This is a genomic window from Cellulosimicrobium sp. NPDC057127, assembly GCF_042670945.1.
In the GTDB taxonomy this organism is placed as follows: domain Bacteria; phylum Actinomycetota; class Actinomycetes; order Actinomycetales; family Cellulomonadaceae; genus Cellulosimicrobium.
Window position 1 is genome coordinate 1 of record NZ_JBHUUP010000005.1, and the last position, 115,343, is coordinate 115,343.

Annotated in this window: 94 protein-coding genes and 4 tRNA genes (1 of these 98 running past the window's edge); 73 read left to right on the forward strand and 25 right to left on the reverse strand. The window is 74.2% G+C overall.

Annotation, left to right across the window (positions count from 1 at the left end; translation table 11 throughout):
• Positions 1 to 74: 74 nt before the first annotated feature.
• A complete protein-coding gene (locus ACFTZA_RS06220; RefSeq protein ID WP_378191926.1) occupies positions 75 to 626 on the reverse strand; it encodes a YceI family protein in 552 nt (183 codons plus the stop codon).
• 226 nt (positions 627 to 852) lie between these two features.
• On the opposite strand from ACFTZA_RS06220, the gene ACFTZA_RS06225 reads away from it, so the two are divergent.
• The 6 genes from ACFTZA_RS06225 to ccsB all read left to right on the forward strand — a co-directional run bounded on the left by ACFTZA_RS06225 (position 853) and on the right by ccsB (position 6,502).
• Complete coding sequence (locus ACFTZA_RS06225; RefSeq protein WP_378191927.1) at positions 853 to 1,359, forward strand: MarR family winged helix-turn-helix transcriptional regulator; 507 nt, start codon at positions 853 to 855, stop codon at positions 1,357 to 1,359.
• A gap of 28 nt (positions 1,360 to 1,387) precedes the next feature.
• Positions 1,388 to 2,059, forward strand: coding sequence for a histidine phosphatase family protein (locus ACFTZA_RS06230; protein ID WP_378191929.1), 672 nt, complete (start codon positions 1,388 to 1,390; stop codon positions 2,057 to 2,059).
• 106 nt (positions 2,060 to 2,165) lie between these two features.
• Positions 2,166 to 2,816: a TlpA family protein disulfide reductase gene (locus tag ACFTZA_RS06235; protein ID WP_378191931.1), complete on the forward strand. Its 651-nt coding sequence runs from the start codon at positions 2,166 to 2,168 to the stop codon at positions 2,814 to 2,816.
• A 37-nt stretch (positions 2,817 to 2,853) separates the two neighbouring features.
• Positions 2,854 to 3,675 carry a cytochrome c biogenesis CcdA family protein gene (locus ACFTZA_RS06240; RefSeq protein ID WP_378192355.1) on the forward strand — a complete coding sequence of 274 codons (822 nt, stop codon included), beginning with the start codon at positions 2,854 to 2,856 and terminating at the stop codon, positions 3,673 to 3,675.
• Complete coding sequence (locus ACFTZA_RS06245; protein WP_378191934.1) at positions 3,675 to 5,471, forward strand: cytochrome c biogenesis protein ResB; 1,797 nt, start codon at positions 3,675 to 3,677, stop codon at positions 5,469 to 5,471. The genes ACFTZA_RS06240 and ACFTZA_RS06245 overlap by 1 nt, the downstream gene beginning before the upstream one ends.
• Entirely contained in the window at positions 5,468 to 6,502 is a 1,035-nt protein-coding gene (gene ccsB / locus ACFTZA_RS06250) for a c-type cytochrome biogenesis protein CcsB (RefSeq protein WP_378191936.1), read from the forward strand. The genes ACFTZA_RS06245 and ccsB overlap by 4 nt, the downstream gene beginning before the upstream one ends.
• Positions 6,503 to 6,598: 96 nt before the next feature.
• Here the strand turns inward: ccsB and ACFTZA_RS06255 are convergent, their stop codons facing one another.
• Positions 6,599 to 7,102, reverse strand: coding sequence for a PLD nuclease N-terminal domain-containing protein (locus tag ACFTZA_RS06255; protein ID WP_378191938.1), 504 nt, complete (start codon positions 7,100 to 7,102; stop codon positions 6,599 to 6,601).
• 31 nt (positions 7,103 to 7,133) lie between these two features.
• Between ACFTZA_RS06255 and ACFTZA_RS06260 the strand changes: the two genes are divergently transcribed.
• Positions 7,134 to 7,433, forward strand: coding sequence for a DUF4229 domain-containing protein (locus ACFTZA_RS06260; protein WP_378191940.1), 300 nt, complete (start codon positions 7,134 to 7,136; stop codon positions 7,431 to 7,433).
• A 53-nt stretch (positions 7,434 to 7,486) separates the two neighbouring features.
• Here the strand turns inward: ACFTZA_RS06260 and ACFTZA_RS06265 are convergent, their stop codons facing one another.
• Together ACFTZA_RS06265 and ACFTZA_RS06270 are read right to left on the reverse strand one after the other, a co-directional pair.
• Positions 7,487 to 8,356 carry a 1,4-dihydroxy-2-naphthoate polyprenyltransferase gene (locus tag ACFTZA_RS06265; RefSeq protein WP_378191942.1) on the reverse strand — a complete coding sequence of 290 codons (870 nt, stop codon included), beginning with the start codon at positions 8,354 to 8,356 and terminating at the stop codon, positions 7,487 to 7,489.
• A gap of 43 nt (positions 8,357 to 8,399) precedes the next feature.
• Positions 8,400 to 9,659, reverse strand: coding sequence for an AMP-binding protein (locus ACFTZA_RS06270; protein WP_378191944.1), 1,260 nt, complete (start codon positions 9,657 to 9,659; stop codon positions 8,400 to 8,402).
• A gap of 99 nt (positions 9,660 to 9,758) precedes the next feature.
• Here ACFTZA_RS06270 and ACFTZA_RS06275 point away from each other — a divergent pair, with 99 nt between their 5' ends.
• Both ACFTZA_RS06275 and ACFTZA_RS06280 read left to right on the forward strand, forming a co-directional pair.
• Positions 9,759 to 10,853, forward strand: a complete 1,095-nt coding sequence (locus tag ACFTZA_RS06275) for a DUF3048 domain-containing protein (protein WP_378191946.1) — start codon at positions 9,759 to 9,761, stop codon at positions 10,851 to 10,853.
• 143 nt (positions 10,854 to 10,996) lie between these two features.
• Positions 10,997 to 11,239: a hypothetical protein gene (locus ACFTZA_RS06280; protein ID WP_378191948.1), complete on the forward strand. Its 243-nt coding sequence runs from the start codon at positions 10,997 to 10,999 to the stop codon at positions 11,237 to 11,239.
• A gap of 63 nt (positions 11,240 to 11,302) precedes the next feature.
• Here ACFTZA_RS06280 and ACFTZA_RS06285 read toward each other — a convergent pair whose 3' ends face one another.
• Positions 11,303 to 12,301: a 1,4-dihydroxy-2-naphthoyl-CoA synthase gene (locus tag ACFTZA_RS06285; protein WP_378191950.1), complete on the reverse strand. Its 999-nt coding sequence runs from the start codon at positions 12,299 to 12,301 to the stop codon at positions 11,303 to 11,305.
• A 106-nt stretch (positions 12,302 to 12,407) separates the two neighbouring features.
• On the opposite strand from ACFTZA_RS06285, the gene ACFTZA_RS06290 reads away from it, so the two are divergent.
• From ACFTZA_RS06290 to ACFTZA_RS06315, 6 genes are all read left to right on the forward strand, one after another.
• On the forward strand, positions 12,408 to 12,737 hold the full coding sequence (locus ACFTZA_RS06290) for a DMT family transporter (RefSeq protein ID WP_378191951.1): 330 nt from the start codon (positions 12,408 to 12,410) through the stop codon (positions 12,735 to 12,737).
• A gap of 2 nt (positions 12,738 to 12,739) precedes the next feature.
• The gene (locus ACFTZA_RS06295) at positions 12,740 to 13,363 is read left to right on the forward strand and encodes a TetR/AcrR family transcriptional regulator (protein WP_378191953.1); all 624 of its coding nucleotides are present in this window, start codon (positions 12,740 to 12,742) and stop codon (positions 13,361 to 13,363) included.
• Between the two features lie 37 nt (positions 13,364 to 13,400).
• Entirely contained in the window at positions 13,401 to 14,114 is a 714-nt protein-coding gene (locus ACFTZA_RS06300) for a DUF1345 domain-containing protein (RefSeq protein ID WP_378191955.1), read from the forward strand.
• A 70-nt stretch (positions 14,115 to 14,184) separates the two neighbouring features.
• On the forward strand, positions 14,185 to 15,198 hold the full coding sequence (locus ACFTZA_RS06305; RefSeq protein WP_378192357.1) for an o-succinylbenzoate synthase: 1,014 nt from the start codon (positions 14,185 to 14,187) through the stop codon (positions 15,196 to 15,198).
• The gene (gene menD / locus ACFTZA_RS06310) at positions 15,195 to 17,120 is read left to right on the forward strand and encodes a 2-succinyl-5-enolpyruvyl-6-hydroxy-3-cyclohexene-1-carboxylic-acid synthase (RefSeq protein ID WP_378191957.1); all 1,926 of its coding nucleotides are present in this window, start codon (positions 15,195 to 15,197) and stop codon (positions 17,118 to 17,120) included. The genes ACFTZA_RS06305 and menD overlap by 4 nt, the downstream gene beginning before the upstream one ends.
• Positions 17,121 to 17,246: 126 nt before the next feature.
• Entirely contained in the window at positions 17,247 to 18,827 is a 1,581-nt protein-coding gene (locus tag ACFTZA_RS06315; RefSeq protein WP_378191959.1) for a S1C family serine protease, read from the forward strand.
• A 176-nt stretch (positions 18,828 to 19,003) separates the two neighbouring features.
• On the opposite strand, the gene ACFTZA_RS06320 is transcribed toward ACFTZA_RS06315, so the two are convergent.
• On the reverse strand, positions 19,004 to 20,371 hold the full coding sequence (locus tag ACFTZA_RS06320) for an isochorismate synthase MenF (protein WP_378191961.1): 1,368 nt from the start codon (positions 20,369 to 20,371) through the stop codon (positions 19,004 to 19,006).
• 61 nt (positions 20,372 to 20,432) lie between these two features.
• Here ACFTZA_RS06320 and ACFTZA_RS06325 point away from each other — a divergent pair, with 61 nt between their 5' ends.
• The 31 genes from ACFTZA_RS06325 (at position 20,433) to htpX (ending at position 66,754) form a co-directional block, all read left to right on the forward strand.
• The gene (locus ACFTZA_RS06325) at positions 20,433 to 21,131 is read left to right on the forward strand and encodes a demethylmenaquinone methyltransferase (protein ID WP_378191963.1); all 699 of its coding nucleotides are present in this window, start codon (positions 20,433 to 20,435) and stop codon (positions 21,129 to 21,131) included.
• Between the two features lie 236 nt (positions 21,132 to 21,367).
• Positions 21,368 to 22,669 (forward strand): geranylgeranyl reductase family protein, encoded by a 1,302-nt coding sequence (locus ACFTZA_RS06330; protein WP_378191965.1) that lies wholly within the window; start codon positions 21,368 to 21,370, stop codon positions 22,667 to 22,669.
• 111 nt (positions 22,670 to 22,780) lie between these two features.
• Positions 22,781 to 23,143, forward strand: coding sequence for an NADH-quinone oxidoreductase subunit A (locus ACFTZA_RS06335; RefSeq protein ID WP_069387233.1), 363 nt, complete (start codon positions 22,781 to 22,783; stop codon positions 23,141 to 23,143).
• Positions 23,144 to 23,197: 54 nt separating this feature from the next.
• Complete coding sequence (locus ACFTZA_RS06340) at positions 23,198 to 23,749, forward strand: NADH-quinone oxidoreductase subunit B family protein (RefSeq protein ID WP_075829143.1); 552 nt, start codon at positions 23,198 to 23,200, stop codon at positions 23,747 to 23,749.
• Positions 23,746 to 24,537 (forward strand): NADH-quinone oxidoreductase subunit C, encoded by a 792-nt coding sequence (locus ACFTZA_RS06345; protein WP_378191968.1) that lies wholly within the window; start codon positions 23,746 to 23,748, stop codon positions 24,535 to 24,537. Before ACFTZA_RS06340 ends, ACFTZA_RS06345 begins: the two co-directional genes overlap by 4 nt.
• Entirely contained in the window at positions 24,534 to 25,913 is a 1,380-nt protein-coding gene (locus ACFTZA_RS06350) for an NADH-quinone oxidoreductase subunit D (RefSeq protein WP_378191971.1), read from the forward strand. The genes ACFTZA_RS06345 and ACFTZA_RS06350 overlap by 4 nt, the downstream gene beginning before the upstream one ends.
• Positions 25,910 to 26,818 carry an NADH-quinone oxidoreductase subunit NuoE gene (gene nuoE, locus ACFTZA_RS06355; RefSeq protein ID WP_378191973.1) on the forward strand — a complete coding sequence of 303 codons (909 nt, stop codon included), beginning with the start codon at positions 25,910 to 25,912 and terminating at the stop codon, positions 26,816 to 26,818. Before ACFTZA_RS06350 ends, nuoE begins: the two co-directional genes overlap by 4 nt.
• Positions 26,815 to 28,173 (forward strand): NADH-quinone oxidoreductase subunit NuoF, encoded by a 1,359-nt coding sequence (gene nuoF / locus ACFTZA_RS06360; protein ID WP_378191975.1) that lies wholly within the window; start codon positions 26,815 to 26,817, stop codon positions 28,171 to 28,173. Before nuoE ends, nuoF begins: the two co-directional genes overlap by 4 nt.
• Complete coding sequence (locus tag ACFTZA_RS06365; RefSeq protein WP_378191977.1) at positions 28,173 to 30,881, forward strand: NADH-quinone oxidoreductase subunit G; 2,709 nt, start codon at positions 28,173 to 28,175, stop codon at positions 30,879 to 30,881. Before nuoF ends, ACFTZA_RS06365 begins: the two co-directional genes overlap by 1 nt.
• The gene (gene nuoH, locus ACFTZA_RS06370; protein ID WP_378191979.1) at positions 30,878 to 32,278 is read left to right on the forward strand and encodes an NADH-quinone oxidoreductase subunit NuoH; all 1,401 of its coding nucleotides are present in this window, start codon (positions 30,878 to 30,880) and stop codon (positions 32,276 to 32,278) included. Before ACFTZA_RS06365 ends, nuoH begins: the two co-directional genes overlap by 4 nt.
• Positions 32,271 to 32,984, forward strand: a complete 714-nt coding sequence (gene nuoI, locus ACFTZA_RS06375) for an NADH-quinone oxidoreductase subunit NuoI (protein ID WP_378191981.1) — start codon at positions 32,271 to 32,273, stop codon at positions 32,982 to 32,984. Before nuoH ends, nuoI begins: the two co-directional genes overlap by 8 nt.
• Positions 32,981 to 33,886 (forward strand): NADH-quinone oxidoreductase subunit J, encoded by a 906-nt coding sequence (locus tag ACFTZA_RS06380; RefSeq protein WP_378191983.1) that lies wholly within the window; start codon positions 32,981 to 32,983, stop codon positions 33,884 to 33,886. Before nuoI ends, ACFTZA_RS06380 begins: the two co-directional genes overlap by 4 nt.
• The gene (nuoK, locus tag ACFTZA_RS06385; protein ID WP_378191985.1) at positions 33,886 to 34,185 is read left to right on the forward strand and encodes an NADH-quinone oxidoreductase subunit NuoK; all 300 of its coding nucleotides are present in this window, start codon (positions 33,886 to 33,888) and stop codon (positions 34,183 to 34,185) included. The genes ACFTZA_RS06380 and nuoK overlap by 1 nt, the downstream gene beginning before the upstream one ends.
• Positions 34,186 to 34,197: 12 nt before the next feature.
• Positions 34,198 to 36,249 (forward strand): NADH-quinone oxidoreductase subunit L, encoded by a 2,052-nt coding sequence (nuoL, locus tag ACFTZA_RS06390; RefSeq protein WP_378191987.1) that lies wholly within the window; start codon positions 34,198 to 34,200, stop codon positions 36,247 to 36,249.
• A 16-nt stretch (positions 36,250 to 36,265) separates the two neighbouring features.
• Positions 36,266 to 37,903, forward strand: coding sequence for an NADH-quinone oxidoreductase subunit M (locus ACFTZA_RS06395; RefSeq protein ID WP_378191989.1), 1,638 nt, complete (start codon positions 36,266 to 36,268; stop codon positions 37,901 to 37,903).
• Positions 37,900 to 39,732, forward strand: a complete 1,833-nt coding sequence (gene nuoN / locus ACFTZA_RS06400) for an NADH-quinone oxidoreductase subunit NuoN (protein WP_378191991.1) — start codon at positions 37,900 to 37,902, stop codon at positions 39,730 to 39,732. Before ACFTZA_RS06395 ends, nuoN begins: the two co-directional genes overlap by 4 nt.
• Positions 39,733 to 39,770: 38 nt before the next feature.
• Positions 39,771 to 40,775, forward strand: coding sequence for a polyprenyl synthetase family protein (locus tag ACFTZA_RS06405; protein ID WP_378191993.1), 1,005 nt, complete (start codon positions 39,771 to 39,773; stop codon positions 40,773 to 40,775).
• Between the two features lie 251 nt (positions 40,776 to 41,026).
• Positions 41,027 to 47,023, forward strand: a complete 5,997-nt coding sequence (locus ACFTZA_RS06410) for an Ig-like domain-containing protein (protein ID WP_378191995.1) — start codon at positions 41,027 to 41,029, stop codon at positions 47,021 to 47,023.
• Between the two features lie 46 nt (positions 47,024 to 47,069).
• A complete protein-coding gene (locus ACFTZA_RS06415; protein WP_378191997.1) occupies positions 47,070 to 48,044 on the forward strand; it encodes an AAA family ATPase in 975 nt (324 codons plus the stop codon).
• Positions 48,045 to 48,098: 54 nt separating this feature from the next.
• Positions 48,099 to 49,403, forward strand: a complete 1,305-nt coding sequence (locus ACFTZA_RS06420) for a DUF58 domain-containing protein (RefSeq protein WP_378191999.1) — start codon at positions 48,099 to 48,101, stop codon at positions 49,401 to 49,403.
• Positions 49,403 to 51,865 (forward strand): transglutaminase family protein, encoded by a 2,463-nt coding sequence (locus ACFTZA_RS06425; protein WP_378192001.1) that lies wholly within the window; start codon positions 49,403 to 49,405, stop codon positions 51,863 to 51,865. The genes ACFTZA_RS06420 and ACFTZA_RS06425 overlap by 1 nt, the downstream gene beginning before the upstream one ends.
• Entirely contained in the window at positions 51,862 to 53,481 is a 1,620-nt protein-coding gene (locus ACFTZA_RS06430) for an RDD family protein (RefSeq protein WP_378192003.1), read from the forward strand. Before ACFTZA_RS06425 ends, ACFTZA_RS06430 begins: the two co-directional genes overlap by 4 nt.
• Complete coding sequence (locus tag ACFTZA_RS06435; RefSeq protein ID WP_378192005.1) at positions 53,478 to 54,329, forward strand: PP2C family protein-serine/threonine phosphatase; 852 nt, start codon at positions 53,478 to 53,480, stop codon at positions 54,327 to 54,329. The genes ACFTZA_RS06430 and ACFTZA_RS06435 overlap by 4 nt, the downstream gene beginning before the upstream one ends.
• Positions 54,326 to 55,990 (forward strand): FHA domain-containing protein, encoded by a 1,665-nt coding sequence (locus ACFTZA_RS06440; protein WP_378192007.1) that lies wholly within the window; start codon positions 54,326 to 54,328, stop codon positions 55,988 to 55,990. Before ACFTZA_RS06435 ends, ACFTZA_RS06440 begins: the two co-directional genes overlap by 4 nt.
• Positions 55,987 to 57,735 carry a serine/threonine-protein kinase gene (locus ACFTZA_RS06445; RefSeq protein ID WP_378192010.1) on the forward strand — a complete coding sequence of 583 codons (1,749 nt, stop codon included), beginning with the start codon at positions 55,987 to 55,989 and terminating at the stop codon, positions 57,733 to 57,735. The genes ACFTZA_RS06440 and ACFTZA_RS06445 overlap by 4 nt, the downstream gene beginning before the upstream one ends.
• Positions 57,732 to 58,433, forward strand: a complete 702-nt coding sequence (locus ACFTZA_RS06450; RefSeq protein ID WP_378192012.1) for a hypothetical protein — start codon at positions 57,732 to 57,734, stop codon at positions 58,431 to 58,433. Before ACFTZA_RS06445 ends, ACFTZA_RS06450 begins: the two co-directional genes overlap by 4 nt.
• Positions 58,434 to 58,553: 120 nt before the next feature.
• Positions 58,554 to 63,062, forward strand: coding sequence for an FtsK/SpoIIIE domain-containing protein (locus tag ACFTZA_RS06455; RefSeq protein ID WP_378192014.1), 4,509 nt, complete (start codon positions 58,554 to 58,556; stop codon positions 63,060 to 63,062).
• A gap of 135 nt (positions 63,063 to 63,197) precedes the next feature.
• On the forward strand, positions 63,198 to 63,470 hold the full coding sequence (locus ACFTZA_RS06460; RefSeq protein WP_378192016.1) for a WXG100 family type VII secretion target: 273 nt from the start codon (positions 63,198 to 63,200) through the stop codon (positions 63,468 to 63,470).
• A gap of 111 nt (positions 63,471 to 63,581) precedes the next feature.
• The gene (locus ACFTZA_RS06465) at positions 63,582 to 64,061 is read left to right on the forward strand and encodes an LpqN/LpqT family lipoprotein (protein WP_378192018.1); all 480 of its coding nucleotides are present in this window, start codon (positions 63,582 to 63,584) and stop codon (positions 64,059 to 64,061) included.
• 270 nt (positions 64,062 to 64,331) lie between these two features.
• Positions 64,332 to 65,744, forward strand: a complete 1,413-nt coding sequence (locus ACFTZA_RS06470) for an FAD-dependent oxidoreductase (RefSeq protein WP_378192020.1) — start codon at positions 64,332 to 64,334, stop codon at positions 65,742 to 65,744.
• A gap of 128 nt (positions 65,745 to 65,872) precedes the next feature.
• Positions 65,873 to 66,754 carry a zinc metalloprotease HtpX gene (gene htpX, locus ACFTZA_RS06475; RefSeq protein ID WP_378192022.1) on the forward strand — a complete coding sequence of 294 codons (882 nt, stop codon included), beginning with the start codon at positions 65,873 to 65,875 and terminating at the stop codon, positions 66,752 to 66,754.
• A gap of 39 nt (positions 66,755 to 66,793) precedes the next feature.
• On the opposite strand, the gene ACFTZA_RS06480 is transcribed toward htpX, so the two are convergent.
• Complete coding sequence (locus tag ACFTZA_RS06480; protein WP_378192024.1) at positions 66,794 to 67,777, reverse strand: HAD family hydrolase; 984 nt, start codon at positions 67,775 to 67,777, stop codon at positions 66,794 to 66,796.
• Here ACFTZA_RS06480 and ACFTZA_RS06485 point away from each other — a divergent pair.
• Positions 67,769 to 68,446, forward strand: a complete 678-nt coding sequence (locus ACFTZA_RS06485) for a PAS and ANTAR domain-containing protein (RefSeq protein ID WP_378192026.1) — start codon at positions 67,769 to 67,771, stop codon at positions 68,444 to 68,446. The two genes, ACFTZA_RS06480 and ACFTZA_RS06485, sit on opposite strands and share 9 nt — an antisense overlap.
• 39 nt (positions 68,447 to 68,485) lie before the next feature.
• Here ACFTZA_RS06485 and ACFTZA_RS06490 read toward each other — a convergent pair whose 3' ends face one another.
• The 3 genes from ACFTZA_RS06490 to rarD all read right to left on the reverse strand — a co-directional run bounded on the left by ACFTZA_RS06490 (position 68,486) and on the right by rarD (position 72,856).
• Positions 68,486 to 68,980: a YajQ family cyclic di-GMP-binding protein gene (locus tag ACFTZA_RS06490; RefSeq protein WP_378192028.1), complete on the reverse strand. Its 495-nt coding sequence runs from the start codon at positions 68,978 to 68,980 to the stop codon at positions 68,486 to 68,488.
• A gap of 128 nt (positions 68,981 to 69,108) precedes the next feature.
• Positions 69,109 to 71,682, reverse strand: a complete 2,574-nt coding sequence (locus tag ACFTZA_RS06495) for a LamG-like jellyroll fold domain-containing protein (RefSeq protein WP_378192030.1) — start codon at positions 71,680 to 71,682, stop codon at positions 69,109 to 69,111.
• Positions 71,683 to 71,824: 142 nt separating this feature from the next.
• Complete coding sequence (gene rarD / locus ACFTZA_RS06500) at positions 71,825 to 72,856, reverse strand: EamA family transporter RarD (protein WP_378192032.1); 1,032 nt, start codon at positions 72,854 to 72,856, stop codon at positions 71,825 to 71,827.
• 143 nt (positions 72,857 to 72,999) lie between these two features.
• On the opposite strand from rarD, the gene ACFTZA_RS06505 reads away from it, so the two are divergent.
• The 7 genes from ACFTZA_RS06505 to ACFTZA_RS06535 all read left to right on the forward strand — a co-directional run bounded on the left by ACFTZA_RS06505 (position 73,000) and on the right by ACFTZA_RS06535 (position 76,321).
• A tRNA-Tyr gene (locus tag ACFTZA_RS06505) sits at positions 73,000 to 73,081 on the forward strand.
• Between the two features lie 173 nt (positions 73,082 to 73,254).
• Positions 73,255 to 73,327: transfer RNA gene (locus tag ACFTZA_RS06510), tRNA-Thr, on the forward strand.
• Positions 73,328 to 73,388: 61 nt separating this feature from the next.
• Positions 73,389 to 73,465: transfer RNA gene (locus ACFTZA_RS06515), tRNA-Met, on the forward strand.
• A gap of 86 nt (positions 73,466 to 73,551) precedes the next feature.
• Entirely contained in the window at positions 73,552 to 73,722 is a 171-nt protein-coding gene (gene rpmG, locus ACFTZA_RS06520; protein ID WP_075829179.1) for a 50S ribosomal protein L33, read from the forward strand.
• Positions 73,723 to 73,745: 23 nt separating this feature from the next.
• The gene (locus tag ACFTZA_RS06525; RefSeq protein WP_378192034.1) at positions 73,746 to 74,213 is read left to right on the forward strand and encodes a MaoC family dehydratase N-terminal domain-containing protein; all 468 of its coding nucleotides are present in this window, start codon (positions 73,746 to 73,748) and stop codon (positions 74,211 to 74,213) included.
• Positions 74,210 to 74,662, forward strand: coding sequence for a MaoC family dehydratase (locus ACFTZA_RS06530; protein ID WP_378192036.1), 453 nt, complete (start codon positions 74,210 to 74,212; stop codon positions 74,660 to 74,662). The genes ACFTZA_RS06525 and ACFTZA_RS06530 overlap by 4 nt, the downstream gene beginning before the upstream one ends.
• Before the next feature lie 156 nt (positions 74,663 to 74,818).
• A complete protein-coding gene (locus ACFTZA_RS06535; RefSeq protein WP_378192038.1) occupies positions 74,819 to 76,321 on the forward strand; it encodes a Tat pathway signal sequence domain protein in 1,503 nt (500 codons plus the stop codon).
• 39 nt (positions 76,322 to 76,360) lie between these two features.
• Here the strand turns inward: ACFTZA_RS06535 and ACFTZA_RS06540 are convergent, their stop codons facing one another.
• Complete coding sequence (locus tag ACFTZA_RS06540; protein WP_378192040.1) at positions 76,361 to 77,500, reverse strand: substrate-binding domain-containing protein; 1,140 nt, start codon at positions 77,498 to 77,500, stop codon at positions 76,361 to 76,363.
• Positions 77,501 to 77,725: 225 nt separating this feature from the next.
• Between ACFTZA_RS06540 and ACFTZA_RS06545 the strand changes: the two genes are divergently transcribed.
• From ACFTZA_RS06545 to ACFTZA_RS06555, 3 genes are read left to right on the forward strand one after another with little or no spacing between them, the layout of a single operon-like run.
• Positions 77,726 to 79,108 (forward strand): MFS transporter, encoded by a 1,383-nt coding sequence (locus tag ACFTZA_RS06545; protein WP_378192042.1) that lies wholly within the window; start codon positions 77,726 to 77,728, stop codon positions 79,106 to 79,108.
• Complete coding sequence (locus ACFTZA_RS06550; protein WP_378192044.1) at positions 79,105 to 80,442, forward strand: MFS transporter; 1,338 nt, start codon at positions 79,105 to 79,107, stop codon at positions 80,440 to 80,442. Before ACFTZA_RS06545 ends, ACFTZA_RS06550 begins: the two co-directional genes overlap by 4 nt.
• Positions 80,443 to 80,451: 9 nt before the next feature.
• Positions 80,452 to 81,699, forward strand: a complete 1,248-nt coding sequence (locus ACFTZA_RS06555; RefSeq protein ID WP_378192046.1) for a UDP-N-acetylmuramate dehydrogenase — start codon at positions 80,452 to 80,454, stop codon at positions 81,697 to 81,699.
• A gap of 34 nt (positions 81,700 to 81,733) precedes the next feature.
• Here ACFTZA_RS06555 and ACFTZA_RS06560 read toward each other — a convergent pair whose 3' ends face one another.
• A complete protein-coding gene (locus tag ACFTZA_RS06560) occupies positions 81,734 to 82,723 on the reverse strand; it encodes a L,D-transpeptidase family protein (RefSeq protein WP_378192048.1) in 990 nt (329 codons plus the stop codon).
• 221 nt (positions 82,724 to 82,944) lie between these two features.
• A complete protein-coding gene (locus ACFTZA_RS06565; protein WP_378192050.1) occupies positions 82,945 to 83,907 on the reverse strand; it encodes a helix-turn-helix transcriptional regulator in 963 nt (320 codons plus the stop codon).
• A 42-nt stretch (positions 83,908 to 83,949) separates the two neighbouring features.
• On the opposite strand from ACFTZA_RS06565, the gene ACFTZA_RS06570 reads away from it, so the two are divergent.
• Positions 83,950 to 85,113, forward strand: coding sequence for an epoxide hydrolase family protein (locus ACFTZA_RS06570; RefSeq protein ID WP_378192052.1), 1,164 nt, complete (start codon positions 83,950 to 83,952; stop codon positions 85,111 to 85,113).
• A gap of 16 nt (positions 85,114 to 85,129) precedes the next feature.
• On the opposite strand, the gene ACFTZA_RS06575 is transcribed toward ACFTZA_RS06570, so the two are convergent.
• The gene (locus ACFTZA_RS06575; RefSeq protein ID WP_378192054.1) at positions 85,130 to 85,516 is read right to left on the reverse strand and encodes a GntR family transcriptional regulator; all 387 of its coding nucleotides are present in this window, start codon (positions 85,514 to 85,516) and stop codon (positions 85,130 to 85,132) included.
• Positions 85,503 to 86,513, reverse strand: coding sequence for a hypothetical protein (locus tag ACFTZA_RS06580; RefSeq protein ID WP_378192056.1), 1,011 nt, complete (start codon positions 86,511 to 86,513; stop codon positions 85,503 to 85,505). The genes ACFTZA_RS06575 and ACFTZA_RS06580 overlap by 14 nt, the downstream gene beginning before the upstream one ends.
• A 58-nt stretch (positions 86,514 to 86,571) precedes the next feature.
• Between ACFTZA_RS06580 and ACFTZA_RS06585 the strand changes: the two genes are divergently transcribed.
• The gene (locus tag ACFTZA_RS06585; protein ID WP_378192058.1) at positions 86,572 to 87,807 is read left to right on the forward strand and encodes an aminoglycoside phosphotransferase family protein; all 1,236 of its coding nucleotides are present in this window, start codon (positions 86,572 to 86,574) and stop codon (positions 87,805 to 87,807) included.
• A 105-nt stretch (positions 87,808 to 87,912) separates the two neighbouring features.
• Positions 87,913 to 88,305, forward strand: a complete 393-nt coding sequence (locus ACFTZA_RS06590) for a hypothetical protein (RefSeq protein WP_378192060.1) — start codon at positions 87,913 to 87,915, stop codon at positions 88,303 to 88,305.
• Positions 88,306 to 88,337: 32 nt separating this feature from the next.
• On the opposite strand, the gene ACFTZA_RS06595 is transcribed toward ACFTZA_RS06590, so the two are convergent.
• The 8 genes from ACFTZA_RS06595 to ACFTZA_RS06630 form a co-directional block, all read right to left on the reverse strand.
• Complete coding sequence (locus ACFTZA_RS06595; RefSeq protein ID WP_378192062.1) at positions 88,338 to 89,012, reverse strand: response regulator transcription factor; 675 nt, start codon at positions 89,010 to 89,012, stop codon at positions 88,338 to 88,340.
• Positions 89,009 to 90,757: a sensor histidine kinase gene (locus ACFTZA_RS06600; protein WP_378192064.1), complete on the reverse strand. Its 1,749-nt coding sequence runs from the start codon at positions 90,755 to 90,757 to the stop codon at positions 89,009 to 89,011. Before ACFTZA_RS06600 ends, ACFTZA_RS06595 begins: the two co-directional genes overlap by 4 nt.
• Positions 90,757 to 91,089 carry a hypothetical protein gene (locus tag ACFTZA_RS06605; RefSeq protein ID WP_378192066.1) on the reverse strand — a complete coding sequence of 111 codons (333 nt, stop codon included), beginning with the start codon at positions 91,087 to 91,089 and terminating at the stop codon, positions 90,757 to 90,759. Before ACFTZA_RS06605 ends, ACFTZA_RS06600 begins: the two co-directional genes overlap by 1 nt.
• Positions 91,090 to 91,153: 64 nt before the next feature.
• Positions 91,154 to 92,173, reverse strand: a complete 1,020-nt coding sequence (locus ACFTZA_RS06610; RefSeq protein WP_378192068.1) for an adenosine deaminase — start codon at positions 92,171 to 92,173, stop codon at positions 91,154 to 91,156.
• A 43-nt stretch (positions 92,174 to 92,216) separates the two neighbouring features.
• Complete coding sequence (locus ACFTZA_RS06615) at positions 92,217 to 92,918, reverse strand: response regulator (RefSeq protein WP_378192070.1); 702 nt, start codon at positions 92,916 to 92,918, stop codon at positions 92,217 to 92,219.
• The gene (locus ACFTZA_RS06620) at positions 92,915 to 94,201 is read right to left on the reverse strand and encodes a sensor histidine kinase (protein WP_378192073.1); all 1,287 of its coding nucleotides are present in this window, start codon (positions 94,199 to 94,201) and stop codon (positions 92,915 to 92,917) included. The genes ACFTZA_RS06615 and ACFTZA_RS06620 overlap by 4 nt, the downstream gene beginning before the upstream one ends.
• Positions 94,188 to 95,066 carry an ABC transporter permease gene (locus ACFTZA_RS06625; RefSeq protein ID WP_378192075.1) on the reverse strand — a complete coding sequence of 293 codons (879 nt, stop codon included), beginning with the start codon at positions 95,064 to 95,066 and terminating at the stop codon, positions 94,188 to 94,190. The genes ACFTZA_RS06620 and ACFTZA_RS06625 overlap by 14 nt, the downstream gene beginning before the upstream one ends.
• Positions 95,063 to 96,064, reverse strand: a complete 1,002-nt coding sequence (locus tag ACFTZA_RS06630) for an ABC transporter ATP-binding protein (RefSeq protein WP_378192077.1) — start codon at positions 96,062 to 96,064, stop codon at positions 95,063 to 95,065. Before ACFTZA_RS06630 ends, ACFTZA_RS06625 begins: the two co-directional genes overlap by 4 nt.
• Positions 96,065 to 96,329: 265 nt before the next feature.
• Between ACFTZA_RS06630 and ACFTZA_RS06635 the strand changes: the two genes are divergently transcribed.
• The 5 genes from ACFTZA_RS06635 to rplA all read left to right on the forward strand — a co-directional run bounded on the left by ACFTZA_RS06635 (position 96,330) and on the right by rplA (position 99,122).
• Positions 96,330 to 96,402, forward strand: a tRNA-Trp gene (locus ACFTZA_RS06635).
• Between the two features lie 103 nt (positions 96,403 to 96,505).
• Positions 96,506 to 96,787, forward strand: a complete 282-nt coding sequence (gene secE / locus ACFTZA_RS06640) for a preprotein translocase subunit SecE (protein WP_378192079.1) — start codon at positions 96,506 to 96,508, stop codon at positions 96,785 to 96,787.
• 125 nt (positions 96,788 to 96,912) lie between these two features.
• Positions 96,913 to 97,728, forward strand: a complete 816-nt coding sequence (gene nusG / locus ACFTZA_RS06645; RefSeq protein WP_378192081.1) for a transcription termination/antitermination protein NusG — start codon at positions 96,913 to 96,915, stop codon at positions 97,726 to 97,728.
• A gap of 119 nt (positions 97,729 to 97,847) precedes the next feature.
• Positions 97,848 to 98,279, forward strand: a complete 432-nt coding sequence (rplK, locus tag ACFTZA_RS06650; RefSeq protein ID WP_069386558.1) for a 50S ribosomal protein L11 — start codon at positions 97,848 to 97,850, stop codon at positions 98,277 to 98,279.
• A 126-nt stretch (positions 98,280 to 98,405) separates the two neighbouring features.
• The gene (gene rplA / locus ACFTZA_RS06655; RefSeq protein ID WP_378192084.1) at positions 98,406 to 99,122 is read left to right on the forward strand and encodes a 50S ribosomal protein L1; all 717 of its coding nucleotides are present in this window, start codon (positions 98,406 to 98,408) and stop codon (positions 99,120 to 99,122) included.
• A 127-nt stretch (positions 99,123 to 99,249) separates the two neighbouring features.
• On the opposite strand, the gene ACFTZA_RS06660 is transcribed toward rplA, so the two are convergent.
• The gene (locus ACFTZA_RS06660; RefSeq protein ID WP_378192086.1) at positions 99,250 to 99,822 is read right to left on the reverse strand and encodes a hypothetical protein; all 573 of its coding nucleotides are present in this window, start codon (positions 99,820 to 99,822) and stop codon (positions 99,250 to 99,252) included.
• Complete coding sequence (locus tag ACFTZA_RS06665; protein ID WP_378192087.1) at positions 99,819 to 100,226, reverse strand: DUF4383 domain-containing protein; 408 nt, start codon at positions 100,224 to 100,226, stop codon at positions 99,819 to 99,821. Before ACFTZA_RS06665 ends, ACFTZA_RS06660 begins: the two co-directional genes overlap by 4 nt.
• 395 nt (positions 100,227 to 100,621) lie before the next feature.
• On the opposite strand from ACFTZA_RS06665, the gene ACFTZA_RS06670 reads away from it, so the two are divergent.
• From ACFTZA_RS06670 to ACFTZA_RS06705, 8 genes are all read left to right on the forward strand, one after another.
• On the forward strand, positions 100,622 to 101,257 hold the full coding sequence (locus ACFTZA_RS06670; RefSeq protein WP_378192089.1) for an RNA polymerase sigma factor: 636 nt from the start codon (positions 100,622 to 100,624) through the stop codon (positions 101,255 to 101,257).
• On the forward strand, positions 101,254 to 101,751 hold the full coding sequence (locus ACFTZA_RS06675; protein WP_378192091.1) for a hypothetical protein: 498 nt from the start codon (positions 101,254 to 101,256) through the stop codon (positions 101,749 to 101,751). The genes ACFTZA_RS06670 and ACFTZA_RS06675 overlap by 4 nt, the downstream gene beginning before the upstream one ends.
• Positions 101,752 to 101,901: 150 nt before the next feature.
• Positions 101,902 to 103,680: a S8 family serine peptidase gene (locus ACFTZA_RS06680; RefSeq protein WP_378192093.1), complete on the forward strand. Its 1,779-nt coding sequence runs from the start codon at positions 101,902 to 101,904 to the stop codon at positions 103,678 to 103,680.
• 21 nt (positions 103,681 to 103,701) lie between these two features.
• The gene (locus ACFTZA_RS06685) at positions 103,702 to 106,293 is read left to right on the forward strand and encodes a CHAT domain-containing protein (RefSeq protein ID WP_378192095.1); all 2,592 of its coding nucleotides are present in this window, start codon (positions 103,702 to 103,704) and stop codon (positions 106,291 to 106,293) included.
• A gap of 276 nt (positions 106,294 to 106,569) precedes the next feature.
• On the forward strand, positions 106,570 to 107,100 hold the full coding sequence (rplJ, locus tag ACFTZA_RS06690) for a 50S ribosomal protein L10 (protein WP_229243435.1): 531 nt from the start codon (positions 106,570 to 106,572) through the stop codon (positions 107,098 to 107,100).
• Positions 107,101 to 107,219: 119 nt separating this feature from the next.
• On the forward strand, positions 107,220 to 107,612 hold the full coding sequence (rplL, locus tag ACFTZA_RS06695) for a 50S ribosomal protein L7/L12 (protein WP_378192097.1): 393 nt from the start codon (positions 107,220 to 107,222) through the stop codon (positions 107,610 to 107,612).
• A 478-nt stretch (positions 107,613 to 108,090) separates the two neighbouring features.
• Positions 108,091 to 111,615: a DNA-directed RNA polymerase subunit beta gene (gene rpoB / locus ACFTZA_RS06700; protein WP_378192099.1), complete on the forward strand. Its 3,525-nt coding sequence runs from the start codon at positions 108,091 to 108,093 to the stop codon at positions 111,613 to 111,615.
• A gap of 133 nt (positions 111,616 to 111,748) precedes the next feature.
• A protein-coding gene (locus ACFTZA_RS06705; protein ID WP_378192101.1) for a DNA-directed RNA polymerase subunit beta' crosses the window boundary here: on the forward strand, positions 111,749 to 115,343 show its 5' portion. It continues 287 nt past the right edge of the window; only the first 3,595 of its 3,882 coding nucleotides appear in the window; its start codon is at positions 111,749 to 111,751; its stop codon lies beyond the right edge, outside the window.

Below are 115,343 nucleotides of genomic sequence, written 5' to 3' on the forward strand. Positions count from 1 at the left end.
TGCTCGCCGAGCACGCGGCCTCTCGCGTCGTCCGTGAGGGCGGCGACCCGCGCCGGCCTCGGCGCGGTGCTGCGTCAGGCCTGCTTGATGGCCGAGACGTCGAGCGTGATGGTGATCTTGTCGCCGACGAGCACGCCGCCGGTCTCGAGCGCGGCGTTCCAGGTGAGCCCGAACTCCTTGCGGGAGATCTGCGTGCTCGCCTCGAAGCCGGCGCGCGGGTTGCCGAACGGGTCGGTCGCGGTGCCGGCGAACTCGGTCGCGAGCTCGACGGGCTTGGTCACGCCGTTGATGGTGAGGTCGCCCGCGACGACGTAGTCGTCGCCGTCGGTGGTGATCGACGTCGAGGAGAAGGCCCAGGTCGGCTTGTTCTCCGCGTCCCAGAAGTCCGCGCTGCGCAGGTGGTTGTCCCGGTTGTCGTCGCCGGTGCTCACGGACGCGGCGTCGAGCTCGGCCGTGACGGACGTCGACTCGAGGTCGTCGCCGACGGTGATGGAGCCGCCGGAGATCGCGAGCGTGCCGCGGACCTTCGAGATGCCGGCGTGGCGGACGGTGAACGCGGCCTGCGAGTGCGAGGCGTCGAGCGCGTAGGTGCCGGTGGTGAGTCCGGTGGGCAGCGGCGTGGCCATGGGGTGCTCCTTCTGATCGGGTCGTCTGGTGGTCGTCGAGCTCGGTCGAACGTCTCCCGGCCGCTCCCGGCGACGAGGCCTCGGGCGGCTGGTTGAAGTTTCAACCACGTTCGGGCGTATCAACTCCGGGCACGTCCCCGTCTATTCCCGGGGAGGTGGAAGAATCTTGCGGACGCTCGCCGGCCGACTCCCACCCGGCGACGACCCCTGACCGACCGAGGACAGCATGACGACGCAGCACTCCGACCGCCCGCTCCTTCCCGACGGCGCCCAGCCGCGCTGGCTCGACGCCGACCAGCAGCAGCTGTGGCGCGCGTACCTCGAGGGCACCGTCCGTTTCGTCGAGGCGATGAGCCGGGAGCACGAGGAGCGCTCCACCGTCTCGCTCAACGAGTACGAGCTGCTCGTGCGGCTCTCCGAGAGCCCCGACCACACGCTGCGCATGTCCGCGCTCGCCGAGGGGCTGGCCCGCTCGCGCAGCCGCGTGACGCACACCGTCGCGCGCATGGAGGCGCGGGGGCTCGTGCGCCGGTCCGCGAGCACCGGCGACCGCCGCGGCGTGAACTGCGTCATGACCGAGGCGGGGCAGCGCACGCTCGTCGAGGCGGCCCCCGCCCACGTGGCGGCGGTGCGGCGCTTCATGGTGGACGTCCTGACGCCCGAGCAGTTCCGGGCGCTGGGAGAGGCGATGTCCGTGGTCGCGCGGGCGTGCCGGGAGGACCACGAGATCTGAGGCCCCCGAGTGCGCGACACTGGTACCCATGGTCTCCACCACGGTCCACCTCCTGCGTCACGGCGAGGTCCACAACCCCGACGGCATCCTCTACGGCCGGCTGAACGGCTACCGACTGTCCGAGCGCGGGCAGGAGATGGCGCGCCGCGTCGCCGCGCACCTGGCGGGCGAACCCGGGCCTGACGGCACGTCCCGCCCCCGCGCCGACCTGGCGGTCGTCGTCGCGTCGCCGCTGCAGCGTGCGCAGGAGACGGCGACGCCGGCGGCCGAGGCGTTCGGGGTCGAGCTGGGCACGGACGAGCGGCTGCTCGAGGCGGAGAACCACTTCGAGGGCATGCGTTTCGGCGTGGGCGACGGGTCGCTGCGCCATCCCGCGCACTGGCGGTTCCTCTGGAACCCGTTCCGGCCGTCGTGGGGCGAGCCCTACGTCCGGCAGGTGGCCCGCATGCGCGCCGCCGTCGCCGACGCGCGCGGCAAGGCGGCCGGTCGCGAGGCGCTCCTCGTGAGCCACCAGCTGCCGGTCTGGCTCACGCGGCTCAGCTTCGAGAACCGCCACCTGTGGCACGACCCCCGCAAGCGCCAGTGCGCGCTCGCCTCGCTCACGAGCCTGCGCTTCGAGGACGACCGGCTCGTCGCCGTCCACTACACGGAGCCCGTGGCGGACCTCCTCCCGGGTGCGTCTCAGGTCTCAGGAGCGTGACGTTCGCCATGCCGGTGCGGCGAGCGCCCCTTTCGCCCGGTTCGCCCGTGGTCCTTCTCAGGGCGCGCCCAGGTTGGCGCGCCAGGGTGCGACCCGTGATGTCGTCGTGACCCCCGACCCCGTGCGCGCGCCCGTGCGCCCCCGCGCACGTCGCCTCGCCGCCGCAGGCCTCGCCCTGGCGACCGGCCTCGCGCTCGCGGCCTGCACCGCCGAGTCGGGGGCGACGACGTCGGGCGACGACGTCGTCGGGCAGGGCTACGTCTCGGGCGATGGGTCGGTGCGCACGTGGGAGGCCGGCGACCGCGGCGAGCCCGTCGCGCTGTCCGGGACCGACTACGAGGGCCGGACGGTCGACACTGAGGACTGGCAGGGCGACGTCGTCGTGCTCAACACCTGGTACGCCGCCTGCGCGCCGTGCCGGGCCGAGGCGCCCGACCTCGTGGCGCTCGCGGAGGAGCGGGCCGACGACGGCGTCCAGGTGCTCGGCATCAACACGACGGACGAGCCGGGCGCCGCGCTGGCGTTCCAGCGCACGTTCGAGGTGCCCTACCCGTCGATCGACGACCGCAGCGGCGAGGTCGTCGCCGAGCTGTCCGGGACCGTGCCCCTCCAGGCGGTGCCGTCCACGGTGGTGCTCGACCGCGAGGGCCGGGTCGCGGCCCGCGTCATCGGGCTCGTCGAGGGCTCGACGCTCGAGGCGCTCGTCGGCGACGTCCTCGCCGAGGACGCCGCGGGCGACGACACGGCGGGCGGCTGACGTGCTCGGCGTCGCTTCCGCGGTGCTCGACGTCGGCATGGCCGCCGACGTCGGCGAGCGGTTCGCGCAGATCGCCTGGAACGGGTCGCTGCTGCTCGCCGTCCCGGTCGCGCTGCTGGCCGGCCTGGTGTCGTTCGCGTCGCCGTGCGTCCTGCCGCTCGTGCCGGGCTACGTCGGCTACGTCAGCGGCATGGCCGCCGCGAACGCGGGCGGCGGTGCCGGGCGCGGAGGGCGCTCGTCGGGAGGGGGCGGCGGGACCGCCGTCGTGGCGGCCGCGCCGAGCCGGGGGCGTGTGCTCGCCGGCGTCGGGCTGTTCGTCGCCGGGTTCACGGTGGTGTTCGTCGGGCTGTCCGCCGCCGCGGGCGCGTTCGGCGCGTACGTCGTGCGCTGGGAGGACGTCCTCACGCGGGTGCTCGGCGTCGTCGTCGTCCTCATGGGCCTGGCCTTCATGGGTGCGGTGCCCTTCCTGCAGCGCGAGCGTCGCCTGCACCTGAGCCCGCGCGCGGGCCTGTGGGGCGCGCCGCTGCTCGGCGTCGTCTTCGGCCTCGGCTGGACGCCGTGCCTCGGCCCGACCCTCGTCGCCGTGCAGGCGCTCTCGCTCAGCGAGGCGTCGGCCGGACGCGGGGCGCTGCTCGGCGTCGCGTACTGCCTCGGGCTCGGCGTGCCCTTCCTGCTCATCGCGCTGGGCCTGCAGGGCTCGCAGCGCACGCTCGGGTTCCTCCGGCGCCACCGCCTCGCGATCATGCGCGTGGGCGGCGGGCTGCTCGTGGTCATCGGCCTCGCGCTCGTGACCGGTCTGTGGGGCACGTGGACGGGTGCGCTGCAGGGCTGGATCGGCGGATTCGTGACGGTGGTGTGATGGCTGACGAGAGGACCGAGGAGAAGGTCTCCCCGCGCTACCGCCCGGAGGGGATCGACGACGCGTTCGCCGAGGGGTCCGCCGACGCGGGGGCTCCCGACGCGGGGCCCGCTGCGCCGTCCCGGCCGACGGCGCCCGCGCTCGGGCTCGTCGGCACGCTGCGCTGGACGTGGCGCCAGCTCACGAGCATGCGCGTCGCGCTCATGCTGCTCATGCTGCTCGCCGTGGCGGCGGTGCCCGGCTCGGTCCTGCCGCAGCGCCCGCAGGACCCGGCGGCGGTGCTGCGCTACCTGCAGGACAACCCGACGGCGGGGGAGTGGCTCGACCGCCTGGGGTTCTTCGACGTCTACGCGTCGGTGTGGTTCTCGGCGATCTACCTGCTGCTGTTCGTCTCGCTCGTCGGGTGCATCCTGCCGCGGACGCGCGCCCACCTCCAGGCGCTGCGCAGCCGCCCGCCCCGCACGCCGCGCCGGTTCGACCGCTTCCCCGCGCAGGGGCGGGCGGTGACCGACGCGACGCCCGACGCGGTGGTCACGGCCGCCGCGGCGCACCTGCGCGGGCGCGTGCGGGGGCTGCCGACGTTCCGGGTCGAGACCGCGACCGAGGACGCGACGCCCGCCGTCGGGCAGCGTGCCGCCCGCCCGGCGGCCCGCACGGTCGCCGCCGAGCGCGGGTACGTGCGCGAGTCCGGCAACCTCCTGTTCCACCTGTCGCTGCTCGGGCTGCTCGTCGCCGTCGCCCTCGGCCAGCTCCTGCACTACCGGGGGCAGGCCATCGTCACGGAGGACCGCGGGTTCGCGAACGCCGTCGTCGACTACGACACGTTCGAGAACGGCGCCTGGTTCCGGCCGTCGTCCCTCGTGCCGTTCTCCATGACGCTCGACCGCTTCGAGGCGGAGTTCGCCGCGGACTCCGTCGCGTTCGCGCAGTCGCGCGACTTCACGGCGTTCGTCACGGTGCGCGACCCCGACGGGACGACGCACGAGGAGACGATCAAGGTCAACCACCCGCTCACCGCGGGTGGCGCGAAGATCTACCTCCAGGGCAACGGGTTCGCGCCCGAGGTCACGGTGCGCGACGCGGAGGGGGAGGTCGCCTTCTCCGGGCGGGTGCCGTTCCTGCCCGAGGACACGATGTACACGTCGCAGGGTGTCATCAAGGTGCCCGACGTCTCGCCGGGGCTCGACCAGATCGGGCTCGTCGGCTCGTTCCTGCCGACCGCGGAGCTGAGCGCGGACGGGACGACGGCGAGCTCGGTCTACCCGCAGCCGATCAACCCGCTGCTCGTGCTCGAGGTGTACCGCGGCGACCTCGGGCTCGACGAGGGCCTGCCGCAGAACGTCTACCGGCTCGACACCGAGGACCTCGAGGCCTCGGTCGACGCCGAGGGCGAGCGCGTGAAGGTCCTCGTCGCGCCGGGGGAGACGGTCGACCTGCCCGACGGCCTGGGCACGATCACGTTCGAGTCCGTCCCCCGGTACGTCGCCCTCGACCTGCGTCACGACCCGTCGCTGACGTGGGTCCTCGTGTTCGCCCTGGGCGCGCTCGGCGGGCTCGCCGTCTCGCTCTTCACCCCGCGCCGCCGCGTGTGGGTGCGCGCGTGGCGCGAGACCGTTCCGGGCGACGGGCCCGACGGCGCGCGCGGGCGCACGGTCGTCGCCGTCGCCGGCCTGGCCCGCGGCGACGACGCGGGGCTCCAGGGTGAGGTGGACTCGCTTCTCGCGGCCCTCCCGGGCGTGACACCATCAGCAGGTGAGGGCGACCTCACCTCTTCCGCACGAAAGGCTGACCGATGACCGTGGCCGAGCTGAGCCAGGACCTGGTGTGGGCGGCGGCGACCGCGCTGACCGTCGCGCTCGTGGCGTTCGCGATCGACCTGTCGCGGCTCGCGGGCCGTCGTGACGAGGAGCGCGCGCAGCAGTCGATCGCGCCGGCGGCGGAGCGCACCGAGGCTCTCGTCGCCGCCGGACCGGCGCCCGGCGGTGCCGCGACGCCCACGGCGGCGGGCGCGGCGGACGCCGACGGGGCGGGGCCCGCGGCCGGCCCGGCGCCGGTGTCGCGGAAGGCCGCGAACATCGGGGTCTCGCTGACGTGGCTGGGAACGGCGCTGCTGCTCGCCGCCATCGTCACGCGCGGCGTCGCGGCCGGCCGGACGCCGTGGGCGAACATGTACGAGTTCACGCTCGTCGGCACGCTCGTCGCGCTCGCGGTGTTCCTCGGCGTCTCGCTGCGGCGCGACGTGCGCTTCCTCGGCTCGTTCGTCACGGCGCTCGCGGTGCTGTTCCTCGTGGTCGCGCAGAACGCCTTCTTCGTCGCCGCGACGGGCGTCCAGCCCGCGCTCCAGCACTACTGGCTCGTCATCCACGTCGGCGTCGCCATCGTCGCGACGGGGATCTTCACTGTCGCGTTCGTGACGTCGGTGCTCCAGCTCCTGCGGGACTCGCGCGACGGCGGCAGCGCCGTCCTCGGGGCCCGGGGCTGGCGCTGGCTCGACACCACGCCTCGGCCGGTCCAGCTCGAGGCGCTGAGCTTCCGCCTCAACGCCGTCGCGTTCGTCCTGTGGACGTTCACGATCATCGGCGGCGCGATCTGGGCCGAGGACGCGTGGGGCCGGTACTGGGGATGGGACCCCAAGGAGGTCTGGAGCTTCGTCGTCTGGATCGTCTACGCCGCGTACCTGCACGCGCGGACGACGCGCGGCTGGTCCGGTCGCCGCGCCGCGTACTTCGTGCTCGTCGGCTACGCGTGCGTGCTGTTCAACTTCACCGGCGTGAACCTGCTGTTCAACGGCAAGCACTCGTACTCCGGCCTCGAACCGGGCGACTGACGACGCCGCGCCCGCCGGGCGCTCGTCGAGAACGGGATCAGCCACCGCATCCGCCCGGATCCGGTGGCCGGTCCCGTTCTCGCCGTCGTACGTGGGTCAGCGGCTCCCGGGTCCGTCGTGTCCCGGGTTGGTGCCGCTCTGGTCGCCGTCGGGGTCCGTCCCGGTGCTCGGCCCGTCGTCGTCCGTGGGGCCTGCGCCGCCCGCGCCAGTCCCCGGTGCGCCGTCCTCGGTCGCGCGGCCGGGGTCGGACGCCGTGCCGCCGCCGGGGCCCGTGGCGCGTCCCTGGCGGCGCTGCTCCTGCTCCAGGCGCCAGAGGAACTCGGGGTCGTCGTCGGGCGCGACCGGCCCGCTGCGGCGGCGCCGCGCCGGACCAGGACGCCCGGACCCGGGCCTCCCGCCGGCCCCGTACCGCGGGGCCGAGCGCTGCGAGCGCTTGACGAGGATCCACGCGATCGCCCCGACGAAAGGCAGCAGGACGATGAGGACGACCCACAGCCACTTGGGGATGCCGCCGCGCTCGTCCTCGTCGCTCGAGGCCAGGTCGACGAGGGCGTAGACCGCGAGACCGACGGCCAGCAGGACCAGGAGCACACGTGCCATCCCTCCAGCCTAAGCGCCGTACCCTGGAGGGGTGCCTCTCGTCGTCTACTCCGTCCTGCGGCTGCTCCTGTTCGGCGTCGCGCTCGGCGCGCTGTGGCTCGTCGGCCTGCGCGGCTGGCTGCTCGTCCTCGTGGCCGCCGCGGTCGCGCTCATGCTGTCGTACCTGACGCTGCGCGGACCGCGCGACGCGGCGTCGCGCTACCTCGCGGCGCGCGCCGAGCACCGGGCCCGCACCAAGGAGCGCTTCTCGCGCGCCGTCGAGGACGACGCCGCGGCCGAGGACGCCGCGGTCGACGCCGCCGACGGGACGGACGCCCCTCCGGCGCGGTAGCGGACGAGGACGGTCGCGCGGGGCCTCGGGCGCGAGGCCTCAGACGCGCGGGGTCAGAGCGCCAGCCCCACGCCCAGCAGCACGCCGTACGCGAGCTCGTACATCCCCGTCCCCGCGAGGACCGGCACGAGGAGGGGCCCGCGCGCCCCGGCGAGCACGGGCAGCGCGAGCAGCACCGCGGGCAGCAGCAGCACGAGCACGAGCAGCGTCCACGCCGACGCGAACGCGCACACCACGGCGAGCGCGAGGGGCAGCCAGATCATCGCGACGTACACGCGGCGCGCCCGCCAGTCGCCGAGCCGGACCGCGAGGGTGCGCTTGCCCGCGACGACGTCGGTGGGGATGTCGCGCAGGTTGTTGACCATGAGGATCGCGCACGCCAGCAGCCCGACGGCGACCGCACCCACGAGAGACGGCCACGTGACCACGTCGGCCTGGGTGTACGTGGTCCCGACGGTCGCGACGAGCCCGAAGAAGACGAACACGCCGACCTCACCGAGGCCCCGGTAGCCGTAGGGGTTGCGCCCGCCGGTGTAGTACCAGCCCGCGAGGATCGCGACCGCGCCGACGGCGACCAGCCACCAGTGGCCCGACACGGCGCACAGCGCGAGGCCGAGCACCGCCGCCACGCCGAACGCGGCGAACGCCGCCGTGCGCACCTGCCCCGCGCGCGCCGCGCCCGAGGCCGTGAGCCGCATCGGGCCGACGCGGTCGAGGTCGGTCCCGCGGATGCCGTCGGAGTAGTCGTTCGCGTAGTTCACGCCCACCTGCAGCGCGAGCGCGACGCCGAGCGCGAGCAGGGCCGGCAGGAGGACGAACGCGTCGACGTGCGCGGCCGCGCCGGACCCGACGACCACCGGCGTCGCGGCGGCGGGCAGGGTCCGGGGTCGCGCCCCCGCGACCCACTCGGCGGGACTGGCCATGGTGCTCCGTTCGCTCAGGAGATCGGTGGGCGGGGCGACGCCGTCACGCGTCCTCGGCCGGCCCCAGCCCGGCGACGAGCCGCGCCACCGCGGCGCGGTCCACCTTGCCGGGCCCGCGCCGGGGGAGGTCCTCGACGGCGACCACGCGGCGCGGTGCCGCCGCCCGGCCCAGCCTATCGGCGACGCGACGTCGGACGGCCTCGACGAGCTCGGCCGGCACCACGGGCGGTGCCACGGCTGGCGCCACGAGCGTCACGACCGCGACGACGGTCGCCCCCCACTCCGCGTCGGGGACACCGACGACGCACACCTCGCCGATGCCCTCGACGCCGGCCACCACGTCCTCGACGGCCGCGGGCGAGACGTTGACGCCGCCCGTGACGACGACGTCGTCCGCGCGCCCGAGCACCGTCAGCCGCCCGGGGCCGCGCTCGTCGACCTCCGCCACGCCGTCCCGGTCCACCGCGGCGAGCACCGCGGCCACGTCGTCGTCCGTGCCGTCCTCCGAGACCCCGACCCGGCCGAGGTCGCTCGTGCGGAACCACCGGGTGCCGTTCGAGTCGGTGCGGAACGCGGCCGCCGTCGCGGCCGGGTCGCCCAGGTACCCGTCGGCGAGCACGGGCCCGGCGAGCTCGACGACGCCCGAGCCGGGGTCGAGCCGCGCGCGCACGCCCGCGAGCGGGACGCCGTCGTACACGCACCCCCCGCACGTCTCCGTCATGCCGTACGTCGTCACGACGGGTGCCCCCGCCGCCCGCGCGCGGCGCAGGAGCGCCGCGGGCGTGGCCGCCCCGCCGAGGAGGACGGCGTCGAGCGAGCACAGGGCGTCGAGCCCGTCGGGCTCCCCGGCGTCCGCCGCGGCGACCAGGCGGTGCAGCTGGGTCGGGACGAGCGAGACGTAGCGCCGCGCGCCGCGCGGTGCCTGGTGCACGAGCGCCGCGAACCCCGCGGCGGTGAAGGGCTCCCCGCCGGGTGCCGCCGTGAGCCCGTGGCCCGCGTGGGCGCGGGCGACCACCTGGACGCCCGCGACGTGCGTCGCGGGGAGCGTGATCAGCCAGTGGCCGGGGCCGCCCAGACGCGCGTGCGTCGCCTCGCCCGACGCCCGCAGGGCCGACGCCGAGAGCGCGACCTCGCGCGCCGCGCCCGTCGACCCCGACGTGCGCAGCACGAGCGCGACGCCCTCGTCGGGCTCCGCCGCAGCGAGCACCGGGGCGGGGGCGACGGGGGGCCCGGAGCCGTCCAGCGCGGCGCCGACGGCCCGGACGAGCTCTCGCAGGTCCGTGGGGACGACGGCGCGGGTCACCGGATCAGCCTAGGTCGCCGCATAGGGTGGCCCGAACCGGCCAGGGGGCCGAGGGCGCGCGCCGCCGGCGCAGGTCCGGTGGCCGAGGGAGGCGCGACGGTGACGACGACGGTCACGGGGCGTGGACGAGGACGGGGCGCGACGCCCGCCCGGACGGTGGCAGGGGCTCTCGCGCTGGTCGCGGCGCTCGCGCTCGGCGCGTGCGGGGGAGCGCCGCTCGCGCCGGCGACCGAGACCGTCCAGCCGGGGCCCGAGGTCGTGCGCGGCGGGCCCCCGGAGCCGGACGTGCCCGTCGTCTGGCCGCTCACCGGCGTCGCCACCGAGGAGGTCGCCGCGCGCCCGGCGCTCGCGGTGAAGATCGAGAACGCGCCGGCCGCCCGCCCGCAGACCGGGCTGGAGGACGCGGACGTGGTGTGGGAGGAGGTCGTCGAGGGCGGCATCACGCGCTTCGTCGCCGTCTACCACTCGCGCGCCCCCGAGCTCGTCGGCCCGGTCCGGTCGGTGCGGCCGATGGACCCGGCGATCGTCGCGCCGCTGCACGGCGTCCTCGCGTACACGGGCGGCCAGCCCCCGTTCGTCGACGCGGTCGGCGCGGCGGGCGTGCAGTCGGTCGTCATGGACCACGGTGACGACGGCTTCGTCACCACGCGCGAGCGCCGCGCGCCGCACAACGTCTACGGCGAGCTCGAGGCCTTCTGGGCGCAGGCGGACGCCGACCGCACCTCGCCGCCGCCCGCGCAGCTCGAGCACGCGCGCGAGGCCGGTACCGGGACGGCGACCGTCGCGGGCGCCCCGGCGGGTCGGCTCGACGTACGGCTGACGCACTCGGGCCGCGCCGTCTGGGACTGGGCTGCGGACCAGGGGGCGTTCGTGCGCAGCGAGGGCGACCGGCCCGCCGTCTCCGCCGACGGCGACCGCCTCGCCGCGACGAACGTCGTCCTCGTCGCGGCGACGATGGTGAACACGCCGTTCCGCGACCCCGCCGGCGCACCCGTGCCGGAGACGCAGCTCGTGGGTTCCGGGGACGCCGTCGTGCCCTCGGGCGGCAAGCACGTCGCCGTGTCGTGGTCGAAGGCCGCCGTCGACGCCCCGCTCGTGCTCACCGGCGCCGACGGGCAGCCCGTGCGGCTCGAGCCCGGGAACTCGTGGATCGAGCTCGTGCCGACCGGCAGCGGGAGCTGGTCGGTGAGCTGACGGCGGACCGCTCGGCGTCCGACGGGTGCGCGCCCCTCCGCCCCGGGGCGTACGCCCGCTCCACCCGCGGGAGGAGCGGCGGCCGTGCAGGTGCGTCCGCCAGGGCGACGCGCCGGGACCCTCCCCGCGGGCACGGTGGAGACATGGCAACCGTCGTCCCGCACCCCGTCCACCCGTCCTCGGCCCGCACCCCCGGTGAGGGCCCCGACCAGGCCCCGCTTCCGCCGTCGTTCGCGCCGCGCGCCGGCGACGACCGCGAGCCGGGCGTCGCCCGCTCCGCCGTCCCCGTGGTGGTCTCCGTCGGCCTGCTCTTCGGGCTCGCCGTCGCCGCCGCGTTCGTCGGCCGCGGTCTCATCGAGATGCTCACGGGCCTCGTCGGCGCCTGACCCCGCGGCGCGTCCGAGGACCGCGCCGGAGGGCGTGCCAGGAGGTTGCGTCGGAAGGCCGCGTCAGAAGGCGTAGCCGAACCGGCCCCAGTCGGGGTCGCGGCGCTCGAGGAACGCGTCGCGCCCTTCCACGGCCTCGTCCGTCATGTACGCGAGCCGCGTCGCCTCGCCCGCGAACACCTGCTGGCCCATGAGCCCGTCGTCGGCGAGGTTGAACGCGAACTTGAGCATGCGGACCGCCTGCGGCGACTTCGTGGCGATGACGCGCGCGTACTCCAGCGCGAGACGCTCGAGGTCCGCGTGGTCCGCGACCTCGTTGACCGCGCCCCAGTCGTACGCGTCCTGCGCCGAGTACTCGCGGGCGAGGAAGAAGATCTCGCGGGCGCGCTTCTGCCCGACCTGCCGGGCGAGGTAGGCGGACCCGTACCCGCCGTCGAACGAGCCGACGTCCGCGTCGGTCTGCTTGAACCGCGCGTGCTCGCGGCTCGCGATCGACAGGTCCGCGACGACGTGCAGCGAGTGCCCGCCGCCCGCCGCCCAGCCGTTGACGACCGCGACGACGACCTTCGGCATCGTCCGGATGAGGCGCTGCACCTCGAGGATGTGCAGCCGCCCCGCGCGCGCCGGGTCGACGGCGTCGCGCGTGTGGACGTCCCCGCCGCCGTCGGGAGCGGTCGTGTACTGGTAGCCCGAGCGACCGCGGATGCGCTGGTCGCCACCCGAGCAGAACGCCCAGACGCCGTCCTTGGGCGAGGGGCCGTTGCCCGTGAGCAGGACCGTGCCGACGTCGGACGTCATGCGGGCGTGGTCGAGCACGCGGTGCAGCTCGTCGACGGTGTGCGGGCGGAACGCGTTGCGCACCTCCGGACGGTCGAAGGCGACGCGCACCACGGGCAGGTGGCGCACGACCGTCCCCGCGTCGTCGCGCTCCACGCCCCGGTGGTAGGTGACGTCCGTGAGGTCCTCGAAGCCGCGGACGTCGCGCCATGCGCGCGGGTCGAACGTCTCGGAGACCTGGCGGGGGAGCGGCGCGGCGGGCGTGATGTCAGGAGGGGTGCTCACGTGCGCCACGGTAACCGGTGGACGTGCGGGAACAAGTGGTACGGTCGTACCACTTGCGCGCGACGGCGGGACCTGCCACCCGGTGCGCCGACCCACGGAGAGTCGTATGGCACTCGCATGGATCGTCCTCGTCCTGTCCGGCATGCTCGAGGCGGGCTGGGCCCTCAGCCTCAAGGCGTCGGAGGGCTTCACGCGCCTGTGGCCGAGCGTCGGGTTCGTCGCGATGCTCGCCCTGAGCATGGCCGGGCTGGGCTTCGCGCTGCGCACGCTGCCCGTCGGCGTCGCCTACGGCGTGTGGGTGGGCATCGGGGCCGCGCTGACGGCGGTGCTCGCTATCGTGCTCTTCGGAGAGTCCGTCAGCGTCCTCAAGGTCGTCTCGCTCGTGCTGATCGTCGCCGGCGTGATCGGGCTCAACCTGTCCGGGGGAGGTCACTGAGGATGGCAGACGGGTCGACCGGCGAGGACGCCGGTGGACGACCGGCACCCCGGCGCCAGGCACGCGGCGCGGCGCGGCGTGACGCGATCGTCCGCGCCGCCGCCGACCTGATCCTGCGCGACGGGCCGGGCGCGGTGACGCACCGCGCGGTCGCCGCCCGCGCCGGTGTGCCGCTGGCCGCCACGACCTACTACTTCACGGGCCTCGACGACCTGGTCGCCGCCGCCGGGCAGGTGGTCGTCGACGGCTGGGTCCGGAACGCGCGCGACGCCGCCGACCGGGCGCTGCGCCCCGGCGCGGCACCGCAGCAGCGTGCCGCCGTCCTCGCGGACGCGGTGCTGCCCGACCTCGACGAGGCCGGCGTGCGCGGCTTCTACGAGCACCTCGTCGGCGCAGGCCGCTACCCGACGCTCGCCCAGGCGTACGCGCAGGGGCGCGACCGCCTCGACGCGGCCGTCGCGCACGTCCTCGACGCCCTCGGCGCCGGGTGGCTGAGCCCCGGCGTGCTCGTCGCCGTGGTCGACGGCGCGGCGGTCAGCGCGCTGAGCGAGGAGCGGGACGTGCGCGCGCTCGCCGCCCACCTGGTCGCCGCCCTCCTCGACGGGCGCGCGGAATCGCCGGGCTGACCGGCTCGGACGCCTCGCCCGGGTAGCCTCGCGGACCATGAGACCGCCGCTGCGATCCCGCCTCGTCCCCGAGACCGTGCGCTCGTGGACGGCTCTCGTCGTCGGCGTCGTCGTGAGCGTGCCCTCGTCCGTCGTCCTGTCCACCCGGGCGGGGACGAGCGACGCCGCGGCCGTGCTCGCCGCCGCCCTGGGGTTCGGGGTCGTGGTCGCGGTGACGTTCTGCGTGCTGAGCGTGGCCGCGTTCTCGGGGCTGCGCGGCCGACCGCTCCGCGAGGCGCTGGAACGGTCGGTACCGCGGTGGCGGTGGTCCGCGTGGGCGATCGGCGGCGGGGCGGCCGCGTGGTCCGTCCAGTTCTCCGTCCTCGCGCTCGGCGTGGGCGTCGGTCTCGCCCGCGGCACCGGAGCCGTCGAGGACCCGGTCGTCGTCGTGCTGGGCGTCGCGCTCGTGCTGAGCGCGTGGGCGACCGTCCTCGTCTCGTACACGCTGCACTACGCGCGCCTCGACGCGGGCGTCGGTCGGGGCGGCCGGGGGCTCGACGCGGGCCCGCGGCTCGCCTTCCCCGGTGACGGGCCGCGCGCCTTCGCCGACTACGTCTACGTCGCGGCCCACGTGAGCACGAGCTTCTCGACCGGCGACGTCACCGTCCTCGACGCCGCGACCCGCCGGACCGTGACCGGGCACGCCGTCGTCGCGTTCGCGTTCAACGCCGTCATCGTCGCGCTCGTCGTCGCGGTCCTGGTCAGCGGGTGAGCGGTCCTGGTCAGCGGGTGAGGTCGTGGGTCGCGCGGCTCCCGGGTGGCGCGACCCACGGTGGCATAGCCTGGGACGCGTGCCCGACCCCCTCGTCGTCTACCGCACCCGCCTGACCACGCGGTTCCGCGGCCTCGACGTCCGCGACGGCGTCCTGCTGCGGGGTGCGGCCGGGTGGGGCGAGTTCTCCCCGTTCTGGGACTACGACGACGCGGAGTCCGCGGCGTGGCTGCGCGCCGCGCGCGAGGCGGCCGACGGCGGCTGGCCCGCGCCGGTCCGCGACGCCGTGCCCGTCAACGTCACCGTCCCCGCCGTCGGCGCCGTGCGCGCGCAGGAGATCGTCGCGGCGTCCGGGGGCTGCCGGACCGCGAAGGTCAAGGTCGCCCAGCGCGGGCCCGACGGCGCCGTGGAGCCGCTCGACGCCGAGGTCGTCCGGCTCGAGGCCGTCCGGGACGCGCTCGGGCCGGGCGGGCGGATCCGGGTCGACGCCAACGGCGCGTGGGACGCGGACGAGGCGCTGCGCCGCCTGCCGCACCTGGACCACGCCGCGGGCGGGCTCGAGTACGTCGAGCAGCCGTGCGCCGACGTCGCGGGCCTCGCGGCGGTGCGCCGCGGCCAGCGCCTCGACGTGGCCGTGCCCGTCGCGGCCGACGAGTCGATCCGGCGCGCCGCGGACCCGTTCGCCGTCGTGCGCGCCGAGGCGGCGGACGTCGTCGTGCTCAAGGTCCAGCCGCTCGGCGGCGTCCGGGCGTGCCTCGCGCTCGCCGAGCGGGTCGGGCTGCCGGTGGTCGTGTCGTCGGCCCTGGAGTCGTCGGTCGGGATCGCGGCAGGCGTCGCGCTCGCCGCCGCGCTCCCGGAGCTGCCGTACGCGTGCGGCCTCGCGACCGTCCAGCTCCTCGCCGACGACGTCACCGACTCCCCGCTCCGGCCGGTCGACGGCCTGCTCCCCGTCGTGCGGCCGGCGCCGAGCGAGGCCGGTCTCGCCGCGACCGCGCCGGACGACGCGACCGCGCGACGGTGGACGGAACGCCTCGACCGCGTGTCCGCCATGCTCGACACCGCACCGGCCGGGGTCGCGCGATGAGCGCCGCAGCGGTCCCCGGCACGCCGGGAGACGCCGCCGCGTCCGGGCTGCCGCCTGCGGTCGCCGCGGCGTACGCCCTCGTCGCGGCGCTCGTCGCCGACGGCGTCCGCGACGTCGTCCTCGCCCCCGGGTCGCGCTCCGCGCCCCTCGCCTACGCGGTCGCGGCCGCGGCGGACGCCGGCCTGCTGACCCTGCACGTCCGCGTCGACGAGCGCACGGCGGCCTTCCTCGCGCTCGGCCTGTCGCGGGGGAGCGCACCGGTCGAGCGACCCGGGGGCGTGCGCGTGCCGCGCCCCGTGGCCGTCGTCACGACCTCCGGCACCGCGGTCGCGAACCTGCACCCCGCGGTGCTCGAGGCGCACCACGCGGGCGTGCCGCTCGTGCTCCTCACCGCCGACCGGCCGCACGAGCTCCGCGGCACCGGCGCGAACCAGACGACCACCCAGGTGGGTCTCTTCGGCCCCGCGGTGCGGTACGCCGTCGACCAGCCCGCGCCCGACGGCCGCCCGGGCGAGGTCCGCGACCTCGTCGCGGTCACGGCCCGCGCGCTCGCCGCGGCGACCGGTGCCCGCGACGGCCACCCCGGGCCCGTGCACCTCGACCTCGCGTTCCGCGAGCCGCTCGTGCCGCCCGCCGAGCTGCCCGCCGAGCCGGACGGCGCGCCGCTCGCCGAGGCGTCGCCCGACACCGCGGCACCGCTCGACGAGGCGCGCGCGCCCGCTCGCGAGGAGGCGGGCGGCACGCCGCGCACCGTCGCCGTGCCCGCGCTCGTGCGCTCCCCGGACGTGCCGCCGCCCCCGGCACGGACCGTCGTCGTCGCCGGCGACGGCGCCGGACCGGGTGCCCGTGCGCTCGCCGAGGCCCGGGGCTGGCCGCTGCTCGCCGAGCCGTCCTCCGGGGCGCTCGGCGGCCCGCAGGCCGTCGCCGCCCACCCCCTCGTGCTCGGCGTGGACGAGCTCGTCGAGGACGTCGAGGCCGCCGTCGTGCTCGGGCGCCCGACGCTCTCCCGCCCGGTCCAGCGGCTGCTCGGCCGCACGGAGGTCGAGGTCACCGTCGTCGCCCCCGGGGCGGGCCCGTGGCCGGACGCCGCGCGCAACGCCGCGACCGTGCTGCCGGCGGTCCCCGAGCCGTGGCTCGCGCCGGGCGGAACCGTCGACGACGCGTTCGTCGCCCGGTGGCGCGCGGCGAGCCGGGCCGCCGCCCGCGCGGTGGACGCCGCGACGTCGGGCGCCGTCACCGACGGACCGTCCGTCGCCCGCGCCGTCGCCGGTGCGGGTGCACCCGGGGACGTGCTCGTCGTCGGGTCCTCCAGCCCGGTGCGCGACCTCGACCTCGTCCTGGGCGCCGGGACCGCCGGCGCCGAGCCGCCCGGCACGGCCGGGCACGAGGCCCCGCGCATCCTCGCCAACCGCGGCCTCGCCGGGATCGACGGCACCGTGTCGACCGCGCTCGGCGTGGCGCTCGCGACCGCCCGCGACGCCTCGCCCGCCGACGGCGGCGCGGCCCCGCGCACGCGCGCGCTGCTCGGCGACCTCACGTTCCTCCACGACGTCGGCGGTCTGCTCCGCGGGCCGCACGAGCCGCACGTCGACCTCCAGCTCGTCGTCGTCAACGACGACGGCGGGTCGATCTTCGCCGGGCTCGAGCCGGGCGCCCTCGGCGAGTCGTCGGCCGCCGCCGCGCGCACGTTCGAGCGCGTCTTCGCGACGCCGCACGGCGCGAACCTGGCACCGTTGTGCGCCGGGTACGGCGTGGACCACCAGCTCGTGCCCGACGTCGCGACGCTGCGCCACGCCCTCGCGGCCCCGAGCCACGGCGTGCAGGTGCTCGAGGTGCGGGTCGCGCGCGACGACCGCCGGCGCTCGGCCGCGGCGCTCGCCGAGCAGGTGCGCGCCGCGGTGCGCGAGGCGCTCGCGGGCTGACCTGCCCCCGCCGGGGACGTCGTGCCGGTCGCGACGGCCCAGAACTCGCAGCGGACTCTCAGGCAGGCTCAAGCGTCGCCCAAGCGGAGGGGTGTGGAGTAGGGGGCAGATCAGAGGAGGCCCACCGTGTCGAACGACATCACCCCCACCACGCCGAGCACCCCCACCACGCCGAGCACCTCCGCCGTGCCCCCGGTGCCCGCCGCCGCCCAGCGGCACGAGCAGGTGGCCCACCCGCAGGCGCAGACGACGCAGCCGCTCGACGCGGTGCGCGCGCAGCAGACGGCCCAGCAGGGCGCGGCGCCGCACGTGCCCACCGACCCGTACGCCCCGCGCGCGCCCTACGCCGGACGCGCGACCCCGGGTGGCCCCGGCTCCGTCCCGCCGGCCCCGCCGGTCGCGCACACCCCGGCCGGTGACGGCGGCCGCGGCGCCGAGCGCCGGCGCACCTGGGTGCCCGTCGTGAGCGCCGCCGCTGCGGCGGCCGTGGTCGCGAGCGTCGGCACCGCCGGCCTCGTCGTCACGCTCGACGACGACGGCGCGACGAGCTCGCTCGCGCAGGTCGGTCAGCAGCAGGAGGAGACCACCGCGGCCCCGGTGTCGAGCTCGTCCTCGCAGAACCCCGACTGGGAGGCCGTGACGCAGGCCGTCGCGCCGTCGGTCGTCGCGATCCAGGTGCAGACCCAGGCGGGCGGCGGCGAGGGCTCGGGCGTCATCATCGACGACCAGGGCCACGTGCTGACGAACAACCACGTCGTCGAGGGCGCCGTGGACGACACCGTCCAGGTCACGCTGAGCGACGGCCGTCTGTTCGAGGCGCGGATCGTCGGGCTCGACCCGGCGACGGACCTCGCCGTCGTGCAGCTCTCGGACGCCCCGGACGACCTGCAGCCCGCGACGCTCGGCGACTCCGAGGACGTCATCGTCGGCGAGTCGGTGCTCGCGGTCGGCAACCCGCTCGGTCTCGCGAACACCGCGACGACGGGCATCGTCTCCGCCGTCGACCGCCCGGTCTCCGCGTCGGGCACCGAGGGCGGCACGTCCGTCGTGACGAACGCGATCCAGATCGACGCCGCGATCAACCCCGGGAACTCCGGTGGTCCGCTGTTCGACGCGCAGGGTCGCGTCATCGGCATCACGTCGTCGATCGCGAGCCTGTCCAGCGGCGGCAGCCAGTCGGGCTCGATCGGCCTGGGCTTCGCCATCCCGGTGAACCTCGCGAAGTCGATCGGGGAGCAGCTCATCTCGAACGGCACGGCCGAGCACGCGTTCCTCGGCGTGAGCCTGTCCGACGCGACGGCGACCGCCGACGGCGTGACGCGGCGCGGCGCACAGGTCCAGGACGTCACGGACGGCTCGCCCGCCGCGGAGGCCGGCATCGAGGCGGGCGACGTGATCGTCGAGATCGACGGCAACGCCGTCGGCGGCGCCGAGTCGCTCACCGCGTTCGTCCGCGAGCTCGCGGCCGGTGCGCAGTCCACCGTCACGGTGGTGCGCGACGGCGAGGCGCGTGACGTCGAGGTGACCCTCGCGACGCGCCCGGCGGACGACGAGCTCGCCGAGCAGGGCCAGCAGCAGGGCCAGGGCGGTCAGGGCCAGGACGGTCAGGGCCAGGACGAGCAGGGCGAGAGCGGCCAGGGCACCGACCCCACGGACCCGGGCAACGTCCCGAACCCCTTCGACTGGTTCTTCGGCGGCCGCGGCTGACGCAGCTTCCGGCGCGTCCCCCCCTGCGCGCCGGACCGGTGGTCGCCCGACGTCCCCCGGGCGACCACCACCACGGCCGGCACGGAGCACACCTCCGTGCCGGCCGTTCGTCGTGCCCGCAGCGGCCGTGCGCGTGCCGGTCGTGCTCGGGCCGGGGACGTGCGGGGCCTGGTCTCTCAGCTGCCGAGCGCGTACCGCAGGGGCTCGAGCTTGGCCTCGGACTCGGCGAGCTCGGACGCCGGGTCGGACGCGGCGACGATGCCGCAGCCGGCGAACAGCCGGACCGTGCGCGGGTCGGTCGGGGAGAGCTCGGCGGAGCGCAGCGCGATGCCCCACTCGCCGTCGCCGTCGGCGCCGAGCCACCCGACCGGGCCGGCGTAGCGGCCGCGGTCCATGCCCTCGATCTCGCGGATGAGCTCGCGCGCGACGCCCGTCGGCGTGCCGCACACCGCGGCGGAGGGGTGCAGCGCGGCGGCGAGCGCGAGGCTCGTGGGCCGTGCCGCACCGCGGCGCGCAGGCTCGGCGGGGGACGCGGCACCGCGCGCGAGGACGCCCGTGACGTCCGAGGCGAGGTGCATGACGTTGGGCAGGTGGAGCACGAACGGCGCGTCGGGCACGTTCATCGACGAGCAGAACGGCGCGAGGGCGTGCGCGACCGACGCGACCGCGTACTCGTGCTCCTCGAGGTCCTTCGACGACCGGGCGAGCTGGGCGGCGCGCAGGAGCGCGTCGTCGTCGGACAGCCCGGCGCGCCGGATGGTGCCGGCGAGGACGCGGGACGTGACGAGGCCCTTCTCGCTGCGCACGAGCAGCTCGGGCGTCGCGCCGACCATGCCGTCGACCGAGAACGTCCAGCACGCCTCGTACGCGGCGGCGAGGCGGGCGAGGAGCCAGCGCGGGTCCACGGGCTCGCTCGTGTGGGCGACGACGTCGCGCGCGAGCACGACCTTCTCCAGTGCCCCGGCGCGGATGCGCTCGACGCCCTCGGCCACGACGTCGGCCCAGTCGTCCGCGCGCAGCGCGCCGTCGCACCACGTCACCTCGCCGGGCGGGGGGACCGGCGTGCGGGACGCGCGCGCGAGCGCCGCGGCGGGGGCGGAGGACAGCGAGCCGGCGGTGTCGACCGTCGTGAGCCAGGTGCGCCCGTCCCGGCGGCCGACGACGACGCGCGGGACGACGAGGACGCCGCCCGCCCGCACCGGCTCGTGCGCGTCGTCCCCGGGGGCGGAGTCGTCGAACGCGAACGAGCCGAACGCGACCGGCCCGGTGCCGGGCACCCCGACCTCGTCGCGGACGACGGCGCGCGCGAGCGTCTCCTGCCACGCGGCCTCGGCGTCGGCGAACCTGCCCGGCCCCCACGTCTCGAGGCGCAGCGCCTCGCCCCAGCCGACGATCCCGTCGCCGCGCCGCACCCAGGTGAGGGGCCGTGCGTCGGGCAGGACGTCGACGAGCGCGGTGAGGCCGCCCGGGAGGTCGTCGATCGGCGTGGTCCGCACCACCAGGGGGTGGGGCTCGGTGGCGGGGACCGACGGTTCTGCTGTCATCGCCCCCCAGCGTAAGCGCGCGGGAGCCGTGCCGCGGGCGGCTCGTGGAAGCATGGTCGCCATGCCCCGCGCCAACCTGGACAAGAAGCCCACCGAGGTCGCGTCGATGTTCGACGGGATCGCCCGCCGGTACGACTTGACGAACGACATCCTGTCGCTGGGCCAGGACCGGGCGTGGCGCCGCGCGACCGTGCGGGCCGTCGGGGCGATGCCGGGGGAGAAGGTCCTCGACCTCGCGGCGGGCACCGGGACGTCGTCGGAGCCGTTCGCGGACGACGGCGTGCGCGTCGTCCCGTGCGACTTCTCGATCGGCATGCTCCAGGTGGGCAAGGAACGCCGCCCGGACCTCCCGTTCGTCGCGGGCGACGCGACGCGCCTGCCGTTCGCCGACGCGACGTTCGACGCGGTGACGATCTCGTTCGGGCTGCGCAACGTCGTCGACACCGAGGGCGGCCTGCGCGAGATGCTGCGCGTCGTGCGGCCCGGCGGCCGCGTGGTGATCTGCGAGTTCTCCACGCCCACGTGGAAGCCGTTCCGCACGCTGTACCAGGAGTACCTGGTGAAGGCCCTGCCGCGCATCGCGTCGGCGGTCACGCGCGAGGGCGGGTCGTACGAGTACCTCGCCGAGTCGATCGCCGCGTGGCCCGACCAGGAGGGTCTCGGCCGGCTGCTGCTGCGCGCGGGCTGGTCGCACGTCGGGTACCGCAACCTGTCCGGCGGCATCGTCGCGCTGCACCGGGCGACGCGCCCCGCCGCCTGAGCGGCGGACGGGCCCGCCCGCGCGCAGGTCGGGCCCCGGTGCGTCGGGGACCTTGGTCACGACTCGGCCAAGGAAGGTTCGCCTTGCTACACATCGTGCGCCGCGTGTGACTAGAGTGACGGTGTCCATTGTGATCGACTTCACAAGGGCGGTGGGTGCGCCGTGCCCCGACGTGGGGGGACGGTGAGTGCGTGGGCTCCGAGAGTGTTCCGACGACCGGGCGGCGAGGTGAGGACGTGCGCGGCAACCGCGATGACGCCGACGTCATCGTCGTGGGCGCGGGCCCCGCGGGGTCGGCCGCTGCCCACTACTGCGCCGCCGCGGGCCTCGAGGTCCTGCTGCTGGAGAAGTCGGCGTTCCCGCGCGACAAGATCTGCGGCGACGGGCTGACCCCGCGCGCCGTCGCCGAGCTCGTGCGGATGGGCGTGCCCGCGCGCGAGGACGACGGGTGGATCCGCAACAACGGCCTGCGGGTCGTCGCCGGCGGCCGCTCCTGGGAGCTCGCGTGGCCGGACCTCGCGTCCTACCCGAGCTACGGCATGGCGCGCGCCCGCCACTCGTTCGACCGCACGCTGGCCGAGCACGCGCGGCGCACCGGGGCCAAGCTCCTCGAGCGCACCTCCGTCACGGGCCCGGTGCTCGACGACCGCACGGGTCGCGTCGTGGGCGTCACGGCCCGTCCCGTCGACGACCGCGGACGCCGTGCGGGCGACGACGTCACCTACCGCGCGCCGGTCGTCGTCGCGGCCGACGGCGTCTCGTCGCGGTTCGCGCTCGCGCTCGGCCTCGCCAAGCGCGAGGACCGGCCGATGGGCGTCGCGGTGCGGTCCTACTTCCGCACCCCGCGCCACGACGACGCGTGGATGGAGTCGCACCTCGAGCTCTGGGACGGAGAGCCGGGACGCTCCGACCTGCTGCCCGGCTACGGGTGGATCTTCGCGCTCGGCGACGGCACGGCGAACGTCGGCCTGGGCTCGGTGAGCTCGACGCCCGCGCGGCAGTCGGCGTCGGGCGTCGACCACAAGGACGTCTTCGAGCGGTGGCTGCGCAACGCCCCGCCGGAGTGGGAGCTCGCGGAGGAGAACCGCCTCGCGCCGGTGCGCGGCGCCGCCCTGCCGATGGGCTTCAACCGCACGCCGCTGTACACGAAGGGCGTCCTGCTCGTCGGCGACTCGGGCGGCATGGTGAGCCCGTTCAACGGCGAGGGCATCGCCTACGCGATGCAGGCGGGCCGGACGGCGGCCGACGTGGTCGCGCAGGCCCTCGCGCGCGGCACCGACGCCGCCCGCGAGCGCGCCCTGCAGACGTACGCACGGACGATGCACCGCGAGCTCGGCGGGTACTACACGCTCGGCCGCTACTTCGTCCGACTCATCGAGCACCCCGAGATCATGCGGATCTGCACGCGGTACGGCCTGCCCCGGCCGGTCGTCATGCGGTTCGTCCTCAAGCTGCTGTCCGACTGCTACGAGCCCCGTGGCGGCGACTGGGTGGACCGCGTCATCGCGGGCCTGACGAAGGTGGTGCCGTCGTCATGAGCCCGTGACCGGGTCCGCAGGTGAGACGGCAACGACGCCCCCCATCAGCACCCCCCGTGACCCCGGACGACGTCGTCCGGGGATCCCGAGCCCCCACTCGAGGAGTACGCGATGACCAACCCGTACGTCCCGCTTCTCGTCCTCATGGGCGTGGCCGCCGTGCTCGCGCTCGGCGGCGTGGTCGCCAGCGCCGTGATCGGCCCGAAGCGCTACAACCGGGCGAAGCTCGACGCGTACGAGTGCGGCATCGAGCCCACGCCCCACGCCGTGGGCGGCGGGCGCTTCCCGATCAAGTACTACCTCGTCGCGATGACGTTCATCGTCTTCGACATCGAGGTGGTCTTCCTCTACCCGTGGGCGGTGGACTTCGCGACGCTCGCGACGTTCGGCCTCGTCGCGATGCTCGCGTTCCTCGCGCTGATCACCGTCCCGTTCGTCTACGAGTGGCGCCGCGGAGGCCTGGAGTGGGACTGACCAGCACCCGTCCGCGGCACCGGCCGACCAGCTAGCAGGACCAGGAGGACAACCATGGGGATCGAGGAAGCTCCCTCGGGCTTCGTGCTCGGGACCGTCGAGGACCTCGCGGGCTACTTCCGCAAGGCGTCGCTGTGGCCCGTGACGTTCGGCCTGGCGTGCTGCGCGATCGAGATGATGGCCGCGGGTGCGTCGCGGTTCGACCTGTCGCGCTTCGGCATGGAGGTGTTCCGCGCCTCGCCGCGCCAGGCGGACCTCATGATCGTCGCGGGGCGCGTGAGCCAGAAGATGGCACCGGTGGTGCGCCAGGTCTACGACCAGATGAGCGAGCCCAAGTGGGTGCTGTCGATGGGCGTGTGCGCGTCCAGCGGCGGGATGTTCAACAACTACGCGATCGTCCAGGGCGTCGACCACGTCGTCCCGGTCGACATCTACCTGCCCGGGTGCCCGCCGCGCCCCGAGATGCTCATCAACGCGATCCTGGCGCTGCACGAGCAGATCCGCGAGGAGCCGCTCGGCGTCAACCGCAAGGAGGCGGCCCGCGCCGCGGAGGCCGCGGCGCTCGAGGCGACGCCCACCTTCCGGATGAAGGGCCTGCTGCGATGACGGAGGGGACGGGGGCGGGCCCCGGCGCGGGCGGCCCGAAGCCGGCACCCCAGCCGGAGGAGGTGCAGGGACCGCGTTCGGCCGACCTCGTGACGGGCTCGCACGCCCCCGCCACTCTTGAGGTGGTCGAGGTCCGGGAGGGCATGTTCGGCGCGCAGGGCTCGGGCGACACGTCCGGGTACGGCGGCCTCGTGCAGCCCGTGGCCATGCCGGGCGCCGCGAGCAGGCCGTACGGCGGCTGGTTCGACGACGTCGTGGACACCCTCGGCGTGGTCCTCGCCGAGGCGGGCACGTCCGCGAGCGACGCGATCGAGTACGTGAGCGTCGACCCGCCCGGTGCGCACGCCGAGCTCACGCTCCACGTGCGGCGCGACCACCTCGTCCCGGTGTGCCGCGCGCTCCGCGACGACCAGGACCTGCGGTTCGAGCTCAGCCTCGGCGTGAGCGGCGTGCACTTCCCGCACGACGTCGGGCGCGAGCTGCACGCGGTCTACCACCTGACGTCGGTGACGCACGGGCGGCGCCTGCGGCTCGAGGTCGCCGTGCCGGACGCCGACCCGCACGTCCCGTCGACGACGTCGGTGTACCCGACGAACGACTGGCACGAGCGCGAGACGTGGGACTTCTTCGGGATCGTCTTCGACGGCCACCCGGCGCTCGCGCGCATCGAGATGCCGGACGACTGGCCCGGCCACCCGCAGCGCAAGGACTACCCGCTGGGCGGGATCCCCGTCGAGTACAAGGGCGCCACCGTACCCCCGCCGGACACGAGGAGGTCGTACTCGTGAGCACGCACACCACCGGGACGCCGCACGCGGCACCTCGCGCCACGAAGCCGCCGGTCGGCGACTTCGACCCGGGCGTCCCGAGCTTCGAGGCGTCCGGGGGCGACTGGGCGGAGATCGCCGAGAGCGCGGTCGCGGCCGCGGCGCTCGGCGAGGAGCGCATCGTCGTCAACATGGGCCCGCAGCACCCGTCCACGCACGGCGTGCTGCGCCTCATGCTCGAGATCGACGGCGAGACGGTCACCGAGGCGCGGTGCGGCATCGGCTACCTGCACACCGGCATCGAGAAGAACATGGAGTACCGGACGTGGACGCAGGGCGTCACGTTCTGCACCCGCATGGACTACCTCGCGCCGTTCTTCCAGGAGACGGCGTACTGCCTCGCGGTGGAGAAGCTCCTCGGCATCACCGACGACGTGCCCGAGCGGGCGAGCGTGATCCGCGTCCTGCTCATGGAGCTCAACCGCATCGCCTCCCACCTCGTGTGCCTCGGCACCGGGGGCAACGAGATGGGCGCGACGACGGTCATGACGATCGCCTTCACGGCGCGCGAGGAGATCCTGCGGGTCTTCGAGGCGGTCACCGGGCTGCGCATGAACCACGCGTTCGTGCGGCCGGGCGGTGTCGCGCAGGACGTGCCGCCGGGTCTCGTGGAGCAGGTGCGCAGCGCCGAGCCGCTGATCCGCCGGTACCTCGGGCAGCTCGGCGACCTCATGCTCGCCAACCCGATCTTCAAGGGCCGGCTCGTCGGCGTCGGGCACCTCAACCTCGCGGGCTGCATGGCGCTCGGCATCACCGGCCCCGTGCTCCGCTCGACCGGCCTGCCGTACGACGTGCGCAAGGCCGACCCGTACTGCGGCTACGAGACGTACGACTTCGACGTCCCCACGTCGGACGGCGCGGACTGCTACGACCGCGTAGTGCTGCGCATCGAGGAGTGCTACCAGTCGCTGCGCATCGTCGAGCAGTGCCTCGAGCGCCTCGAGGCGACGGCCGGGCAGCCGGTCATGGTGGGTGACCGCAAGATCGCGTGGCCGGCGCAGCTCGCCGTCGCGAGCGACGGCCAGGGCAACTCGCTCGAGCACATCAAGGAGATCATGGGCACCTCGATGGAGGCCCTGATCCACCACTTCAAGCTGGTCACGGAGGGCTTCCGGGTGCCGGTCGGGCAGGCGTGGCAGACGGTCGAGCACCCGCGCGGCGAGCTCGGCGCGCACCTGGTGTCCGACGGCGGCACGCGCCCCTACCGCGCGCACTTCCGCGACCCGTCGTTCAACAACCTCCAGGCCGTGGCCGCGATGTGCGAGGGCGGCCAGGTGGCCGACGTCGTCGTCGCCGTCGCGTCCCTGGACCCGGTGCTGGGAGGGGTGGACCGATGACGACCGACACCGGACCGGTCACGGACGGCGCACCGGCGGGCGGGCCCCGCCGGCGCCCGGGCTACGAGCCCGAGACGTACGCACGGCTCGCGGCCGACGCCGCGCAGATCGTCGCGCGCTACCCGCAGCAGCGCTCGGCCCTGCTGCCGATGCTGCACCTCGTCCAGTCGCAGGACGGCTACGTCTCGCGCGACGGCATCCTGTTCTGCGCCGAGCAGCTCGACCTCACGGCCGCCGAGGTCTCGGCGGTCGCGACGTTCTACACGCAGTACAAGCGCCACCCCAACGGCACCTACACCGTGGGCGTGTGCACGAACACGCTGTGCGCCGTCATGGGCGGCGACGCGATCTTCGACGAGCTCGCCGACCACCTCGGCGTCGGCCACGACGAGACCACCGACGACGGCGCCGTCACGCTCGAGCGCATCGAGTGCAACGCGGCGTGCGACTACGCGCCCGTGATGATGGTCAACTGGGAGTTCTTCGACAACCAGACGCCGCAGTCGGCGACGGACGTCGTCGACCGCCTGCGCGCGGGCGAGCAGGTGGCCCCGACGCGCGGCGCCGCGAGCGTCTGCAGCTTCAAGCAGATGAGCCGCGTCCTCGCGGGCTTCCCCGACGGCCGCGCCGACGAGGGCGTCGGCGCGGGCGAGGCCACGCTCGCCGGCCTGCGACTCGCGCGCGAGCACGGCTGGACCGCCCCCGGCTCCAGCGCGGCCGAGCCCGTCGCCGCCGCCCCCGCCGGAGGCGAGCCGGACGCCGGCGAGGAGCAGTCGAGCGCGGAGCGCGAGCCGGTGACGCCGGAGGACACGGCGCAGGGCGGCAAGCCCGGGACGCCGGAGCGCGAGGGCGACGCGTCGAGCCCGGACGAGCGTCCGGCGTCGGGCACCAAGGAGGACGCATGAGCGAGCAGCCGGAGACGAAGGTCGCGCCGCTGACCCCGGTCCTGTCCCAGACGTGGGACGCGGACCGGTCGTGGACCCTGCAGTCCTACCTCGACAGCGGCGGCTACGCGGGCCTGCGGTCCGCGCTGTCGCAGGAGCCGGGGGCGATCGTCGAGACGGTCAAGGCGTCCGGGCTGCGCGGACGCGGGGGAGCGGGGTTCCCGACGGGCATGAAGTGGGGCTTCCTGCCGCCGCCCGACGGCGGTCCGCGCTACCTCGTCGTCAACGCGGACGAGTCGGAGCCCGGCACGTGCAAGGACATCCCGCTGATGATGGCGAGCCCGCAGGCGCTCGTGGAGGGCGTGGCGATCACGTCGTACGCGATCGGGTGCCGGCACGCGTTCGTCTACGTGCGCGGTGAGGTGCTGCACGTGTACCGACGCCTGCTGCGCGCGGTGGAGGAGGCGTACGAGGCCGGGTTCCTCGGCACGGACGTCCTCGGGTCGGGCTTCGACCTCGACGTCACGGTGCACGCCGGCGCCGGCGCGTACATCTGCGGCGAGGAGACCGCGCTGCTCGACTCGCTCGAGGGCCTGCGCGGGCAGCCGCGGCTCAAGCCGCCGTTCCCCGCGGTCGCGGGCCTGTACGCGCGGCCCACGGTGGTCAACAACGTGGAGTCGATCGCGAGCGTGCCGTCGATCGTCGCCCACGGCGCCGACTGGTTCACGTCGATGGGCACGGAGCGCTCGGCCGGGTTCGGGCTGTTCTCGCTGTCCGGTCACGTCGAGCGTCCCGGGCAGTACGAGGCGCCGCTCGGCACGACGCTGCGCGAGCTGCTCGACATGGCCGGAGGCGTGCGCGGCGGGAAGGCGCTCAAGTTCTGGACGCCCGGCGGGTCGTCGACGCCGCTGTTCACCGCCGAGCACCTCGACACCCCGCTCGACTACGAGTCCGTCGCGAAGGCGGGCTCGATGCTCGGCACGCGCGCGCTGCAGATCTTCGACGAGACGGTCTGCGTCGTGCGCGCCGTGAGCCGCTGGACCGACTTCTACGCGCACGAGTCGTGCGGCAAGTGCACGCCCTGCCGGGAGGGCACGTACTGGATGAAGCAGGTGCTGCACCGCATCGAGGCGGGCCAGGGGACGCAGGGCGACCTCGACCTGCTCCTCGACACGTGCGACAACATCCTCGGCCGCGCGTTCTGCGCGCTCGGCGACGGCGCGACGTCGCCCGTGACGAGCAGCATCCAGCTCTTCCGCGACGAGTACGAGGCGCACATCACCGGCGGGGCGTGCCCGTTCGACCCGGCCGCGTCCGCGCTGTTCGAGCACACCCCGCGGCGCACCGCCCCCGCCCTCACGGCAGGAGTCCACTGATGACGACGACCACGCCGGCCGGTGCCGCCGGGACGCCCGCGGCGTCCTCGGCCCCGCCCCCGCCCGCCCCGCCGCCGGACCAGGTGTCCTTCACGATCGACGACATCGAGATGGCCGTGCCGAAGGGCACGCTCGTCATCCGTGCCGCCGAGCAGCTGGGCATCCAGATCCCGCGGTTCTGCGACCACCCGCTGCTGGCGCCCGCCGGCGCCTGCCGCCAGTGCCTCGTCGAGGTCGCGACGCCGGACCGCGAGGGCAACCTGCGGCCCATGCCGAAGCCGCAGGCGTCGTGCACGCTCGAGGCCACACCCGGCATGGTGGTGAAGACGCAGCGCACGAGCCCCGTGGCCGACAAGGCGCAGCACGGCATCATGGAGATGCTGCTCATCAACCACCCGCTCGACTGCCCGGTGTGCGACAAGGGCGGCGAGTGCCCGCTGCAGAACCAGGCGATGAGCAACGGGCGCGCGACGAGCCGCTTCGTGGACGTCAAGCGCACGTTCCCCAAGCCGATCGCGGTGTCGACGACGATCCTGCTCGACCGCGAGCGCTGCGTGCTGTGCCAGCGGTGCACGCGGTTCTCGAAGGAGATCGCGGGCGACGCGTTCATCGACCTGCAGAAGCGCGGCGCTGCCCAGCAGATCGGCCGGTTCGACGAGTCCGTGCTGGACTTCGCGCCCCCGGCGGGCGAGGTGCCCGGCGACCGGCCCGTGGGGCTCGCGCTCGAGGACGAGTCCGGGCAGCCGTTCGCGTCCTACTTCTCGGGCAACACGGTGCAGATCTGCCCGGTGGGCGCGCTCACCGGCGCGGCGTACCGGTTCCGGTCGCGGCCGTTCGACCTGGTGTCGACGCCGTCCGTCGCCGAGCACGACGCGTGCGGGAGCGCGATCCGCATCGACCACCGCCGTGGCGTCGTGCTGCGGCGCCTCGCGGGCGACGACCCGGTGGTCAACGAGGAGTGGATCACCGACAAGGACCGGTTCGCGTTCACGTGGCAGTCCGCCCCGGACCGCCTCACGCACCCGCTCGTCCGCGACCGGGAGGTCGCACCCGACGGGACGGTGGTACGCGGCGAGCTGCGGCCGGCGTCGTGGGCGGAGGCGCTCGAGGTCGCGGCGGACGCCCTCGTGCGGGCGCGCGACGCGGGCGGCGTGGGGGTGCTGCCGGGCGGGCGCCTGACGGTCGAGGACGCGTACGCGTACGCCAAGCTCGCACGGGTCGTGCTGCGCACCAACGACGTCGACCACCGCGCTCGCGCGCACAGCGCCGAGGAGGCCGACTTCCTCGCGCACGCCGTCGCCGGCCGGGGGATCGGCGTCACGCTCCCCGAGCTCGAGAAGGCGCCCGCGGTGCTGCTCGTCGGCCTCGAGGCCGAGGAGGAGGCCGGGATCACCTTCCTGCGCCTGCGCAAGGGCGCGCTGCGCCACGGCGTCCGCGTCTTCTCGCTCGCGCCCTACGCCTCGCGCGGCCTCGAGCGCGTGCGCGGCACGCTGCTGCGCGCCGCCCCGGGCACCGAGGCCGAGTGGCTCGACGGGATCGCCGCGGGCGACCGCGTCCGCACCCTCGACGAGGCGGCGGGCGGGCAGGACGCGCTGGCCGACGCGAGCGACGCGCTGCGCACGGCGGGCGCCGTCGTCCTCGTCGGGGAGCGGCTCGCCGCGACGCCCGGCGCGTACAGCGCCGTCCTGCGGGTCGCGGCGGCGACGGGCGCGCGGGTCGCGTGGGTCCCGCGGCGCGCGGGCGAGCGCGGCGGCGTGGAGGTCGGCACGCTGCCGAACCTGCTCCCGGGCGGCCGGCCCGTCGCCGACGCCGGGGCCCGGGTGGACCTCGCGGCGGTCTGGGGCGTCGACGCCGCCGACCTGCCCGCCGCCCCGGGGCGCGACGTCGCCGAGGTGCTCGACGCGCTGTCGGTCGGTCAGCTCTCCGGCGTCGTCGTCGGCGGGCTGGAGCTCGACGACCTGCCCGACCCGGCGCACGCGCGCCGGGCGCTCGCGGCGGCCGACGTCGTCGTGAGCCTGGAGGTGCGGCGCTCCGCGGTCGCCGAGCTCGCCGACGTCGTGCTGCCGGTCGCGCCGCCCGTCGAGAAGGCGGGGTCGTTCTGGAGCTGGGAGGGCCGTCTGCGCCCGTTCCCCGCTGCCCTCGGCTCGACGGCGATGGCCGACCACCGCGTGCTCGACGCGCTCGCCGACGCGGCGGGGGCGACGCTCGGGCTGCCGACCGTCGAGGCCGTGCGGGCCGAGCTGTCCCAGCTCGACGCGTGGGACGGCGCGCGGGTCGACGCCCCGCGGGTGCCGGCCGCCGAGCCGGCCGCCGTCGCGCCGGGCACCGCGGTGCTCGCGAGCTGGCGGCTCCTGCTCGACGACGGTCGCGGCCAGGACGGCGAGCGCTACCTCGCCGGGACCGCCAAGCGGCCCGTGGCCCGCCTGTCGGCGACGACGGCGGCGGCGGTCGACGTGTTCGACGGCGAGCTCGTGCGCGTCGGGACCGACCGGGGCTCGATCACGCTCCCGGTGGTCGTCACCGACATGGTCGACCACGTGGTGTGGCTGCCGCTGCGCTCGGTCGGCTCGCAGGTGCACGCCACGCTCGGCGCGGTGCCGGGCGACGTCGTGACGCTCGCCCCGGCCGACGTGCCCGGGGACGGGACCGCAGGGCCGGCCGGCCCGGGCGTCGGCAGCGGGCGCACCGCACGAGGGGAGGGCGCATGATCCCGGGCGTCGCCGCGGACTTCTCGCAGGACAACGGCTGGACGTACCTCGTCAAGGCCGTGCTCATCATCGTCTTCCTGCTCACGAGCGTGCTGGTCGCGATCTGGTTCGAGCGCAAGGTCGTGGCGCGCATGCAGGTGCGGCCCGGGCCGAACTGGCACGGCCCGTTCGGCCTGCTCCAGTCGCTCGCGGACGCGATGAAGCTCCTGCTCAAGGAGGACATCACCGTCAGGGCCGCGGACAAGTTCGTCTACCTGCTCGCGCCGATGATCTCGGTGTTCTGCTCGCTGCTCGTGTTCGCCGTCATCCCGTTCGGGCCCGAGGTGCGCATCCCGTTCACCGACTACGTCACGCCGGCGCAGCTCACCGACTTCCCCGTCGCGGTGCTGTACATCCTCGCGTGCGCCGCGCTCGGCGTGTACGGGATCGTGCTGGGCGGCTGGTCGTCGGGGTCGACGTACCCGCTGCTCGGCTCGGTGCGCTCGACGGCGCAGGTCATCAGCTACGAGCTCGCGATGGGCCTGTCGCTCGTGTCGGTGTTCATCATGGCGGGCTCGATGTCGACGTCGCAGATCGTCGACTCCCAGACGCCGCTGTGGTGGTTCCTGCCGCTGCTGCCCGCGTTCGTCATCTACGTCATCTCGATGATCGGCGAGACGAACCGCCTGCCGTTCGACCTGCCGGAGGCCGAGGGCGAGCTCGTGTCGGGCTACATGACCGAGTACTCGTCGATGAAGTTCGCGTGGTTCTTCCTCGCGGAGTACATCAACATGATCAACGTCTCCGCGATCGCGACCACGCTGTTCTTCGGCGGCTGGCGCGCCCCGTGGCCGCTGTCGGCGATCAACGACGGCATGTTCAACGAGGGCTGGTGGCCCATCCTCTGGTTCCTCGTGAAGATGTGGGCCTTCATGTTCGTGTTCGTCTGGGTGCGGGGCACGCTCCTGCGCCTGCGCTACGACCAGTTCATGTCGTTCGGCTGGAAGGTGCTCATCCCCGCCGCGCTCGGCTGGGTGGTGCTGCTGTCGGTCGTCCAGGGTGTGCGCCAGTTCGGCGAGGTCGACACGCGGCTCGTCGTCGGCATCGGCGCGGGCGTCGCGGTGCTCGTCGTCGTCGCCGTGTGGTTCTGGCCGCACCAGGTGCCCGCACCGGACCGTGGGGGCACGTCCGGGGCTCGGACCTCCGGTCGCGGGCAGGACGCGCCGGCGGAGCCGTTCGACGCGTTCGCCGGCGGGTTCCCCGTGCCGCCGCTGCCGGGCCAGTCGCTCCCGCCGTCCCCGCGCCGTCGTGCTCTCGTGCCCGACGACGCCCGATCGCCGGGAGGGACCGGGTCGACCGGCACGCCCGGCGACACGACCCCCGGAACGACGCACGACAAGGAGGGTGACCGTGCCTGAGGAGCGACAGCCCGGGCGGTACGAGCCCCTGCGGCCGCAGGCGAAGGGCCTGCGCGAGGCGCTCGCGCCTGTCGCCGGCTTCGGGGTGACGTTCTCGTCGATGTTCCGCCCGACGGTGACGGAGCAGTACCCGCGCGAGAAGACCCCCACGAAGCCGCGGTACCACGGGCGCCACCAGCTCAACCGGTACGCCGACGGGCTCGAGAAGTGCATCGGCTGCGAGCTGTGCGCCTGGGCGTGCCCGGCCGACGCGATCTACGTCGAGGGCGCCGACAACGCCGACCTGCCCGACGGGGCGCACATGTCGCCCGGGGAGCGGTACGGCCGCGTCTACCAGATCAACTACCTGCGCTGCATCTTCTGCGGGCTGTGCATCGAGGCGTGCCCCACGCGCGCGCTGACCATGACGAACGAGTACGAGCTCGCAGGGCCCACGCGCGAGGGCATGATCTGGGAGAAGGAGGACCTGCTCGCGCCGCTGCAGCAGGGGATGCTCGCGGCGCCGCACCCGATGGTCCCCGGCACCACCGACACCGAGTACTACCGCGGCGAGGTCGACGGCCCGGTCGCCGAGCAGGCCGCCTGGGTGCGCGAGCACCGGCCGGACGACCCGACCCTGCCGCCGGAGCCGGCGGCGCCGCGTCCCGAGGTCAACCGCGTCGAGCGGCCGGTCGGACGGGGCCGCGCGCCCCGGGTGGCCCGGTGACCGCGAGCGCGGGCGAGGCGGCCCTCTTCTGGGTCCTCGCCCCCCTGATGGTCCTCGCGGCCCTGTCGCTGCTGTTCGCCCGCAAGGCGGTGCACGCGGCGATCGCCGTCATGTTCGTCATGGTCGACCTCGCGATCCTCTACGTCGCGCAGGAGGCCTCGTTCCTCGGCGTCGTCCAGGTCGTCGTCTACACGGGCGCCGTGATGATGCTGTTCCTGTTCGTCCTCATGCTCGTCGGCGTCGACGCGTCCGACTCGCTCGTCGAGACGATCCGCGGCCAGCGCTGGATCGGCGTGCTGCTGGGGCTCGGCCTGGGCGCGGTGCTCGTGGGCGTCGTCACGCAGGCCACGTTCCCGCCGGCCGTCGGCCTCGCGGCCGCCAACGAGGTGACGAACCCGGTGGCGCTCGCACGCGTGCTGTTCGCGGACTACGTCTTCGCGATGGAGGTCGTGGGGGTGCTCCTCGTGACCGCGGCGGTCTCGGCGCTCGTGCTCACGCACCGGCGCCGCCTCGCGCCGAAGGTCGGTCAGCGCGAGCAGGCCGACGCCAAGGTGGCCGCCCTGCCGTCGGGCGGGCGCCTGACCCCGCTCGCCGCACCGGGCGTCTACGCGCAGAACAACGCGATGGACACGCCTGCGCTCGACCCGGCGGGGCGCCCCATCGAGGAGTCGGTCTCGCGGATCCTGCGCATCCGCGGCCAGGAGCGCTCGGCGGGGACGATCCTCGCCGCGGAGCGCGAGGTGCTCACCGAGCACGAGCCGCGGCGCCCGCTGCCGGCGCTGCGCGCGGACGACGCGAACGAGCGCCGGGTGCAGGCGGAGCCGGCCGGGGCCGACCCGGCGGGCGAGGTGAGCGGTCCCACCGATCCGGGCCGGACGCGCGTGGGCGGAGAGGACGCCTGATGGAGATCACCAACTACCTCGTGCTCGCGGCGGTCCTGTTCTCGATCGGGGCGGCGACGGTCCTCCTGCGCCGCAACGCGATCATCGTGTTCATGGGCGTCGAGCTCATGCTCAACGCGACCAACCTCGCGCTCGTCACGTTCGCGCGGATCCACGGCGACATCACCGGCCAGGTGCTGGCTTTCTTCGTCATGGTCGTCGCCGCCGCGGAGGTCGTCGTGGGGCTCGCGATCATCGTGTCCATCTTCCGTACGCGTCGGTCGGCGTCCGTCGACGACGTCAACCTGCTGAAGAGCTGAGAGGCCGCACCGATGACGATGCTCCTCCCGTCTGCGGCGGCGACCGGGCTCCTCGCCGGCGTCCACGGCGCGCTGCCCGCGGACACCGCGCCCGTGCCCGTGAGCACGGACGTCCCCGGCGCGCTCGCCGCCGCCCCGCTGCTCGTCGCGCTGCCCCTGCTCGGTGCGGTCGTCCTGCTGCTGGCCGGCCGCCGCAGCGACCGCTGGGGCGCCTGGCTCGGCGTGGTGATGTCGGGCGCCGCGTTCCTCGTGGGCCTCGTGATGTTCGTCGCGATGCTGGGCCTGCCCGCGGACGAGCGCGTGGTCGACCAGCACCTCGTCGAGTGGATCGTCGCGGGCGGGCTCGACGTCCCGCTCGGGCTGCGCATCGATCCCCTGTCGATGACGTTCGTGCTCCTCGTGACGTTCGTCGGCACGCTCATCCACGTGTACGCGGTCGCCTACATGGAGCACGACCGCGACCGCCGTCGGTTCTTCGCGTACCTCAACCTCTTCGTCGCAGCGATGCTCGTGCTGGTCCTCGCCGACTCCTACCTCCTGCTGTTCGTCGGCTGGGAGGGCGTCGGCCTGGCGTCCTACCTGCTCATCGGGTTCTGGAACCACCGCCGCGACTACGCGGTCGCGGCGAAGAAGGCGTTCGTCATGAACCGCGTGGGCGACATCGGCCTCATCGTCGCGCTCATGCTGATGTTCGCGGCGTTCGGCGCCGTCGACTTCACGACCGTGTTCGCGCTCGCGCCCGAGGCGTCGACCGCGCTGCTCACGGCCACGGGCCTCGCGCTCCTGCTCGCCGCGTGCGGCAAGTCCGCGCAGTTCCCGCTCCAGGCGTGGCTCGGCGACGCGATGGCCGGCCCGACGCCGGTCTCCGCCCTCATCCACGCCGCCACGATGGTCACGGCCGGCGTCTACCTCGTGGTGCGGTCCGCGCCGATCTTCGAGGGCGCGCCGACGGCGCAGCTCGTCGTGGTGGTCGTGGGCGCGGTGACGCTGGTCTTCGGGGCGGTCGTGGGCTGCGCGAAGGACGACATCAAGAAGGCGCTCGCGGCCTCCACCATGTCGCAGATCGGGTACATGATCCTCGCCGCGGGCCTCGGCCCGATCGGCTACGCGTTCGCGATCTTCCACCTCGTGACGCACGGGTTCTTCAAGGCCGGCATGTTCCTCGGCGCGGGGTCGGTCATGCACGGGATGGACGACCAGGTGGACATGCGCCGCTTCGGTTCCCTGTCCCGGTACATGAAGGTCACGTTCGTGACCTTCGGCCTCGGCTGGCTCGCGATCCTCGGCATCCCGCCGTTCTCCGGGTTCTGGAGCAAGGACAAGATCATCGAGGCCGCGTTCGTCCCCGTCGACGGCGAGCCGTGGCGCGCCTGGGTCTTCGGGGGAGCGGCTCTGGTCGGCGCCGGGATCACCGCGTTCTACATGTCACGCCTGTTCTTCATGACGTTCGCCGGCCGGCGGCGCTGGAACGACGGCAGCGGCTCGGTCGACGGGCTCCGTCCCCAGGACGGCCCGGTGCGGCACCCGCACGAGTCCCCGGGCCTCATGGTGTGGCCGATGATCGTGCTCGCCGTCGGGTCGGCGGCCCTCGGGGGGATCCTCGCCGCCGGCTCGCGGTTCGTCGACTGGCTCGAACCGGTCACCGGGCACGTCGAGCACGAGGAGCCGGTGCTCCCCGTGTGGGCGCTCATCACGCTCACCCTGCTCCTCGTCCTCGCCGGTGCCGCGCTCGCCTGGCGGCGGTACGCGATGTCGTCGGTCCCGGTGCGTGCGCCGCGCGGCTCCGTCCTCACGCGCGCCGCCCGCCGCGACCTGTACCAGGACGACGTCAACGAGGCCGTGCTCATGCGGCCGGGCCAGTACCTCACGCGCTCGCTCGTGTACGCGGACAAGGAGATGGTCGACGGCGGGTGGCTGGGCCTCGCCGGCGGCATCGGCCGGGTCGGCGAGCGGCTGCGCGGCTGGCAGAACGGCTACGTGCGCTCCTACGGCGCGACGATGCTCGGCGGCGTCGTGGTGATCGCCGCCGTCGTGCTCGCCCTGACCACCGGCACCGCGAGCTGAAAGGCGTCGGCACCCCATGAACCAGACCCTCCAGGACGTCCCCTGGCTCACCCTGCTCGTCGCGTGGCCCGTCGTCGGTGCCGCCGCGGTGTGGCTCACCGGCGCGGCGCGCTCGCGCGGCGTCGGCGCCGGGGCGCTGCGCGCCGTCCGCGGCGTCGCGCTCGGCACCGCGCTCGTCGAGGTGGCGCTGCTCGTCGGTGCCTTCGCGGCGTTCGACGCCTCCGACGCCGGCACGCACCAGCTCGCCGAGACGTACGCGTGGATCCCGCAGATCGGCGCGAGCTGGGCCGTCGGCGTCGACGGCGTGGCGCTCGCCCTCGTCGGGCTCGCCGTCGTGCTCGTGCCGCTCGTGGTCCTCGCCGCGTGGCGGGAGCAGGAGGGCGACGCGCGACGCCTGCGCCACTACCTCGGCCTCGTGCTCCTGCTCGAGGCGTTCATGGTCGCGGTGTTCGCCGCGCGCGACGTCTTCCTGTTCTACGTGCTGTTCGAGGCGATGCTCATCCCGGTCTACTTCATGATCGGCGGCTTCGGGGTCGGGGCGCGCCGCCGGTACGCGGCGGTGAAGTTCCTGCTGTTCTCCCTCGCGGGCGGGCTCATCATGCTCGCGGCCGTCATCGCGCTGTACGTCCAGGTGCCGGTCGACCCGGCCACCGGGGTGCGGCCCGACGACGCGTTCCTCACCGCGAACCTCGTCGAGACGTTCGCCGCGGCACCGATGCCGGTCACCACCGAGCGGCTGCTGTTCCTCGGCTTCTTCCTCGCGTTCGCGATCAAGGCGCCGCTGTTCCCCGTGCACACGTGGCTGCCCGACGCCGCGCAGCACGCGCCCGCGGGGACGTCCACGCTGCTCGTCGGCGTCCTCGACAAGGTCGGCACGTTCGGGATGCTCACCCTGTGCCTGCCGCTGTTCCCGCACGCCAGCGCGTGGGCCGCGCCCGTCGTCGTGGTGCTCGCGGTCGTGTCGATCCTCTACGGCGCGCTCATGGCCATCGGGCAGAGCGACCTCATGCGCCTGATCGCCTACACGTCCGTGTCGCACTTCGGGTTCATCGTGCTCGGCATCTTCGCGTTCACGTCGCTCAGCGTCGCCGGGTCGTCGTTCTACATGGTCAACCACGGCGTCTCGACCGGTGCGCTGTTCCTGCTCGCCGGCTTCCTGATCGCCCGGCACCCCGAGCGCTCGCAGCGCCTCGACGACTACGGCGGACTCCAGCGGGTCGTCCCCGTGCTGGCCGGGACGTTCCTCGTCGCCGGGCTCTCGGCCCTGTCGCTGCCCGGCCTGTCGACGTTCGTCAGCGAGATCATGGTGCTCGTCGGCACGTTCGCGCGCAGCCCCTGGGCCGCGCTCGTCGCGGTCGTCGGCGTGGTGCTCGCCGCGCTGTACGTGCTGCTCACCTACCAGCGCGTGTTCACCGGCGGCGTGCGCCCCGGCCTCGAGGAGCTGCCCGACCTCGGCGCGCGCGAGAAGTGGGTCGTCGCGCCGCTCGTGGTGATCCTCCTCGTCCTCGGCTTCTACCCGGCACCCGCGCTCGACCTCGTCGACGAGCCCGCGGACGTCAGCGTCGCGCACCTCGTCGAGAGCGGCGCCACGGAGCCGGTCGAGTCCCAGGACATCCTCTTCACCCCCGGCACCGAGGAAGGGAGCGAGTCGTGACCGACTCCTTCGTCGCCCCCACCGTCGACTGGACCTACCTCGCGCCGGTCCTCGTCGTGCTCGGCGCCGGCGTGCTCGGCGTCCTCGTCGAGGCGTTCGTCCCGGCCCGTGCGCGCCGCACCACCCAGGTCGTCCTCGCGCTCGCCGCGACGGCCGGGGCGCTCGCGGCCGTCGTCGTGCTGTGGCGTGACCCGGCGGTGCAGGGTCTGGAGACCGGGGTGCCGGGCGTCCGCGTGCTCGGCGGGTCGATGGTCGTGGACCACTTCGGCCTCGCCGTGCAGGGCACGGTGGTGGTGCTCGCGTTCCTCGCCCTGCTCGTCATCGCCGACCGCACGTCGACCGGCCAGGACGCGTTCGCCCCGACGGCCGCGGCGGTGCCCGGATCGCCGTACGAGGACCTCGCGCGGCGCAAGGGCCTGCAGCAGACCGAGGTGTACCCGCTCGTGCTGTTCGCCGTCGGCGGCATGATGATCTTCCCCGCGACGGGCAACCTGCTCGTCCTGTTCGTCGCGCTCGAGGTGCTCTCGCTCCCGCTGTACGTGCTGTCCGCGATGGCGCGCCGGCGCCGCCTGCTCTCGCAGGAGGCGTCGTTCAAGTACTTCCTCCTCGGCGCGTTCGCGTCGGCGCTGCTCGTCTTCGGGGCCGCCCTCGTCTACGGCTACGCCGGGTCGGTCGACCTCGCGGTGATCCAGCGGGTGGTCGCGACGGGCGAGACGCCGGTCGCCGACATGCCGGGGCTCGTGCTCACCGGGCTGCTGCTGATCCTCGCCGGGCTGCTGTTCAAGGTCGGCGCCGCCCCGTTCCACGCGTGGACTCCCGACGTCTACCAGGGCGCCCCCACGCCGATCACGGGCTTCATGGCCGCGTGCACCAAGGCGGCGGCGTTCGGCGCCCTGCTGCGCGTCCTGTACTCGGTGTCGATCGGCCTCGAGGTGGGCGCGCCGGAGCTGCGGGAGGACCTGTTCGTCGCGCTGTGGGTCGTGGCGCTGCTCACCATGGTGGTCGGGACGGTGGTCGGTGCCGTGCAGACGGACGTCAAGCGGCTGCTCGCGTACTCGTCGATCGCGCACGCCGGGTTCCTGCTCGTGGGCGTCATCGGTTTCTCCCGGCTCTCGCTGCGCGCGACGGTGTTCTACCTGCTCGTCTACGGCCTCGCGACGGTCGGCGCGTTCGCCGTCGTCACGCTCGTGCGCGAGAGGGCGCCTGCCGCGCCCGACCGGGTGTCGGCCGCGGTCGGGGCCGGCTCCGCGGTCACCGCGGCCTCCGCGGACTCCGCGGCCGCACCCGGGGAGGCTCCCGCGGCACCGGGCGCCGGAACCGCGCACGACGACGGCGCGGTCCTCGGCGAGGCGACGCACCTGTCCCAGTGGGCCGGGCTCGGGCGGCGCAGCCCGTGGCTCGCCGGCGCGTTCTCGCTCTTCCTGCTGTCGATGGCGGGGATCCCGCTCACCGCCGGGTTCATCGCGAAGTTCACGGCGTTCGGCGCGGCGATCGCCGGCCCCGACGGGCAGGGCGGGGGCGCCACGTGGGTGCTCGCCGTCGTCGGCGTGGTCGCGTCCGCGGTCGCCGTGTTCTTCTACGTGCGGATCATCGTGCTCATGTACTTCACGGCGCCCGCCGACGGCACCACCGATGACACCGTCGGCGGCACCGCCGACGGTGTCGAGAACGCCCGGACCGGCGAGAGGGGCGCCGGCGTGACCGTCGTGCGCTCGACGGGCCCGACCGCCGTGGCGATCGCCCTGTGCGCCCTCGGCGTGCTCGTGCTGGGTGTTTTCCCCTCCCCGGTTCTCGATCTGGCGGCCGAGGCGGTTAAGTTCGTCCCGTGACCTCCGTTCCTCCCGGCTCGTCTGCGCGGACGACTCCCGTGACGACCACCGCCATCCCGATCCACGACCCCGAGCTGGCCGCGGCCCTGACGAGCCGGCTCGCGAGCGTGGAGACGCGGTTGCGGGGAGCGGTCGCGCACGCCGACCCCCTCGCCGACACGGCGTCGCGGCACCTGGTCAACGCGGGCGGCAAGCGCCTGCGGCCGCTGCTCACCCTGCTCGCGGCCGAGCTCGGTGACGGGGCACGTCCGGAGGTCGAGGAGGCGGCCGTCGTCGTCGAGCTCACGCACCTGGCGTCGCTCTACCACGACGACGTCATGGACTCCGCGCCCGTCCGGCGCGGGGCGCCGTCGGCGCACGCGGTGTTCGGCAACTCCGTGGCCATCATGGTCGGGGACCTGCTCTTCGCGCGCGCGGCCTCGACCGTGGCCGCGCTGGGGCCCGAGGCGGTGCTCATCCAGGCCGGCACGTTCGAGCGGCTGTGCCTCGGGCAGCTGCACGAGACGGTCGGACCGGACGCGGGGGAGGACCCCGTGGAGCACTACCTGCAGGTCCTGGCGGACAAGACGGCGTCGCTCCTCGCGACGTCCGCGCGCCTCGGTGCGATGTTCGCCGGGTGCGAGCGGGCCGTCGTGGAGACCGTCGCGTCCTACGGCGAGAAGCTCGGCGTGGCGTTCCAGCTGGCGGACGACGTCCTGGACCTCGCCTCGTCCGGCGACGAGTCCGGCAAGACGCCCGGCACCGACCTGCGCGAGAAGGTGCCGACCATGCCGGTCCTGCTGCTGCGCGCGCGCGTCGCCGACGGGACCGCGTCGGCGGAGGACCTCGGGCTCGTCGAGCTGCTGGACTCGGACCTGTCCGACGACACGGCGCTCGCCGACGCCGTCGCGGCCCTGCGCCGCCACGAGGTCCTCAGCGAGACGCGCGCGCTCGCCGTCCGGTGGGCGCGCGACGCCGCGGCCGAGCTGGACGCGCTCGCCGACGGGCCCGTCGCGGACGCCCTGCGGTCGTTCGCGGAGGCGCTCGCCGACCGCGCGGCCTGAGCGTTCCCGAGCCGGCCCGAGCTCGGTCGCGCTCGGACGGGACCGGACCTCGGGGAGTTGTCCCCATGCCCACGACGGGGAGCATCGCGCGACCTGCGGCTATCCTCGTGTGCGCGACCGGTGCGCGCTGCCCGGAGAGACGGTGAACGGCCAGGCGGCGGAGGGGGCCCGGCCGCCCGTCGAACCGTCTTCCCGGAGGATCCGTGGGCTTCCTGTCGCGCCTGAACGACAACCGCCGCACCGTCGCATCCGTGAGCACCGTCTCGGTGTTCTCGACCGCGGTCGTCGGCCTGGCCCTCTTCTACGACGGCGAGGCGACGGCCGACGTCGAGCTCAACGACTCCGGCGTCTGGGTCACGAAGACCTCCGCCGGCCTCCTCGGACGGTTCAACTACGCGTCGCAGGCGCTCGACGGCTCGCTCGTCGCGGGCAGCGCGTCGTTCGACGTGCAGCAGGACGAGGGGCGGGTGCTCCTCGACGACGGCGGGACGAGCACGGCGTCGCCGGTCGACGTCGCCCACCTCGAGCTGAGCGGGCAGGTGCGGCTCCCGGCGGGGGCGCAGGTCGCGTCGGGTGGTGCGACGACGGCGATCCTCGACGGCGAGGAGGGCCTGCTGTGGGTCCTGCCGTTCGACGGCGCGACCGCGTTCGACGCCGAGGAGACCGAGCCCGTCGCGGAGCTGGGCGGTGACGGTGCGCTGACGGTGGCGCGCGACGGCACCGTGTTCGCGGCGGTGCCGTCGACCGGCACGCTCGTGACGGTCGAGACCGACACCGCCGGCGAGCCCGAGGGCGAGGTGCGCGAGTCGTCGCTGCCGGTGAGCTCGGGGGCGGACCTCGCGGTCACGGCCGTCGGCGACGACCCGGTGGTGCTGGACCGTTCGGGCGGGCGGGTCGTCCTGCCCGGCGGCGAGACGGTCACGCTCGACGGCGCGGAGCAGGCACAGCTGCAGCAGCCGTCCGCGGCGGAGGAGGCCGTGGTGGTGGCGACGTCCAGCGGGCTGGTGTCGCAGCCGCTGGGCGGCGGGGACGCGCAGGTGCGTCGCGCGGAGGGCGTGCCGTCGGCGCCGGTGCAGCTCGACGGCTGCACGTACGCCGCGTGGTCGTCGACGGGCCAGGTGATCCGCGACTGCGAGGGCCCGGACGACGACGTGGACAAGCGTCTCGAGGGCGTGGACCCGCAGGCGCGCGTGGAGTACCGGGTGAACCGCCACGTGATCGTCCTCAACGACCTGTCCGCCGGGACGCTCTGGATGGCCGCGGACGAGTACGAGAAGGTCGAGGACTGGGACCTCGTCCTCCCCGAGGAGGCCGAGGGCGAGGAGTCCGACGCCGAGCTGACCAACCCGGAGCAGGTCGACCAGTTCATCGCCGACCGCTCGCAGCCGAACCGCCCGCCGCAGCCGCAGGACGACGCGTTCGGCGCCCGCCCGGGGCGCACGACGATCCTCCCGGTGCTCGCGAACGACGTCGACCCGGACGGCGACGTCATGACGGCCTCCCTCGCCGGCGAGTCGCCGGGGAACGCGACGGTCCAGCAGATCCTCGGCGGCGCGGCCTTGCAGGCCGTTGTGCCGGAGGACGCCGAGGGCACGCAGGGCTTCCGCTACTCCGTGTCCGACGGCCGCGGCGGCGTCGCCGAGGCGTCCGTCTCGCTGAAGATCTCCCCGTGGGGCGAGAACGCCCCGCCCGAGCCCACGGGCGACCCGGTGCTCAAGGTCGAGCAGGGCGGGACGGCGACCATCAAGGTCCTGCCGTTCTTCCGCGACCCGGACGGCGACGACCTGTACCTCGCGTCCGCCGCGGCGACCGTGCCGGGCGACGACGTGCGCTCGCGCCCCGACGGCTCGGTCGAGTTCCGGGACGGTGGCGGGTCCACGGGGCGCAAGATCGTCACGCTGTCGGTCGCCGACGGTCTCGGGGGCGTCGCGGAGGGCAAGCTGCTCGTCGACGTCGTGCCCGGCCCGCAGCCGCCGATCCCGGTGAGCGACCACGTCGTCGTGCCGGCGGGCCAGCCCGTCACCGTCGAGCCGCTGCGCAACGACAGCGACCCCAACGGGGACGAGCTGCGCCTGGCGTCCGTGTCGGAGTCGGCGCCTGCCGAGATCACGCCGAACTACGACGCGGGCACGTTCACGTTCCTGTCGAACGAGCCGCGCTCGTACGACCTCACGTACCAGGTGACGGACGGGCCGAACGCCGCGACCGGCCTCGTGCGCGTCGACGTGCTGCCGCCGTCGGCCGCCGCCGGCGCGCCGATCGTCGTGGCCGACACGGCGCTGCTGCCGACGGGCGGCTCCACGCTCGTCGACGTCCTCGCCAACGACACGGACCCGGCGGGCGGCGTGCTCGTCGTGCAGTCGGTGCGCGTCCCGGCCGACGCCGGCGTCTCCGTGGCGGTGCTCGCGCACCAGATGCTGCGCGTGACCGAGATCCGTCGCCTCGACGGTCCGGTGACGATCGAGTACACCGTGTCGAACGGGACGGAGACGTCGACGGGCCAGGTCCGGGTCGTGCCCGTGCCGGCACCGACCCGCCTCCAGCCGCCGAACGCCGTCGCCGACGAGGTGACCGTGCACGCCGGCGACATCGTGACGATCCCGGTGCTGAAGAACGACACGCACCCCGACGGCCTCGAGCTGGTCCTCCAGCCGGAGCTCGAGCAGGACGTCGACCCGGCGCTGGGCGAGGCGTTCGTGTCGGAGGACACGCTGCGCTTCCGGGCGGGGTCCGAGGCGGGCACCGCGTACGCGATCTACCGCGTGCGGGACGTCAACGGGCAGGAGGACTCCGCCCAGGTGACGATCCGCATCCGTGACGGCGAGGACAACGCGCCGCCGCAGCCGCGCGAGGTCGAGGCGCGCGTGCTCTCGGGCGCGAGCGTGCGGATCGACATCCCGCTGCACGGGATCGACCCCGACGGCGACTCGGTCCAGGTGACGGGCATCGCGTCGCCGGCGTCGAAGGGCACCGCGAGCCTCGTCGACGGGTTCGTCGAGTACGCGGCGTCGAAGAACGCTACCGGCCTCGACACGTTCACCTACTCGGTGCTCGACGCGCGCGGCGCGACGGCGACCGGGACCGTGCGGGTCGGCATCTCCCGTCCGGGCGAGACGAACCAGCCGCCCGTGGCGGTCGACGACGAGGTCACCGTGCGCCCCGGGCGCACCGTGGCGATCGCGGCGCTCACCAACGACACCGACCCCGACGGCGACCAGGTGGGCCTCGTCCCCTCGGCCGTCGAGGACGAGCACGGCATGGACGCCGAGGTCGTGGCCGACCGCATCGTGGTGACCACGCCCGCCGACGACGGTGCGTACACGTTCTACTACGGCATCCAGGACACGTACGGGGCGCGCGCCACCGGCGCGGTCACCGTGAACGTGGCCGCGGACGCGCCCCTGCAGCCGCCGGTCGCGCGCGACGACGTCGTCCCCGTGGAGGACATCCTCGGCAAGACGACGGTCACCGTCCCGGTGCTCGAGAACGACGACGACCCCGACGGCGCCGCGACCGCGTTGACCGTCTCGAGCGACGACGAGACCGCCGCGGTGACGGACGACGGCGAGCTCGAGATCACGCTGACCGAGCGCCGGCAGGTCGTCACGTACACCGCGACCGACCCGGACGGGCTGACCGCGAAGGCGTTCGTCAAGGTGCCGGGGCTCACCGACCAGGCGCCGACCCTGCGGCCGGGCATCACCCCGCTCGAGGTCTACAGCGGCGAGCCGCTCGAGATCGACATCACCGACTACGTCCTCACCGTCGAGGGGCGCACGCCGCGCCTGACGGTCGAGGACAAGGTGACCGCGCTCGAGGGGTCGCGCGAGGTCACGAGCACGACGACGCTCACGTACACGTCGAACGCCGGGTACGTGGGCCCCGCGTCGGTGACGTTCGAGGTGACCGACGGCTCCGGGCCCGACGACCCCGACGGCAGCACGGCACTGCTCACGCTGCCGATCACCGTGCTGCCGCCGGAGAACATGCCCCCGGAGATGACCGGCACGCCGACGCTCGACGTCGCGGCCGGCGAGGAGGCCGCCGTCGACCTGGCGCGGTTCGCCACCGACCCCGACGAGGACCCGCTGACGTTCCGCGTCACGGGCGAGGCCGCCGGCGTCACGCTGTCCATGGAGGGCGCGACCCTGCGGGCGCAGGCGAACCCCGACGTGCCCAAGGGCACGGTCGTCACCGTGCCGATCACCGTGACCGACGGCGAGCACCCGCCGGTCGAGGCGTCCGCGACGCTCACCGTGGTGGCGTCCACGCGGCCGCTGGTGCGAGCGAACACCGACACCCTCGATGACGCGCACCAAGGACGGGAGAGCGCGATCCCCGTCCTGGCCAACGACTCCAACCCCTTCCCGGACACGCCCCTCAACCTCGTCTCGGCCGGCGTCGAGACCGGGCAGGGCGTCGCCTCCGTCCAAGGGGACCAGGTCGTCGTGACCCCGGCCGACACCTTCGTCGGCGTCATGGTCGTGCGCTACCGCGTCGAGGACGCGACGAAGGACCCCGACCGCATCGTCGACGGGCAGGTCCAGATCACCGTGCTCGGCAAGCCGGAGGCTCCGACCACGCCGCAGGTCGAGGAGGTCCGGTCGAAGACCGTCGTGCTGAGCTGGGACCCGCCGAACAACAACGGGTCCGAGATCACCGGGTACACCGTGCGCTCGCAGAACGGCTACGAGCAGCAGTGCGGCACCACGACGTGCACGCTCGACGGCCTGACGAACAACGTCGAGTACACGTTCACGGTGTTCGCCACGAACGACGTCGGCGACGGGCCGGCGTCCCCGGCCTCCGCGGTGGCGCGGCCGGACGAGAAGCCCGACCCGCCGGCCGCGCCGGAGCTGGAGTTCGGCGACGAGTCGCTCACCGTCACGTGGAGCAACAAGACCTACACCGACCGCTCGGCGATCGAGACGGTCAACCTCGAGATCTCGCCGGCGCCGCCCGCGGGCTCCATCCAGAAGACTGGCCTGACCGGCACGCAGACCACCTGGGAGGGGCTGACGAACGGCGTTGCCTACCAGGTGCGCGTCCAGGCGGTCAACAAGGCGCCGGACCCGTCCGAGTGGGGCGACTACTCGGCCGAGGAGATCCCTGCCGGCGTGCCCGACGCTCCCGCGGCGCCGTCCGCGACGCGCGTGGAGACCGGGGTCGGCGGACAGGTGCGCGTCACCTGGACGGCACCGTTCGAGAACGGCGACGCGGTGAAGTCGTACGACTTCGACATCATCAAGAACGGCACTGTCGAGCGCACGATCCCCGGGGTGACGGGCACGTCGCAGACCCTGGAGGATCTCGACACGACGGCGTCGTACACCTTCCGCGTGACTGCCGAGAACAAGGCGGGCAAGTCGGCCGTCGGCGCCACGTCGAACGCGGTGGTGCCGTACGGCACGCCGGACACTCCCGGCGCTCCGCGCGCCGAGCTGATCGCCGGCGACACGAGCCAGAAGGCTCGGGTCACGTGGAGCAACATCGCGAACGCTCGCGGTACGGGCCTGTACTACGAGGTTCGTGCCAACGGTGCCGGTGCGCGCCGAGCCGACTCGGGGATGACGTACACGGGGCTGACCAACGGCGAGAACTACTCGTTCACCGTCCGGGCCTGCAACGCCTACACGTGCTCGGGCTGGTCTGGAGCATCGAACACGGTGAAGCCGTACGGCACGCCTCCGGCGCCGAACGTCAGCGGTGCGAACGCCGGCGTCGGCGCGACGCAGACGACCGTGTCCTGGAGCGCGAACGGCACCAACGGGCGCCCGATCCAGATGCAGGTCCGCATCGGCGGCGGCGGTTGGGAGAACGTCGCCAACGACGGGTCCCGGACCGTCGGCAACGGCTACGACCAGTCCATCCAGATCTGCGGCCGCGTGCAGGACAGCGAGAGGCAGACGAGCGCCGAGCGGTGCGCAACCGCACGGACGGGCTCCGAACCGCAGCCCACTGCGACCGTCAGCAAGGGCGGCGCGATGTCGAACAACAACTGCAGCGACCCCACGTGCCGCTACGTGCAGGTGACGACGGCGAACTTCCGCGACACCGGCCAGCAGACGATCCAGTGCTGGACGAATTTCAATGGATACGACCACCAGTTCGCGTCGTCGTGGGTCAACGTGCCGGCCAACGGGACGTTCCAGTCGCAGTGCTACATCGGCTCCGGGCGGCCGAACTACGCCGGCCACGACGTCTGGGTGGTCATCAAGGGCAAGCACTACGGGCGAACCGCGTGGTGAGCTCGCCCCGCCACCGCAGCCTCAGCACACGAGAGATGGATGACGCATGAGCACGATGACCCCCGAGCAGGCCACCTGGTTCGCTCAGACCTTCGACCGCCTCGTCGGCAACGTCGGCCAGGCCGTGCTGGGCAAGTCGCACGTCGTGCGGCTCGCACTGACGTGCATGCTGTCCGAGGGCCACCTCCTCCTCGAGGACGCGCCGGGCACGGGCAAGACGTCGCTGGCCCGTGCGATCGCGGCGAGCGTCCAGGGCACGCAGCAGCGCATCCAGTTCACGCCGGACCTGCTGCCCTCCGACGTCACGGGCGTGACGATCTACGACCAAAAGTCGGGCAAGTTCGACTTCCACCCGGGCCCGATCTTCGCGTCGATCGTCCTCGCGGACGAGATCAACCGTGCGTCGCCCAAGACGCAGTCCGCGCTCCTGGAGGTCATGGAGGAGGGGCGTGTCACGGTCGACGGCGTGGGCCACGAGGTGGGCCGCCCGTTCATGGTCATCGCGACGCAGAACCCCATCGAGCAGGCCGGCACGTACCGCCTGCCGGAGGCGCAGCTCGACCGCTTCCTCATGAAGTCGTCGATCGGCTACCCGGACCACGCGTCGACGGTCGAGATCCTGTCGGGCGCGTCCGTGCGCGACCGCAGCAAGTCCCTCCAGCCGCTCATCACGACGCAGGCCGTGACGGAGATGGCGGAGCTCGCGGCGCGCGTCCACGTCGACGGCGCGGTCCTCGAGTACATCTCGCGCCTCGCCGAGGAGACGCGCAACGCGCCCGAGGTGCGGGTCGGTGTCTCCGTCCGTGGTGCGCTCGCGCTCGTGCGCTGCACCAAGGTGTGGGCGGCCGCGCACGGCCGCAACTACGTGCTCCCGGACGACGTCAAGGAGCTCGCCCAGCCCGTGTGGGCGCACCGGTTCGTCCTCGACCCGGAGGCCGAGTTCGCCGGCGCCACCGACGAGGCCGTCCTCGGCCGCCTCCTCGCGGACGTCGCGGCGCCGCAGGAGCGTCGCAGCGCCTGAGCGCGGCAGCACGCGAACCGAGACCGCACGACAGAGCGCACCGAGAGCAGGACCATGAACGAGCCCCGACCCCGACCCCGCGGCGCGGCCGCCGGCACCGCGCCGACGACCGCGCTCGCCGGGCTGCTGCGACCGGTCACGTCCGGTGCGGCGCGCGCCCTGGCACCGGTCGGGCGGGCGCTCGAGCCCGCGCGTCGGGCGGCGGCGCCGGTGACGTCGGCGGTGAGCCCGTTCGGCGTCGCCGTGCTCGTCGCGGCGGTCCTGTCCTGGTGGGCGGGGCTGCGGTTCTCGTGGCTCGAGCTGGTCGTCGTCGCGATCCTTCTCACGGTCGCGCTGCTCGCCGCCGTCGTGTTCGTGCTGGGGCGCTTCCGCTACGCCGTCGTGCTCGACCTCGCGCAGCAGCGCGTGACGGTGGGCGACCGGGCCGTGGGGCGCCTGGACGTGCGGAACGACTCCGCGCGCGCCCTGCTGCCGTCGGTCATGGAGCTGCCGGTGGGGCAGGGGATGGCGAGCTTCCCGGTGCCGCGCCTGCGTCCGGGCGCGAACCACGAGGAGATCTTCACCGTGCCGACCCACCGGCGCTCGGTCATCTCCGTGGGCCCGGTGCGCTCCGTGCGCGCCGACCCGCTCGGCCTCCTGCGCCGCGAGGTCGTGTGGACGGAGCCCGAGGAGCTCTTCGTCCACCCGCGCGTGAAGAACCTCTCCGGCTCGTCGACCGGGTTCCTCAAGGACCTCGAGGGCCGCGTCACCACGGACATCTCGAACTCCGACGTGTCGTTCCACGCCCTGCGCGACTACGTGCCCGGAGACGACCGCCGCCACATCCACTGGAAGACGACGGCGCGCACCGGCCAGCTCATGGTGCGCCAGTTCGAGGAGACGCGGCGCTCGCACCTGGCCGTGCTGCTGTCCACGCGGGCGGAGGACTACGCGCACGACGACGAGTTCGAGCTCGCCGTGAGCGTGTGCGGGTCGCTCGGCCTCCAGGCCATCAAGGAGGACCGCGGGGTGACGGTCCTCGTCAACGACGGCAACCTCCGCGGCGACCACCGCACCCGTCTGCTGGACGACCTCTCGCGCGTCGAGACCGACGCGCAGCGCAGCACGCTCGTCGACGTCGCGCGCGTGGCCGGCTCGACGATCGCGGACGCGTCCGTCGTGGCGTTCGTCGTCGGCTCGCGCGTCACCCCGACCGAGCTGCGCGCCGCCTCGGCGCGCCTGCCCCAGGACGTGCGCGTCATGGCGATCCAGTGCGCCCCCGGCACGTCCCTGAGCCGGCACGCCATCGCCGAGCTCGTCGTCCTGACGATCGGCGAGCTCGGCGAGCTCCCGGCCGCCCTGCGGAGGCTGAACGACTGATGAGCGCGCCCACGAGCACCACCACGCGCGGCTCGCGCCGCGTCGACCCGAGGACGGCCGGGCCTGCCGGCTCGACGTCGGGCACCGCCCGGCGCGGCACCACCCGCCGGAAGGGGGCCGGGACGCCGCGCGCGCTCACCGCGCTCGGCGCGGTCGACGCCGTCGCGCTCGTCGTGCTGCTCGGCGCGACGATCGTCGGCCTCGCCCCCGTCTGGGGATCGGCCGGCTACCTCGTGCCCGCCGTCGGCGGGGCCGTCGTCGGCCTCGGCGTCGCGTGGCTCGGGGCGTGGCGCCGGTGGCCCGCCGCCACCGTGCTCGCCGTCGCCGTCGTGGCGTACGTCCTGCTCGGCGGTGCCCTGGCCCTGCCGGCCGACGCGATCGGCGGCGTCCTGCCGTCCCTGACCACCGTCCAGGACCTCCTGGTCGGTGCCGTCACCGGGTGGAAGACGTTCGTCACCACGGTGCCGCCGCTGCACTCGTTCCCCGACCTCGCCGTCGTGCCGTACCTGCTGCTGCTCGTCACGGCCCTCGTCGCGGGCTCGATCGCGTGGCGCGCGCGACGCGGCGCGTGGGCGCTGCTGCCTGTCGTCGTGACGTTCGTCGTCGTGATCCTGCTCGGCACGGTCGTCGCGGCCTACCCGGTGGTGCAGGGCCTCGTCCTCGCGTGCGTCGGCCTCCTGTGGGGCAGCTGGCGCGTCACGGCGGCACGGCTCGGGGCGCACCAGGTGACGACGGAGGCGAGCCGCGCGGCCACGCGTCGCCTCTGGTGGCACCGCGTCCGGGCGGGCGCGGCGATGCTCGCCGTCGGTGGCGTCGCCGCGGCCCTCGCCGGGCCCGTCCTGATGCCCGACGCGCCGCGCACCGTGCTGCGCGAGACCGTCGTGCCCCCGCTCGACCTGCACGAGTACGTGAGCCCGCTCACGTCGTTCCGCAAGTACGCGAAGGACCTCAAGGACGTCGAGCTGTTCACCGTCGAAGGCCTGCCGCCGGGTGCGAAGGTCCGCCTCGCCACGCTCGACGCGTACAACGGCGTCGTCTACGACGCCTCCAGCGGTCTCGCCGGCTCCGGTGTCTACACCCGCGCGGGCGAGGAGATCGCGACGGTCGCGCCCGGGTCCACGGTGACGCTCGACGTGCAGGTCGGCGACTACGCCGGCGTGTGGGTGCCGGACGCGGGGTCGCTCGCCGGCATCACGTACACGGGGGCCCGTGCACGCGAGCTCGCCGACAGCACGTACTACAACGCCACGACGGGCACGGCGCTCGCGGCCGCCGGGCTCCGACCGGGCGACACCTACACCCTCGACGCGCGCGTCACGCCCGAGCCGACGGAGGAGGACCTGCGAGCCGGCGCGATCGACGAGGTCGCGCTGCCGCAGACGCCCAAGGGCGTCCTGCCGGCGTCGCTCGCGGGCAAGGCCGCGCAGTTCATGGGCGAGGAGACGGACCCGGTGAAGCAGCTCTTCGCGCTGCGCGACGGGCTCGTCGCCAGCGGCGTGTTCTCGAGCGGGCTGGAGAACCAGCCGCCGTCGCGCCCGGGGCACTCGGCCGAGCGCATCGACACGCTGCTCGCCGACGAGGAGATGGTCGGCGACGACGAGCAGTTCGCGGTCGCGCTCGCGCTCATGGCGAACCAGGCCGGCATCCCCGCGCGCGTCGTCATGGGCTTCCACCCGGACGAGGAGGAGCCCCTCGAGCCGGGCGAGCCGTTCACCGCGACCGGAGCCGACGTCCACGCGTGGGCGGAGGTCCCGTTCGTCGGGCACGGCTGGGTGCCGATCCCCGCGATCCCCGACGAGGACAACAAGATCCAGCCGGAGCCGAAGAGCCTCCAGGTGCCGAAGCCGCCGATCCTCGAGGACCCCGAGCCGCCGGAGGAGCCCGCCGAGGCCGAGGCCGGGAAGATCGACGACGAGGACAAGGAGAAGGCCGACAGCGAGGGCTTCGACTGGGGGACCGTCGTCCTCGTCGGTGCCGCGGTCGTGATCCCGCTCGCGCTGCTCGCGATCCCGGTGGTGCTCGTGCTCGCCTACAAGGCCCGGCGGCGCGCACGTCGGCGCGCGGCCGAGCGCCCGGCCGACCGCGTCAGCGGCGGCTGGCGCGAGGTCCTCGACACGGCGACCGACCTCGGCACGCCCGTCCCCGCCGGCTCGACGCGGCGCGAGAGCGCCGGAGTCATCGCGACGACGTTCGGCGCGACGTCGACGATCCCGCTCGCGCACCGCGCCGACGCGACCGTCTTCGGTGCCGCCGAACCGTCCGACCAGGAGGTCGAGGCGTTCTGGGCGGACGTCGACGCCCTCGTCGGCGGGCTACGCTCCTCCGTGAACAGGCGCGCCCGGATCCGAGCGGCGCTCTCCCTGCGCTCGGTGCGGTCCGCGCGGTCCGGCGGACGACCGGGTCGCCGGGTGGCGTGGCTCCGGCGCGACGCGACGGCGCGGGAGCGGGGAGCGGGACGATGACGGACGTGACGTGCGCGGCGTGCGGGTCGGCGCAGTCGGCGGGATCGGCGTTCTGCGCGGTGTGCGGGCAGCCGTTCCCCCGCACCGGCCGCCCCGTCGCCGAGGCGGCGCCCGGACCCGCGGCCGGCGTCCGGTCCGCGGCGGGGGCGGGACGCCCCGAGGCGTCCCTGCCGCCCTACGCCGCGCCGCGCACCAGCACGCCCGACACGACCACCGAGCCGGAGGTCCACACCGCGACGCAGAAGGCCGCGTTCCCGGTGCCGACGGCGACCGTGCGTGGGCTCGCGACGGCGCCGTCCGCAGGCGTCGGACGGCGGGTCCTCGCCTACGTCGTCGACGCGGCCGTACCCGGTGTGCTCGCCCTCGCGGTCGTCCTCGTCGGGTTCGCGCTCACGGACGTGCCCGTGCTCGGCGGCGTCCGCGAGGTCACGCCCGAGGAGGCCTCCGCGCTGCTGGGTCGGCTCGCCGTCGTCTACGCCGTCGCCGTGCTCGTGGCCCTCGCGTGGTGGGTCGCGACGTGGGCCTGGGAGGGCTCCACCGGCAAGACGCTCGGGAACCTCGCCGCCGGGATCCGCACCCTCGACGCGACGACGCGAGCGCCGATCGGGTTCGGCCGGGCGCTCGTGCGCTGGCTCGTCGTGGGAGCGGGTGCGGTCGTGCTCGTCGTCGGCCAGTGGGTCGTCGTCCTGAGCCCGGCGTTCGACTCCTCCGGTCGTCGTCAGGGCTGGCAGGACAAGGCGGCGCGGGCCGTCGTCGTCGACGCCCGTGGCGTGACGACGCCCTCGGCCGCGCAGGAGCGCAGCCACCACGCCGGTGCGCCCCCCGGCACCCCTGCCGGTCCTGGGACCGTGGCGGGGCCCGGCGCGTGGCAGGCCCCTCCGCCCGTCGCGTCGCAGCGCGCAGCACCTGCGCCCGCGCCGGTGCCCGACCCGTGGGCGTTCCCGTCGTCCACCGGTTCCTCGGTCGGGTCCTCGGGAGGTGCGGCCGGCGACGGTCTCATCACCGGGGTGCCCGGCATGTCCCCACGCCCGGGCGCCGGGGCGCCCGCGCCGGCTACCACGCCCGCCCCGACCGGCACGCGCGCCCCGACTGCCGCTCCCGCCCCGGAACCCGCGCCTGCGCCGACGCCCGCGCCGCACGTGCCGGCGCAGGCACCTCCGGTGCCCGAGCCGGCGCCCGTCCCCGCGTCCGCACCGGCAGTGGTGGGCGAGCCCGACGAGCCCGACTGGGACAGCACGCGCATGAGCGCCCGCGACCTCGGCGCGATGGAACCCGCGCCGGTCGTCACCGTCGTGCTCGAGCTGGAGTCGGGGGAGCGGCGCGTCGTCGACGGCCCCACGCTCGTCGGGCGCAACCCGCAGTCCGCGGAGGGCGGGAGCTGGAACCTCGTCGCCGTCGACGACCCGACCCGGTCGGTGTCGAAGACGCACGTCGAGCTCGGCGTCGACCCGGGCGGCCTGTGGCTCACGGACCGCGGCTCCACGAACGGCACGGTCGTCTCCGTGCCGGGCGCACCCCCGCGCGTCGCCGAGCCCGGCGCACGCGTCCGGGTGCCGGTGGGCGCGACCATCCACGTCGGCGACCGCCGGCTCGCCGTGCACGCGGAGTCCGCGTGAACCCCGAGGTCGAGGTGCACCTGGCGTGGGGCGCCGCGTCTCACCGTGGCGCCCGGCGTCTGCTCAACGAGGACCGCTTCCTCGTCTCACGGTCCGTCTTCCTCGTCGCCGACGGCATGGGTGGCCACGAGGCCGGGGAGGTCGCGAGCGCGACGGCGGTCGACGCGCTGCGCCCGCTCGCCGACCTCGACGTGGTGACGCCCGACGACGTCCGCACCTGCCTCGCGGTGGCGCAGGAGAACGTGCGGGCCATCGTCACCGACCCCGGCCGGGGTGCCGGGACGACGCTGACGGGCGTGGCGGTCGCCGAGCAGGACGGCATCCCGTACTGGCTCGTCGTCAACGTCGGCGACTCCCGGACCTACCACCTGTCCGGCGGGCGCCTGGACCAGGTGAGCGTCGACCACTCCGAGGTCCAGGAGATGGTCGAGGCCGGTCTCCTCACCCGCGGCGAGGCGCTCACGCACCCGCGGCGGCACGTGGTGACGCGTGCCCTGGGTTCGCGCACCGAACCGCGCGCCGACTTCTGGTACCTGCCCATCTCGCGGCACGACCGAGTGCTCGTGTGCTCCGACGGGCTCACGGGCGAGCTGTCCGACGAGCGGATCGCCGAGCTCCTCCTTGAGCACCCGGACCCGCAGGGGGCCGCCGAGCGGCTGGTCCACGAGGCCATCGTGGCCGGTGGGCGGGATAACATCACTGTCGTCGTGGTGGACGCCACCGGCGTGTCCGGCGACACGAGCGGCGGCAGCACGGCGCCCCGCGGCCGCGACGCCGAGCCGGCCCCGGCGATCGACGAGGACACGCTGCCCAGGGAGGTACGTCTGCAGATGGGGGACCCGACGTGACGCTGCGCTACGCCCCGGGCGACGCGCGTGCGCTGGTCCGCGGCGGTGCCGTCGTCCTCCTGCCCGCACCGGTCGACGAGGCCGTCGTGGAGCCGCTCTGGGACCAGATCGGCACCGAGCCGGGCGTGGTCGAGGTGCTGCAGGTGCTCACCGGCGCCTTCGGCTCGAGCCTGCGGACCCTGCCGCCCTTCGCCGTCGCCGTGCTCGTGGACCGGCGTGCGCACGTCGCCGTGCGCGGTGCTCTCGCGGTGACGCTCGAGACGGCGGGTGGTGAGCGCCTCCACGTCGACGGGGAGGACGTCACCACGTGGTCGGAGCGGGTCGTCGACGACGTCACCGACATGGTCGTGCGGACGGGCGCCGTGCCGGTCGCCGCGGGGGAGGAGCTCACCGCGGGTGCCGGCTCGCTGCCGCTCGCGTCGGGCGTCGTGCTCGCCGACGCGGTCGCGTGGCGGCTCGTCGCCCGGCCGCGCCGCGCCGCGGAAGCGGCCGCCCCGGCCGTGCCGCCGGCCCCGCCCGCACCGGTGGAGCCGTCGCTCCCGGCCGTGAGCGCGCGGCCGTCCGAGGAGACCATCGCCCCGGTGGCGACCACGTACGCGCCGCTCGACGTGCCGCCGCCCGACCGTGCGGCCACGGACGAGCCCGCTGCCGGACCGGCTCCCGAGCCCGAGCCGGACGACGACTACGCCCACCTGTGGGGCTCGACCGTCCTGCGCACGGTCGAGGACGCGGCCGTCCGCACGGACGAGGACGTCGAGGACGACCCGGCCGACGAGCCGGCACCGGCTGCGCCGGTGCCCGTGGACGCCCAGCCACCCGCGCCCCTGCCAGCCGCGCCCCTGCCGCCCGCACCCGTGCCGCCGCCGCCCGCTGCGCCCCCGGCTCCGCCCGGGGCACCCTCCGCGGGCGTACCCGCACCGGCCGAGGGCCTCATCGCCGGGATTCCGCGCGAGTGGACCGGCGCGACCCCTGCGGCCGCGCACCGCGCCTGGACCGTCGGCCCGGACGACGAGGCCCCGTCGACCGGGCAGGCCGTCGCTGACCCGACGCCCGCCGCCGACCACGACGGCCACACGGTCCTGTCGTCGGCGATCGCCGACCTGCGCGCTGCCGCCGAGCAGCTCGCCGAGCCGCCCGCAGCCGACGCGCCGCGGGCGAGCACCGGCGGCGTGCCGGCCTTCACGGCCCCGCCGGCGCCCGGGCAGCAGCAGATCCTGGCCCGCACGTGCGCGCAGGGTCACCCGAACCCGCCGTCGCGCGAGGCGTGCGCGCTGTGCGACGCGCCGCTCGAGGGCGACGCCGCGCTCGCGGTACGCCCCCCGCTCGGCCGCGTCCGGATCTCCACCGGGCAGACGCTCGAGCTCGACCGCGGTGTCGTCGTCGGCCGCCGTCCGCGCACCCCGCGGACCCAGGCGGCCGACCTCCCGCGTCTCGTCACGGTGCCGAGCCCGCAGCAGGACATCTCGCGCTCCCACCTCGAGATCTCGCTCGAGGGCTGGCACGTCCTCGTCAGCGACATGGCCACGACCAACGGCACGACGCTCCTGCGCGCGGGCCAGCCGCCGCGTCGCCTGCACCCGTCGGAGCCGGTGCTCGTCGTCGACGGGGACGTCGCCGACCTCGGCGACGGCGTGACCCTGACGTTCGAGGGCATCCGGTGAGCACGAAGCGCGCACCCTCCCCGCCCCCCGACATCCAAGGGTTCGAGTACGTCTCGCTCATCGGCTCGGGCGGCTTCTCGGACGTCTTCCTCTACCAGCAGCAGCGGCCGCGCCGCCGCGTCGCCGTCAAGGTCCTGCTCCAGGAGTGGTCGAGCCCCGCGCAGCGTGCCGCGTTCGACGCCGAGGCCGACCTCATGGCGACGCTGTCGACGCACCCGTCGATCGTCACGATGTACGAGGCGGACGTCGCCGACGACGGCCGGCCGTACCTCGCGATGGAGTTCTGCTCGCGCCCCAACCTCGGGGCGCGCTACCGGTCCGAGCGGCTGTCCGTGCCCGAGGCGCTGCGCACCGCGGTCCAGGTCGCGGGCGCGGTCGAGACGGCGCACCGGGCCGGGATCCTGCACCGCGACATCAAGCCGGCGAACATCCTCGTCACCGAGTACGGGCACCCGGCCCTCACGGACTTCGGCATCTCCTCCACGGTCGACGACGCGGCGCGCGCCGAGGGCATGTCGATCCCGTGGTCGCCGCCCGAGTCGTTCGCCGAACCCCCGCGCAGCGGCATCGCGACCGACGTGTGGGCGCTCGCGGCGACGACGTACACCCTGCTGGCGGGACGCAGCCCGTTCGAGGTGCCGGGCGGGTCGAACTCCAGCGCGAACCTCATCTCGCGCATCGAGTCCTCGCCGTTGCCGCCCACGGGCCGCTCGGACGTGCCGCCGTCGCTCGAGCGCGTGCTCGCGACGGCGATGGCGAAGAGCCCGGCGTCGCGCTACCCCACGGTGCTCGCGTTCGCGCGCGCCTTGCAGCAGGTGCAGAACGAGCTGTCCCTCGCGGTCACGCCGATCGACCTGCTCGACGACTCCGGTCACGTCCAGGAGGAGGAGCCGGACGACGACGGCGGCACGCGCCTGCGCCAGGTCGTGTCGATCGACCCGTCGGGCCCCGCGGCGTCCTCGCCCTCGGCGTGGCAACCGTCGGGCGCGACGTCCTCCGGGAGCACCGGTGCCCACGGTCCGGTGAGCGGCCCCGGACCGGCCGGACCGACGGGACCCGGGCCGGTCCCGCTCGCCGGTGCGGCCTGGACCGGCACGGCGGCCACCGGCACGTCGGGCACCCGGCCGACCGCCGCCGTCGGGCAGGGCGGCCACACCCCGGTCGCCGAGCTGACCGACCCCTCGCGCCTGTACCCCGGCTCGTCCGCGCGCCAGGCGGCCTGGGGGTCGGCGCCCGTCGAGGACACCGTGCACCGCACCGCGGCCCCGGCCACGGACGACGACGCGCAGGACGAGCCCGCCGCCCGCCGCGGCCCGCTGTGGGGCCTGCTCGCCGGCGTGCTCGTGCTGGTCCTCGCCGGCGTCGGCATCCTCGCGCTCACGCGCGACCGCGCCCCGGACGACGCCGAGGCGACACCGACGAGCGACCGGGAGTTCACGCCGTCGGACAACCTCGGGGACCTCGTGCCCCCGGTCAGCGACCTGACGGGCACGTACGACGCGGCGCAGGGCGCGGTCGTCTTCACCTGGGCGTACGACAGCGCGGACGCGCAGGAGGGCGACACGTTCGGCTGGAAGAAGCTCGACATCGTCGCGGACTCCGGGATCACGGAGGTCACCGAGCCCTCGGTCGCGGTCCCGGCCGAGCCCGGCGAGCAGGTGTGCGTCGAGGTCGTCGTCATCCGCGGCGGGCGCTTCTCGGCGAACCCGCAGACCGCGTGCGTGCCGGAGGTGGATCAGGGATGAGCGAGCTCGCGATCGAGTTCTGCGGCGAGTGGTTCCGCCCGTCGCCGGAGGGCGAGCCTTTCGACATCGGTCGCGACGGCGACCTCGCCATCGAGGACAACCCGTACCTGCACCGCCGCTTCCTGCGCATCGTGCGCGAGACCGACATGTGGTGGCTCGCGAACGTCGGCTCCCTGATCTCCGCGACGGTGTGCGACGCGGGCGGCGGCGTCCAGTCGTGGCTGTCGCCGGGCAACCGGCTCCCGCTCGTCTTCCCGACGACGTCGATCGTGTTCACGGCGGGCCCCACGACGTACGAGCTCACGGCGCAGCTGCGCGGCGCGCCGTACCAGGAGATCCGGTCCGAGGACGAAGAGGCGGGCGGCGCGACGACGATCGGCATGATCACGTTCACGACGAGCCAGAAGCAGCTCATCGTCGCGCTCGCCGAGCCGATGCTGCGGCGCGACGGGACCGGGCTGTCGGAGATCCCGTCGTCGGCCGCCGCGGCCGCGCGCCTCGGCTGGGCGACGACGCGCTTCAACCGCAAGCTCGACAACGTCTGCGACAAGCTCGACCGCATCGGGGTCAAGGGCCTGCGCGGGGGACCCGGGGCGCTCGCCACGAACCGGCGCGCCCGCCTCGTCGAGTACGCCGTCGCCTCGCGCCTGGTGACGGCCGCCGACCTGCCGCTGCTCGACGTGACCGACGACGGCTGACCCGGCGCCGGCGCACGCCGGGCCCGGGGCGACCCGCGACGGGCCGCCGCTGGCGTGCGCCTGCGCCGGGGCCGCACCTCCCACCGAACCCGCCCGCCACGGACACCGAAGGACCCGCCTGTGCGCATCAAGCTCACGCTGCACCGCCCGGACGCGACCGCGACGAACGTCGCGGTCACCGCCGACGCGACGGCGACCGTGCGCGACGTCGCGGAGGCCCTCTTCGCGGGCGACCCGGCCCGGGCGGGCACCGCGGTGCCCGAGCGGCTCACCCTGCAGGTCGCGGCCGCCGGCGGGGCGGCCGCCGGCGGGGCGGCCGCCGACCAGGGGCGGGTGCTGTCGCCCACGAGCGACCTCGTCGAGGCGGGGCTCCGCTCGGGGTCGACGGTCTCGATCGTGCGGGTCTCGGAGCAGTTCGACGCGCCCGGGCAGGACCGCGGCGCGGCCGTGGCCGTGCTGCGGGTCCTCGAGGGCCCGGACGCCGGGCGCGAGTTTCCGCTGCCCGTCGGCACGAGCTACCTCGGCCGCGACCGCACGATGGACATCCGGCTCGGGGACCCGCAGGTGTCCAAGCGCCACGCCCGCATCACGGTCGGCGAGTCGATCGAGATCACCGACACCAACTCCGCCAACGGGCTCGTGATGGGCGGTCAGCGCATGACGCGCTCCACGCTCACGTCGGCCGACACGGTGACCATCGGCAGCTCCGTGGTCTCCGTCGTGGCGCTGCACCGGTCGACGAGCCTGGCCCCGACGACGCCGGTCGTCGAGTTCAACCGCTCGCCCCGCGTCGTCGCGCGGTTCGGCGAGCGCACGCTGCGTGCTCCGCGGCCCCCGCAGCCGCAGGAGCCGGCGCGCTTCCCGTACCTCGCGATGGTCGCGCCGCTCGTCATGGGCGTGATCCTGTACTCCGTCACGCGCAACGTCCTGTCGATCGTCTTCATCGGGCTCAGCCCGATCCTCATGCTCGGCGCGTACCTCGACGCGAAGATCCAGGGCAGGCGCAAGTTCAAGGCGCAGGCCGAGCAGTTCCGGGCGTCCGTCGCGGCGATGCGCGAGACGATCGCCCGCACGCACGCCGTCGAGCGCGCGGTGCGGCTCACGGAGGCGCCGTCCGTCGCCGACACGGTCGACGCCGTGCGGCGCCTCGGCGGCCTGCTGTGGACGCACCGGCCGGAGCACGAGGCGTTCCTGACCGTCCGGATCGGGCTCGGGACCGCGCCGTCGCGCACGCAGGTCGAGCAGCAGAACGAGAACAACACGCTCCCGGAGTTCTGGGCGGAGCTCGAGAAGCTGCACGCCGAGTGCGCGACGATCGACGGGGTGCCGGTCGTCGGCCGGCTGCGCACGGACGGCGCGCTGGGCATCGCCGGGGCGGGCGCGACCGTCGACGCCGTCGGGCGCGCGGTCCTCGTCCAGCTCGCGGGCCTGCACTCGCCGTCGGAGCTCGTGCTGGCCGCGATCACGTCGCAGCGCTCGCGCGCCGACTGGGAGTGGCTCGAGTGGCTGCCGCACACCGGCTCGCCGCACAGCCCGCTCGGCGGCGACCACCTCGCCGACAACCCGGGCGCGGCGCTCGCGCTGCTCTCGCGGCTGGAGGACCTCGTCGAGGCGCGCGGCGCCGACCTCGACCACCACGCCGAGCTGCGCGGCCCCATCGACCTCGCCAACCCGGAGGACACGCCCGCGCCCGTGCTGCCGACCGTCGTCGTGCTCGTCGAGGACGACGCGCCCGTCGACCGCTCGCGCCTCACACGCCTGGTCGAGCGTGGCGCGGACGCGGGCGTGCACGTCGTCTGGGTCGCCCCGACCGTCGAGCAGCTGCCTGCCGCGTGCCGCACGTTCGTGCTCGTCGACCAGGGCGAGACGCCCTCGGAGGGCGCGGGGCGGCCGGGCGCCGCGGCCGGTGCCACCGCGGGCGAGGTGCGCGTGGGCCGGCTCTCCTTCCCCGTCACGTGCGAGACCGTGGACCTCGCGACCGCGCACGAGGTCGCGCGCATCCTCGCGCCGGTCGTGGACGTCGGCGCGCCGGTGGACGACGACTCGGACCTGCCGCGCTCGGTCTCCTACCTCACCCTCGCGGGCACCTCGCTCGCCGAGGACCCCGGCACGCTCGTGGACGCCTGGCGGGAGAACGGCTCGCTCACGCCGCGCGACGGGTCTGCGCCCGTGCGGCGCAAGCGGCCGACGACGCTGCGTGCGCTCGTGGGCCACTCGGGCAGCGAGCCGCTCTACCTCGACCTGCGCACGCAGGGCCCGCACGCGCTCGTCGGCGGGACGACCGGCGCCGGCAAGTCGGAGTTCCTCCAGTCGTGGGTGCTGGGCATGGCCGCCGCCCACAGCCCGGACCGCGTGACGTTCCTCTTCGTGGACTACAAGGGCGGTGCCGCCTTCGCGGACTGCGTCGACCTGCCGCACACGGTGGGGCTCGTCACGGACCTCTCGCCGCACCTCGTGCGCCGGGCCTTGACGTCGCTGCGCGCCGAGCTGCGGTACCGCGAGCACCTGCTCAACCGGAAGAAGGCCAAGGACCTCGCGTCGCTCGAGCGCACCGGCGACCCGGACGCCCCGCCGAGCCTGCTCATCGTCGTCGACGAGTTCGCGGCGCTGGTGAACGAGGTCCCGGAGTTCGTCGACGGCGTCGTGGACGTCGCGCAGCGCGGGCGCTCGCTGGGCCTGCACCTCATCCTCGCGACCCAGCGCCCGGCCGGCGTCATCCGGGACAACCTGCGCGCCAACACGAACCTGCGCGTCGCGCTGCGCATGGCCGACGAGGACGACTCGACCGACATCCTCGGCATCCCCATGGCAGCGCACTTCGACCCGTCGATCCCGGGCCGCGGCGCGGTGAAGACGGGCCCCGGCCGGATCACGCCGTTCCAGACGGGCTACGCGGGCGGCTGGACGAGCGCGCGCCCCGAGCGCGCACGGATCGACGTCCAGGAGATGGCGTTCGGCACGGGCGCGCGCTGGGAGCTGCCGGAGCCCGAGGTGGAGGAGGACGCGGACCCCGGTCCGAACGACATCTCGCGCGTCGTCGCGACGATCTCGCGGGCGGCGACCGAGGCCGCCGTGCCCGCGCCCCGCAAGCCGTGGCTGCCGGAGCTCGCGCCGACGTACGACCTCGCCCGGCTGCCGAACCCGCGGACCGACACCATGCTGCTGCTCGGCGTCGAGGACGACCCGGCGACGCAGAGCCAGCCCACCGTGTTCTACGAGCCGGACCGCGACGGCAACCTCGCGGTGTACGGCACCGGTGGCGCGGGCAAGAGCGCGACCCTGCGCTCGATCGCGGTGTCGGCCGCGATCACGGCGCGCGGCGGCCCGGTACAGGTGTACGCGATCGACGCGGGCGCGAGCGGCCTGCGCATGCTCGAGGACCTGCCCCACGTCGGCGCGGTCATCTCGGCCGACGACGAGGAGCGCGTGCAGCGCGTGCTGCGCATGCTGCGCGACCTCGTCGACGAGCGCTCGGCGCGGTACGCCGCGGTCCGGGCGGGCGACATCTCCGAGTACCGGCGTCTCGCCGGCGCGCCGGACGAGCCGCGCATCCTGCTGCTCGTCGACGGCATCGGGGCGTTCCGCGAGTCGTACGAGTTCCGGGCCGCCCACCAGTTCCCCGTCTGGGGCGCGTTCACGGCGGTCGCGACCGACGGCCGCCAGGTGGGCGTGCACGTGGTCGTCGCGGGCGACCGCGCGGCCTCCGTCCCGACGTCGCTCGGCTCGACGATCCAGAAGCGTCTCGTCCTGCGCCTGGCCAACGAGGAGGACTACCTGACGCTCGGCGTCCCGCGCGACGTGCTCTCCCTCACGTCGCCGCCCGGACGCGGGGTCCTCGACGAGAACGAGGTCCAGGTCGCGGTGCTGGGCGGGGACGCCAACGTCGCGCTCCAGGGGCGCGAGCTCGGGCGGCTCCGCGACGCCATGGTGCGCCAGGGGATCGCCGAGGCGCCGGGGATCGACCGCCTGCCCGACACGTTCGCGCTCGAGGACCTGCCGGTCCTCGCGGGGGAGCGTCCGACGATCGGCCTGGACGACCTCGACATCGCGCCCGTGGGGCTCCCGGTGCGCGGGACGTTCCTGCTCGCGGGCCCGCCCGGCGGCGGGCGCACGACGGCGCTCGTCACCATCGCGCACGCGGTGCGGCGCGCCCGGGCCGGGCGCGTGGTCTACCTGTCGCCGCGGCCCACGAGCATCTCGGGGCTCGACGCGTGGGACACCAGCGCGACCTCACCGGAGGAGGTCGTGACGCTGCTCCAGAGCCTCACGGCCGCGCTGGACGCCGGGTCGCTGCGGCCCGGGGGGCTCACGGTGCTCGCCGAGTCCGTCACCGAGTTCACCGGGACGCCCGCTGAGCAGCCGCTGGCCGCGTTCGTGCGCGCGGCGGTGCGTGCCGAACAGCTCGTCGTCGGCGAGGCGGAGTCGTCGACGTGGGGTCAGGCGTGGGCGCTCGCACAGCCGTTCAAGGCGGGCCGCACCGGGCTCCTGCTCACCCCGGGCGACCTCGACGGCGACAACCTGCTCGGCACCGGGCTGGGCAGGCTCCGCCGCGCCGACTTCCCGCCCGGGCGAGGCTTCCTCGTCGTGTCGGGCCGGGCACGCAAGATGCACGTGGCGCTGCCGGGGTAGCGCCGCGCAGCAGGTCACGGCGCCGATGGGGACACCTCCCCATCGACCGCCGTCCGGGTCGATGGTTGAGTACTGCCATCGTCGAACGCACACGGCGTCCACGGACAGTGGTCGCCACGACAGGAGGGAATCACCATGGCTGGTGGCATGTGGGGCGCGAACGTCGAGGAGCTGCGCGGGCTGGGGCAGACGCTGCAGCAGAAGGCGGACGAGATCCGCACGACGATGCAGAACCTCAACAGCCAGATCCAGGGCGTGGCCTGGGAGGGCCCGGACGCGCAGCAGTTCAAGGGCAACGACTGGCCCGCCGCGCAGACGCAGCTCAACAACGTCGCGCAGACGCTGACGGACGCGGGCCAGAAGGCTCAGCAGAACGCGCAGCAGCAGGAGCAGGCCTCCAACGGCTGATCCTCTCCAGCACGCACGAGGGCGCGGGACCCGCACGGGTCCCGCGCCCTCGTCGTGCCGCGTCTGGGAGACTGGCGCGCGGACCGCTGACGACGAAGGGCTGCTGATCGCATGACCGACCTGCGCTACCCGAGCGACGACTTCCCGGCCCCGGTCGGGGTGAGCCTGACCGCACCCGAGCACTGGGTCCCGCTGCCGCACGTCGCCCTGCCGCTCGCGCTCGGCCGTGAGGTCCCCGACGGGGAGTTCAACCCGAACGTCATCGTCGTCGTCTCCCGCGTGCGCGCCGAGGTCACGCTCGACGACGCGCACGCCGAGGTGCTGCGCAAGCTGCGGCCCATGCCGAAGATGCGCGAGCTCGGCACCGGCGACGTCGACGTCGACGGCCTGCCCGGCCGCTGGGTAGAGGCCTCGTTCAAGGGCGGTGCCGGGACCGTGCTCGTGCAGTCGGTGCGCACGGTGCTCGTCCCGCGCGGGCCGGTGGCGGACCTGGTGCAGACGACCGGCACGTGCACGGTCGTGCAGCAGCCCTGGGCCGGCGAGGAGATCCGCGCCGTCCAGGACGGCCTGCGCCTCGCCCGCGACCTCTGACCGCTCCCGCGCGGCACCGGCGGCAGCACGGCGCGACATCTGCGCCGGCTCGTCACCGTTTACATTCGCCCGGATCACAAGACGGGCTATCCGGGTCGCGAGACGCCTGGCACAGTAGGAGAGTCGGGAGAGGGCTGGGTGAGGCTACCCTCACCCGGTCGTACAATCGAGATGGTCATCCGCGGCCACGACCACCGGCCGCCGCGCCGCGACCGCCTCCCTGGTCGCGCGAACCAGACTCCCGTCCTCGACCGGAAGGCGTCCTGTCCTGTGAGCAGCATCCGTCCCCTGCGCGTCGCGATCGTCGGCGCGGGTCCCGCCGGGATCTACGCCGCGGACATCCTGTCCAAGACCGACCTCGACGTGAGCATCGACCTCTTCGAGCGTCTGCCCGCGCCGTTCGGTCTCGTCCGCTACGGCGTCGCGCCCGACCACCCCCGCATCAAGCAGATCATCGTCGCGCTGCACAAGGTGCTCAGCCGCGGCGACATCCGTCTGCTCGCGAACGTGGACTACGGGGTCGACCTCAAGCTGGACGACCTGCGCCAGTACTACGACGCGGTCGTGTTCTCCACGGGCTCCATCCGCGACGCGGCGCTGCCCATCGAGGGCATCGACCTGCCCGGGTCCTACGGCGCGGCCGATTTCGTGTCCTGGTACGACGGGCACCCCGACGTGCCGCGGACGTGGCCGCTCGAGGCGGAGCAGGTGGCCGTGCTCGGCGCGGGCAACGTCGCGCTCGACGTCGCGCGCGTCCTCGCGAAGCACGCCGACGACCTGCTGCCGACCGAGATCCCGCAGAACGTCTACGACGCGCTCAAGGCCTCGCCCGTGACGGACGTGCACGTGTTCGCGCGCCGCGGCCCGGCGCAGGCCAAGTTCTCGCCGCTCGAGCTGCGCGAGCTGGGCCACGTGCCCGACGTCGACGTCATCGTCTACCCCGAGGACTTCGAGTTCGACGAGGGCTCGACGGCCGCGATCAACTCGTCCAACCAGACGAAGCAGGTCGTGAAGACCCTCACGGACTGGGCGCTCAAGGACCCGTCCGAGCTCACGGCGTCGCGCCGCCTGCACCTGCACTTCCTCCACGCCCCGGCGGCCGTGCTCGGCGACGGCAAGGTCGAGGCCCTGCGCACGGAGCGCACGCAGCTCAACGGCGACGGCACGGTCTCCGGCACCGGTGAGTTCCACGAGTGGCCCGTCCAGGCCGTGTACCGCGCGGTCGGCTACTTCGGCTCGCCGCTGCCCGAGATCCCGTTCGACGAGCTCAAGGGCGTCATCCCCAACCGTGAGGGGCGCGTCGTCGACATCGACGGCGAGCACCTCCCCGGCGTCTACGCGACCGGCTGGATCAAGCGCGGCCCCGTCGGCCTCATCGGCCACACGAAGTCCGACGCCTCGGAGACGATCCGCCACCTCGTCGAGGACGTCACCGGTGCCGGTGACGGCGGCGACGTCGCTGCGGCCGACCTCGCGGGCGGCCGCGTCGCCCCGCTCGGCGCGCCCGACGCCATCGTCGACTTCCTCGCGGAGCGCGGCGTCGACTACGTCGAGTGGTCCGGCTGGGAGCTGCTGGACGCGTTCGAGCGCGGCCTCGGCGAGCCCCACGGACGCGAGCGCATCAAGGTCGTCCCGCGCGAGGAGATGATCCGCGTGGCGCGCGGCCAGTCCGAGGTCGGCTGACCCCGCGTCGTCGTCCCTGGGAACGACCGGACGCGCTCGCACGTTCACGTGGTGGGCGGCGGCGCGGTCGTCGCCCGGCGGGCGGTCCGGCACCACGGCGGGCCGCCCCCAGCGTGGAAGGAGCGCACGTGGGACGACGTCAGCACTTCAACGGGGTCAAGACCGCCGCGCTTTTCGGCGTCATGTGGGCCATCGTCCTCGGCCTGTGGGCGCTGTTCGGCGCGCGCGCGAACCTGCTGTGGGTGTTCGTCGCGATCGGTCTGGTGACGACGTTCTACGGGTACTGGAACTCGGACAAGATCGCGATCCGCGCGATGCACGCCCGCCCGGTGAGCGAGCTCGAGCAGCCGGCGATGTACAGGATCGTGCGCGAGCTCTCGACCGCGGCCCGCCAGCCCATGCCCCGCCTCTACGTCTCGCCCACGCAGGCGCCCAACGCGTTCGCGACCGGTCGCAACCCCAAGAACGCCGCGGTGTGCTGCACGGAGGGGATCCTGCGGATCCTCGACGAGCGCGAGCTGCGGGGCGTGCTCGGCCACGAGCTCATGCACGTGTACAACCGCGACATCCTCACGTCGTCCGTCGCGGGGGCGCTCGCGGGCGTCATCACGTCGCTCGCGCAGTTCCTGCTGTTCTTCGGCGGGGACCGCGAACGAGGCGGCAACCCCCTCGCCGCGCTGGCGATGATGTTCCTCGCGCCGATCGCGGCGATGCTCATCCAGATGGCGATCTCGCGCACGCGCGAGTACGACGCGGACGAGGACGGCGCCCGCCTCACCGGAGATCCGCTCGCGCTGGCGTCGGCGCTGCGCAAGCTCGACGCGGGGACGCAGCGCGCGCCGCTGCCGCAGAACCGCGACCTCGTGGACGTCTCGCACCTCATGATCGCGAACCCGTTCCGCGGGGCGGGGGTGGGCAAGATGTTCGCGACCCACCCGCCGATGGCGGACCGCATCCGTCGCCTCGAGGCGATGGCCGGGCACGGGCAGGGCGGCATCACCTACCACTGAGCCAGGCCGTCTCGGCGGTGTGTCCGTCCCGCCGGCAAGTCAGCCGAGCGCGGCTTCCAGGGCCACCGCGACGCCGTCCGCGTCGTTCGCCGCGGTGACGTGGTTCGCGGCCGCGTGCACGTCGGGGTGGGCGTTCGCGACGGCGAACGACCTGCCGGCCCAGCGCAGCATCGGGAGGTCGTTCGGCATGTCCCCGAACGCCCACACCTCGTGCGCCTCGATGCCGAGCCGCGTGCACCAGCGCGCGAGCGCGACGTCCTTGGTCACGTCCGGCGCGAGGAGCTCGGCCAGCCCGGCGGCGCCGGAGTAGGCGAGGTGTGCGCGGTCGCCGACGACGTCGCGCACCTCGGCGAAGAACCTCTCCTGCCCGGGGTCCTCGTCGTGGGCGACGACGACCGGCTGCGTCGCCGGCGCGTCGGGCGGCGGAGGCGCCGCGCCGCGACGCGCGAGGATCTTGCCGACCGGCCCGGGCGCCGGAGCAGGGCGCGGCGGGGCGAGCGTCTGCTCCACGGGACGTACCGCGTCCGCCTGCGCGGGGTCGGCCGCGTCGTCGCCGGGGGAGCGGAACCCGGGGTCGAACGTCGGGCCCTCGACGCGCTCGAGGGCGAGCACGACGTCCGGCACGGCGTCGCGCAGGTCGGCGACGAGTGCGAGAGCGGCGTCGTCGCGGAAGCCGCACACGTCGAGCGCCCGTCCGGTCGCGAGGTCCCACACGGCGGCGCCGCCGAGGCAGATGACGCGGCCGTGGCCCCCGACGACGTCGCGCAGCGGTGCGAGCCAGCGGGGCGGCCGGGCGGTGACGAAGACGATCTCGACGCCCGCCTCCTCGGCGGCGAGCAGCGCAGCGCGCGTGCGGTGCGAGACGGTGCCGTCGCTGCGCAGCAGCGTGCCGTCGAGGTCCGTCGCGACGAGACGCGGCAGAGCGGGCGGGTGCGGTGGGCGCGGCACCGCCCTACTGTCGCACGCGCCGGCGGGCGGGTGCGCCCGGTCCAGGCCGGGTCTACAGTCGACAAGATGGGTCATGCCCCGGCTCGTCGACCTCGCCGCGAGGCGGAGACGAGCACGTCTCTCGACACCCCGGCGATCGACCGTGCCCTCGCGGGCAGGCCCGGGCAACGGATCGGCCAGTACCGGTTCGACCTCGCCACGGGGCGGTGGTGGTGGTCGCACGAGACGTTCGTCATGCACGGGTTCGAGCCCGGAGAGGTCGTGCCTACCACGGAGCTCGTCCTGGCTCACGAGCACCCGGACGACCGCGGCCTGGCCGCGCGCGTCCTCGAGCGGGCGCGCGCGACGGTGGAGCCGTTCTCGAGCATGCACCGGATCATGGACGCCCGGGGACGGGAGCGCTCGCTGGTCGTCGTCGGTCAGGGCAGGCGCGGTCCGCGCGACGGTGGGGTCGTCGAGCTCGTCGGCTACTTCGTCGATGTGACGGATGAGGTCGCCCGGCACGCGCAGCTGCGCGCCCGCGGCGACATCTGCGCCGCGGGCGAGAGTCGCGGGCCCATCGAGCAGGCGAAGGGCATCGTCGCCCTGGTGCGCGCGGTGCACCCCGACGAGGCGTTCGACGTGCTCAGGCGCGTGTCCAACGACCGCAACGTCCGCCTGCGGGACCTGGCCGTCGAGGTGGTCGAGGCGGCGTGCGCGGGCGGCCCGGACCCGGCGGGCCGCGTCGCCGCGCTGCTGGGCTGACGCCGGGCCGGGGACGTCGTCGCGCGGCCCGGCGCCGCGTCAGCGGTAGTTCGTGAACTGCAGCGCGACGTCCAGGTCGGCGGCCTTGAGGAGCGCGATGACCGTCTGCAGGTCGTCGCGCGACTTGCTCGTCACACGCACCTCGTCGCCGGTGATCTGCGTCTTGACGGCCTTCGGGGCCTCGTCGCGGATGATCTTGGTGATCTTCTTCGCGTTCTCGCTCGACAGGCCCTCCTTGAGGGTCGCGGCGAGCCGGTACTCCTTGCCCGACGCCTTGGGCTCCTTGTCCCCGGTGTCGAGCGACTTCAGCGAGATCCCGCGCTTGACGAGCTTGGTCTCGAAGACGTCGAGGATCGCGAGGACGCGCTCGGCGGAGTTCGCGACCATGACGATGCTCTCACCGCTCCAGGCGATCGACGCGCCGACGTTGCGGAAGTCGTACCGCTGGGAGACCTCCTTGGCGGCCTGGTTGAGCGCGTTGTCGACCTCCTGACGGTCGACCTTGCTCACGATGTCGAACGACGAGTCGGCCATGGGTTCTCCCTCGTGACGGTGGTGGGCGTGCTGCCTCGTGCGGAGCCCACGGTAGTCCAGCGAGGCCACGAGGGCCCCGCGCGGCGACCTGGTCACCGCGCGAGGCCCTCGTCCGGGTGACCGCGAGGTCAGCCCGCCTGCTCCACCGTGACGACGGAGCGGTCGGTGACCGTCTCGCCGTCCTGCACGGCAGTCGCCGTGACGGTGACCTCGCCCGGTGCGCCGTCGCGGACGGCGAACGCGTGGTACGCGTTCGCGCCCGGGGCGACGCCGTCGAACGTGCGGCTGCCGTGGTCGGTCTCGACGGTGACGTCGAGCGCGACGTCGTCCTCGTTGTGCACGCGGACCGCGAGGTAGGGGCGCGACCCGAGCTGGCGCACCTGGGCGTCGACGGAGAACTTCACGTCCCCGCCCGGCTCGCCGGCGCGGGTGAGCGTGACCTCGACCGGGTCGGAGACGCGCTCGCCGAAGCCCTGGACGACCGACACGAGCGTGCCCTCCGCGTCGATCGACGAGGCAGGGACGGTGAGCGTCCACGTGCCGTCCTCGGCCACCGTGGTGGTGAGCGGCTCGTGCGTCCCGGCCGTCGCCGTCACGGTCGCGCGCGGCGTGCCGAGGCCACCGAGCTCGACCTCGGTGACGTCCGCGGGCACGGGCTGCTCCGGCAGCTCCGTGACCTCCAGCCCGGCGAGGTCGGGGCGTGCGGTCAGCCACTCGTCGCGGTCGAGCGGGCGGTCGACGATGCGCGTCTCGCCGACGCAGCCGTTCCAGCCGTTGGTGGCGGCGTCGTCGACCCAGTCCGCGCCGACGATCCACGGCATGCCCGGGTTGAACGACGCCCCCACGGTGTCGAGCGCGGTGCGCAGCACCGGCGCGCCGTTGACGTACATCGTCGTCTCGGCCGTCGCGGGGTCGTTGACGAGCGCGACGTGGCTCCAGGTGTCGACCATGATCTCGCCGGACCAGTTGGTCCTGTCGCCCTTGGTGGCGTCCTGGCCGACCTCGGTCCACTGGAACTCGCGGAGGTTGGAGATGCCCAGCGCGGTCGGCGACGCCGTGTAGTCCCAGCGGCTCCACGGCATGCCGGGGATCTGCGAGCGGTTGCCGCTGCGCACGAGCGCCTTGCTCCACGCGTTGTCGTCCGCGGTCCAGGAGGTGTCCATCTGGACGAACGTCTCGATCGTGTAGCCGCTGGAGAGGTCGGCGTCGTTGACCGGGGCGTCCGCGTCCGTCGTCAGGTAGCTGTACCGGTCGGTGACCTTGCTCGAGTCCGCGAAGCACACGGCCTGGCCCGACGAGGAGTACGGGTAGGTCGCGTCGACGACGGCGACGTCCTCGACCTGCGCGGTCGGGGAGCCCGACTCGGCGATCGCGGCACGGTGCAGGTCGCTGTCGCCCGCGACGTCCTCCACGACCTCGCCCTCGGCGAGCGTCCCCGTCTCGCCGGTCATGCGCCAGTGCGCCAGCGTGCCGTCGACCTCGACGTAGTCCTCGGCGCTCCCGGGCAGCACGTCCGTCGAACCCGGCACGCCCTCGAAGCCGTCGGTGAGGATCTCGACCGCGCGGTCGCTCAGCGACGGCCACTGCCCGTCGCCCGGGCCGAAGCCGGGGTTGAACCCGCCGAACCGCTCGGAGAAGTCGATCGGGATCGAGAACTGCTGGGTGTCGCCGTCGAGCACCGGGTCGTCGTAGGACGTGAGCGTCTCGGTGGGCTTGCTGACGACCCAGGGCGAGACGGTCTCGACGTCGATCACGTCGTTCGACAGGTCGAACTCGAACAGCCCGAGGTAGCCGTTCCCGCCCTCGTAGGCCATCTGGTAGTCCATGAGGATCTGCGTGACGGCGTGGCCGGCGTCGTTGGTGCGCTCGGTCACGGCAGCCCCGTGGTAGTGCCCGTTGAGGGTGAGGAAGATCTGGTCGTTGTGCGCGATCAGCGCGTCCCACAGGCGCTCGCCGTTGCGGCTCGTGGCGCCGGCGGGGGCGTCGGCGTTGATGATGTCGTGCGAGGTCAGGATGGTCGGCGTCGTCGGGTGTGCGTCGACGACCTCGTTCGCCCACGCGAGCGTCGCGTCGGACGCGCGCCACGACAGCGCGAGCACGAGGAACTCCTGGCCCTCCGCCTCGAAGACCTGGTACTGGTTCATGCCGGTCGGGTCGGTCCCGCCGTCGGTGACCTGGCTCGCGGCGCGCCCGGGACCGAACCACCGCAGGAACGGCTCGTTCGCGAGGTCGTACGCCGTGTCGTAGAGGTCGTCGCGCGAGTTCAGCACGTCGTGGTTGCCGGCGAGGACCGAGTAGGGGAGCGCGGCGTCCTCGAGCGTGCGCATCGCCGCGTCCGCCGTCCGCCACTCGTTCTCGACCCCGACGCGGTCGACGACGTCGCCGAGGTGCGTGACGAACGGGATGTTGAGCTCGTCGGCGTGCTCGGCGAGCCACGCCGTCTGGGTGGCGAACGGGTTCGTGCCGTAGTCGGGCTCGAAGTTCGACTGGGCGTAGCGCGAGTAGAACTGGGTGTCCGGGAGGACGGCGAGCGTGAAGCGTGAGCCGAGGTCGTCCGCGACCTCGGTGACGGTCGTCGGGGCGAGGGACCCGCTCGCGGGAACGGCGACCGCCGGTCCTGCGGAGAGGCCGACGCTCGCGAGGACGGCGAGCGCGGAGACGGGGGCGGCGGCGCTGAGCAGCCGTCTGGAGCCTCGAGGCACGGTGGAACCTTTCGATGGCCGTGGGTGCCGGCGGGGGCCGTCACGGCCGCCGCCAGCGCTGTCGCCGTGACGCTAGGGGCTCACCGTGAACCCGGGGCGACGTCGTCGTGAACGACGGCGCACGGCTGCTCGGACGACAGGCTCAGCCGCTGACCGGGGGCACCGAGCGCCGGAGCCGTGCGGCGCGGGCCGAGCGCAGCGCGTCGGTGCTGAGGACGGCCAGCGCGACCCAGACGAGGGCGAAACCCGCCCAGCGCGCGAGCGGCATGTGCTCGTGGAAGACGAGGAGACCGCAGAGGAACTGCAGGACCGGGGTGAGGTACTGCAGCATGCCGACGAGCGACAGCGGGATGCGCCGCGCGGCGGAGGAGAAGAGCAGGAGGGGCACGGCGGTCACGAGCCCGGACGAGGCGAGCAGGAGCGCGTGGGCGGGCTCGGACGGCGTGAACGTGCCCGTGCCGGTCGCGGCGAGCCAGGCGAGGTACGCCAGGCAGAGCGGGACGAGCGTCGCCGTCTCCGCCGCGAGGCCGGGCAGCGCCTCGACGGTCCGCCCCGTGCGGTTCTTCACGAGACCGTAGAGGCCGAAGCTGAAGGCGACGCCGAGCGCGATCCACGGGACGCGCCCCACCCCGACGGTGATGACGGCGACGGCCACCGCGCCGATCGACAGCGCCACCCACTGCGCCGGGCGCAGCCGCTCGCGCAGCACGACGACGGCGAGCAGCGCCGTGACGAGCGGGTTGACGAAGTAGCCCAGGGCGGCGTCCAGGACGTGGCCGGACAGCACGCCGTAGACGTAGATCGTCCAGTTCGTCGCGACGAGCACCGCGGCGAGGCCGAGCAGCGCGAGCGTGCGCGGGCTGCGCAGGACGCGCACGAAGCGGCCGAGCTGTCGCACGACGAGGAGCATCGCCACGCACACGACGAGGCTCCACACGATCCGGTGCGCGATGATCTCGAGCGGGCCTGCCGGCTCGAGGAGCGGGAAGTAGAGGGGCATCGCGCCCCACAGCAGGTAGGCGCTCGCGCCGGCGAGCAGGCCCGCACGGTCGACCGGCCCGACGGCGGTGCCCGGGGCCTCGGGGGCCGCCGCGGACCCGGCCGGGGTCGACGGGCGCTCTGCGGCGCCGGAGGTGGCAGCAGGGTGCTCCGGCAGGGGAGCGGGGTCGTTCACGGGACCACTGTAGGAGCGACCACGGACGTCGCCAGGCCGCGGCGCCGAGCGGATTTCGCCAGCGGTCCTGCGGGCTGTATCGTGGGCTCGCCCGCGTGGCCACCTGCACGATGTGTAGGCTGTCCGCGCTGACAACTCCACACGGCAGGTTGCCCGAGCGGCCAAAGGGATCTGACTGTAAATCAGACGGCTCAGCCTTCGGGGGTTCGAATCCCTCACCTGCCACCGGAGCGACGGGGCGCCACCTACGGGTGGCGCCCCGTCGTCGTTGTCGCTCGCCACTCCTGGCGGTCGACGTGCGGCCGGGACCGGGTGTGCGGCAGCGGGCCGGGGCGCACGATCGGCGAGATCTCGCCGATTTCGCGGCGGGGCCCGATGCGTGTAGAGTTTTCCGCGCTGCCCCGATAGCTCAGTCGGCAGAGCGTCTCCATGGTAAGGAGAAGGTCAAGGGTTCGATTCCCTTTCGGGGCTCTGTGGTGACGCGGGGCCGTCTTGCGGGAATTCCGCGAGGCGGCCTCGCGTTCAGTCACGCGGCGGGGTAGCTCAGATGGTTAGAGCGCACGACTCATAATCGTGAGGTCGCGGGTTCGATCCCCGCCTCCGCTACCACTATCGACAACTCCGTACGGCGGCCGGCGTCGTGCGGCCTGCACAGCACATGCGCCCTCCGGAGGCGCGAGAGGTGGCTCACTACCGTGGCAAGCAAGAGCGCTGACGTTCGCCCCAAGATCACGCTGGCCTGCGTGGAGTGCAAGGAGCGCAACTACATCACGAAGAAGAACCGTCGCAACGACCCGGACCGCCTGGAGATGGCGAAGTTCTGCCCGCGCTGCGGCAAGCACACCGCGCACCGCGAGACCCGCTGACCCAGCGGTCCAGCACCCGACCCGTGGCGATCAACGCAGACTTCGCCGGTCGCGAGTACCCGGCGAACGCCCCGTACTCCGTCGGCCGGGAGAAGCTGCGCGAGTTCGCCGCCGCCGTCGGTTCCACGCACCCCGTGCACCACGATCTCGTGGCGGCGCGGGGTGCGGGCTATCCGGACCTGGTCGCACCGCCCACCTTCGCGGTCGTCGTCGCGCAGCGCGCCGAGGCGCAGCTCATCGAGGACCCGCAGGCCGGCATCGACTTCTCGCGCGTCGTCCACGCCGACGAGCGCTTCACGCACCACCGGCCGATCGTCGCTGGCGACGAGCTCGTGACCGTGCTGCACGTGGACTCGATCGTCGAGCGGGCCGGCCTCGCCATGGTCACCACGCGCTGCGAGATCTTCGCGCAGACGGACGGTGAGGCGGGGGAGCGGTCGCCGGTCGCGACGGTGACGTCCACGCTCGCCGTCCGGGGGGAGGGCGCATGAGCACCGAGCAGCCCGCAGGGACGGCCTCCGCGCGTCCGGTCCTCGCCGAGCTGAACGTCGGCGACGTCGTCGGCACGCGCACGGTCGACGTCGACCGGGCGCGCCTCGTGCGCTACGCCGGAGCGAGCGGCGACTTCAACCCGATCCACTGGAGCGACGCGTTCGCGGCGGAGGTCGGGCTGCCCGGCGTCATCGCGCACGGCATGTTCACGATGGGCGCGGCCGTCGCGCTCGTCGAGGACTGGGCCGGCGACCCGGGCGCCGTCGTGGACTACCAGACGCGCTTCACGCGCCCCGTCGCCGTCCCGAACCCGGGTGCCGCGACGGTCGAGGTCACCGGCACCGTCGGGGCGATCGACGCCGACGCCGGCACGGTGCGCGTCGACCTCACGGTGACGTTCGAGGGTGCGCGCGTGCTGGGCAAGACGCAGGCGGTCGTCCGGCTCTGAACCCGCGTGCCGACGCCGCGGTCTCGTCCGGAGCGTCAGCGTGGCGGACGGCTTCTCCAGCCTCGCTTCGTCATCACGTCGTGGACCTCTTCCCAGGGTGGGAACGCTCCCACTACGGTAGGCGCGCACGGCTCGACGACGTCGAAGGAGACGCTCATGCCCCTGCCCCATGCCCACCACCCCGCGTACGACACCGGCGTGCCACGCCCACCTGCCGGGCTGGACCGGCGGCACTTCCTCGCCCTCACCGGTCTCGGAGCTGCCGCTCTCACGGGCGCGCTCGCCACGCCCGCCTCCGCCACGCCGGCCGTCGCGCCCACGGCGACCGTCCTCGGGCGCGGCGGCCCCCACGACGACGGCCCCTCGGGGCTCGCGTCCGTCCGGCGCGCGCACGCGTTCCTCGACGTCGCGACGAACGCCTATCCCGCGCAGAACCCGGGACCACGGCTCGCGCAGTCCTACGCCGACCAGCTCGGCCTGTTCTCCACCGCCTTCGTCTACGACAACGCGCTCGCGATCTGCGCGTCGCTCACCGCCGGGCGGGCCGCTCTCGGCCGCGCCCGGGCGCTCGGCGACGGCCTGCTCCTCGCGCAGGAGCACGACCCCGCGCACGACGACGGCCGCCTGCGCCAGGCGTACAACGTCGGGCCGTACGTCTTCCACGACGGCACGCCGCAGGAGCACGGGCTCGTGCTGCCCGACGGCACGGCCAACGTCGGCTGGCAGTTCGGCTTCCTCGGGACGGCCGTGGGCGACATGGCGTGGCCGGGTATCGCCCTGCTGCACCTGTACGCGGCGACGCGCGACAGGCGCTACCTGCGCGGTGCGGTGCGCATCGGCGAGTGGATCGTGGCGAACACCTGGTCGTCGCGGCCGCTCGGCGGGTTCTCCTTCGGCGTCGACGGGGGGAACGCCCCGGTGCCGAACGGGTCGACCGAGCACAACGTCGACTGCGTCGCGTTCTTCCGTCACCTGGCCGTCGCCACGTGGGACCGGCGCTGGTCACGCGCGAGCGACCACGCGCGCGCTTTCGTCGACCGCATGTGGGAGCCCGACGGCGGCTACCTGTACACCGGGACGAACGACGGCACCGAGATCAACCGCGCCCCGCTGCCGCTCGACCCGCAGACGTGGGGCTGGCTCGCGCTGCGCGAGGGCGCTCACGCGCGGGCGCTCGACTGGGCGGGGAGCGCGCTCGCCACCCGCGACGTCGCGGGCGACGGGCGTTCGCAGCTCCCGGAGGGTGTGACCGTCGAGGGTGTGACGTTCTCGAGCGCGAGCCTCACGTCGACGGCGTCGTACAACGGACAGCCCGTGCACCCGCAGGGCGTGTGGCTCGAGGGCACCGCCCAGCTCGCGGCGGCGCTCGCCGACCGCGGGAGCAGGGGCGGGCGTGGGTGGGGACGGCGCGGCCGTGAGGACCGCGAGCGCGCCGCGGAGCTGCTAGGCGAGGTGCGTGTCGCGCAGGACGCCGTCGGTGCGGGCCAGACGATGGGCGGGGCGCCGCTGCCGGCCCGCGCCGGCGTGGTGGCCGCGTCGAGCCTCCTCGACACGGGCTTCGGGTTCGGCTACTTCCCGGTCCAGCACGTCGGCGCGACGGCGTGGTACGTGATGGCCGCGGCGGGCGCGAACCCGCTCCAGGTCGGCGGGCTCCGCTGACCCGTCGCGCCGCGGGGACGCGCGGCCGGGCCGGTGCCCTCAGGCGGGTGCCGGCCCGGTCGTCGTGCCGACGACGAGCTCGACGTCGAGCGTGACCGTGCCCGGCTCCTCGCCGGCGAGCAGACCGATGACGGCGCGGCCGAGCTCCGCTCCCTTGCGCGCGAGTGGCTGGTCCACGCTCGTCAGCACGTCCGGCGCGAGCCAGGGCAGGTCCAGGCCGTCGAAGCCGGCGACCGACACGTCCTCGGGGACGCGCAGGCCCAGCTCGCGGACGCCGAGCAGCGCGCCGGCGGCGAGCAGGTCCGAGTGCGCGATCACGGCCGTGGGTCGGCTCGCCGCGTCGAGCGGGGCCACCGTGCCGTCGTCCGTGGTGCGCCCGAGGAGCGCGATCGCCGCGGAGCGCCCGTGCTCGACGAGGGACGCCTCGGTCTCCCAGCTCGCCACGGGCTCGACGACGTCGCGCACCCCGGCGAGACGGTTCGCCGTCGGGGTCCGGTCGACCTCGGCGAGGCGTGCGGCGTCGAGCGGTCCGCTGCGGTCGGAGCTGTCGAGCGGCAGCGAGATCTCCGCGACGCGCGCGTGCCCGAGGTCGACGAGGTGGCGGACGGCCTGGGCCGTGCCGGCGCGGTCGGCGATCGCGACGAGGGGGGATCCCTCGGTCGCGCGCCCCTCCCCGATGACGACGGGCACGCCACGCCGGCGCAGTGCGGCGAGCGTCGGGTCGTCGCTGCCGACGCCCCACACGAGCACCGCGACGTCCATGGCGGCGCTCTCGACGAGCGGGTCGACGGCGCGCTGCGGGTCGTCGGACGGGATGCCGGGGATGAGCAGGACGCCGAGCCCGTTCTCCCCGAGCGTCGAGACGAGCCCGTCGAGCACCTTCACGGCCACGGGGTCGCGGAAGGCGCGCTTCAGCTGATCGCCGACGACGACCCCGACGACGCCCGACCGTCCGGAGCGCAGCTGCCGGCCGAGCGGGTTGGGCCCGGTGTAGTCGAGCTCGCGCGCGGCGTCGAGTACGCGGTCGCGGGTCTCGGGCGTGATGGGGCCCGCGCCCGAGAAGGCGAGCGAGGCCGTGGAGACCGAGACGCCGGCGCGCTCGGCGACGGTCGCGAGCGTGGGTCGGTGCGCCGCGGGGCCCGCGGCGGCCGTGCCGCCCTGGTGCCCGGTGCCGGTCATCACGCTCCTGCCTGCTCGCGGCCGACGCGCCTCGCGTGCGCGGCGCGTCGGCATGTCGATTGACGCGCGTGCCAGCGTACCCGCACACTTGATGCCGTGCCTCGAAACGATTCGACGCGCCGTTCCCCCTCTCGGATCGAATCGATTCGAGAGCGCTCTGCGTCCGCGCCCTCGCTCCGCCGTGCGCACGTCGCGCTCCTCGGCGTCTTCGCCCTCAACGGCGTCATGATGTCGAGCTGGCTCGCGCGGATCCCGTCGGTGCGCGACGCGCTCGACCTCAGCGCCGCCGACCTGGGCGTCGTCCTCCTCGCGGGCGCCGTCGGGGCTCTGGCCACCGTCACGGCGGCCGGCCCGTTCGTCGCACGCTTCGGCGGCCGGGTCGCGTTCGCCGTGTCCGCGGCACTCTTCGGTGCCGCGTTCCTGCTGCTCGGTCTCGGCCCCGCCACCGGCTCCGTCGCGCTCCTCGGCGCCGGCATCTTCCTCAACGGCATGGCGTTCGCGCTCGGCAACGTCCCGATGAACGTGGAGAGCGCCGGCATCGAGCGCCGCGCCGGGCGCACGATCCTGCCGCAGTTCCACGCGGCGTTCTCCGTCGGTGCCGTGCTCGGCTCGCTCGTGGGGGCCGCGTGCGCGCACGCCGAGGTGCCGGTGCTCGCCCAGTTCGCCGTCACGGGCGCGGTGGCCGTCGCCCTGCGCCTCGCGGCGATCCCGGTGACCGTGCACGACACCGCCGTCGACCGTCGCGCCCCCGGTGCCACGCACGTCCCGTCCGCGGCCGACGCGCTCGGCGACGCGGTCGTCGACGTCGAGACGGCCGGCCTGCGGGCACGCCTCGCGCGCCGCGGTGCGCGCCTCGGCGCGGCGCTGAGCGCGTGGCGCGAGCCCCGCACGCTCCTCATCGGCCTCGTGATCCTCTCCGCGGCGCTCTCCGAGGGGTCCGCCAACGACTGGCTCGCCCTCGCCGTGGTCGACGGGTTCGCTCAGACCGAGGCCGTCGGTGCCGTCGTGTTCGGCGCGTTCGTCGCCGCGATGACCGTTATGCGCCTGGCCGGCACCCGACTCATCGACCGCTACGGCCGCGTCACGGTCCTGCGCGCGTCGGGGATCACGTCGATCGCCGGTCTCGTGCTGTTCGGGTTCGCGCCGAGCCTCGCGCTCGCCGGCGCGGGGGTGGTGCTGTGGGGCTTCGGCGCCGCGCTCGCCGTCCCCGTGGGCATCGCCGCGGCGTCCGACGAGCCGTTGCGTGCCGCAGGACGTGTCTCCGTCGTCTCGGCGTTCTCCTCGATGGCGGCGCTCGCCGCGCCGCCGCTGCTCGGCCTGGCCGCGGAGGCGATGGGCGCACGTCGCGCGCTCGTCCTCATCGTGGGCGCGATGGTCCTCAGCGTGCTCCTCGCCCGGCAGGTCGCGCCCCTGCACCCCGCCACGGAGCCCGCTCCTCGCGGGACAGGAGAAGATGGTCCCGTGCCGGACGTCGCCCCCGCCGCGCCCGCGCCGGACACCCCGGCCCGGCGCCGGCGACCTCGCGTCGTCGTCCGACGGCCACGTCCTTCCGACCCGCACGCCCGCCGTCCCGGGCGCCGCACCCACCGACAGGAGACGTCCGCATGACCTCCATCGCGTACCGCGCCCCGCGGGCCGCCGTGCTCGCCGCCTGGGCCGTCTTCGCGGTGTTCTTCCTCAACGGCTTCAACTTCGCGACGTGGGCCTCACGCCTGCCCGCGGTGCGCGACGCCCTGGGCTTCGCCGAGTCGCAGATGGGCCTCCTGCTGCTCTTCGCGGCGTTCGGCTCGCTCCTCGCGCTGCCGCTGACGGGTCTGGTCGTCGAGCGGCTCGGCGCCGCGCGCGCCGTCGTCGTGTTCGCCGTCGTCAACACGGCGGGCCTCGTGACGACCGTCTTCGCGGTCGCCGAGGGCGCGGACTGGGTCGTGCGCGGGGGACTGTTCCTCATGGGCGTCGGCACGGGCGTGTGGGACGCCGCGATGAACCTCGAGGGCGCGGCCGTCGAGCAGCGGCTCGGCCGCGCGATCATGCCGCGCTTCCACGCCGGCTTCTCGTTCGGCACGATGGCGGGCGCGGGTCTGGGCGCGCTCGCCGCGGCCCTGGGCGTGCCGCTGCAGTGGCACGTGACCGTCGCGGTCGGCGTGAGCCTCCTGGCGGTGCTGTGGGGCGTGCGCTGGTTCCTGCCCGCGGGCGGTGGCGCGCACGTGCCCGACGCCGCGGCGTCGCCCGTGCCGTCCGCGACCGCCGACGACGCCCGCGGCGCCGACCCCGCGACCGCTGCCCCCGCGCCGTCGGGCGGCGCGCGGTCCCAGCTGTCCGCGTGGACCGAGCCGCGCACGCTGCTCATCGGCCTCGTCGTGCTCGCCGCGGCCCTCACGGAGGGTGCGGCGAACGACTGGGTGAGCCTCGCCGTCGTCGACGGCTTCGGCACGGACAACGCGATGGGGGCCGTCGGGCTGGCCGTCTTCCTCACCGCGATGACCGGGATGCGGCTGCTCGGCACGGGGCTGCTCGACCGCTACGGGCGCGTGGCGGTGCTGCGGATCTCCGCGGGGCTGGCGCTCGTCGGGCTGCTCGTGTTCGGCCTCGTGCCGAACCTCTGGGTCGCGCTCGTCGGCGTGGTCCTCTGGGGCTTCGGTGCGGCGCTCGGGTTCCCGGTCGGCATGAGCGCGGCGTCCGACGACCCGCGCCGGGCGGCCGTGCGCGTGAGCGTCGTCGCGACGATCGGGTACTCGGCGTTCTTCGTCGGCCCGCCGCTCATCGGCTTCCTCGCCCACGAGGTCGGGTACCGCACCGCGCTGCTCGTCATCGCGGTGCCGGTCGTCGTCGGGCTCCTCGTCGTCGGCGCCGCCCGGCCGCTGCCGACGGCGGCCGGCACCGCCGCGCGGCCCGCGGACGCCGAGGGCGACGACCGCGCGTCGACCGCCGACCGCGCGAACTAGGCTGTCCGGATGACCTGCGAACCCTCCGCACCGCGCCTCGCCGACGCGGGCACCGCACCGGCCGTCGCGGCGACGCGACCCGGGCTGCGCCCGGCGGCCGTGGGCGTCCCCACGCTCGCGGAGCTGACGACGCTGCGGGTCGGCGGCGCCGTCGACCGGTACGTCGAGGCGACCACCGAGGCCGAGCTCGTCGAGACGGTGCGCGCCGCCGACGACGCGGGCGAGCCGCTGCTCGTGCTCGGCGGCGGGTCGAACCTCCTCGTCGCGGACGACGGGTTCGCGGGCGTCGTCGTGCGCGACCTGCGGCAGGGCGTCGTCGTCGAGGCGCAGGACTCGTGCGGCGGGGCGAGCTTCTCCGCGCCCGCCGGGCAGGACTGGGACGCGCTCGTCGCCCGCGCCGTCGCCGAGGAGTGGGTGGGCGTCGAGGCGCTGTCCGGCATCCCCGGCACGGTCGGGGCGGCCCCGGTGCAGAACGTCGGCGCGTACGGGCAGGAGGTCTCGGGCGTGGTCTCCACGGTGCGCGTGTGGGACCGCGAGCGCTCGCGCGTGCGCACGCTCGCCCTCGGCGAGCTCGGCTTCGGGTACCGCACGTCCGTGCTCAAGCGGTCCATGCACGCCGCGTCCCCGGCGGACGGCGACGGCGCGGCGTCCGGGCCCTGGTACCCGTCGCCCCGGTACGTCGTGCTCGAGGTCGGGTTCCAGACGCGGCTCGGGTCGCTGTCCGCGCCGATCGGGTACCCGGAGCTCGCGCGGCGCCTCGGCGTCCAGGTGGGGGAGCGTGCGCCCAGCACGGAGGTGCGCGAGGCCGTCCTCGCGCTGCGCGGCGGCAAGGGGATGCTGCTCGACGACCCGGCTGCGCCGGACCTCGACCGGTGGAGCGCGGGCTCGTTCTTCACCAACCCCGTCGTCCCGGCGGACCAGGCCGAGCTCCTGCCCGCCGACGCGCCGCGCTACCCGGTGCGCTCCGCGACCCCGAGCCGCACCACCGGCCCGAGCCTGGGCGAGGTGGACCCGACGCTCGTCAAGACGTCCGCCGCGTGGCTCATCGAGCACGCCGGGTTCGGCCGGGGCTACGGCGTCCACGGGACGGCGAGCCCGGCGACGCTGTCGACGAAGCACACGCTCGCGCTGACGAACCGTGGCGGGGCGAGCGCGGCGGACGTCGTCGAGCTCGCCCGTGCGGTGCGCGACGGCGTGCGCGACGCGTTCGGGGTCGAGCTCGTCCCCGAGCCGGTGCTCGTGGGCGTGTCGCTCTGACGCGCGGACCCGGTGGCCGGTCCGGCAGCCGGGGTCAGTAGACGAGGACCGTCGTGCCGGGCGGCGCGCCCCAGGCGTCCCAGATCCAGTTCATCGCGTCGTTCGACACCCGCACGCACCCGTGCGAGGCGGGCCAGGGCGGGATCGAGCCGGAGCCGTGCACCGCGATGCCGCCCGTGAAGAACTTCGGGCGCCACATGCTGCCCAGCTCGAGGCTCGACTCGTAGTTCGCGTCGACCTGCCGCCCCACCTGGAACGTGCCGCGCGGCGTCCCGGCCCGGTAGGTGCGGCCCTTGGCCTCGAACCGTTCCCCGTTGCCGGACGACGCGTTGACGACCGTCACGACGCGGCCGTCCTCCACGGCGAGGAGGAGCTGGCGGTCGAGGTCGATCTCGATCACGCGGCCGGAGCCGCTGCGGGCCTGCGGCCGGACGCCGGAGTCCAGCGCCGCCTGGGTGGCAGGGCCGACGACGCCGTCGCGCGCGGTCCCGGCGGCCTTCTGCAGCGCCCACACGGCCTGCTGGGTGCCCGGCCCGAAGTGGCCGTCGGGCGGGCCGATGAAGTACCCCAGCTCGCCGAGTCGCGCCTGGAGCGCGCTGACGCGCTCGCCGGTCGCTCCGCGCACGAGCGGCTCGGGCTCCGGTGGGGGTGGCGGCTCGGCCGCGGGAGGGGGTGCCGGCGTCGGTGCGGTGGGGCTCGGCGACGGCGCCGGCGGCTCGACCGGCTCGTTCGTGGTCTCCGGCGTCGGCTCCTCGGCCGGTCCGTCCGACGGCTCCTCGGCCGGCTCGTCGGTGGCCGTCGACGGCGACGGTCGCGGGGAGGGGGTCGTCGTCGACTCGTCGTCGACCGAGGCCGTGCCCGACGGCGCGCGACCCGGCTCCAGGTCGGGGACGCCGGCCTCGCAGCCGCTCGCCAGGAGGAGCGCGAGCGCGGCGGGGAGCAGCACGCGCACCACGGGTGCGCGGTGGCGGGCAGGGGGCGGGGCGTCGTCGTGCGACGCACTCCTCGGCCGGTGGTGCTCCACGGCGTCCTCCTCCGTCCGCTCCCGTCCGGGAGCGCGCTGACCCGCACGTCGGGTGGGGAGATCCATCATGCGGGGGAGGGAGCGGGCGGACGCGGCCGCCGGGCGGGTACCCACGAGATCGTGATGCTCTCGTGATGCGACTCACTCTCACGAATCGGCTCCGCCTGCCGACGTGCGGGCGCCGGCCGGCGACGACTCGTCGACGGACCGACGCCCGAGCCTCACCCCGTGGGCACGCCACCCGCGGCACGGCGGAACCTCGTCGCGAGACGGTCGAACGCCGCCGCGAGCTCGGCTCCCTCGATCACCTCGACGTCGACGTCGAGCCGGGTCAGCCACAGCGCCAGCCCGTCCGGGTCGTCGGACCCCAGCTCGACGCGGCAGGTCGACCCGTCGACCGCCTCGACGTCGATCGGGACGTGGATCTTCGCCGCGACGTCGGCCGCGGGAGCGTGCACGAGCACCCGCGCCCGGTACTTCCAGGAGCCCCGGACGACGCGTCGGACGACGTACTCGACGACCGTGTCCTCCGAGATCACGCGCGGTCGGAACCGCGCCCCCGTCGGTGGCTGGGGAGTCATGCGGTCCACGCGGAAGACCCGCCAGTCGTCCCGGTCCAGGTCCCACGCGAGGAGGTACCAGAGCGCTCCCCAGCCGACGAGCCGTTGCGGTTCGGCGTGGCGCGCCATCTCGCTGCCCCCGGGCTTCGTGTACCGGAAGCGCAGGCGTTCGTGGCCGCGGATCGCGGCGGCGACCGCGCCCAGGACCGCGAGATCGAGCGACGGTTCGACGTCGGGGACGACGCTCGTCGCCTCGCGGACCGCCTCGACGCGTCGGCGCAGGCGCGACGGCAGCACCTGCTCCAGCTTGGCGAGGGCGGTCAGCGAGGTCTCCTCGACGCCGAGCCCCCGGGTGGCGACGGCTCCCAGCCCGACGGCGACGGCGACGGCCTCGTCGTCGTCGAGCAGCAGCGGGGGCATCGCCGTCCCGGCGGCCAGCCGGTATCCGCCCGCGACGCCGGGGCGTGCGTCGACGGGGTAGCCGAGCGACCGCAGCTTGCCGACGTCGGCGCGTACCGTCCGCGTGCTCACGCCGAGCCGGTCCGCGAGCTCGGCGCTCGTCCAGTCGCGCTTGACCTGGAGCAGCGACAGCAGCTCCAGCAGCCGGGCCGAGGTCTCCAACATGTTCCCGATCTTCTCAGCGATCGCGGAAGAAAGGCTGCCGCAATGACGAGGAACCTGGTGCTCATGACAGAGAACACGGCCCTCACGCCCTTCCGCATCGACATCCCGCAGGCCGACGTCGACGACCTGCGTCACCGGCTCGCGCAGACCCGCTGGCCGCACCGCGTCCCCGGCCGGGACGACCGCACCGACTTCAGCCGAGGCATCCCGCTGGTGTACCTGGAGGAGCTCGCCGCGTACTGGCGCGACGGGTTCGACTGGCGTGCTCAGGAGGCGGCCCTCAACGAGCTCGACCAGCTCACCACGGTCGTCGACGGTCAGACGTTCCACGTGGTCCACGTGCGATCGACGAACCCGGACGCCACCCCGCTCCTGCTCCACCACGGCTGGCCGGGTTCCTTCGTCGAGTACCAGCGTCTGATCCCGCTGCTGGCCGACGACTTCCACGTCGTCGTCCCGTCGTTGCCCGGCTTCGGGTTCTCCACCCCGCTGTCGGGGACCGGGTGGGAGCTGGCGCGCACGACGGAGGCCTACGCCGAGATCATGACGCGCCTCGGGTACGAGCGATTCGCGACCCACGGCACGGACATCGGATCGGGCATCGCCGGGCGCCTCGCGGCGCTCCACCCGGAACGCGTCATCGGCACGCACACCGGGATCGAGCGCCGGCTGCTCGGCATGGTCGGTGACAAGCTGCCGCTCCCCGACGGCCTGTCCGACGACGAGGTCGCCGAGCTCGAGGCGATGCGCGCCGTGGACGCCGCCGAACGGGGGTACTTCGAGATGCAGAACCACCGTCCCGACACGATCGGACCGGCGCTCACCGACTCCCCGGTCGGCCAGCTCGCGTGGATCGCCGAGAAGTTCCAGGGCTGGACCAGCAGCGCCTCCGGGTCACCCGACGAGTCCGTCGACCGCGACCAGCTCCTGGCGAACATCAGCCTCTACTGGTTCACCCGCAGCGGCGCGTCGAGCGCGCAGTTCTACTACGAGTCCGAGCACTCGGGGCTCGGGTGGGCCATGGCCGCCGACGTCCCGGCAGGCTGGGCCGCGTTCGACACCCACCCGCTCCTGCGCCGCGTGATGGACCCGTGGGACCTGGCCAGCCACTGGAGCGACTTCACCGAGGGCGGCCACTTCCCCGCGATGGAGGAGCCGAAGCTGCTCGCGGACGACCTCCGCACCTTCTTCCGCAGCATCTCCTGACCCCGCGCTCCACGTGTCAGAGGTTCGGGCCCTCGTCCGCGAGCGCGGCGCGGACGAGGGCGAGCGCCGCCGCGTCGTCGAGGCCTGCCGCGCGCGCCGCCCGGGCGAGCTCGCGCGCGGCGCGGCGTGCGTCGACGTCCGCCGGGGACGCGCCGTCGGCCACGACCGTGCCGGCCCGGCGCCGCGTCTCGACGACGCCCGACGCCTCGAGCTCGCGGTAGGCGCGCGCCACCGTGCCGGGGGCGACCCCGAGGTCCGTCGCGAGGGCGCGGATCGTCGGCAGCCGGTCGCCGACGGCGAGGCGGCCCGCTGCGACGTGGGCGACGACCTGGGCGCGGATCTGCTCGAACGGCGGCGTCCCGGAGCCGAGGTCGATCTCGACCCTCAGGTCAGGCGACGGCACGGGCGGCCTCGTCGGCGGTGGTGCCGGCCCACTCGTCCGGGTCCGGCGCGGGCTGCACGACGACGGCGATCGCCGCGAGCGCGAGCAGCGCCGCCACGGCGACGAGCACGACGGCGCCCGGGTACCCGACCCGGGCCGCCGCGCTCGCGCCGGTGCCGAGCGTCCCCGCGGCGGTGAGGCCGAGCGCCAGCTGGACGCCGCGCAGCACGCGGTGCGCGGAGAGCCGGCGCAGCGCGACGTCCCAGCGGGTGCCCACGTGGGGCACGGCCGGGCGGCGGGCGACGAGCCGCAGCACGCCCTCCGAGGCTGCGAGGACCGTCATGGCGCCGAGCGCGAGCCAGACGCCGTAGAACGCCCCCGGGTACGGGCTCGCCGTCGAGGTCGAGGCCTCCGCGACGCGCGTGACCGACCGTCCGTCGTCGCCGGCCGTCGCGGCGCCGACCGCCGCGAGCACGACGACGAGTGTCGCCAGGGCCCAGGTCAGGCGGCGCAGGCGGCGTGGGGCGACGTCGTCGACCGTGCGGTGCCGGAGCGTCGCGGAGCGCACGGCCGTCCGCGGGCTGGGCCACGTCCGCTCGCCGACGGCGTGCGCGGCGAGGAAGGCGAGCGCGACGAGCGCGGGCAGGAGGCCGACGAGGACGCCTTCGGCGAGACCGTCGACGGTCGCGACCGCCTGCGACCCGACGATCCCGACGAGTCCGGCGAGCCCCGCGGCCCCGCCGGCGACCGTCGCCGCGTGCCGGCGCGCGGACCGGCGGACGGGGTCGGCGTCCGCGAGGTCGTGCAGGGAGACCGGATCCGGCGGGGTCCGCAGCAGCGCGCGCACCACGAGGACGACGGCGACGACGGCCCCCACGACGAGCAGCAGCACGACCGCGCTCCACGCGAGGTCGTAGGCGGCGGGGACGAAGAGGTCGACACCGTCGCTTTGTGCCAAAGTTTGTACCGGCATGGCGACGACGATCCCAGCCCGGCCGGGGCACGTCAAGCCCGGCATGAGAGTCCTCTCATCCGCGTCTCACGCGCGCGTCACCGACGTCGGGTCTGCTGGCACGGTGACCGACACCTGTGCCCCGACCGACCACCGGACCTGGCTCGACCTGCTCACGGCGGACGACGCCGGGGACGTCCTCGCGGCGGCGCTCGGCGCGGACGGCGCGTCCCTCGGCACGTGGCGCGTCGACCGGGTGCACGCCCGGCCGGGCGCCGAGGTGACCGTGGGCTACGACGTCGTCGCCGCGCGCGGCGACGGGGCGGTCGAGGCGGCGGAGTACCTGCTCGCCACCACCGCGCCGCTGCCGCCCGAGGCGATCGGGCCGGGTGTCGCGCGGCTCGACGACGGCGAGCGCGTCCTGCACGTGTGGCGTCACCCCGCCGACCCGATGCTCCCCGGTCTCGCCGCGGCCGGCGACACGGCCGAGCTCACCCGACGGCTGGGTGCCGCCGGGCACGACGAGCAGGTCGACGCGGTCGAGATCGTCGCCTACCGCCCGCTGCGTCGCGCGGTCCTGCGTGCCCGGACGACGCACGGCGCCGTGTACGTCAAGGTGGTCCGGCCGGACCGCGCGCGTGCCCTGGTCCGGCGGCACGCCCTGCTCGCCGAGCGGGCGCCGCGGTGCCTCGCGTGGGCCGCCGACGGCGTCGTCCTCCTCGAGGAGGCGCGGGGCCGTTCGCTGGCCCAGGTCCTCGCCGCCGCTCCGCCCGAGCGGCGCGCGACGGCCGTCGACCCGCACGTGCTGCTGCGTGCGCTCGAGGAGCTGCCCGCCGCCGCGACGTCACTGGGGCGTCGCCCTGCCTGGGCCGAGCGCGTGGGTCGGTACGCCCGCACCGCGAGCGAGGTGCACGGGCTCGACCCGGAGCGCACCGCGCGCCTCGCCGAGGCGGTCGCCGACGCCGTCGCGACGCGCGACCCCGGCCCGGTCGTCGCGACCCACGGCGACTTCCACGCCGCCAACGTGCTGCTCGACGCCACGGGGGAGCGCGTGGAGACGCTGCTCGACGTCGACACGCTCGGTCCGGGCCACCGGGTGGACGACCTCGCGTGCGTCGTCGCGCACCTCGCCGTCCTGCCCGGCCTGTCGCCCGGTGACTACGCCGGCACGGAGGGCCTCGTCGCACGGTGCCTCGCGGCGTTCGACGACGTCGTCGACCCCGTCGCGCTGCGCTCGCGGGCGGCGGGTGTCGTGCTGTCGCTCGCGTCGGGCGCCGCGACGCGCGAGCTCGCCGAGGCGTGGCTCGCCGTCGCCGAGCGGCTCGTCGATGCCGGTCGAGACCTCCGCCCCGCCGTCTGAGAACCCTCTCATCGAGGCCTCCTCGACCTCTCACCCGCCCTCGGAAGACTACGGACCAGACGCGGCCGACAGGCCGCGCACACCACGACACGAAGGACACACACCATGAAGGCTCGCAACGCGTGGATCGTCACCGGCGCCCTCGGGGCGGTCGGCCTCGGCGCCACCGTCGCGACGGCGCAGGGCGCGTTCGACACCCCGGACACGGCGGCCGTCCCGACCTCCGTCCAGGTCGACCGGACCGCCACCACGGCCGGGACGGCGGCCGGCGCGGGGACGACGTCGGCCGGCGCGGCGGCGCCCGCCCCGAGCCCGAGCGCCGTGCAGAACGGGTCGTCGATCACCACGGTGACCGCGCAGACCGCCCCCACCGCTCAGACGGCGCAGACGGCGCAGACGGCGGACACCGCCGACACCCCGAGCACGGCCGACACCCCGAACACCCCCAGCACGCCCGACACCCCGAGCACGCCTCCGACGCCGCAGACCCCGGACTGACGGCCTCGGCCGGCGGCACGTCCCGCCGGCCGTCAGGCGGGGCGCGCGGCGTCGGCGAGCCGGTACCCCATGCCGCGGACGGTCACGAAGTGCTCGGCCCCGAGCTTGTTGCGCAGGTAGCGCACGTACACGTCGACGACGTTCGACCCGGGGTCGAAGTCGTAGCCCCAGACACGGGACAGGAGCTGCTCGCGGCTGAGCACCTGCCCGGGGTTGCGCAGGAACGCCTCGGCGAGCGCGAACTCGCGCGCGGACAGGTCCACCTCGCGGTCGGCGGTGCGGGCGCGGCGCGTGCGCAGGTCGAGGCTGAGCGACCCGTGGCTGAGCACGGTGACGTCGCCCGCCGGCTCGGTGCGCAGGCGCAGGCGGATGCGCGCGAGGAGCTCCTCGAACCGGAACGGCTTGGCCATGTAGTCGTCGGCCCCGCCCTCGAGGCCGGCGACCGTGTCGGCCACGGAGGACCGGGCGGTGAGGATGATGACGGGGATGGTGTTCCCCGTCTCCCGCAGGCGCCGCAGGACCGTGAACCCGTCCTGGTCGGGCAGGCCGAGGTCGAGCACGAGCAGGGCGAAGTCGCCCGTGCTCACGAGGTCGAGCGCCTCACGGCCCGTCGTCACGGTCGTGCTCGCGTAGCCCGCGGCGCGCAGGCCCTTGGCGACGAACGACGCGATGCGGGTCTCGTCCTCCGCGAGGAGGATCTGGCTCACGGGGTGGTCCTTCCGTCGGAGGGAGCAGGCGCGGCCGTGCCCGCCGGCGGGGGTAGAAGGGGGGTCGGCGCGGTCGGCGCGGTCGGCGCCGTCGGGACCGTGGGAGCGGTCCGGCGGTCCTCGGCGTGCGTGCCGTCCGCACCGGCCGGGCTGGGCGCGGCCGGAGGTCCGGGGCGCGACGTCGGTGCGTCGCGGGCGGTCGCCGTGGCGCCGGCGGCGGCCCCGAGCGGGAGGTCGAGCGTGAACGTGGAGCCGACGCCGGGCGTCGAGGCCACGAGCGCGCGGCCGCCGTGGCCGTCGGCGATCGCGCTGACGATCGCGAGACCGAGCCCGGCACCCTCGGGGCGCTCGCGGCCGCGCGGTGCCGGGGCCTGGGCGAACCGCTCGAAGATCGTCCCGACGTGGTCGGGCGCGATGCCGACGCCCTCGTCGCGCACCCACAGGCGCACGCGCGTGCCGTCGTCGGACACGGCCGACCCCAGCGCGACGACCGAACCCGGCTCCGAGAACTTCACCGCGTTGGCCGCGAGCTGGAGCAGGGCCTGGGTGACGCGCTGCGCGTCGACGTCGGCCACGACGTCCGCGCGGGCGTCGACCCGCCACCGGCGGTCGCCGAGCGTGCGGACCTTGTCGTGCACGTCGTCCGTGAGGCGGCCGACGTCCGTGGGTGCCGGCCGCACGAAGTCGGGCCGCCCGACCGTCGCGAGCGTGACGAGGTCGTCGACGAGGCGGTGCATCCGGTCGAGCTCGTCGAGCGCGAGGTCGCGCGTCTCGCGGGCGTCGGACGGGTCGCCGGGGTCCATGAGCTCGAGGTGGCCGCGAACCACGGTGAGCGGGGTGCGCAGCTCGTGGCCGACGTCGTCGAGCAGGCGGCGCTGGGACTCGAACGACCCCTCGAGCCGGTCGAGCATGCCGTTGACGGTGCGCGACAGGTGCGACAGGTCGTCGTTGCCCGTCACCGGGATGCGCGCGGAGAGGTCCGTGTCGGTGATGCGCTGCGCCGTCCGCGCGAGCACGCGGATGGGGCGCAGCAGGCGACCGGCGACGACCCACCCGACCACGCCGATGAGCACGAGGGCACCGAGCGCGACCACCGCGTACGTGCGGAACACCTGCGCGAACTCGGCGTGCTCCGCCGAGCGGTCGTAGGCCAGCACGAGCGCCGCGGGCTCGGCGGCGGGCGTCGCCGCGGCGTCGGCGCTCCCCGTCGCCGCGGCCACGGTGACGGGCGCGACCAGCACCCGGTAGTCGGCGGTCGCGGTCGTCACGGAGCGGAGCGCGGTGCTCGGGCCGTCGACGGACGGTGCGACCGCGGCGATCAGCTCGGCGTCGTCCTCGAGGTGCACCTGGACGTCCTGCTGCGACACGAGCGGGGCCTGCCCCGGGCGCAGGCCGATGATGCCCTCGTTCCGGGCCGGCACGACGAGCTGGATCGCGGCGACGACGACGTCCTCCGGCGACGTGAACGGCTCGCCCGTCACCGGGTTCACGCCCGACTCGCCGAGGGTTGCCAGCTCGGCCGCGCTGCGCCGCAGGTTCTCCTCGATGCGGGCGTCGACCTGCCCGCGCTGGAGGAACCAGGCCGCGCCGCCGGCGATGAGGAGCGCGAGCGCCGACAGCCCCAGGAACGCGGCGAGCATGCGCGTACGGACCGTGAGGCCCGACAGGCGGCGCTCACCGGCGGTCGGCGCGTCGTCCGGCGTCCCGCCCTCGGCGGACCCGGCGCCGCGTGGCGTCGAGGCCATCAGTCGTCCCCGTCGTCGTCCGCGCCGTCGCCGTCGTCGTCGCCGCCGTCGTCGTCGTCGCCGCCGTCGTCGTCCCCGTCGTCGTCGCCGTCGTCATCGACCGACGGCGGGGCGGGAGCGACCGGGTCCACGTCGTCCGCGGGGGAGGTGGACGGCTCAGGTGCCGGGGTGGACGGCGGCACGCCCGGCGCCGTCGACGGTGCCGGCGTGACGACGACGGCGTCGCCCACCTCGCGGTCCCCGGGACGGGACGTCACCGCGACGGCGGTAGCGGTCCCGGCGAGGACGAGCAGGAGAGCGCCCACGATCCAGGCGACGGTCCGACGAGTCATGCAGCCAGTATCCGAGAACCGGATGAGACGCACATGAGAAGTCCCTCGGGCCACCCGGCCGTGGTCACCCGGCGTCGAGCCAGTCGTCCACGCCCTCCAGCAGGCGCTTGCGCGTGGCGGTCGAGGCCCGGCTCGCCCGGATCGACGACCGCGCGAGCCCCGCCAGCTCCTCGTCCGAGAAGCCGTGCTCGTCGCGGGCCGTCTCGTACTGCGCGACGAGCCGCGAGCCGAACAGCAGCGGGTCGTCCGCCCCGAGCGCGACGCGCGCACCGGCGTCGACGAGGGCACCGAGCGGCACCTGGCCGGAACGCTCGTAGACGCCGAGGGACACGTTCGACGCCGGGCAGACCTCGAGCGCGATCCCGCGCTCGACCAGGTCGTCCAGCACCCGGTGGTCCTCCGCGGACCGCACGCCGTGCCCGAGCCGGTCCGGCACGAGCTCGCGGACCACCTCGTGCACGTGCGCCGGGCCGAGCAGCTCCCCGCCGTGCGGCACGGACGCCAGACCCGCGCGGCGCGCGATCGCGAACGCCTGCGCGAACTCGCCCGTGTCGCCGCGCCGCTCGTCGTTGCTCAGCCCGAAGCCCACGACCTCGCCGGCGCCCTCGCCCGCGTACTGCGCCGCGAGCCGCGCGAGCGTCCGGGCGTCGAGCGGGTGGCGGGTGCGCGACGCCGCCACGACGACCGCCACCTCGGTGCCGGTCGCGGCGCTCGCGGACCGCGCGGCGTCGAGCACGATCTCGACCGCGGGCGTGATCCCACCGACGAACGGCGCGTAGGACGTCGGGTCGACCTGGATCTCGAGCCGGCCCGACCCCTCGGCCGCGTCGTCCTGCGCCGCCTCGTGCACGATGCGGCGCATGTCCGCCTCGGAGCGCACGCACGCCCGGGCGGCGTCGTACAGGCGCTGGAAGCGGAACCAGCCGCGCTCCGTCGGGGGCAGCCTCAGCGGGTCGCCGTCGACGAGCGCGTGCGGGAGCCGGACGCCGTACTGCTCGGCGAGGTCGCGCAGGGTCCCCAGGCGCATGGACCCCGTGAAGTGCAGGTGCAGGTGGGCCTTGGGGAGCGTCGCCAGGTCTCGCACACCGGGAGTCTGGCACGACCCGTCCCACCCGGCCGGGCGGCGCTCACGATCCCGTCAGGTAGCCCCGCTCCATGGCGACCGTCACCGCAGCCGTGCGGTCGTCCACGCCGAGCTTGGCGAACGCGCGCAGCAGGTGCGTCTTGACCGTCGCCTCCGCGATGTACAGCTCGCGCCCGACCGCGGCGTTCGACAGGCCTCGGGCCACGAGCCGCAGCACCTCGACCTCGCGGTCCGTGAGCCGCTCGCCCCGCACCGACGTGACCAGGCGCGTCGCGACGCTCGGCGCCAGCACCGTCTGCCCGCGCGCGACGGCGCGCACGCCCGCGACGAGCTCCTCGCGCGGCGTGTCCTTGAGCAGGTAGCCCGTCGCGCCCGCCTCGACGGCCCGCAGGATGTCGGCGTCCGTCTCGTAGGTCGTGAGCACGACGACGCGCGGCGCCGCGCCGCCCGGGGCGGAGCCGGACCCTCCGGCGCCTCGCGAACGGCCCCCGCCGGAGCCGAGGATGGCGCTCGTGGCGCCGACGCCGTCGAGCACGGGCATGCGCAGGTCCATGAGCACGACGTCGGGCGCCAGCTCCGCCGCGAGCGCGACCGCCTGCGCGCCGTCGCCCGCCTCGCCCACGACCACGAGGTCCGGCTCCGCGGTGAGCATGCCGACCAGCCCGGAGCGCACCACCGGATGGTCGTCGACGACGAGCACCCGCACCGTCCCGTCAGGTCCGTCGGGTCCGCCCGTGCCGCTCATGCCGCTCCTCCCGCTCGCGCCCCGTGCGCGTCCGCCGTGCTCACGACCGGAACCTGCACGACGACGCTGGTCCCGCCGGCGGGACCGGAGCCCACCCGGACCGTCCCGCCGCCCGCCGCCACGCGCTCACGCATGCCGCGCAGGCCGTAGCCCTCCGTCACGTCCGGGGCGAGGCCGCGCCCGTCGTCGCGCACCTCGAGCCGCGTGACCGCCCGGTCCTGCGTGAGCTCGACGACGACCGAGCGGGCGGACGCGTGGCGGCGCACGTTCGTCAGAGACTCCTGGGCCGAGCGCAGCAGCACGACCTCGTCCGCGCTCGAGAGCCCGGTGACGTCGTCGAGCCGGGCCGTCACGGCGATGCCCGTCTCCGTGCGGAAGCGTTCCACGAGGCGTCCGACCGCGTCCACGAGCGTCCCGCCGCCCTGCAGGGGTGCCGGGCCGGTCGCGGCGACGAGCGCGCGAGCCTCCGCGAGGTTCTCGCGGGCCGTGGACTCCACCTGCGCGAGACGCTGCCGCGCGGCGTCGGGCGCACCCCGCTCGAGGTCGGCGCCCGCGGCCTGCGCGAGCATGACGACGCTCGTGAAGCCCTGGGCGAGGGTGTCGTGGATCTCCTGCGCGACGCGCTCGCGCTCGGCCGCGACGCCCGCTGCGTGGTGGGATCGCGCGAGCTCGGCCTGCGTCGCGCGGAGCTCGTCGACGAGCCGGGCGTGGCGCTCCGCCTGGCGCATCGTGTGGGCGACCCACAGGCCGAGCCCGAGGGAGAAGCCGAGCGCGACACCCATCTGCGGGGCGGTGCTCGCGAGCGTGCCGGGCACGAGCCGGCCCGCCCCCGGGTCCCACGCGAGCGCGAGCGCCGTGCCGGCGGCGAGCACGACCGACAGCAGGACCTGCGCCCACAGGTGCTCCGACAGCATCCAGACCTGCGTGAACGCCGCGAAGAGCAGCAGCGTGCCCAGCGTGTCCTGCGCGACGACGACCACCGTGCCGAGGATCAGCACGACGAGGTAGAGGTGGGCGAGGCCCTGCTCGCGCGTGCGCGCCGCGCGCCGCCCCCACAGCGTGTAGGCGACGAGCAGCACGCCGGTCGCGGTCAGCGAGACGGTGAGCCGGGTCCCGCTGAGCGGCACCGTGTACAGCGCGACGGCGCTCAGCACGACGATGACGTAGAACGCCGCGTCCCACCAGCGCACGTCGCGCTGCCACGTGCCGTCGAGGCCTGCCTCGGCCGGGCCGACGGCGTCGTCGGCCCGGCCCGGGGCGCCCGCAGCGTCAGCCGTCGTCACGTCGGCGCCAGCGGAACGTGCGCACACCGACGACGAGACCTACGACCAACCATGCGACCAGTACAGCAGCGGTCGCGCCGTGCTGCCAGGACCCCGACGGCTCGAGCGCGACGGCCTGCTCGGGCAGGAACACCGACCGCATGCCCTGCGCCATCCACTTGAGCGGGAACAGCGACGCCACGGTCTGCATCCAGGACGGCAGCGCGAAGAAGGCGAAGAACACCCCGGAGATGAACTGCAGGACGAGCACGACCGGCGTCACGATCGCCGTCACGGACTTGCCCGAGCGCGGCAGCGACGAGAACCCGACGCCGCACACCGCGCCGGTCGCGCAGCCGAGCACGAACACCCACGCCAGCGTGGCGACGCGTGCCGCGCCGTCGGGCATGTCCCACGGCATCGGGACGTCGAACGCGAACGCCGCGAGCGCGAGCAGCAGCGCCGACTGCACGACCGCCGTGACGAGCACGAGGCCGATCTTGCCCAGGAAGTACGCGACGGCGGGCAGGGGGGTCGAGCGCAGGCGCTTGAGCGTGCCGTCGTCGCGCTCGACCGCGATGGACACCGCGAGCGACTGGAAGCCCGTGAGCATGATCCCCGTGGCGAGCATCCCGGGCAGGAAGTACTGCGCGAACGGCACGCCGTACCCGCCGTTCGCCTGCTCCTGGCCGTCGAACACCGTCGCGAAGATCGCGAGCATGATGACCGGGTAGGTGAAGACGAAGATCACCGCGTCGCGCTCGCGGAAGAACCCGCGCAGCTCGGCGCCGGTGCGGGCGAGGCCGAGGCGGGCGACGCCCGGAAGGGCGGACGCACGGGGCGTCGAGGGCCGGACGGGCCGGGCGGTCGTGGTGGCGGTGCTCACGGTCGTGCCTCCTGCTGGACGGTGCCGGTGGGCGCACCGGTGGGCGCGCCCGGGGCAGGGCTGGGGTGGGGGACGGCGAGGGAGACGTCGCCGATGAGCTCGAGGTACACGTCCTCGAGGCTCGGGTGCACGACCTCGAGCCCGGGCACCTCGCCACCCGGGAAGTGGGTCGCGAGCTCGGTGACGAGGGCGGTGGGCCGGTCGGTGCGCTCGGCGTGGTGGAGGCCGCCGTCGAGCCACCGGACGACGGGGCGCCGGGCGTGGGGGCCGCCGAGGCGGTCGGGGGCGTCGAGGGCGACGACGGCCCCGTCGCGCAGGACGGCGACGCGGTCGGCGAGCTGCGCGGCCTCGTCGAGGTAGTGCGTGGTCAGCAGGATGGTCGTGCCGTCGTCGCGCAGCGTGCGCACGAGATCCCAGAACGCGCGGCGGGCCTGGGGGTCGAAGCCGGTGGTGGGCTCGTCGAGGAACACGAGCTCGGGCCGTCCGACGATGCCCAGCGCGACGTCGAGCCGGCGCCGCTGCCCGCCGGAGAGCTGGCGCGTGCGCGTGCCGCGCTTCTCCGCGAGCCCCACGGACCCGATCACCTCCTCGGGGTCGCGGGGGTCGGCGTAGAAGCCGGCGAAGTGCGCGACGATCTCCGCGACCGTGAACTCGGTGAGGTCCCGTGAGTCCTGGAGGACGACGCCGATGCGGTCGCGCCACGCGCGACCGGCGGTCTGCGGGTCGGTGCCGAGCACCCGGACCTCGCCGGCGTCGCGCGAGCGGAAGCCCTCGAGGATCTCGACCGTGGTCGTCTTGCCGGCCCCGTTGGGGCCCAGGAGGGCGACGATCTCGCCCCGGTCGACCCGGAGGTCGACGCCGGCGACGGCCTGCTTGTCGCCGTACCGCTTGCGCAGCCCGCGCACCTCCACCGCCGGGGCGGACGAGGGGGCGGGGGCCGGGCCCGCGACGGCGGTCGCGCCGCGCGGTGCACCTGTCGCTCCACGTGTGGTGTCCATGCGACCAGCGTGCTGCGGGCGGGTGCCGGTGCGCGACGGCCGTTCGTCCGGACCTGTCGTCCACCGGTCGGTGGACGGCGCGCTTGCGGCACCGGTGCGCGCTGCCGGTGCGCGGCACCCGGGCGCGGAGCCGCGAGGGCGGTTCGACCCGCGGCCCGCCGTCGCGTACAGTGGTCCCTCGGTGGTTGACGCCCACCATGCTGGGCCGCGCCTCGACGGGCTCCTGGCAGTGTGCACGGCTCGCCGGCAAGGGCGTCGGTCGCGAAGGGTAGTGGCGCAATTGGTAGCGCAGCGGTCTCCAAAACCGCAGGTTGCAGGTTCGAGTCCTGTCTACCCTGCTCAGCACGTCGTCCGCGGCGTGCGTGGTCCGAAGAACGGATTGCACCGCGAAGTTCCAGCAGGTCCGGGGCACGTCCCGCACGTCAGCGATGGGGTAGATCAGTGAGCGAATCGCCGTCAGAGGCCGTGGGTGCGGACGGCGCACGCGCCGACGAGGTGAAGAAGGGCCGTCCCGCAGGGGAGAAGAAGCCCAACGTCTTCGCCCGCATCGCCCTCTTCGTGCGCCAGGTGGTGGCCGAGCTGCGCAAGGTCGTCACGCCGACGCGCTCCGAGCTCATCACCTTCACCACCGTGGTGCTGGTCTTCGTGCTGGTCGTCATGGCCTTCGTGACGGTGCTCGACCTCGGGATCGGCCAGGCCGTCCTGTGGGTCTTCGGGGACTAGCCCGCAACGTCGTACCCGCAGTGCCGGGTCATCGGCACCCAGCGCCCCTCGGGGCGCCGTCGGCGCTTCCAGCAGCAGTCCTTCCACCAGTCATCGCAGCAGGTCAGCAGAAAGCAGGTTCGTTCGTGTCCCAGGAGTCGCTGGACCAGACGGAGAACGTCGACCCGACGCAGCCCGAGGGTGCCCAGGACGAGGTCGACGAGACCACGGAGGCTCCCGAGGTCGCCGAGGGTGACGACGCGTCCGTCGAGACCACGCAGGAGGTCGGCACGGACGAGGCCGACGCGGACGAGGCCGACGACGCCGAGGCCCGCCCGGTGGACGAGGACGGCGACGTCATCGAGGACCCGGTCGCGGAGTTCAAGCGCACGCTGCGCACGCAGCCGGGCGACTGGTACGTCATCCACTCCTACGCGGGCTACGAGAACCGTGTGAAGGCCAACCTGGAGAACCGCATCCAGAGCCTGAACATGGAGGACTACATCTTCCAGATCGAGGTCCCCATGGAGGAGGTGGCCGAGATCAAGAACGCGCAGAAGAAGATCGTGCGTCGCGTCCGCATCCCCGGCTACGTCCTCGTGCGCATGGACCTCACCGACGAGTCGTGGGGCGCCGTGCGCCACACGCCGGGTGTCACCGGCTTCGTCGGCCACACCCACCAGCCCGTGCCGCTGACGCTCGACGAGGTCTTCTCGATGCTCGCGCCGATGCTGGCCCCGGCTCCGGAGCCCGGCAAGCCGGCTCCCGCGCAGGCGAAGGCCCCGGTGCAGGTCGACTTCACCGTCGGGGAGTCGGTCACCGTCACGGACGGCCCGTTCGACACGCTGCCCGCCACGATCTCCGAGATCAACGTCGAGAACCAGAAGCTCAAGGTCCTCGTCTCCATCTTCGGCCGGGAGACCCCGGTCGAGCTGTCGTTCAACCAGGTCGCCAAGATCTGACGCGAACGGTCGCCAGGACCGGTCGCGGCGCGCGGCTCCCGTCGCGCGCGTGAGCGCTGCACTGCAACCGGGTCATCGCCCACGGCGTCGGCCCACGAGAAGAAAGCCAGGGAAGAGTCATGCCTCCCAAGAAGAAGGTCTCCGGCCTCATCAAGCTCCAGATCCAGGCCGGCGCGGCGACGCCCGCCCCGCCGATCGGCCCCGCGCTCGGTCAGCACGGCGTGAACATCATGGAGTTCTGCAAGGCCTACAACGCGGCGACCGAGTCGCAGCGCGGCAACGTGATCCCGGTGGAGATCACGGTCTACGAGGACCGTTCCTTCACCTTCGTCACGAAGACGCCGCCGGCCGCGGAGCTCATCAAGAAGGCCGCGGGCATCCAGAAGGGCTCGGCCACCCCGCACACCGTCAAGGTCGCCAAGATCACGGCCGACCAGGTGCGCGAGATCGCCCAGTCCAAGCTCGAGGACCTCAACGCGAACGACGTCGAGGCCGCCTCGAAGATCATCGCGGGCACGGCCCGTTCGATGGGCATCACCGTCGAGGGCTGACGCCCTCGAAGGCCTCCTCCGCCCCGGTGACCGGGAGCGGGGAAGGCCTACCCCGTCCACGACCGTGGACGGCAGTGGCAGGGTCCGCGCGGACCCGCTGACCACGACTGCAGAAGGAGAAGCAGCATGGCAACGCGCAGCAAGGCGTACCGCAACGCCGAGGAGAAGATCGACCGCGAGCGTCTCTACGCTCCGCTCGAGGCCGTCCGTCTCGCCAAGGAGACGTCGTCGGTCAAGTACGACGCGACCGTCGAGGTCGTCTTCCGCCTGGGTGTGGACCCGCGCAAGGCGGACCAGATGGTCCGCGGCACGGTGAACCTCCCGAACGGCACGGGCAAGACGGCCCGCGTCATCGTCTTCGCCAACGCGGCGAAGGCGGAGGAGGCCCGTGCGGCCGGTGCCGACGAGGTCGGCGGCGACGACCTCATCGAGAAGGTCGCCGGGGGCTACACGGACTTCGACGCCGCGGTCGCGACGCCGGACCTCATGGGCAAGGTCGGCCGCCTGGGCAAGGTGCTCGGCCCCCGTGGTCTCATGCCGAACCCGAAGACCGGCACGGTGACGATGGACGTGACGAAGGCCGTGTCCGACATCAAGGGCGGCAAGATCGAGTTCCGCGTCGACAAGCACTCGAACCTGCACTTCATCATCGGCAAGGTCTCGTTCGACGAGAAGCAGCTGGTGGAGAACTACGCGGCGGTGATCGAGGAGGTGCTGCGTCTCAAGCCGTCGTCCTCGAAGGGCCGGTACATCACGAAGGCCACGATGACGACGACGATGGGCCCCGGCATCCCGCTGGACCAGTCGAAGACGACGAAGCTGCTCGAGGACGACGCGGCCTGACGCGACGCGTCGGCGGCAGTCCGCCCGCAGCACCACGCCGACGGCGCGGTTCCCCGGACCGGGGAGCCGCGCCGTCGGCGTTTCGTGCGTGGGGGAGCGGGCGCTGCGTGCGGGGTCGAGCGCTGCGTCACGGGTGGTGCTGGTGCAGCCCGGGGATGTCGGGCAGGTGGTGCTGGCCGTGCGGGACGGCGTGCTCCGCCGCCTCCGTGCCGCTGAGCCCGAACGTCGCGACGGTGGAGATGAGGACGGCGCCGAGGAACAGTGCGCCGAGCGACGCCGTGCTGTGACGGCCGGGGTGCGGGGCGACGTCGACCGACTGGGCGGTCGTCGTCGCGGCGCCGGGTGGCGCGCTGCGCGTGAGGATGCCGACGGCACCTGCCGCGGCGAGCTGCAGCGCGGCAGTGGCGGTGACGGCCGGTCCGAGGGTCGCGCCGGGGGCGACGGCGAAGGCTGCCTGGGCGACGCTCGCGAGGACGAGCGACCCGACCGCCAGCCGTCCGAGCGCCGTCGGGCTCGCACGGCGCGGTGCCGTGCCGGCGAGCGTCGGGAGCGCTGCCGCTGTCTCGGCCGCGCCGAGCATGAGAGCGAGCACCCCTGCGGGGGCCGGGAACGTCCCGCGGACGAGTCCGAGGTTGACGATCCCGGCGCCCAGCAGGGAGAACCCGAGCAGGACGCGCAGGAGGGGTGGCCGGGCGTTCACGCCGACGCGGTGCTGGCGCCCACGCGCTTGTCGGCCGACAGCCCGACGCCGAGGAGCAGGATGGCGCTCGCGAGGTGCAGCACGTTGTCCGCGCCGTTGAGCGCGATGATGTTCGCCGCCGTCCCCACGAGGAAGAGCCCGAGCACCCCCACGAGCAGGTAGACGGCGCCGATCGTCGTGTTGACCGCCCTGGCCGCGCCGACGGAGCGTGACGCCAGCAGGAGCGCGGCGCCGATGCCGAGGTGCACGATGTTGTGCAGCGGGTTCACCTCGAACAGCAGGAGGTCGCGGCCCTCGGTCGCGGCGAACCCGACGCCGGAGGTCACGACGAAGCCGGCCACTCCCACCAGGAGGTAGACGGCGCCGAAGACGGCCGCGAGGAGGCGGTTCGGGGACGAGGTCATCGTGGGTACCCACTTTCGTCGGTCGTGCGCACGGGGACGTCCCGTGCGTCGGACGTGGTTCGGAGCCCGGACGGCTCCGGATGGGTGGCTCCGCGGCTCGTGGGTGCGGGGTGGGAGCGTCCGTGGCGCTCCCCGAGGAAGAACTGGACGTCCGAGGATGTATCAGGCGCGCCGACGGTCCCTCTCGTCCAGGCGCAGAGGTGGAGGCCGACGCACCCGACCACCCCATCCGCCCACGACGAGGGAGAACGATGACCGTGAGCCGGCACGCGCCAGGAGGGTCGTGACCTGTGATGATGGTTGTCGAGCCGGACGGCGACGCCCTAGACTCGGGCGCTCCTGCGGAGTCTCCGCTGGTGCCCGAGCAGACGAGCGTGCCAAGGACGGTGCCGCTGATGACGAGGTCCACCGACGAGCTCCGGGACACCGGAGAGCCGGCGTCGAGCCTGGGTGACCGCGGAGCGTTCGCCCTCCTCGAGTACCGGGACGGGCGCAACGACGCACTGGCCGGCTTCGTCCGCGAGGCGACGCCGCTGCTGTGGCACACCGTGCGGGCCCAGGGCGTCGACCGCGAGCAGGCGGACGACGTCGTGCAGACCGTGTGGGTCGCGCTCGTCCGCAACGCGATGACGATCAAGGAGCCGCACGCGGTCCTCAAGTGGCTGCTCATCACCGCCAAGCGCGCGGCCTGGGAGGCGGTCCGCAAGCAGCGCGACGAGGCGCGTCGCCGCACCGAGCTCCCCGACGACACGGAGGAGGGCGTGCCCACGCTGCCCTCGAACGACCCGACGCCCGACGTCGAGGTGCTGACCAACGAGCGCGACCGAGGCCTGTGGCGCGCCCTGGCGCGGCTGCCCGAACGATGTCAGAAGCTGTTGCGGCTCGTGTCGCTCGCCGACCGGCCCGACTACAAGGCCATCTCGGCCGCCACGGGCATGCCCGTGGGCAGCATCGGCTCCACGCGTGGCCGCTGCCTCGCCAAGCTGCGCGACATCATCGACGTCCAGGGGGAATCGTGGGAAGCATCATGAGCACCGAGTTCAGGCACAGCCCGGACGAACCCCTCGACGAGGTCGACGTCGCGCTGCTCGCCGACCTGGCACGCATCGCCGAGGCCCTCGACCCCGTGCCGGCGGGTCTCGCCGAGCGCTCGCTGTTCGCCGTCACGCTCGCCGGCCTGGAGGCCGAGGTCATGGAGCTCGAGTACGTGCAGGTACCCGAGATGTCGGTGCGCGGGGAGGCCCCGCCGGTCGAGGCGCGGACCATCACGTTCACGTCCGAGTCCGTGACCGTGATGATCTCCCTGTCGCCCGTCGAGGGGGGGCGCGTGCGCATCGACGGCTGGGCCGCGCCCGCGACGTCGCTGCGCGTCGAGCTGCACCGGCCCGGCTCCGTGACCGAGACGACGAGCGACGAGGACGGACGGTTCGTCTTCGACGACGTCGACCGCGGGCCGGCGAGCCTCGTCGTGCGCCGCACCGACCACGCCGGCTCCGCCGTGAGCACGCCCGTCGTCGAGCTCTGACGACCGACCGACGTCGCGGGCGGGCACGGCCCGTCCGCGACGCCCGTGCGACCCCCACCGCCCGGCGGCGACGTCTGCCGCCCCGGCCGTTCCCCCGCGCTCCGACGCGCGCGGATCGCGGCCTGCCCGTCTGCAACCTGAGGAGACCACGTGAGCGAGACCCCGGAGACCCCCCTCGTCCGTACGGTGCGCGACGCCGCGGGCGGACGCCGCCCCGTCCGCCACCTCGACCCGGACCGCGTGCGTCGCAGCCCGGGCGCCTCGCGCGTCGAGCCGACCGCCTACGTGGCGGACCGTCTCATCGTCCGGGGGGCTCCTCCCGCCGAGCTCGCCGAGCTCGTCGCGAGCCAGGCCGCCCCGACGACGGGCGAGGCGGGCACCGAGGTCGCGCTGCCGGCGTGGACGCCGGGTGACGAGCCCACCACGTGGCTCGACGGGGTCCGGAGGATCGCGGCCGACATGGGGTACCGGGTCGCTCTCGACGCCCAGCCCGGCGCGCAGGACGCGGACGACGGCGACCCGTTCGGCTACGCGCTCCGGTTCGTCCCCGTCCGGTCGGACGACGTCGACGTGGACACCTGGGAGGTGCTCGAGCGCATCGTGTCCGAGCTCCGGGAGCTGGCCGAGGACGACGGGGTCGACGCACCGCGAGCGGGCCTCGACCACGTGCTGCGCGCCCAGCGGGCGCGCACGACCCCGCTGCCGTTCGTCCCGGTCGCCCGGCCCCGGTCGACGCCCCTGCCGGTGAGCGCGGTCGACGAGTACGGGATGCCGGGGTCCGGCGGGCTGGCCCCCGTGCGGCTCATCGCTCCACGTCCGGTCCGCCGCTTCGCCGACGGGGCGAGCCCGTGGGTCACGGCGGACGGGGCGCGACGTCCCGTGGTCGCCCTCGTGGACACCGGAGTGGGCACGCACCCGTGGTTCGGCGACTACGTCCCCGGCGAGCCGAGCGACAGGCCGGACTCCGTCGTCGTGCGGGACGCCACGCTCGACGGTGCGCCGATCGGGAGCTACCCCGTGCCCGCGCTCGACTCCGAGGACGCGGAGTTCGGGGGGATGAGCAAGGACCCGCTCACGGGCCCCCTCGACCCGGTGGCGGGCCACGGCACGTTCATGGCCGGCATCGTCCACCAGCTCTGCCCGGACGCCACCATCCTCTCCGTCCGCGCCTTCGGGGGGTCCGGGGACGTCCCCGAGTGGGAGGTCCTCCACACCTTGTGGCGGCTGCTGCGCTTCCACCGCCGCGGGCTGAGCGGCGAGGACGGCTACCACCCCGTGGACGTGGTGGTCCTCGCCATGGGCTACTACCACGAGCAGCCCGAGGACTACGGCTACGACGGCCCGCTCCGACGCGTCCTGCGCGCGCTGCGCAGGGCAGGCGTCGTGGTCGTCGTGGCGGCGGGGAACGACGGGACGACGCGGCCGATGTTCCCCGCCGCCTGGACCCCGCGGGTGGACCGGATGCAGGACGGTGCGGTGCCGCGGCAGCCGGAGGACCTCAAGCCGGACTACACGCCGATCCTCGCCGTCGGCGCGACGAACCCGGACTCGAGCGTCGCCGTCTTCAGCAACGACGGTCCCTGGGTGACCACGGTCAGGCCCGGCGCCGCCGTGGTGAGCACGATGCCGACGACGATCGACGGCCCGGTCACCCCCTCGGTGCGGCTCCCCGAGCGTCTGGGACCCGGGGTCCGCTCCTCCGTCGACCCGGACGACTTCCGCGGCGGGTTCGCCACCTGGAGCGGGACGTCGTTCTCGGCGCCCTACCTCGCCGCGGAGATCGCCGAGCAGATCCTGCGCTCGCGCACGGGGGAGTCGGAGGGGGACCCCGCCCGGCCCGACGAGGTCGTCGCACGGCGGACCGCGGTCGCGTGGGATGCTGTTCGACGTGTGCCGGGACTGTACGCGCCGGGAGTCTTCGCCGAGTGATCCCTGTGAGGGGGCGGTCGGGTGAGCGACGACGTCCGTCGTGCGTTCGCCGACCGTCTCCGCCGCGCGCAGGAGCTCAACGCCCTCGCGAAGGTGCGGGCCGCGTCGACGGAGTTCCGTCGCCTGGTCGCCGACGTCGAGCGGTGGGAGCGACGCGGCGACGGCCGGACCGGGTGGTCCGTCGAGCTGCGCGTCCGCGCCCTGGTGGGCCGGGCCGCCTGCGCCTACGCCCTGACCGGCAGCATGGACGAGGGGAACCGCCTGCTCGACGAGGCCGGCGCGCTCGCGGACTCGGCCGGGCAGGCACATCTCCTCGCGGTCGTCAGCGGCCAGCGCGGCGTGCTGCTGCTGCGCTCGGGCGACAGCCAGGCCGCCGTGCGGCCCCTGACGGCCGCGCTCCAGCAGGGTGATCCCGAGGACCACCGGGACATCGCCGTGCTGCACCTCAACCGCGGTTCGGCCCTGGTCGACCTCGGTGCGCTCGACGCGGCGCTCGACGACTTCGAGACCGCGGTGCGGCACGCCCGGCAGCTCGGGAACGACTACTACGTGTCGTTCGCGATGCACAACATCGGCTTCGTCCACCAGCTCCAGGGCGACGTCCCGGCGGCGCTGCTGCGCATGGAGGAGTCCGTCCGGCTCCTCCCGGACGGCCCGGACGGCCTGGCTCTCGCGGGACGTGCCCGGGTGCTCCTCGACGTGGGCCTCCTGTCGGAGGCGGAACGGCTCCTGCAGGACGCCGAGGCCCTGCTCGTCGACGAGGGACTGGGGCAGGAGCGTGCCGAGGCCGTGCTCGACAGAGCCCGCTGCATGGTCGGGCTCCGACGGTTCACGGAGGCGGGGGCGCTCGCCCGCAAGGCGCGGCACCTCTACACGCGGTCGGGCAACCCGACGTGGGCGCTGTACGCACGCGTCGTCGAGCTCGAGGCCATGCTCGGGGCGGACCGCGCCGCCGGCACGGGGACGAGGGCCGGCCGCCGACGCGCGGCCCGCGGCCTCCAGACGGCGCTCGCCGTCGCCCGCGACGGAGACGCGCGCGGTGCCGTCGCCCGGTACGGCGTCGGCGTGCCGGCGCGGCTCTACGCTGCCGAGTGGGCCCTGCTCGGCGGCGCCCACGACGAGGCGGACCGGATCCTGCGCGAGGTGCCCCGGCTGCGGCCCTGGGCCCCCTTCCCGGTGCGCGTCCAGCGTGAGGCGGTGCGTGCTCAGCTCGCCTTCGCTCGCGAGGACCGCCGCGGCGGGGTCCGCGCCGTCCGGGGCGGCCAGCGCGCGATCGCGGAGTACCGGGAGCGGCTCGGGTCCGTCGACGCGGTGACGGCGGCGGCCGTCCACGCCGTGCACCTCGGCAACGTCGACGTCGACTCGGCGTTGGAGACCGGCCGCCCCGCCGCCGTCTTCGACGCGGTCGAGCGGGGTAGGGCGACCTTCGCCGGTTCGGGACGCGTGCGGCCCCCGGCGGATCCGGAGCTCGCGAGGCTGCTCACCGCGGCGCGCCGGGAGATCGAGGCGGCCCGTGACGTCGGCGCGACCGACGACCAGGAGCAGCTCCTGCGGCGCCAGCAGCACCTGCGGGAGGCGCGTCGCATGCAGGACGAGGCGCGTCGTCGGTCGTGGCAGCACGCGGGCGGGGCCACGACGCCGACGCCCGCGAAGGAACGGGTCGTGCGCGGTGCGCTGGAGGCCCGGGGCACGGACGGGGTCGTGGCCGACCTCCTCGTGCACGACGGCGAGGTGACGGCCGTGCGTGTGTCGGCGACGGGGTCGCGACTGCTCCGGCTGGCGCCGATCGAGGAGGTCGGCGAGCGGGTCCGCCGTGCGCGCGCCGACTTCGCGGTGCTGTCCAACGCGCTCATCCCGGTGCCGATGCGTGAGGCGGCGGTCGCGTCGTTGCGCAGGACGCTCACGTGGTTCGACGACACGCTCGTCCGCCCTCTCGACGCGGCCGGGGACCTGCACGTCGCGGCGCGAGACCTCCTGCTCGCCGTGCCGTGGGCGGCGCTCCCGTCGCGCAGGGGCCGCCGTACCTGGGCCAACTCCTGGGTCGACCTGCGACGCGGCGAGCCGACGCGGCGCACCGACCACGCGCTCGTCGTCGCCGGGCCGGGCCTGCGGTTCGCGGGGGCCGAGGCGAAGCTCGTCTCCTCGGTGTGGGACAGCTCCACCACGCTGACCGGTCTGGACGCCACGTGCGCGTCCGTCGTCGAGGGGTTCGAGGGCGCAGGTGTCGTCCACGTCGCGGCGCACGGCACGCACGACACGGACAACCCGCTGTTCTCGTCGCTGCGGCTCGCCGACGGCCCGCTGTTCGCGCACGAGCTCGACGGCTTCGACCTGCGGGGTGTCGTCGTCGTCCTCTCCGCGTGCGAGGTCGGTCTCTCGACGCCGCGCATCGGCGGGGAGTCGCTCGGGCTGACGAGCGTCCTCCTCCGCCTGGGCGCGCGCGCCGTCATAGCCAGCGTCGCCCCGCTGCGCGACGACGTCGCCGCGCGCGTCATGCCCGCGCTGCACGCCGAGCTGCGCGCGGGCGCCATGCCGGGCGCCGCGCTCGCCCGCGCCGTCGCGGACGAGACGGAGCCCGTGCCGCTCGTCTGCTTCGGCCCGCTGGTCCTCTGACCGGGGGGTGACCCGGGGGAGCGGTTTGGATCACCCGCCGTCGTCCCGTACGATGGTCGGCGTACCCAAGACCGCCGGTCGTCCCGCGCTGCCCGCAGCTCCCTGCGTCACGCACGAGACCGAAGTCCCGCCACGAGGCGGGGGCCAGCGCAGGTAGCGAACCGACGGACGTGCGTCCGGCCCCGTGCCGCCTCACGACTGCGAGCCCCGCGCCTGCGCGGGGCTCTTTCTCGTTCCGGGACCCACGCCGGTGGTACCACCACCGGAAGGATTGCCATGGCGAGGCCGGACAAGGCAGCCGCAGTCGCCGAGATCTCGGACAAGTTCCGCGACTCGAACGCTGCCGTGCTGACCGAGTACCGCGGGCTCACCGTCGCGCAGCTCAAGCAGCTGCGTCGGTCGCTCAGCGGCAACGCAACCTACGCCGTGGTGAAGAACACGCTGACCGCCATCGCGGCCAAGGAGGCCGGTGTCGAGGGACTCGACGCCGACCTGCAGGGCCCGTCGGCGATCGCCTTCGTCACCGGGGACCCGGTCGAGGCGGCCAAGGGTCTGCGTGACTTCGCCAAGGCGAACCCCGCGCTGGTCATCAAGGGTGGTGTCCTCGACGGACGCCCCCTGACCGCCGCGGAGGTCACGAAGCTCGCGGACCTCGAGTCCCGCGAGGTCCTGCTGGCCAAGGCGGCCGGCGCGATGAAGGCGAAGCTGTTCCAGGCTGCGTACGTCTTCACCGCGAAGCCCGCCGAGGCCGCCCGCGTCATCGATGCCCTGCGTCAGAAGCAGGAATCGGAGGGCGCTGCCGCCTGATCCCGGCTCGGCACGCCTCCCGTGCCGCAGCACGCGATCACCGCAGCGCAAGCACACACCCCGCTTCTGGCAGGCCCGCACCGGGCCGCTGCCGAGCACCGACCGAAAGGAACGCCATCATGGCGAAGCTCAGCACCGACGAGCTCATCGAGCAGTTCAAGGGCCTCACCCTCATCGAGCTCAACGAGTTCGTGAAGGCCTTCGAGGAGACCTTCGAGGTCACCGCCGCCGCCCCCGCCGCCGTCGCGGTCGCCCCCGCCGCGGGTGGCGCCGGTGGCGACGCCCCGGCCGAGGAGGAGAAGGACGAGTTCGACGTCATCCTCGAGTCCGCCGGCGACAAGAAGATCCAGGTCATCAAGGAGGTGCGCGCGCTCACGTCCCTCGGCCTGAAGGAGGCCAAGGACCTCGTGGACGGCGCCCCGAAGCCGGTCCTGGAGGGCGCGAACAAGGAGACGGCCGAGAAGGCCAAGGCTGCCCTCGAGGGCGCCGGCGCCACGGTCACCCTCAAGTGATCCCGCCGGTCCCGTCCTGACGGGGCCGGTCGTCACGCCGCACGAGGCCCGCACCCCGCTCGGGGTGCGGGCCTCGTCGTGTCCGCGGCGTGCAGACCCGGTGGCGGTCGGGTGCGCGTCCGGCTTCACGGATCACCGTGGTGTGTGCCACCATGTGCGGGTCGGCGGAGCAGGACAGCGAGGTCGACGATGCTGCGGGTGCAGGCTGCCGGCAGAGCTGGGCGACGAGGCCCGTGCACGGAGTACCGGGCGGGCGTCCGAGGACGTCAGGACGTGGCCCGGGAGTCGGTGCGCCGTCGGTGTGGACGGTGACGCCACAAGGGGGTATGCTAACGCTTTGCGCTGTCCTGTGCCCCCGATCTCAAATACCCCCGACCACTCGCCGACGTACGTGCGCGTCCGCGAGAAGTCGTGGCGGCGGTGATCGCGACCAGCCGGGCGGTGCAGCGTTCTTTCGATCTGCAGGGAAGGACCCCTCTTGGCTGCCTCGCGCACCCCTTCTGCTCCGTCCGCCGACGCCATCGCGAACCGCACAGCGTCGCGCCGCGTCTCCTTCGCCAAGATCCACGAGCCCCTCGAGGTTCCCGACCTGCTGGGCCTCCAGACCGAGAGCTTCGACTGGCTCCTCGGCAACGAGGCGTGGCAGGCGCGCGTCGCCGCGGCGAGCGCCGCCGGCCGCGAGGACGTCCCCGCGACGTCCGGTCTCGAGGAGATCTTCGAGGAGATCTCGCCGATCGAGGACTTCGGGTCCTCCATGTCGCTGTCGTTCTCCAACCACCGCTTCGAGCCGCCCAAGTACACGGCGGACGAGTGCAAGGAGAAGGACTTCACCTACGCCGCGCCGCTCTTCGTCACCGCCGAGTTCGTCAACTACAACACCGGCGAGATCAAGAGCCAGACGGTCTTCATGGGCGACTTCCCGCTCATGACGGAGCGCGGCACGTTCATCATCAACGGCACCGAGCGCGTCGTCGTGTCCCAGCTCGTCCGCTCGCCCGGCGTGTACTTCGAGCGTGCGGCCGACAAGACGAGCGACAAGGACATCTTCTCCGCGAAGATCATCCCCTCGCGCGGGGCGTGGCTCGAGTTCGAGATCGACAAGCGCGACGCCGTGGGCGTGCGCGTCGACCGCAAGCGCAAGCAGTCCGTCACGGTCCTGCTCAAGGCCCTCGGCCTGTCCGAGGCCGAGATCCGCGAGCAGTTCGCCGACTTCCCGTCCGTGCTCGACACCCTCGAGAAGGACCACGTCCACACGCAGGACGAGGCGCTCGTCGACCTGTACCGCAAGATCCGTCCGGGCGAGCCGCCGACGGTCGAGGCCGGCCGCGCGCTGCTGGAGAACTTCTACTTCAACCCCAAGCGCTACGACCTCGCGAAGGTTGGCCGCTACAAGGCGAACAAGAAGCTCGGCATCGACGCGCCGCTGACCGACTCGACGCTGTCCGTCTCGGACGTCGTCGCGACGATCAAGTACCTCGCCGCCCTGCACGCCGACCACGCAAGCATCCCGGGCAGCCGTGCCGGTGAGTCCGTCGAGGTGCGCGTCGAGACCGACGACATCGACCACTTCGGCAACCGTCGCATCCGCGCCGTGGGCGAGCTCATCCAGAACCAGGTCCGCACGGGCCTGTCCCGGATGGAGCGCGTCGTGCGCGAGCGCATGACGACGCAGGACGTCGAGGCGATCACGCCGCAGACGCTCATCAACATCCGCCCGGTCGTGGCGTCCATCCGCGAGTTCTTCGGCACGTCGCAACTCTCGCAGTTCATGGACCAGAACAACCCTCTCGCCGGCCTGACGCACAAGCGTCGCCTCTCGGCGCTCGGTCCCGGTGGTCTGTCGCGCGACCGTGCCGGCATGGAGGTCCGCGACGTCCACCCGTCGCACTACGGCCGCATGTGCCCGATCGAGACCCCTGAGGGCCCGAACATCGGTCTCATCGGCTCGCTCGCGTCGTACGGCCGCATCAACCCGTTCGGGTTCATCGAGACGCCGTACCGCAAGGTCACGGACGGCAAGGTCACCGACGAGGTCGTGTACCTGACGGCCGACGACGAGGACCGCCACATCATCGCCCAGGCGAACCAGGTGCTGAACGCCGACGGCTCCTTCGCGGACGAGCGCGTGCTCGTGCGCACCAAGGGCGGCGAGGTCGAGATCGTGCCCGGCGGGCAGGTCGACTACATGGACGTCTCCCCGCGCCAGATGGTGTCGGTCGCGACGGCGCTCATCCCGTTCCTCGAGCACGACGACGCCAACCGCGCGCTCATGGGCGCCAACATGCAGCGCCAGGCCGTGCCGCTGGTCCGCTCCGAGGCCCCGCTCGTCGGGACCGGCATGGAGTGGCGCGCGGCGGTCGACGCCGGCGACGTCATCGTCGCGAACAAGCCCGGCGTGGTCACCGAGGTCTCCGCGGACCTCATCGTCGTCGCCAACGACGACGCGACCACGACGAGCTACCGTGCCGCGAAGTTCCGCCGCTCGAACCAGGGGACGAGCTACAACCAGCGCGTGCTCGTCGACGAGGGCCAGCGCGTCGAGGTCGGCTCCGTGCTCGCGGACGGCCCGGCGACGGACGAGGGCGAGCTCGCGCTCGGCCGCAACCTCCTCGTGGCGTTCATGTCGTGGGAGGGCCACAACTACGAGGACGCGATCATCCTCAGCCAGCGTCTCGTGCAGGACGACGTGCTCTCCTCGATCCACATCGAGGAGCACGAGGTCGACGCGCGCGACACCAAGCTCGGCCCCGAGGAGATCACGCGGGACATCCCGAACGTCTCCGAGGACGTCCTGGCGGACCTCGACGAGCGCGGCATCATCCGCATCGGTGCCGAGGTCGGCGCGGGCGACGTCCTGGTCGGCAAGGTCACCCCGAAGGGCGAGACCGAGCTGACCCCGGAGGAGCGCCTGCTGCGCGCGATCTTCGGCGAGAAGGCGCGCGAGGTGCGCGACACCTCGCTGAAGGTGCCCCACGGCGAGTCCGGCACGGTCATCGGCGTGCGCGAGTTCAACCGCGAGGACGGCGACGAGCTGCCCGCCGGTGTGAACCAGCTGGTGCGCGTCTACATCGCGCAGCGCCGCAAGATCACGGACGGCGACAAGCTCGCCGGCCGTCACGGCAACAAGGGCGTCATCTCCAAGATCCTGCCCGTCGAGGACATGCCGTTCCTCGAGGACGGGACGCCGGTCGACGTCGTCCTCAACCCGCTCGGTGTCCCCGGCCGCATGAACGTCGGCCAGGTCCTCGAGACCCACCTCGGCTGGATCGCCAAGCAGGGGTGGGACATCACCCTCGCCGACGGCGACGCCATCGCGGACGGCGGGTCGTGGAAGGCGGACGTCCCCGAGATCGCCGCGTCGTCCGAGCCGGGCCGCCCCGTCGCGACCCCGGTCTTCGACGGCCTCCAGGAGAACGCGCTGACCGGTCTGCTGTCGTCGACCATCCCGAACCGCGACGGCGACCGCATGGTCGGCGGCGACGGCAAGGCGCGCCTGTTCGACGGCCGCTCCGGCGAGCCGTTCCCGGACCCGGTGTCGGTCGGTTACATGTACATCCTCAAGCTCCACCACCTGGTCGACGACAAGATCCACGCGCGCTCGACCGGTCCGTACTCGATGATCACGCAGCAGCCGCTGGGTGGTAAGGCGCAGTTCGGCGGTCAGCGCTTCGGCGAGATGGAGGTGTGGGCCCTCGAGGCGTACGGCGCGGCGTACACGCTGCAGGAGCTCCTGACGATCAAGTCGGACGACGTCCCCGGTCGCGTGAAGGTGTACGAGGCCATCGTCAAGGGGGAGAACATCCCCGACTCGGGCATCCCGGAGTCCTTCAAGGTGCTCCTCAAGGAGATGCAGTCGCTGTGCCTGAACGTCGAGGTGCTCTCGAGCGACGGCGTCTCGATCGAGATGCGCGAGTCCGACGACGACGTGTACCGCGCGGCCGAGGAGCTCGGCATCGACCTGTCCCGGCGTCCCAACGCCGCCGCGAGCGTCGACGAGATCTGATCTCGGGCAGGCCGGGAGCGGTGCCCGGTCCACGACCGCGCACCGCTCCCGCCCCGACCCGCACCCACCCCGTCTTGATGAAGTCGGTCCCGGCCCCCGGCCGCGGACCGGCAGACGAAGGAAGTAGGACACCTTGCTCGACGTCAACGTCTTCGACGAGCTGCGCATCGGCCTGGCCACGGCCGACGACATCCGTGCCTGGTCGCACGGTGAGGTCAAGAAGCCCGAGACCATCAACTACCGCACCCTCAAGCCCGAGAAGGACGGCCTCTTCTGCGAGAAGATCTTCGGCCCCACCCGGGACTGGGAGTGCTACTGCGGCAAGTACAAGCGCGTGCGCTTCAAGGGCATCATCTGCGAGCGCTGCGGCGTCGAGGTGACGCGCTCGAAGGTGCGCCGTGAGCGCATGGGGCACATCGAGCTCGCCGCCCCGGTCACGCACATCTGGTTCTTCAAGGGCGTGCCCTCGCGCCTCGGCTACCTGCTCGACCTCGCCCCGAAGGACCTCGAGAAGGTCATCTACTTCGCGGCGTACATGATCACGTCGGTCGACGACGAGGGTCGCCAGGAGGACCTCCCCAACCTCCAGAACGAGATCGACCTGGAGAAGAAGGAGATCGCGGACCGCCGCGACAACGACATCAACGCCCGCGCGCAGCGGCTCGAGGCCGACCTGGCCGAGCTCGAGGCCGAGGGCGCCAAGGCCGACGCGCGCCGCAAGGTGCGCGACTCGGCCGAGCGCGAGATGGCGTCGATCCGCAAGCGTTCCGACGCCGAGCTCGACCGCCTCGAGCAGGTCTGGGACCGCTTCAAGAACCTCAAGGTCGCCGACCTCGAGGGCGACGAGATGCTGTACCGCGCCCTGCAGGACCGCTACGGCACCTACTTCGAGGGCTCGATGGGCGCCGCGGCGATCCAGAAGCGCCTCGAGAGCTTCGACCTGGAGGCCGAGGCGGAGTCGCTGCGCGAGACGATCCGTTCGGGCAAGGGCCAGCGCAAGACCCGCGCGCTCAAGCGCCTCAAGGTCGTCAACGCGTTCCTCACGACGACGAACTCGCCCACGGGCATGGTGCTCGACGCCGTCCCGGTCATCCCGCCGGACCTGCGCCCGATGGTGCAGCTCGACGGTGGCCGCTTCGCGACGAGCGACCTCAACGACCTGTACCGCCGCGTGATCAACCGCAACAACCGCCTCAAGCGTCTGCTCGACCTGGGCGCGCCGGAGATCATCGTCAACAACGAGAAGCGGATGCTTCAGGAGGCCGTCGACTCGCTGTTCGACAACGGCCGACGTGGTCGTCCGGTCACCGGCCCGGGCAACCGCCCGCTCAAGTCGATCTCGGACATGCTCAAGGGCAAGCAGGGCCGGTTCCGCCAGAACCTGCTCGGCAAGCGCGTCGACTACTCGGGCCGTTCGGTCATCGTCGTCGGCCCGCAGCTGAAGCTGCACCAGTGCGGTCTGCCCAAGCAGATGGCTCTCGAGCTGTTCAAGCCCTTCGTCATGAAGCGGCTCGTGGACCTCAACCACGCGCAGAACATCAAGAGCGCCAAGCGCATGGTCGAGCGCGCCCGCCCGGTCGTGTGGGACGTGCTCGAAGAGGTCATCACCGAGCACCCGGTGCTGCTCAACCGTGCGCCGACGCTGCACCGCCTGGGTATCCAGGCGTTCGAGCCGCAGCTCGTCGAGGGCAAGGCGATCCACCTGCACCCGCTCGTGTGCGCCGCGTTCAACGCGGACTTCGACGGCGACCAGATGGCCGTGCACCTGCCCCTGAGCGCGGAGGCGCAGGCCGAGGCCCGCATCCTCATGCTCTCGAGCAACAACATCCTCAAGCCGTCGGACGGTCGTCCGGTGACCATGCCCTCGCAGGACATGATCATCGGTCTGTACCACCTGACGAGCGACAAGTCCGACACCGTCGGCGAGGGTCGCGCGTTCGGGTCCGTGGCCGAGGCGATCATGGCGTTCGACCAGGGGTCGCTCGACCTCAACGCGCCGGTGAAGATCCGCATGACGGACCTCGTCCCGCCGGTGTCGGGCTTCGACGCCCCCGAGGGCTGGGAGCCGGGTGAGCCGATCCTGTTCGACACGACGCTCGGTCGCGCGCTGTTCAACGAGACGCTGCCGGTCGACTACCCGTACGTGAACTCGGTGGTCGACAAGAAGCGCCTCTCGGCGATCGTCAACGAGCTGGCGGAGCGGTACCCGAAGGTCGAGGTGGCGGCGTCGCTCGACGCGCTCAAGTCCGCCGGCTTCCGCTGGGCGACCCGCTCGGGCGTCACGATCGCGATCTCCGACGTCGCCACGCCGGCGGCCAAGGCCGAGATCCTCGAGCAGCACGAGGAGCGCGCGCTCAAGGTCCAGCAGCAGTACGACCGCGGTCTGATCACGGACGACGAGCGCCGTCAGGAGCTCATCGAGATCTGGACGCAGGCGACGGACAAGGTCGCGTCGGTCATGCGCGAGAACCTCGAGGCGAACGACCGCAACACCGTCTACCGCATGGTCGGCTCGGGTGCCCGTGGTAACTGGATGCAGGTCCGTCAGATCGCCGGTATGCGCGGCCTCGTGGCGAACCCGAAGGGCGAGATCATCCCGCGCCCGATCAAGTCCAACTACCGCGAGGGCCTGTCCGTCCTCGAGTACTTCATCGCGACGCACGGCGCCCGCAAGGGTCTGGCGGACACCGCGCTGCGGACCGCCGACTCGGGCTACCTCACGCGTCGTCTCGTGGACGTGTCGCAGGACGTCATCATCCGCGAGGAGGACTGCGGTACCGAGCGCGGCCTGACGCTGCCCATCGCGGAGGAGCTCGCGGGGATCCTCGTGCGCCACCCCAAGGTGGAGACGAGCGTGTACTCGCGCACCCTCGCGTCCGACCTCGTGGACGGTGACGGCAACGTCATCGCCAAGGCGGGCGACGACGCGGGCGACGTCCTCATCGACGCCGCCGTGGCGGCGGGCGTGCGCGACGCGAAGGTCCGCTCGGTCCTGACCTGCGAGTCGCGGGTCGGGACGTGCGCCAAGTGCTACGGCCGGTCGCTCGCGACGGGCAAGCTCGTGGACATCGGCGAGGCCGTCGGCATCATCGCGGCCCAGTCGATCGGCGAGCCGGGCACCCAGCTGACGATGCGTACGTTCCACACCGGTGGTGTGGCGTCCGCGGACGACATCACGCAGGGTCTGCCGCGTGTCACGGAGCTCTTCGAGGCCCGCACCCCCAAGGGTGAGGCGCCCATCGCCGAGTTCCCGGGCCGGATCTCCATCGACGACAGCGAGCGCTCGCGCCGTCTGGTGCTCACGCCGGACGACGGCTCCGAGGAGATCGCGTACCCGGTGACCAAGCGTGCGCGCCTGCTCGTGCAGGACGGCGAGCACGTCACGGTCGGCAAGCAGCTCGTCCAGGGTGCGGTGGACCCGAAGAAGGTCCTGCGCATCCTCGGGCCGCGCGCCACGCAGAAGCACCTGGTGGACGAGGTCCAGGAGGTCTACCGCTCCCAGGGCGTGGACATCCACGACAAGCACATCGAGGTCATCGTGCGGCAGATGCTGCGCCGGATCACGGTCCTGGACTCGGGCGACGCCCCGCTGCTCCCCGGTGAGCTGGCGGAGCGCGGCCGGTTCGAGGACGCGAACCGGCGCACCGTGGCGGAGGGTGGCCAGCCGGCCTCCGGCCGTCCGGAGCTCATGGGCATCACGAAGGCGTCGCTCGCGACCGACTCGTGGC

Excerpts from the sequence above, each read along its gene's own strand:
- ACFTZA_RS06615 (WP_378192070.1), bottom strand. The coding sequence starts at position 92,918 with ATGAGCGGCACGGGCGGACCCGACGGACCTGACGGGACGGTGCGGGTG.
- ACFTZA_RS06230 (WP_378191929.1), top strand. The coding sequence starts at position 1,388 with ATGGTCTCCACCACGGTCCACCTCCTGCGTCACGGCGAGGTCCACAAC.
- ccsB (WP_378191936.1), top strand. The coding sequence starts at position 5,468 with ATGACCGTGGCCGAGCTGAGCCAGGACCTGGTGTGGGCGGCGGCGACC.
- ACFTZA_RS06425 (WP_378192001.1), top strand. The coding sequence starts at position 49,403 with ATGAGCGCGCCCACGAGCACCACCACGCGCGGCTCGCGCCGCGTCGAC.
- ACFTZA_RS06605 (WP_378192066.1), bottom strand. The coding sequence starts at position 91,089 with ATGACTCGTCGGACCGTCGCCTGGATCGTGGGCGCTCTCCTGCTCGTC.
- nuoH (WP_378191979.1), top strand. The coding sequence starts at position 30,878 with ATGATCCCGGGCGTCGCCGCGGACTTCTCGCAGGACAACGGCTGGACG.
- ACFTZA_RS06280 (WP_378191948.1), top strand. The coding sequence starts at position 10,997 with ATGGCAACCGTCGTCCCGCACCCCGTCCACCCGTCCTCGGCCCGCACC.
- ACFTZA_RS06295 (WP_378191953.1), top strand. The coding sequence starts at position 12,740 with ATGGCAGACGGGTCGACCGGCGAGGACGCCGGTGGACGACCGGCACCC.
- ACFTZA_RS06580 (WP_378192056.1), bottom strand. The coding sequence starts at position 86,513 with ATGCCGGGCTTGACGTGCCCCGGCCGGGCTGGGATCGTCGTCGCCATG.
- ACFTZA_RS06630 (WP_378192077.1), bottom strand. The coding sequence starts at position 96,064 with ATGGACACCACACGTGGAGCGACAGGTGCACCGCGCGGCGCGACCGCC.
- ACFTZA_RS06255 (WP_378191938.1), bottom strand. The coding sequence starts at position 7,102 with ATGGCACGTGTGCTCCTGGTCCTGCTGGCCGTCGGTCTCGCGGTCTAC.
- ACFTZA_RS06245 (WP_378191934.1), top strand. The coding sequence starts at position 3,675 with ATGGCTGACGAGAGGACCGAGGAGAAGGTCTCCCCGCGCTACCGCCCG.
- ACFTZA_RS06670 (WP_378192089.1), top strand. The coding sequence starts at position 100,622 with ATGACGAGGTCCACCGACGAGCTCCGGGACACCGGAGAGCCGGCGTCG.
- ACFTZA_RS06535 (WP_378192038.1), top strand. The coding sequence starts at position 74,819 with ATGCCCCTGCCCCATGCCCACCACCCCGCGTACGACACCGGCGTGCCA.
- ACFTZA_RS06570 (WP_378192052.1), top strand. The coding sequence starts at position 83,950 with ATGACGAGGAACCTGGTGCTCATGACAGAGAACACGGCCCTCACGCCC.
- ACFTZA_RS06415 (WP_378191997.1), top strand. The coding sequence starts at position 47,070 with ATGAGCACGATGACCCCCGAGCAGGCCACCTGGTTCGCTCAGACCTTC.
- nuoE (WP_378191973.1), top strand. The coding sequence starts at position 25,910 with ATGACGACCGACACCGGACCGGTCACGGACGGCGCACCGGCGGGCGGG.
- rplL (WP_378192097.1), top strand. The coding sequence starts at position 107,220 with ATGGCGAAGCTCAGCACCGACGAGCTCATCGAGCAGTTCAAGGGCCTC.
- ACFTZA_RS06420 (WP_378191999.1), top strand. The coding sequence starts at position 48,099 with ATGAACGAGCCCCGACCCCGACCCCGCGGCGCGGCCGCCGGCACCGCG.
- ACFTZA_RS06480 (WP_378192024.1), bottom strand. The coding sequence starts at position 67,777 with ATGACCCATCTTGTCGACTGTAGACCCGGCCTGGACCGGGCGCACCCG.
- ACFTZA_RS06450 (WP_378192012.1), top strand. The coding sequence starts at position 57,732 with ATGAGCGAGCTCGCGATCGAGTTCTGCGGCGAGTGGTTCCGCCCGTCG.
- ACFTZA_RS06320 (WP_378191961.1), bottom strand. The coding sequence starts at position 20,371 with ATGACAGCAGAACCGTCGGTCCCCGCCACCGAGCCCCACCCCCTGGTG.
- menD (WP_378191957.1), top strand. The coding sequence starts at position 15,195 with ATGAGCGCCGCAGCGGTCCCCGGCACGCCGGGAGACGCCGCCGCGTCC.
- ACFTZA_RS06365 (WP_378191977.1), top strand. The coding sequence starts at position 28,173 with ATGACGACGACCACGCCGGCCGGTGCCGCCGGGACGCCCGCGGCGTCC.
- ACFTZA_RS06395 (WP_378191989.1), top strand. The coding sequence starts at position 36,266 with ATGAACCAGACCCTCCAGGACGTCCCCTGGCTCACCCTGCTCGTCGCG.
- ACFTZA_RS06600 (WP_378192064.1), bottom strand. The coding sequence starts at position 90,757 with ATGGCCTCGACGCCACGCGGCGCCGGGTCCGCCGAGGGCGGGACGCCG.
- ACFTZA_RS06220 (WP_378191926.1), bottom strand. The coding sequence starts at position 626 with ATGGCCACGCCGCTGCCCACCGGACTCACCACCGGCACCTACGCGCTC.
- ACFTZA_RS06300 (WP_378191955.1), top strand. The coding sequence starts at position 13,401 with ATGAGACCGCCGCTGCGATCCCGCCTCGTCCCCGAGACCGTGCGCTCG.
- ACFTZA_RS06340 (WP_075829143.1), top strand. The coding sequence starts at position 23,198 with ATGGGGATCGAGGAAGCTCCCTCGGGCTTCGTGCTCGGGACCGTCGAG.
- rplJ (WP_229243435.1), top strand. The coding sequence starts at position 106,570 with ATGGCGAGGCCGGACAAGGCAGCCGCAGTCGCCGAGATCTCGGACAAG.
- ACFTZA_RS06460 (WP_378192016.1), top strand. The coding sequence starts at position 63,198 with ATGGCTGGTGGCATGTGGGGCGCGAACGTCGAGGAGCTGCGCGGGCTG.
- ACFTZA_RS06490 (WP_378192028.1), bottom strand. The coding sequence starts at position 68,980 with ATGGCCGACTCGTCGTTCGACATCGTGAGCAAGGTCGACCGTCAGGAG.
- rplK (WP_069386558.1), top strand. The coding sequence starts at position 97,848 with ATGCCTCCCAAGAAGAAGGTCTCCGGCCTCATCAAGCTCCAGATCCAG.
- nuoK (WP_378191985.1), top strand. The coding sequence starts at position 33,886 with ATGGAGATCACCAACTACCTCGTGCTCGCGGCGGTCCTGTTCTCGATC.
- ACFTZA_RS06555 (WP_378192046.1), top strand. The coding sequence starts at position 80,452 with ATGACCTGCGAACCCTCCGCACCGCGCCTCGCCGACGCGGGCACCGCA.
- ACFTZA_RS06225 (WP_378191927.1), top strand. The coding sequence starts at position 853 with ATGACGACGCAGCACTCCGACCGCCCGCTCCTTCCCGACGGCGCCCAG.
- ACFTZA_RS06545 (WP_378192042.1), top strand. The coding sequence starts at position 77,726 with ATGATGTCGAGCTGGCTCGCGCGGATCCCGTCGGTGCGCGACGCGCTC.
- ACFTZA_RS06590 (WP_378192060.1), top strand. The coding sequence starts at position 87,913 with ATGAAGGCTCGCAACGCGTGGATCGTCACCGGCGCCCTCGGGGCGGTC.
- ACFTZA_RS06565 (WP_378192050.1), bottom strand. The coding sequence starts at position 83,907 with ATGTTGGAGACCTCGGCCCGGCTGCTGGAGCTGCTGTCGCTGCTCCAG.
- ACFTZA_RS06465 (WP_378192018.1), top strand. The coding sequence starts at position 63,582 with ATGACCGACCTGCGCTACCCGAGCGACGACTTCCCGGCCCCGGTCGGG.
- ACFTZA_RS06325 (WP_378191963.1), top strand. The coding sequence starts at position 20,433 with ATGCCCCGCGCCAACCTGGACAAGAAGCCCACCGAGGTCGCGTCGATG.
- ACFTZA_RS06675 (WP_378192091.1), top strand. The coding sequence starts at position 101,254 with ATGAGCACCGAGTTCAGGCACAGCCCGGACGAACCCCTCGACGAGGTC.
- ACFTZA_RS06485 (WP_378192026.1), top strand. The coding sequence starts at position 67,769 with ATGGGTCATGCCCCGGCTCGTCGACCTCGCCGCGAGGCGGAGACGAGC.
- ACFTZA_RS06550 (WP_378192044.1), top strand. The coding sequence starts at position 79,105 with ATGACCTCCATCGCGTACCGCGCCCCGCGGGCCGCCGTGCTCGCCGCC.
- ACFTZA_RS06335 (WP_069387233.1), top strand. The coding sequence starts at position 22,781 with ATGACCAACCCGTACGTCCCGCTTCTCGTCCTCATGGGCGTGGCCGCC.
- nuoL (WP_378191987.1), top strand. The coding sequence starts at position 34,198 with ATGACGATGCTCCTCCCGTCTGCGGCGGCGACCGGGCTCCTCGCCGGC.
- ACFTZA_RS06530 (WP_378192036.1), top strand. The coding sequence starts at position 74,210 with ATGAGCACCGAGCAGCCCGCAGGGACGGCCTCCGCGCGTCCGGTCCTC.
- ACFTZA_RS06345 (WP_378191968.1), top strand. The coding sequence starts at position 23,746 with ATGACGGAGGGGACGGGGGCGGGCCCCGGCGCGGGCGGCCCGAAGCCG.
- ACFTZA_RS06265 (WP_378191942.1), bottom strand. The coding sequence starts at position 8,356 with ATGGCCAGTCCCGCCGAGTGGGTCGCGGGGGCGCGACCCCGGACCCTG.
- ACFTZA_RS06665 (WP_378192087.1), bottom strand. The coding sequence starts at position 100,226 with ATGACCTCGTCCCCGAACCGCCTCCTCGCGGCCGTCTTCGGCGCCGTC.
- nuoF (WP_378191975.1), top strand. The coding sequence starts at position 26,815 with ATGAGCGAGCAGCCGGAGACGAAGGTCGCGCCGCTGACCCCGGTCCTG.
- ACFTZA_RS06290 (WP_378191951.1), top strand. The coding sequence starts at position 12,408 with ATGGCACTCGCATGGATCGTCCTCGTCCTGTCCGGCATGCTCGAGGCG.
- rplA (WP_378192084.1), top strand. The coding sequence starts at position 98,406 with ATGGCAACGCGCAGCAAGGCGTACCGCAACGCCGAGGAGAAGATCGAC.
- ACFTZA_RS06240 (WP_378192355.1), top strand. The coding sequence starts at position 2,854 with ATGGCCGCCGACGTCGGCGAGCGGTTCGCGCAGATCGCCTGGAACGGG.
- ACFTZA_RS06430 (WP_378192003.1), top strand. The coding sequence starts at position 51,862 with ATGACGGACGTGACGTGCGCGGCGTGCGGGTCGGCGCAGTCGGCGGGA.
- ACFTZA_RS06540 (WP_378192040.1), bottom strand. The coding sequence starts at position 77,500 with ATGACCGGCACCGGGCACCAGGGCGGCACGGCCGCCGCGGGCCCCGCG.